Below are 115,343 nucleotides of genomic sequence, written 5' to 3' on the forward strand. Positions count from 1 at the left end.
GACGGTCAGCGCTTGGCCGCCGCAACCGTGTGGCCCGCGGATGCGGACAGCGCGCCGATCACCATCACGCGCTGAGACCCGTCAACTGCGCCAGCGCTGCGTGCCGAGATCCCAGGGGTCACGGTCGAGGTATTCGGCGGCGGCGCGGAACACCGCACCCTCCATCGACATCTTGGCCCCCAGATCGTCCATGCGATTAGCGCGGTCGAGTCGCTCGATCGGCAGACGGAAGATCACGATGCGTCGTGCCTCGCGGTCCACGAACCAGCGCGGCATTCCCTCGGCGTCGGCCCGTGTCGGCATGATCCCCACCTCGAATGACACGTCGCGCAGGTCCTCCCACGCGTCGCGCAGGAACTGGGCGGTGTCGTGCACGACGAGCTCAAAGCGGTCTTGTCGCGATTCGAGCGGCGGAAGCGGGGGAGGGACCACGGGGCTGCGCCCCGTACGACCGTGGCGTCCGTGACGGGCGGGGCGCGGCCGGGCCGGCGGAGCGGGACGGCGCGGCCAGATCATGCTTCCATCCTACGGCGCGCGACGATCGCGGATCCGCCGGTCGCGGCAGGATGTCGGTGAGGGGGCATAAGGTGGGAGGGCTATGTTCACCAGGCTCTGTTCGAAGGTCGGCTGCTCTCGCGAGGCGGTCTCCACGCTCACGTACGACTACGCGGATCAGATGGCTGCCGTCGGACCGCTGGGTGCCGCCGGTGATCCGCACGCGCACGATCTCTGCGCTCTGCACACGGAACGGCTCTCCGTTCCGAAGGGATGGGTCGTCATCCGCCACGAGACGCTCCAGTCCTGAGGAGATCCGGCTCGGTCAGCGTACCGATCCGAGCAGCGCGTCGACCCGCTCGTTCTGGATGTCCAGCGCCCGAGCCTCGCGGTCGCGGCGCAGCACGGCCACCCCGCACAGGAACGTTTCGGGATCCACTGGCGGAACCGGAGACACCCACTGGGCGGCCTCGGTGGCCAGCTCCTGGGCGATACGGGCACGCGCCCCCGGCATCAGGTTGGCCGACTGCGTGAGGAACTGGGTGATCCGACGCGACAGTCGGACGGGCAGTCGTCCCGCGTCTGCGATCTGGGCCCAGCCGGTCAGCGCCGGGGGAAGGATCAGGGTGTGTTCGGGCACACGGGGGGTGCGGGTGCGCTCGCAGTATGCGCCGGCGACCAGATCCCCGAGCCGCTGTGACCGAGGCGTGAAGGCGCCCACCAGGAAGGCCAGCCCGCCGAAGGTGAGGTAGATCTCGAGCACCCCGATGAGAGAACGGATGAAGGCGTGCCGGAAACCCGTCGTTCCGCCGTCGGCGCGGACGATCCGACCGCCGACGGCCAGCTTGCCGATGCTCCGCCCGCGTGTGAAGGTCTCCACCGCGGTCGGGAGTATGACGAACACGAGGGCGATCACGCTGATCTGGAGGATCGCGAAGACCGAGGCGTCCACGCCGGATGCGGCGAGAGCGATGAAGGCGACGATGATGATCGCGTATCCGATGACCATGTCGATCACCGCACCGAGCGCGCGCATCATCAAGCCCAACGGCTGCACATCGAGTGCGACGGCCTCACCGGTGAGGATCTCGTCCTGATGGATCGAACCGACGGCAGCAGACATGGGTACAGTAAACACCAATGGATCTGGACGCATTGCGAAGCAGACGCCGGGGGGAGTGGGATCGCCTCGACGAACTGTCGCGCTCGCGCGATCTCTCCGGTGCGGATGTGGACGAGCTGGTGGTGCGCTACCGCGCGGCCTCGGCGGACCTCTCCGACATCAAGACCTCCGCGGGGCGGACCCAGCTCGGTGATTCCCTCTCGGTGACCATCGCGCGAGCCCGGCATCGCCTGACCGGTGCGGGGGAGAACGTCGCTCGTCAGGTTCCTCGGTTCTTCGCGCTGCAGCTGCCCGCGGCGCTGTACCGACTGCGCTGGACGACCCTCGCCCTCGCCATCGCCACCATCGGCATCGCCGCGCTGGCCGCGCTGTGGATCTCATCCGACCCGGCGCTCATCGCGACACTCGGCTCGAAGGCGCAGTTGCAGCAGTATGCCGAGAACGACTTCACCGACTACTACGAGCCGGGGGCGGCCTTCGCCGGCCAGGTGTGGACGAACAACGCCTGGATCGCGGCGCAGTGCGTGATGTTCGGGGTGACCGGGATCTTCCCGGTGTACGTGATCATGTCCAACGCCATCAACCTCGGTGTCGCCGGTGCGGTGATGCTGGCTTTCGACCGCGGCGACGTGATGATCCTCAGCCTGCTGCCGCACGGCCTCCTCGAGCTCACCAGCATCTTCGTCGCCGCCGCGGCGGGTCTTCATGTGTTCTGGGCGTGGGTCGCGCCCGGGCGTCGCACCCGCGGGGAGTCTCTCGCGTCCGCCGGGCGGGCTCTGGCGACCACGGTGATCGGCCTCATCCTCTCCCTGGCGCTCTCGGGGCTCGTGGAGGGCTTCGTCACCGGTCAGCCCTGGCCGCCGGCGGTGAAGATCACGATTGGGGCGCTGGCGCTGGCGATCTTCCTCTTCTACATGCTCGTCGTGGGTCGCTGGGCCACGCGCCGTGGCGAGACGGGGGATCTCACCGAGTACGAGGCAGGAACGCCCACGCTGTACGCCGGATGATCGGCGAGAAACGACGACGGGGCGGGACCGAATCGGTCCCGCCCCGTCGTTCGTGCGCTCAGCGCTTCTGAACGTTGTCGAACAGCGCGCGGTAGGAGAAGCCGGCCAGCAGGGCTCCGACGATCGGGAACACGAGGAACACCCACAGCATCGACAGGGCGTCGCCGCCACCGTAGATGGCCGTCGCCAGCGAACGAGCCGGGTTCAGCGAAGCATTGTCCACGGGAACCGCGACCAGCAGGAAGAGCGTCAGCGAGAGACCGATGACGAGTCCGCCGAACTGCGTGCCGCGCTTCGCGTGCGTGACGCCCAGGATGACGAAGAGGAAGAGCGCCGTGATGATGACCTCGATGATGATCGCCGCGGGCATGTCGAATCCGCCGGGGGAGAGTTTGCCCCAGCCGTTGCTGGCGAAGCCGCCGTCCTGTGCGGTGGTGAGCCAGCCCGCCGGGCCGAACAGGCCGATCAGCACCAGCGCGCTGCTGGCGACGACGCCGCCGATGACCTGGGCGATGATGTACGGCAGCGCGTCCTTCCACGCGAAGCGACCCGCGGCGGCAAGACCGAGGGTGACGGCCGGGTTGAAGTGACCGCCTGAGATCGGACCGAATGCGTACGCGCCCATGATGACGGTGAGGCCCACCGCGACGGCTGCGACGACGGGGACGATGCCGGGCGCGGGGGCGTTCTGGGCATCGGCGAGGTGGGAGCTGAACAGCGCCGCACCGATGAGGCCGAACACCAGGAGGAAGGTACCGAGGGCTTCGGCTGCCAGACGTGAGCCCATGGTGGGCTGGACGCTGGTCGATGCTGCGGACGCCGGGCTCTTGCCCGTGCGCGGATCACGACTCATTTTCATACTCCTTCGAACGAATGCTGGGGGGTGCCGCTGGTTCGAGGCCGATCGTATCGGCCTCGTGCTTTCCCGTGGACGCGACGCACAGGTTCTCGCAAAGCTGATTCACAGATCGCCACGCACGAAAAACGGGGCCGGACCGAATGGTCCGACCCCGTTCGAGGTTCAGCGATCAGGCGCCGACGCGCTCGCGGATGGTCGCGCCGAGGGTGGCGTCCACATTCGTCCAGTACTGGATGAAGCGCTCCTTGATGCGGTCCTGGGTGAGAGCCGCGTACTGACCGAGCAGCACCTCCAGGAAGCGGGCCTTCTGCTCGTCGTCGTACACGTCACGGTAGAGCGTGCCGGCCTGACCGAAGTCGTCATCCTCGGCGTGCAGCGTGTAAGCGGAACGGACGAGCTCGCCGTCGTTCTCCCAGCTGGCCTCGATACCGCGCTCCGCATCGGCTGCGGGGCCGCCGTAGGAGTTCGGTGTGTAGACGCGGGCGTCGGCCGGGTTGAACAGGAACTGCATGTTGCCCTCGTGCATGTAGTTGCTCACGTGGGCGGCGTGCGGCTGGTTCACCGGCAGCTGGTTGTAGTTGGCGCCGATGCGGTAGCGCTGCGCGTCGGGGTAGGCGAACACGCGAGCCATGAGCATCTTGTCCGGCGAGATTCCGGTTCCGGGAACCTGGTTGCCCGGCGAGAACGCCGCCTGCTCGATCTCCGCGAAGAAGTTCTGCGGGTTGCGGTTCAGCGTGAAGTGGCCGACCGGGATGAGCGGGTAGTCCGCGTGCGACCACGTCTTGGTGAGGTCGAACGGGTTGAAGCGATAGGTCTTCGCCTCTTCGTACGGCATGATCTGCACGGAGACGTCCCAGGTGGGGAAGTCGCCGTTCTCGATCGCGGTGAACAGGTCGCGACGGTAGTAGTCCGCATCGGCACCGGCGATGCGCTCGGCTTCTTCGGGAGACATCGCGACGACGCCCTGGCGGGTGTGGAAGTGGTACTTGACCCAGAAGCGCTCGCCGGCGGCGTTGATCCACTGGTACGTGTGCGAGCCGTAGCCGTTGAGGTGACGCCACGACTTCGACAGACCGCGGTCGCCCATGAGGTACGTCACCTGGTGGGCGCTCTCCGGCGACAGGGTCCAGAAGTCCCATTGCATGTCCGCATCGCGCAGGCCCGACTGGCCGAGACGCTTCTGCGAGTGGATGAAGTCCGGGAACTTGATGCCGTCGCGGATGAAGAAGGTCGGGGTGTTGTTGCCCACGATGTCGAGGTTTCCCTCGGTGGTGTAGAAACGCAGCGAGAAGCCGCGGACGTCGCGCCAGGTGTCGGGCGAGCCCTGCTCACCGGCGACGGAGCTGAAACGGATGAGCGTCTCGCTCGTGGTGCCCTTCTGGAACACCGCGGCACGCGTGTACTGCGACACGTCTTCAGTGATGACGAGCTCGCCGAACGCGCCGCCACCCTTGGCGTGGGGGTTCCGCTCCGGCACGCGTTCGCGGTTGAAGGAGGCGAGCTTCTCGACCAGGTAGCGGTCGTGAAGGGCGGTGACGCCGTCAGCGCCGACGGTCAGCGAGAACTGGTCGCTGGCGACGGGCGTGCCGGTCTGGGTGGTGGTGAAGTTGGCTTCAGCCATGTCCATTCCTTTCGCAGTCTGAACAGATGGCACGGAAGGTGACGGTTGCTTCCAACACGCGCATTCCGTGGTCTTGGGAGGGAATCAAGCAGGGGGCGTGCCCGACGGTGCACTCCACGTCCTCCACGCGTCCGCAGACGATGCACTGCAGGTGGTGGTGGTTGTCGACGAACTCGAGCTCGTAGAGCGCGCGATCGGCGTCGGGCAGGCTGACGCGACGGACGATGCCCGCGCCGGTGAGATCTCCCACCACACCGTGCACGGTCTGCAGGGCGATGCCCGGGACCGTGTCGCGGATCGCGCCATGGATGGCATCGACCGAGGCGTGGGGGTGAGCGGCAAGGGCGGTGTAGACGGCGACACGCTGAGCCGTCACGCGAAGCCCCGCGCCGCGCAGCACGTTCGACACGTGCTCCGTCGTCGGCGCCCCGCTCTGATCCATGTCCCCGACTCTACCCCCTTTTCCTGACTCATTCGTAAAAACGACTCGCCCGTGATTCCCCCCGCCCGTCCCCATCATCCGCGAGAATTCCGTCTGTGGGCGAGAATCGCCGCATTGCGCGGATTCTCGCCCACAGACGGAATTCTCGCGGGTTCTGCGGGGGGCGAGTCGCGCTGGCCGCGAGGGGCACCGCGAGGGGAGCAGTGGCCGTGAGGGCTAGAGGCGGCCCTGGGCCTTGAGCTCGAGGTAGCGATCGGCGATGCGCGGGGGGAGATCCTCGGGGGCGTCGGCGATCGCGTCGCCGCCGGAGCGTTCGACGGCGTAGGCGACGAGGGCCGCCTCGTGAGCGGTCTGCTCGGCGGCGGCGGCACGGTAGACGGCGTCGGCATCGCCACGTTCGGCTGCGATCTCATCCAGCGCGGTGTCGGTGGCAGATCCCACCACGAGGCGCGCGCCGCGTGGGACCAGTCCGAGCGAGGTCAGGAAGGCCCGGGAGCTGAGCGGCTCGTCCTGCGCCGTGAGGATCACGAGCAGCGACGGTCGCACGCCGAGCGCGCGAGCCTGCGTCAGCGCGGCATCCCAGTCGGTGTCGATGAGCTGCGCGTCCACACCCGCCATCGCGTCGGTGAGCGCCGGAAGCAGGCCGGGACCGTCCACCCCGGTGACGCGCGCACGGATCACACGGTCGAACATCAGCAGGTGAACGTGATCGCCGGCGCGCTGCGCCAGTGCGGCCAGCAGCAGCGTTGCCTCCATCGCAGCGTCGAGGCGTGTGCCATCGCCCACGCGCGTGGCCGCCGTGCGTCCCGTGTCGATGATGATCACCACGTGCCGGTCACGCTCGGGACGCCAGGTGCGCAGCATCGTCGTGCCTGCGCGGGCGGTGGCGCGCCAGTCGATCGAGCGTACGTCATCGCCGCGGACGTACTCGCGCAGCGAATCGAACTCGGTTCCCTGACCGCGCACCTGGATGGACGTGTTGCCGTCGAGTTCCTTCAACCGAGCGACCCGGGACGCGAGGTGACGTCGAGAGGAGAAAGCCGGGAGCACCCGGATGCGACCCTCGCTGTGCAGGCTCACCTGTCGGCCCGCGAGTCCCAGCGGGCCTGCGGAGCGCACCGTGACGAAGGCGCTGCGAAGTTCGCCGCGCCGACGCGGGAGCAGCGGGATGGTCAGCGAGCGTCGCTCGCCGGGCGGGACGATCACATGCTCACGGCGCTGGGGAGCGCCTGCCGTGGGCTGCCAGGCGTCGCGCACCACCAGAACCGCGCGCCGGGAACCGCGGTTCGTGAGGATCAGCTCCGTGCGAACCGGCTCACCGAGGCGTGAGCGCGCCGGGATGTCGCGGTCCACCACGAGTCGCCGCGCATCCGCCGCAAGGGCCGTATCCGTCGCGATGAGGGCGATCAGGAGCACCAGCCACAACAACAGCATCGTCCACGGCGAGATGCCCATGCTCGCAGAGAGCACGACGGGCACCACGCCGAGAGCGAGGATGAGGGGAGCGCGGCCGGTCAGATACACGTCAGATCGGAACCCGAGTCTGAGCGAGCACGCTGGTGAGCACCGAATCCGCCGAGACGCCCTCGATCTCCGCTTCCGGACGCAGCTGGAGCCGGTGTCGCCAGACCGGAACCACCATCGCCTGCACGTGATCCGGGGTGATCGCGGGGAATCCGCCCAGCCACGCCCAGGCCTTCGCAGCGGCCAGCAGCGCGGTCGATGCGCGAGGACTGACGCCCACCTGCACGGACGGGCTCGTGCGCGTGGCACGCGCCAGGTCGACGATATAGGCGAGGACGTCATCGGTGACCGCCACGCGAGCCACGGCGTCCTGCGCGGCGGCGATCTCGGTCGGGGTGACCACCGTCTGCAGGCCGGCGGACTCCAGCGATCGCGGAGAGAATCCAGCGGCGTGGCGACGCAGCACGTCCACCTCGGCATCGCGCCCGGGCACCTCGACGATGAGCTTGAGCAGGAAGCGGTCGAGCTGCGCCTCGGGCAGCGTGTACGTCCCCTCCTGCTCGATGGGGTTCTGTGTCGCGGCGACCAGGAACGGCTCTGGCAGACGACGACTCACCCCGTCGCTGGAGACCTGTCGCTCTTCCATCGCCTCCAGGAGAGCCGACTGGGTCTTTGGGGGCGTGCGGTTGATCTCATCCGCGAGCAGCACGTTCGTGAAGACCGGCCCCTCGCGGAATTCGAACTCGCCCGAACGGGCGTCGTAGATGAGCGAGCCGGACACGTCACCGGGCATGAGGTCTGGCGTGAACTGGATGCGCTTGGTGTCCAGACCGATCGCCCGCGCGAACGAGCGCACCAGGAGCGTCTTCGCGACGCCGGGCACACCCTCCAGCAGCACGTGTCCGCGGGCGAGCAGCGCGATCAGCAGGCCGGTGACCGTGCCGTCCTGGCCGACGACGGCCTTGCCCACCTCCCAGCGGACGCGGTTGATGGCGTCGCGCGTGGGATCGGGGGTGGAGTATCCGGGTGTGCTCACGAGCGCTTCCCTTCGGTTCGTACGGCGGCACGGATCGCCGCTTCCCATTGTGCGAGTCGGTCGCTGAGCTCGACGAGCTCGGCGTCGGTGGTCGGTGCGGGGCCGGTCAGGAGCACGCGCAGCGCATCTCGTGGGCCGGCGACGGCCGCTGCGGCCGCTTCGATGACCGCATCCGGCGTCGCGCCGCGTCCCATGCCAAGAAGGCGACCGAGCTCGGCGATGCTGCGTCGACGCAGGATGCGCGCCGCATGACCGGTGTCCCGCGCTCGTGCGTAGAGGCGAGCGCGGCCTTCGAGCGTCTCGGACGCTCGCACGGTGACCGGCAGCCGCTCGGCGACCAGTGGCCCGAATCGCCGTCCACGCCAGATCGCCGCCACGGCCGCCGTCGCGGCGAGAAGCACGAGTGCGGGGGTCACCCAGCCGGGAGTGAGGTCGGCGAGCGTGGCATCTGAGGCGCGCCGCGCGTCGCTGTCGTTCCAGCTCGGGACGTACCAGACGAGGGCGTCGTGCTCGCCGAGCAGCGCGAGCGCGAGCGCCGCGTTGCCGTTCTGGGTAATGGTCGCGTTCGTGAACAGCAGGGTGGCATCCAGCGCCCGTACGGTTCGCCCGTCACTTGTCTGGGAGATGAGGCCGGCGCCATCGCCATCCCGGAAGCAGGAGAGGTCGCCACCGGTCATCAGCGCGCCGGGACGAATCGTTCCGGCGTTGTCCGCGGCCGGGAGGTCGCAGTCCGCCGCGACCTCGTGTGCGCCGTAGCCGACGATCTCCGCTCCTGGTATCGCCAGATCCAGCACGGCGGAGCTGGGATTCAGCAGCACCGTCGTGTCCGCCGCATCGATCATGGCGCTGACGGTGTCGTTGCTGAGGGTCGACGGATCCGGCAGCACGAGCGTGCCTGCGCCGTCCGCGAGCAGCCGTGCGACATCGCGGTGGCTGCGAGTGACCTGCACGCTGACCCCGTGATCACGCAGGACCTCGACCAGGGCGCGATATCCGTCGGGCCCGTGGCTCTCGGGATCGGTGCGACCCTTCTCCGACGCTGTGAAGGCACTGCCGGCCCACAACAGGAGCAGCGCGGCGACGGCGACGATGAGAACCACGACGAGCCATCCGCGCCACCGGCTGCGCGGGCGGGCGACCAGCGGGGTGCCGTCCCGCTCCACGGCGAGACTCACGACGTGACCGCCGTCAGCTCGGGCAGCGTGACGGGGCGGGAGCGCTCCAGACGCTCGTCGGTGCGGGTGATGCGATCGTAGGCCTCCGCGGTTCCGGGCTGGCGGAGGTAGCGCACCGCGTCGAACACGTCAGCGGCGCCGTTGAGCTCTGCGACCTCGTCCGGGAACGCGTTGGATGCCTGAGCCGCAAACGCGTGCACGGTGGCACCCGGGCCGAGGCGGACCGCACCGCGTTCGGACAGCCCGCGTGCCAATGCACGGAAGCGCAGGATCACGGCCTCGTCATAGTCACCCGCCGCCGCGGCCTGCTGCGCGGCCCGGCGGAGCTCGGCCGCGGTGCGGGTCTCCTCTTCGCCGAAGAGGAGATCGTCGGCCGAGAGACGTGAGGATGCGCGAGCTCGCGGCACCCCCCACACGATGATCGCGGCGACGATGACAGCGACGACGAGGACGCCGATGATCGCGGCCAAGACCATCCCGCCCCCCGGTCCGATCTGCGGATTGAGGATACCGGAGATGAAATCGCTGATCGCCTTGGCCATCTGGTCGAACCAGGTCGGCTGAGCTTCGGCGTATGCGGGCTTGGCCAGTTCGTCCTCGAGCCAGGAGCGGGCCTCATCCGGGTCCGGAAGCAGGGGGATCTCGGAGACTCCGATCACGTCAGCGCGATTCCGCTTCGTCGGACGTGCCTGTGGGTGTGGGGTTCGACGGACCCGGCTGCGAAGCCTCGGCACCCGGCCAGGGAGCCGCGACCGGCGTCTGACCATACGGAGGAGCCGGCGGAGCAGCGGGTGCCTGTCCGTAGCCGGGGGTCTGCGGATATCCGGGCGTCTGTCCGTATGCGGGTGTCTGTCCGTATGCGGGTGTCTGTCCGTATACGGGTGCCTGCGGATATCCGGGTGTCTGCCCGTATGCGGGCGTCTGTCCGTATGCCGGCGTCTGTCCGTATGCCGGCGTCTGTCCGTATACGGGTGCCTGCGGATATCCGGGTGTCTGCCCGTATGCCGGTGCCTGCCCGAAGCCCGGCACCGGGTACTGCGCACCGTACGCGGGTCCGCCGGCAGCGGGAGAAGGCGTGTAGACCCTCGTCGGGTCGTAGGCGAACGGATCCGACGTGGGTTCGCCCATGTCGCGCCGCTCCACGTAGGTGAGGAGATCCGCGTCGAGACCTTCGCGTCGCATGCGGGCGTCGGTGTAGCAGAGGGCGAGCCCGGTCGCGTTGACCACAAGCCCGACCGCCTGGATCACGACCTGCACGATCAGCGTCGGGAGCGTGGCCGCGAGGACGGTGCCGATGATCGATGTGACGTCGGGGGTGGTGCCGGTCGGGAAGAACACCGTCGCCCCGAGCCCCACGAACATCTGCACGATGGAGCCCACGATGCCCGCGACGGCGCCGAAGGCGAGGCTGATGAGGATGGTCACCCCGAACACCACCCAGAAGCGGCCACGGGTGAGTGTCCACGACCGGCGGATGGCCGACCCGATGCTGGCGCGTTCCAGCACGATCGCTGAGGTGGCCAGCGACAGTTTCGTGTTCAGCCAGAGGAACAGCACGAACACACCGAGAATGAGCAGGATCATGAGGATCACCGTGAGTGCGACCCCACCGCGGCCGAGGCTCATCGACAGCCCCACCGTGACCACCATGATGATGCCGACGGGGACGGCGATCACGATGGCCATCGCCACGCCGATGAGGAACGTGTAGCCGATCAGTCGTCCGAGGACGGGGGTGATCCGCCGCCACAGCTGCCCGAGCGTCTGACGCTCGGCCACAATGCCGCCGGCCACATCAGCCGCCACGACGGCCTGCACCACGATGGTGACGCACTGCATCAGCAGACCGAGCAGCAGCGTGCCGAGGAGGATCAGCAGCGAGTTGCCCGCGGAGATCGTCTCGTAGCCGTCGGAGGACATCGATGCCGTCTCCAACCGCGGCATCGTCAGGAAGACCAGCCCCGCGATGCCGAGCGTGCCGAGCACGCTCACGCCCACTTGGAAGCAGACGGCGAAGCCGAAGAGCACCCGCGGGTTGTGACGCACGGCGGTGAACGAGCGTCCCAGGATCTGTCCGAAGCTCAGCGGATGCAGGGGGATGATTCCCGGTTGCGGCGCAGGCGTCCACGCGGGATAAGTGCCCGGGTTCTGTGTCACGATGAGCCCCCTCGATGCGTGTGACCCCCATCGTGTCACATGCGCGTCGCCCCTCGAAATCTCTCCGCGCTGCGACAAGCCGCCGATCCTGCGCCGGTTCCCACCGTTCTGCTGGCGTGTCGATTACGCTGGACCAGAGCCGACACCCGTCCGGCATGCTCGAACGAAGGACCCACCGTCGCTATGACGTCTCGCATCCTCGTCGTCGATGACGACACCGCGCTCGCGGAGATGATCGGTATCGTGCTACGCACCGAAGGGTTCGAAACGGTGTTTTGCGCGGACGGCTCTGAAGCGGTGCAGGCGTTCCGCGATGAGAAGCCGGATCTGATCCTGCTGGATCTCATGCTGCCGGGTATGGATGGCATCGAGGTCTGTCGACGCATTCGCCTGGAATCGGGCATCCCCGTCATCATGCTGACCGCGCGCGCCGACACGGCGGATGTGGTCACCGGCCTCGAGGCCGGCGCCGACGACTACATGGTCAAGCCCTTCAACCCGAAGGAGCTGGTCGCTCGCATTCGCACTCGCCTGCGCCCGAGCACCACGGGTGATTCCGAGGTGCTCCGCGTGGGCGACCTCACCATCGACGTCGCCGCGCACGAGGTGCGTCGCGCGGATGAGGTCATCGCCCTCACGCCACTGGAGTTCGAGCTCCTCGTGGCGCTGGCGTCCAAGCCGCAGCAGGTGTTCTCGCGCGAGATGCTGCTTGAGCAGGTCTGGGGCTACCACTACAAGGCCGACACCCGACTCGTGAACGTGCACGTGCAGCGACTGCGCGCCAAGGTGGAGCTCGACCCGGACAACCCGCGCATCGTCACCACCGTGCGCGGCGTCGGCTACCGCGCGGGCGCGGTGGAATGAACCCGTGAGCCTCGAGGCACGCCTCGCGGCGGACGGCGGTATCCGCGGCTGGGCCGCGCGCATCGGCCGCTCCTGGAATTCCTCGCTGCGCTTTCGCACCACGGCGACGGCGGTGAGCCTCACGGCGATCGCCGTGCTGGTGTCCTTCGTTGTGATGAGCTTCGTCATCCAGAACTACCTGTTCACGTCGCGGTATGAACAGGTCAGCTCTGACGCGCGCCGGGCTTCCGAGGCGGCGCAGGAGCTTCTCAATCGTGCCGACCTCGCCGGTGGACGGTCAACCCTGTTCTCCACGCTGCAGACAATGAACCAGGATCTGATCGAGCGCTCCGCGAGTGAACAGGGCGCGATGCTGCGTATCGATACCGATGTCCCGGTGGACAACGTGTGGCAGGACCGGCGCTGGGGAGATCTGGACACAGCGATCATCACCGCCGACATGCGCGCGCAAGTCGAGGACAAGCCCGAGGGCATGTGGTGGCAGTCGACACAGATCATGCAGGACGGCCAGCCGGTGGCGGCGATCATCTTCGGTCGCCAGCTTGATCTCCCCGAATACGGGGCCTACGCGCTGTACCTGGTCTACGACCTCAGCGCGGCATCGCAGACCCTCGGGTTCCTGCAGCTCATGCTCTGGATCGCAGGACTCCTCCTCCTCGTCGTCGTGGGCCTGATCTCCTGGTTCGTCGTGCGGCAGGTGGCGGCACCCGTGGCACAGACCGCCCTCACCAGCGCGCGGTTCGCCGGCGGAGATCTCGGCGTGCGTGTCGATGTGCGCGGCGATGACGAGATCGCGGCCCTGGGTCGTTCGTTCAACGCGATGGCCGACAGCCTGGAGTCGCAGATCAAGGAGCTGGCGGATCTGTCGCTGGTGCAGCAGCGATTCGTCTCCGACGTGTCCCACGAGCTGCGCACGCCGTTGACCACCATCAAGCTCGCCGCCGACATGCTGAACATGCAGCGCGACGAGTTCGATCCGGTCACCGCTCGCTCCGCGGAGCTGCTGCAGACCCAGGTGGAGCGCTTCGAGGTGCTTCTCACCGACCTCCTGGAGATCAGCCGCTACGACGCCGGCTCGGTGCAGCTGGAGCTGGAGGCCACGAGCATCGCCCAGCTGGCCGAGGACTGCATCCAGGGAATGGAGCAGCTGGCGCAGCAGCGCGGCTCGGACCTGCGCCTGGTCGCTCCGGGCGGCTATTCGCCGATCGACATCGACCCGCGTCGCATTCGCCGGATCGTTCGAAACCTGCTCGGTAACGCGATCGAGCACGGCGAAGGACGCCCGATCGTGGTCACGGTCGACAGCGATCAGCACGTGGTGGCACTCGGCGTGCGCGACTACGGCATCGGCATGACCCCGGAGGATGCCGAGCGCGTGTTCGACCGGTTCTGGCGTGCCGACCCCTCGCGAAAGCGGACGATCGGCGGAAGCGGGTTGGGATTGTCCATCGCCCTCGGGGACGCGAAGCTGCACCACGGCACGCTCGAGGTGTGGTCACGTCCGGGCGAGGGCACGAATTTCGTGCTCGTGCTGCCGCGGGATGGAGAGACGCTGTCCACCGTGTCCCCGGTTCCGCTGGAGCCGAGCGACGCCGGGGCCGCGCTGGAGCAGCTCGGCATCACGCAGCCGATTCTGGTGGCGGGACTGAACAACAGCGCCGCGAAGAAGCGCACCGCGCAGGAGGAATCCTCATGACCACCCGGTACGCCTTCCGACGCCGCGGCGGCGTGATTGTCGCACTGGTGCTCGCGCTGGCCCTCTCCGGGTGCGGTGCGATGCCGACGTCGTCGTCCGTGCAGGCCGTCTCGCTCGACCAGGCGGTCGGCGGTGACGAGCAGATCGAGGTGCAGGCGTCGGATCCGGTGAAGGGATCTGACCCGGATCGCATCGTGCGCGACTTCATCCAGGCTGCCACCAGCCCCCGCGGCGACTTCGCGACGGCACGGAAGTTCCTCGCACCTGATGTGGCGTGGGAGCCCAACCAGAGCGTCACGATCGACTCCTTTAGCGATCGTGAGGTCTCAGAAGCCGCCGAGGACGGTGCTGTCACGGTGACCGTGAAGCCGGTCGCCGTGGTGGACGAGGAGGGCGTGTACCGGCAGGCGGCACCGCAGCCGATCGTCCTGCCGTTCCAGCTCGAGCTGCAGCCGGCGGGGAGCCCGGACGAGGGGGAGTGGCGCATCACGTCCGCTCCTGACGGCATCGTGATGGAGTCGAACCTGTTCTACGCCTCCTACCAGTCCACCTCGCTCATGTTCTTCGATCCCACGTTCCACTATCTCGTGCCCGATCAGCGCTACTTCCCGAAGCTGGGAGCGCCGGAGCGCACCGTGGCGGCGCTCCTGCGGGGGCCGAGCGCGGATATCGCCCCGTCGGTGCGTACCGCGATTCCCGACGGCACCACGCTGCAGGACGGCTCGGTGGTCCAGTCGGACGGAAGCACGACGGTGTCCTTCAGCGAGCTCTCCACCGACGACTCCCGCACCCTCGGGCTCATGAAGCTCCAGCTGGAACGAAGCCTGGGTGCGTCCTCGGTCACGATGACCGTCGGTGCGACGGCGCTCTCTCCCGCGCCGCAGAGCGTGGAATCCGGGACCGTCGACAGCACCCTCTTCGCGCTCACGCCCAGCGGCGCGGTCACGGTCAGTGGGAACAGCCTGACACCGAGCGATCTGCTAGCAGACGACATCCGTGAGACGTCGCCGAACGCCCTGGTGCTGGTCAGCGGGACGGGAACCTCGACTGCGCCGGCCGTGGCGGTCGGTCGTGGGCAGGACGGGACCGTCTACCGCTACACCGACGGTGCGGATCGGGTGGTGCTGGACAACCGGCCGGGACTGATCGAGCCCACGGTCGATCCGGAAGGGTTCGTCTGGACCACCACCGCCGATCCGTCGGCGCTCAAGGTCAGCTCGCCGCAGGACCAGGCGATCACCCTGGAAACCGGCATCACCGAGCTGACGTCGGTGCAGGCGATGCAGATCTCCCGTGACGGCACCCGAATGGCGGTGCTCGGAACGGAAGGCACCTCGGCGATCCTCGGATGGTTCCCGGTGCTGCGCGGATCCGATGGCAAGCCGACCGGACTCGGCGAGTTCAAGCGACTGCGTGACCTTGGAGGGATCGGTCTGGACGTCGCCTGGCTCGACTCGCTCACCATCGGCGTGCTCAGCCGAGAGGGAGCGGACGCCTGGTTCGGTTCGGATTCCATCGGTGGTATTCGCGATGGATTCCGCGCTCCCGAAGGCGCACTGCACCTCTCCGGGGTGAACCGCACCGCGAACGTGCGCCTGTTGAGTTCGGACGGCACGCTCTACTCCCGCCGCAACTCCGTGTTCCAGAAGGTCGCGGACGGCATCTCGGTGCTCGCCAACGTGCAGACCGTGATCCGCTGACCCATCGCCTCCTCCCCAGCCCGATTCGTCCGCCTCGCGGATGATGAGGCGCCCATTCACCCGCTGTGACAGCGCAGGATCTGGCACGCTGAGCGGATGCGACCGATGATCAGCGGGCTCCTGGACCTCGTGGTGCCTTCGGTCTGTGTCCGGTGCGACGCCGACGGATCGGCCCTGTGTCGCACCTGCGTCGACGAGCTCGACCGCTCGGGGCTCGTGCGCCGCGGCACGGCCGGAGGAACCGCGGTGTTCAGCGCCTGGCGGTGGGAGGATGCGGCATCGGTGATGCAGGCCTACAAGGCGGGCCAGACTCCCTGCGCGCGAGCCCTCGGCGATGCGCTGCACCGCGCGGTCGATGCCGTCGTCGCCGAGGCGCGGGAACGCGGTGACATCGGTGCTGAGCAAATCGCGCTGGTGCCGATTCCATCGTCGGCTCGCTCCTATCGCCGACGCGGTTTCCACCCGGTGGAGCTGATGGCGAAGCGCGGCGGAATGCCGGTGGTCCCGGTGCTTCGGCACACCCGTCGTGTCGCCGATCAGCGCGGGTTGGGTAGGCGCGATCGGGCCGCCAACATGGCGGGGGCCTTCGCGCTGCGCGGCGTGCTGAGACCCGGGTGTCCGGTCATCCTGATCGACGATGTGGTCACCACCGGCGCAACACTGGATGCCGCTGCAACGACTCTCCGGGCGAGCGGCGCACGTGTTCTCGGGGCCGCCACGGCTGTCAGCGCGGACCGAGATGACACACCGGCAAATGACAGGTGACATGTCGGCGTCCGGGGGCTACGGTGGACGACAACTAAGCGGCTGGGTCCGCCCGCCCCGTGGGCGGACCGGACAAGGAGGTCAGAGATGGAAATCAACTTCGCTGGTGTTGGCGTGGGGATCTCGGACCGGTTTCGCGAGGTGGCCGAAGAGAAGGCTGCCCGCGTCGGGACGCTCGCGCCACGGGCGCAGCACCTCGATGTGAAGGTCACCCATCACGCCTACAAGCAGGGCCGGATGGACGACGAGACCGTTGAGCTCACCCTGGTGGGCAAGGGCCCGGTGGTCCGGGCCGAGGCGACGGATGCCGATAAGTTCGTCGCGCTCGATCTCGCGCTGGACAAGCTCGCCGAGCAGATCCGACGCGTGAAGGGCAAGCGCATCGAGGCGCGGGATCATCCGCGTGGTGCGCATTTCCAGAAGGGCGAGGGCCTCACCGGCATCGACCTGCAGCCCGCCTCGGTAGAGGTGCTCCGATCGGTTGCCACGGGAGAGATCCCGATCATCACCGGCAACGAGGACGAGCCCGACTACTCGCCGGTGGTCATCCGCCAGAAGCGGTTCGAGGCCGAGTGGATGAGCGTCGAGGATGCGGTCGACCGGATGGAACTCGTCGGCCACGACTTCTTCCTCTTCGTCGATGCTCGCACCGACCACCCGTCCGTCGTCTACCGCCGGAAGGGCTGGGACTACGGAGTCATCTCTCTGACGACCCTCGCCCAGCCCTCAGTGGCGGCGCAGGCGTCCTGATCTGATCACGCGAAGGGGCTGTGCAGCATCCGATGCACAGCCCCTTCGTCATGACTGTCGAGCGTCAGTCGAAGATGTCCCCGATGATCCCGCCGAGGATCGCGCCGCCGATGAGCCCGCCGAGCATGTCGCCGCCGGACATTCCGCGGCCGCCGCCACGGGGTCCGTCCCAGCGGTCGTCCGGGCGGGAGGAGTCGATATCGCGCTGCGCGAGCTGCAGGGCTTGGGCGGCGAGGCTGCCGGTGCGTCGAGCGAGCACGAGGGCCTGCTCTCGAGTGTCTTCGGGTTCAATCATCTGATCGATGTCCTGGCGAAGCCGCTCGGCCTCCGCGAGGCGTGTACGGGCATCCGCGCCGATCCACCCGCGGTGACCGGAGATCACGTTCTGCGCCACGGCAAGCTGTCGATCGGCGTCATCCACCGCATGACGAACGGTGGCGACGGGAGGAAGCGGGCGAGCCGCGCGCTCCACGGCCTTTGCGATCGCCTCGTCCAGTGCGCTGTTGGCCTCGCGTAGCACGGACAGCTCGGTGAAAGGATCGGTGCGTGTCCCCGGTGCGGGGAGGGCGCGCAGGGCGGCGTCGAGCTCGGTGGCGGCCGCGGTCACAGCAGGGGAGCGCGGTGCCGTACGCGCTCGGATGAGGTCGCCGCGTGAATCGGCGATGACATCGGCGAGCGTGGACTCGGCACGCATGGCCTCGAGCTCGAAGTCGTCGATGCCGTCCAGGATCGTGGTGGCGCGCCGGACAGCCTCCGTGGCGGTCTCCAGCGCGAGGTTGGCCTCTTCGTTGCGGCCAGCCTCACGACGGCGCGCAGACACGTTGGCGCTATGCGAGGCGAAGGCCAGGAGGTTCTCGATCTCGTCGGCGCCGTTGCGGATCTGGCGCATGGCGTCGTCGTTGTAGCGCAGTTCGAGACGCGCGATGACCTCTTTCGCCCCGGGCACTCGCTCGCTGAGGGCGGCGGTGTCGCGGCGCACGCCCTCGAGGATCTGCGGCGCGCGGCGCACCAGTTCGATGCGATCCTGCAGCGCGGAGGTGCGCTCATCCAGCACGGACTCGGCCCACTCGCACAGCTGGATGATGCGCGCGTTACGGGTGCGGGTCTCCTCGACCGTGTCGGGGATCTCGTCGTGGTTCAGCTGGTTGAGCTGGTATGCCTCTCGCAGGTGGGTGCGCACCGCGGTGAGGGCTTCGGACAGCGGGCCGACGGCCTTCTCGCCCAGCTCGGCACGCGCGAACTCCAGCTCGTCGGTCGTGACGCGAATGCGCTCGTCCGCGGACACGAGCGCCGCTCCCGCGCGGCGGGCGAGATCCGCGTCCGCCGCATCCTGAGCTTCTTGTTCCTCGCGCCTGCGCTTGCCCCAGAAACCTGCCATGCAACGATCCTAGGTCGGCGACACCGTGGGTGCGCTGCGGGTTCGCTCAGCGCGCACTCGCGGACCCGCGGATTGAGGCGCTCAGCGCTCGAGTTCGGCGCGAATCAGTTCGGTGATGTCGATCGGCTCGGTCGGCGGCAACATGAGCGCCGCGGGATCGATGGGAGCGGAGAGGGTGAGTGTGGCGGGAATCTTGCTGGGCATCGGTCCGTGCTCCTTCGATACGTCATCGTCCGGTGTCGGATGAGTACTGCTTCATAGGGGTATGTCCGCTCGGGGCTGAAAAGTCTCAATCCCGGGAACTTTTTTCTCGGATCAGGTGACGGCGCTGCGGTGAGTGAGCTCCACCCGCCGAGGTGGCACCAGCCAGGCAGCCGCGGCCATCAGGATCGGGAGACCGATCACCAGCATGCCGATCCACAGCAGGGGGATGTCGCGCAGCAGAAAGGCGGACTCCGACATCACCAGGGCAATGGCCGGAATGATCCCGAGCGCGGCGCCCGAAGCGCAGCCGACGCCGACGACGAACAGCGCCTGTACGGCGTTGATGCGTCGGCGGATCACGGTACGTCCGCCGACCGCGACCAGGGTGGCGTCATCACCTCGCCGCTCGAAGCGAGCAAGTCCCAGGGTCACGGCCGCGGCGCCCAGGACGACCACGCCGGCGATCAGGCTGAAGATCGCCATCCAGGGCGCCCCGGGCTCCGGTCCGCGCACGCGGTACACCCCAATCGCCTGTTCGGCTCCGAGAGACCCCGCGATGTCCTCCGTGAGCCGGTCTGTCATCGCGTCCGTCCACGTTGCCCGAGGAACCACTACGGCGGCCGTCACCTCCACACCAAGCCCCAGTCGTGCGGCCGTGGCAGGCGCGATGATCAGGGACTCCGTCGTCGGCGCATGGGGAAGCACGATGGCCGGCACCCGCGTGGACGCCGCCAGATCTGTCGGGGTGATGCCCGGGTCGCGTTCGTAGATGGCGGCAGCGCTGACGGCGAACACCCGTGTGTGTCCGTCCTGCGTCTGCGCCTCGGAGCGGACGATGGCAGCACCCTGTTCGTAGGCCGTGCGCTGGTCCGCGGTCAACACGACACCGACGGCGGTGGGAAGATCGTCTGTCGAGATCACGGCAGGTGGTGACGTGGTCATCGCCCACCCGTCCGTACAGCCCGCGGCATCGCACTCGGGGTCGTACCACCCTGTGCCACCCACCAACTGCGTCGGGTCGATGGGGCCGCCGCTCCCCTCCCAGTCGTACTGCACGGTGGCGGTGTGGGCGATCATCGCGATGGCGGTATGCGGAACGTCGGCTGCGAGCTCCTGGAGGATGCGAGCGCTGTCGGCGCGAGATTCGGGGGTACCCCGGTCCGTCACGGTCTGGATGTACAGCGAACCGGCCGGCGCCGTCCACCCGTAGGCGCGATCAGCGGCGGCCGCGCCGAGCGCGGTGACAGAGAGCGCAACGGTGCCGACGAGGATCGCCGCGGCGATGGCGAGGAAGGCGGGAACGGTGCGCGAGGGGGAGGCAGATGCATCGCGCATGGCCAGTCGGGTGGCGACGCCCGTTCGAGACGTCAACCGGGCCAGCGTCAGAAAAAGCCAGTGGCCGCACAGGGCCAGACCGATGAGACCGGTGAGCACGGCGAGCATGACGAGCCCGAAGGCCAGCAGCAGATTCGACGGTATGAGATCGCGGCCGCGGCGCATCGCCAGCAGCGTCACCGCCGATGCCGCCGCACCGATGCCGAGTACTGCAACGAGAAGCCCCCAGATCGGCAGGCGTGCGCTCAGATGGGGCGGTCGGCGTGCACCGCGCAGCGCAGCGATGGTGTCACCCCTCGTGGCGGCACGAGCAGGCACCAGTGCGGCCGCGACCGCAACGATGACCGCCAGCGCCGCGATGATCGCAATCGGCGTCGGGGGGAGGGCGAACCCCCAGTATCGCCACGTCAGGTCGTTTCCCTCGCCTGCGGTCAGCGGGAGGACGATCGCTGCGAGCCCCGCACCCGTTCCGATTCCGACCGCCGCCGCCACGACTCCGAGAACGACGGCCTGACCGACGACGATGCCGAAGACATCTGCGCGAGAGGCCCCGACCCCCGCGATCATCGCGAGCGTGCGCTGTTGACGCCGCGTGCTCACTGCGATCGCGGCGCCGGCCATCAACCCCACCAGGACGCACACCAGCGCTCCTCCGCCTGCACCCATCAGATACGTCTGTGTCCGGGTGGCATCGCGCTGATCGAAGTCGGGGAGTTTCGGGGCATGGTCAAGCAGGCTTCGAGCGAGAAGCGTGTAGCCGGAGGCATTCAGCGCGGCCAGGTCGCTCGGTGTCGGTGTCCAGTCGTCCACGTACCAGCGGATGGGGACCGGGTCGCTGTAGGCCGACGCGACGGGCGTCGCCTCGGTGGTGTCGCCGGCCTCGATCAGCGGGGACGCGGTCGGCACGAAGATCACCTGGTCTTCTGGGCGCAACTGCAGCGACGCGATGACACCGGTGATGACGACAGGAGACAGGGCCTCGTCGATGGGGCGGATCTGGTCTCCGATCCCGGCATCGAGCCGCGTGAGCGTCGCTGCCGTCACCGCCACCTCTTGTGCGGTGCGCGGCGCGCGTCCCTCGACCACGTCGAACGCGCCGGCGAACCGTGAGTCCCACGCCTCGCCCGTGATGAGGCGCAGTGACGAGCTGCCTCCGGCGGTCTTCACAGGTACGGACATCGCCGGGCCGATCTCGACCACATCGAGGCCGGCCGGAAGCTCCGGGCGAGCAGCCGCATCGGCAGTCGGACTGTATTCATCCAACGTGGCGTACTGGGAGTCATCCGTGCTGCTCTGCTCGATGGCCGTGCCCGGGGGAGCCACTGCGGTGATCCGGGCATCGAAGTGTCCGAGCGAGTAATCCGCGATCTGGTCCGGGCTGGCCTGGTGACTCTCGAACAGAGCGAGCCCGAACGTCAGCGCCATGATCGGCAGCGCGATCAACAGCACCACCAGCGCGGAGCCGCCGGGGTCGCGACGCACTTGCCGGACGGCGATCCGCGCGCCGGCTCGCGCGGCCTGCGCGCGTCGGGGGCGCCGACGAGTCCGAGCGGTCGGGGACGCGTGCGTCCTCCGGCCGCGGCCGTGCCCGGAACGACGGGAACGTGCACCCGACGGAGAATCGTCGCCGACGCGCGGGATGGTCATCGCACACCGCCGATCGCGACGACGTCCTCGACGCGCTCGCGGTGGGTCTCGTCGACGATTCGTCCATCGCGGAGGAAGACGATGCGATCCGCCCATGCGGCATGACGCGCCTCGTGGGTGACCAGAATCGCGCCCGCTCCCGCGTCCACGCGGGTGCGCAGCAGACGCATCACCTGCTCGCCGGTGACGGTGTCGAGTGCGCCGGTCGGTTCGTCGGCGAGGATCAGGCGACGACCGCCCACCACGGCACGAGCGATCGCGACGCGCTGCTGCTGGCCTCCGGAGAGGTCATCGGGGTACGCATCGCCGCGATCTTCCAGACCAACGCCGGCAAGTGCATCCTTCGCGGCGCGCCGGGCCGCGCGCGAACCGATGCCATCGAGTTCGAGTGGGAGGGTGATGTTCTCCGACGCGGTGAGGGTGGGGATGAGGTTGTAATCCTGGAACACGAACCCCAGCGACCGACGTCGAAGCGCGGCCAGCTGGCCGGCCGTCAGATCGGCGAGATGCTCGCCCTCGACGATCACCTCTCCCGCGGTGGGGATCTGGAGCCCGCCCGCGACCGCCAACAGGGTGGACTTTCCCGATCCGGACGCGCCCATCACGGCGACGAGCTCGCCGCGATGCACATCCAGGTCGATCCCGGCGAGAGCGGACACGGCCGTGTGCCCGGTGCCGTACTGCTGGCTGACGCCGACCATGCGGAGGATCGGCCGATCCGTGGTGTTCATGCTCATTCCTTCATCAACGCTGACGGGAAGATGATCGATCAGGCCCGCGACTTGGCGGGGCGGCCGCGCTTGGGGCGCTCGGTGGACAGCTCCAGTTCCAGAGCGTGCTGCGGGTGAAGTCGGAGGCGCTGCTCGGTGTGATCCAGCCAGCGCGCTTCGGCCTCGGTCTGGAAGATCATCGAGTCGATGACGAGGGACCAGGCCAGCTCCTCGGGGGAGTCCGGCTCGCTTCCGGCGTACTTGGCGCGGTTGAGCTCCTGCAACTGAGCCAGGGTGGCCCGCCGCTGCGTCTGGATCACAGCCGTGACATCGACACCGGGGAGTGTCGCCGCAACCGCGAGCTTGATGGCGAGTTCGTCGCGGGTGCCTCCGCTGCGCTCCACCGGTGAGGACAGCCAGGTGGCGACCTCCGCGCGGCCGGCATCGGTGATCTCCCAGAACACGTGGCCCTGATCGTCCGCGTCCCCGCGCTCGACCAGCCCGTCCCGTTCGAGGCGCTCGAGCGTGTTGTAGATCTGTCCGACGTTCAGGGGCCAGGTGGAGCCCGTGCGCCGATCGAACTCGGCACGCAGTTGATATCCGTAGCAGGGACCCTGATCGAGGATGGCAAGAAGGCTCTGACGGACCGACATCGTGACTCCAAATTGTTTCCGAGTATCTGATTTCTGAGTATATGTATATCGAGAAATGAGATACCGCGCAATGATTTCCTCGGCCCATAGCCTGGATGTATGCGCGTCACCCGAACCACCTCATGGACAGCGGCGGGAATCCTGCTTCTCGGCATCGGGCTGGTCGCAGCTCTCTCCGCGCTTCTGGTTCCCGGCGGAAGGGACAGCCTGTCCGCCCTCGTGATCACTGTCGCGGCGGCGCTCGCGGTGGTGGCTCTCACCGTGGGACCCGGATCCCTGCTGCGCGGGACGCCCGGTGTGCTGGGTGCGTTCGTCATCGCCGTGCTGCCGGTGACCGCCGTGATTCTGCAGATCGTCGGGGTGCGCTCGGCGCCGCTCGTGCTGATCATCCAGCTCGTGATTGTCATCGGTGGTGTGCTGCTCGTGATCGATCTGACCAGCGCCCGCCCCGCGCGGGCCTTCACTATCACCGTCGGGATCGCGTGGGTTCTCGGCCTCGCGCTTGTTGCCGCCGCGGCGGGATGGACGAGTCGGGCCGGATCCTTCTTCATCCCCGGACCGGTCGGGGTTCTCATCGGATCGTGGGTGCTCGCCATCGCCTCCGTCCTGCTCGGAGTGGCGCTATTGGGCGCCGTCCGCCTGATCGCCGTGAGCGAGCAGAGCGCGTATCCAGGCGCCTCGGAGGTCACGGACCGATAACATGGGCGAATGTGCCGTCGAAAGGCGACACCGGCGCGAGCATGCGCACGATCCGATGGATGGAGACGACTCCCGTGGTGAACCCGATCGAGAAGCTGCTTCGTGCGGGTGAAGGACGCATCCTTCGCCAGCTGAAGCGAGTGGTCAACGCCGTCAACGCGCTCGAGGATGAGTACAGCAAGCTCACCGACGAGGACCTGCGTGGCGAGACCGCACAGCTGCGCGCTCGCTACCAGAAGGGCGAGACGCTCGACAACCTGATGCCGGAGGCCTTCGCCGCCGTTCGCGAAGCATCCAAGCGCACCCTCGGCCAGCGTCACTACGACGTGCAGATCATGGGTGGCGCGGCGCTTCACCTCGGCAACATCGCCGAGATGAAGACCGGTGAAGGAAAGACCCTTGTCGCCACACTTCCCGCGTACCTCAACGCCATCGCGGGGGAGGGTGTGCATGTCATCACGGTCAACGACTTCCTCGCCACCTACCAGTCCGAGCTCATGGGGCGCGTGTTCCGCGCCCTGGGCATGACCACCGGTGTCATCGTCTCGGGCCAGACTCCTGCGGTGCGCCGCGAGCAGTACAACGCCGACATCACCTACGGCACCAACAACGAGTTCGGCTTCGACTACCTGCGCGACAACATGGCGTGGCAGAAGGAGGACCTCGTCCAGCGCGGTCACTTCTACGCGATCGTCGACGAGGTGGACTCCATCCTCATCGACGAGGCGCGTACCCCGCTCATCATCTCCGGCCCGTCTTCGGGTGAGGCGAACCGCTGGTTCACCGAGTTCGCGCGCATCGCACGCACCCTGGAGCCGGAGGTCGACTACGAGGTCGACGAGAAGAAGCGCACCGTCGGTGTCCTGGAGCCCGGTATCGAGAAGGTCGAGGACTACCTCGGCATCGACAACCTGTACGAGTCGGCCAACACGCCGCTCATCTCGTTCCTCAACAACTCGATCAAGGCGCTCGCGCTGTTCAAGCGCGACACCGACTATGTCGTGATGAACGACGAGGTCATGATCGTCGACGAGCACACCGGTCGTATCCTCGTGGGACGCCGCTACAACGAGGGCATCCACCAGGCCATCGAGGCCAAGGAGGGTGTGCCGGTCAAGGCGGAGAACCAGACTCTCGCTACCGTCACGCTGCAGAACTACTTCCGCCTGTACGACAAGCTGGCCGGCATGACCGGTACCGCCGACACCGAGGCGGCGGAGTTCATGTCCACCTACCAGCTGGGCGTCGTGCCGATCCCGACCAACCGCCCGATGGTCCGCAAGGACCAGCCGGACGTGGTCTACAAGAACGAGCAGGCGAAGTTCGCGCAGATCGTGGAGGACATCGCTGCCCGCCACGAAAAGCAGCAGCCCGTGCTGGTCGGTACCGTCTCCGTCGACAAGAGCGAGTACCTCTCGCGCCTGCTGGCGAAGAAGGGCATCAAGCACGAGGTCCTCAACGCGAAGAACCACGCGCGTGAGGCCGAGATCGTCGCCCGCGCCGGTTGCCTGGGCGCGGTCACCGTCGCCACCAACATGGCAGGTCGTGGAACGGACATCATGCTCGGTGGAAACGCCGAGTTCCTCGCGGTTCAGGAGCTGAAGTCGCGCGGTCTGGATCCCGTCGAGACGCCGGACGAGTACGAAGCGGCCTGGGACGACGCGTACGCGGCGATGAAGAAGCAGGTCGAGGAGGACGCCGCAGCGGTTCGCGACGCGGGTGGCCTGTACGTCCTCGGCACCGAGCGCCACGAGTCGCGCCGCATCGACAACCAGCTGCGTGGTCGTGCTGGACGTCAGGGTGACCCGGGTGAGTCGCGGTTCTACCTCAGCCTCACCGACGACCTCATGCGCCTGTTCCAGAGCGGGTTCGCCGAGTCGATGCTGCAGCGCTCGAACCTGCCCGATGACACCGCGATCGAGATGGGCGTGGTCACTCGCGCCATCAAGTCCGCTCAGTCGCAGATCGAGGCTCGCAACGCCGAGATCCGCAAGAACGTGCTGAAGTATGACGACGTCTTGAACCGTCAGCGCGAGGCGATCTATGCCGACCGTCGTCACATGCTCGAGGGCGATGACATCAAGGATCGCGTCGCTCACTTCGTCGAGGACGCGATCGGCAGCATCGTGGACGAGCACACCCAGGCCGGGCACACCGAGAGCTGGGACTTCGACGCCCTGTGGACCGAGCTGAAGACGCTCTACCCGGTCAACGTCACGATCGACGAGGTCGTCGCCGAGGCCGGCGGTTCCAAGGGACGGATCAGCCAGGACGGCCTGAAGCGCGAGCTGCTGAGCGACGCGCAGATCGCCTACCAGCAGCGCGAGGAGAAGCTCGGCGAAGCCGCGATGCGTGAGCTGGAGCGTCGCGTCGTGCTGCAGGTGCTGGACCGCCGCTGGCGCGACCACCTCTACGAGATGGACTACCTGAAGGACGGCATCGGCCTGCGCGCCATGGCGCAGCGCGACCCGCTGATCGAGTATCAGCGCGAGGGATACGCGATGTTCCAGTCGATGATGAGCTCCATCAAGGAGGAGGCCGTCGGCTTCCTGTTCAACCTCGAGGTGGAAGTTCGTCCCGCCGAGGACGGTGAGGTCACGCAGGTGCAGGCGAAGGGTCTGCAGAGCCCCGATGACAACAGCGCGAAGCTGGAGTACTCGGCACCCGGTGAAGCAGGTGACGTCGAGGTCCGCAACGACAAGGGTCAGGTGCAGCAGGCAGCGACCGACCGCGTTCGTCGCGCGGCCGCAGCGGCCGCTGCGACGGAGGCTCCCGAGGCGGAGCAGCCGACCGAGCGCGGCGCGTTCGGTCAGAAGGTTCAGCCTGGTCAGGGCCAGCCTGGCGCATCCAACCACGCCGAGCGCCGTGCGCAGGGCAAGAAGCGCTGACGCTGCAGCCGCATGACGTCGGGGGCTCGGGAGTGATCCCGGGCCCCCGACGTTTTCACTCTGCCGGGGCGTTCACGAACGCCATGTCCGGGTCCGGGTTCCACGCCACCTCCCAGCGGAAGTCGTCGGGGTCGGAGAAGTAGCCGGAGTAACCGCCCCATACGCGGTGCTCGCCTGCCGTGACGCGGGCACCGGCGCGCTCCGCGTCCGCGAGCACCGCGTCGACGGCGTCAGGGGAGGAGACGTTGTGTGCGAGAGTGAGGGGAGCTGCGCCCTCGCCGCGACGGAGAGGACCGACCTCGGATTCGAAGCCGGCCTCGGTCCACAGCGAGAGCATCAGGGCGGGTCCGACGCGGAACATCAGAACGTCGTCACCGCGGAACGCGGGAGTCCACCCGAGCCCGTTGACGTAGAAGCGGGCGGCGCGATCGAGATCGGCAGTGGCGAGGGTGATGAAGCTCACGTGCTGGTGCATGGCGTCATCCTGCCACCGGCCACGGACACCCGACAGTCCACGAGCGGGCGAGTGGACGGTCAGGACCACCCCGCGCGGGGGACTACCCTTGGGACATGAACCCACTCCGTCCGCTGGATCAGTCCGCCAAGCTCAAGAACGTCCTCTACGAAATCCGAGGAAACGCACTGACAGAGGCGGCGCGGCTGGAGGCAGCGGGGCATCCCGTTCTGAAGCTCAACACGGGCAACCCGGCGGTGTTCGGTTTCGAGGCTCCGTACCAGATCGTCCGAGACATGATCGCGGCCATCCCGACCGCCCACGGCTACACCGAGAGCCGGGGCATCCTCTCGGCACGGCGTGCGATCGTCAGCCGCTACGAGCAGGTGCCCGGATTCCCGCACGTCGACCCGGACGACGTGTTCCTGGGCAACGGCGTGTCCGAGCTCATCACGATGGTCATGCAGGCCCTGTTGAACGAGGGCGACGAGGTGCTCATCCCGGCACCCGACTACCCGCTCTGGACGGCGATGACCTCGCTCTCCGGAGGCACACCCGTTCATTACATCTGTGACGAGCAGAACGAGTGGAATCCCGATCTCGAGGACATCCGCTCCAAGATCACGCCGAAGACCAAGGCGATCGTCATCATCAACCCCAACAACCCGACCGGCGCCGTCTACAGCCGCGAGACGCTGGAGGGGATCATCCAGATCGCGCGGGAGAATTCGCTGCTGCTGCTGAGCGATGAGATCTACGACCGCATCCTCTTCGATGACGCCGAGCACATCTCGACGGCCACCCTGGCGCCCGATCTGCTCTGCCTCACCTTCAACGGGCTGTCCAAGACCTATCGCGTGGCGGGCTACCGCTCGGGCTGGATGGTGATCACCGGTCCGAAGAAGCACGCGGCGGGCTTCCTGGAGGGTGTCAACCTGCTCGCCTCGACGCGTCTGTGCCCGAACGCTCCCGCTCAGCATGCCGTCCAGGCCGCGCTCGACGGAGTGCAGACCATCGATGCCCTCATCGCCCCCTCGGGTCGGCTGCACGAACAGCGCGACGTCACCTGGGAGGGGCTCAATTCGATCCCCGGTGTCTCGTGCGTGAAGCCGCGGGGGGCGCTGTACGCCTTCCCGCGCCTGGACCCGGAGGTCCACGAGATCCACGACGATGCTCGGCTCGTCTATGACCTCCTGGTCGCCGAGCACATCCTGCTGGTGCAGGGGACCGGGTTCAACTGGGCGACGCCGGATCACTTCCGCGTCGTCACGCTGCCGGAGGCGCGCGTGCTGGGAGACGCGATCGAACGCATCGGCAACTTCCTGTCCAGCTACCGTCAGTGATTCCTGACGCGTCCTGACATTCGAGGGCCGGTCTCCAGAACGGAGACCGGCCCTCTGGACTCAGATCGAGCCCACGATGCACCGAAGCGGATTGGGAGCGCTCCGGTGCGGGTGCGGGTTCGCGGCCCGCGTTCTTCTCAGGGGGAGAAGCATCAGAGGAGGGCGATCGATACGGCACGCCAGCGCCGGTCGAACCCTTCGAGACGGATGGCGATCGCGCGGGTCCGGGTGGGTGTGGCGACGACGACCACGCCCTCCACCACGCCATCGGCGGGACTGGAATGGCGCACGCACAGAATCTGTTGGTGCGGACGCGCCGCGGCGACACCGCGTGCGCTGCGTGCCCGCGTGGCGAGGCCCACGCGTGTCACGACGGACAGGAACGCCTCCTGCGACAGCCACCGGGCGAGCTGGTCGACATCACGGACGCCGGCAAGCGATTCGAGGACACCCACGGTGAGGTTTCGCAGCAGTACGGCAGGATCGGGAAGGTCGACGGTGCTGGTCCGCTGCGGAGCGAAGAACTCCGTGATCTCCACCGTGCTCGCGCGTTGCAGTGCGCGGACAGCGCCGGTCCCCCTGGCCATGATTGTCCCCTTACAGCGTGGGGACTCTGTGGCGTTCTTCAGCGTTACACGAGCACGCGAGGTGTTACGACGATGACCACAGAGATGGGGTCAGAAACTCGCTGATTGTGAGCAAGATCTCATTTAGATATGCATCGTGAACAGGGAAAAACACGGTGTGAGCCGACCGTGTGGGCGCCTTCTGGGGACAGTGCGCTGGAACGGAGACGGGCTCACGCTAGAGTCGCGCGGTGCGATGGGATGACTTCTTCGAGGACCTGGAATCGCAGCTCGACGCCGAATGGGAGTCGGAGCGTGCGGCGCTGAACACCGAGACCGAGAGACTGCGCGTGGCGCGTCTGGCCCTGCGGACGCGACTGGCATCCCTCATCGCGGAGGGGGCCGTCATCACCGTGCGGGCGGCCGGTGTGAGCGGCTCCGGTCGCGCGGTCGGCGTCGGAGCCGACTGGCTTGCTGTCGCCGCCGACGACAGCGGAGAGCGACACCGCGCGGAAGGGGCGGTCCACCTCCGCGGCAGCGCCGACATCTGGGCGGCGGCCTCTGGTGACGGGCTGGCGCTCTATCCGCTCGGCGCCATCCGCACCGTGCAGGCCGAGCACGCCGCGGTACTCCGCTCTGCTCTTCCCGCTCCCGAGGATGAACTGAGCGGACGGGTGGTGTTCGGCTTCCTCATGCGTGATCTCGCGCGCCGTCGTCGAGCCGTCACGGTGCGCCTGGTGGACGGGGAGATCCTGCACGGGACGATCGACCGGGCGGGTTCGGACCACCTCGACCTCGCCGTGCACGAACCCGGTCGTCCACGGCGTGCGAGCGAAGTGCGCGCCCACGTGATGGTTCCGTTTGCGGCCATCGGCCAGGTGCGCACCGTCGGCTCGAGTGTGTGACGACAGTGCGGTGGCGTCAGTCGTGCCGCACCACGCCCCACATCTCCGGGAAGCTGGCCGTATCGGACTGGCGCCACAGGGCGATGCGCCGGGCCTCCTCGCGCTGCTCGTCGAGATAATCGACGATGGATGCCTCTTCGATGCGCCACTGGTGGCTAGCACCCACGCGCGCTCCGCGCAGACGACCCTGGTGCACGAGCGCGAGAACATCGTCCACCGTGAGGTCCAGGAGTTCCGCGACCTGCGCCGGCGAGACGTGGCGTCCGGGGGCGCTGATGTCGGGCATGAGTCGATTATGACGCGTGGGGAACATATTCTGAAGGCGATCTTGCGGGTGTGGATAATCGCCGATCCGTGCCGCGCTCTCGAATTCGGTGCTGTGGATAGTGAGCACCCTCGTTCGGCACCCGTCTGAGAACATCGCCGACATGTCCAGCCGCCGCGCCAGATTCTTCTCCGATGCCCGCTTCTTCATCGGCGTCGCTCTCGTCGTCGCCTCCGTTGCCGCCGTCTGGGGTGTGGTCTCGGCGTCGCGAACCACGGTCGGTGTTGCGGCGGCAAGCGGCACTCTGCTGCCGGGACAGGTGATCGGGGCGGGAGACCTGCAGAGCACCGAGGTGATGCTCGGAGCCGCATCCGAACGCTATCTCGCGGTCTCCGATGTGCCGTCCGGCAGCGTCGTGACGCGGGTTGTCGAGCAGGGGGAACTCGTGCCGCGCGACGCGCTGGCGCCGGAGGGATCCGCACAGCTCACCACGGTGGTCATTCGCAGCGCTGTGGAGGTGGCTTCGGGTGTGCGCAAGGGGACTGCCGTGGACGTCTGGGTGGACAGTGTGGATGAGGATGATCCCGAGCCGCCTCGTGTGCTCGTCTCCGATGCCGTCGTCGTCTCGGTGCGCGCGGACGACTCGATGGTGCGCACGGCCGCCGCTGTCATCGAGATCGTCGTGCCGCGCGACGCCGTACCGGATGTGCTCGCGGCCGTATCAGCGGGCAGTGCGCTGTCTGTGATCGCGGCAGGCGGCGGGTCGTGAGCACCATCGCCGTCTGCCTGCCACCGTCTGTCGCACGTCCGCTGTGCGAAGAACTGGAGGCCGTGGGCGAGCGCGTCGTCGTGTTGGGTCCGCTGCAGATCGGACTTGCCGATGCCCTCGCCGGTGTAGATGCGCTGGTGCTGCTGGCGGACCCGCGCCAACTGGATGCCGCCCTGCTCGTGCGCTGTGATGCGGCGCGTGTCCGCGTGGTTCCCGTGGCGATGGACGACGCCGGAGCGCATCTCGCAGCTCGACTGGGCGTTGTTCCCGTGCGGGAGATCACGGCGCGCGCCGTTCTCGCCTCCATCACCACCCTGCCCGGTCCGCTGACCTCCCCACACAGCGACGTGATCGCCGTGTGGGGTCCGCACGGAGCTCCGGGACGTTCCACGCTCGCCATCGCGCTGGCCGCCGAACGTGCGCGCAGCGGCAGGGAGGTCGCGCTCATCGACGCGGACAGCCACGCTCCCGCCGTCGCTGCGATGCTCGGGCTGGCCGAAGAGGCACCGGGCCTGGCCGCGGCGTGCCGGCAGGCGGCGCGCCGGTCGTTCGACGAAGCGGAGTATGCGCGTATCCGCGAGCTCCTGCCGACCGGCACGGGGACACTCGCGGTGCTGCCCGGAATCAATCGTCCCGCCCGCTGGCCCGAGCTTCCTGCCGATCGGATGCGATCGGTGATCGATGCCGTGGCGCGGTGGAGCGAACAGGTCTTCATCGACACCTCGGCGCTGATCGAGCAGGACGAGCAGATCGTCAGCGACCTGGACGACGGCCCGCGCCGGAATGCCGCCACGATCGCCGCGCTGCAGCGAGCGGATCGGATCATCGCGGTGTGTGCGGCCGACCCGATCGGCGTCGCCCGCTTCGTGCGGGCGGTCACCGAACTACGCGAGCTGGCCCCGGCGACACCGGTCATGGTGGTGGTGAATCGCGTGCGTTCGCGCGCCATCGGCCTCGACGCCCGCGGCCAGCTGCGCCGCACCCTGGAGCGCTACACCGAGGCCACCGAGATCCACTTCATCCCCGACGACGGCTCCGCGGCGGATCGGGCGATCCTGCACGGCCAGCCCGTGAGCATCGCAGCTCCGCGTTCCGCGCTCACCGCCGCCGTACGTCGCATCGCGGGCCTGCTGGACCTTCCGGGCGCGGCTGCGTCCGCCGCGCGTCCCCGCGAAGCGCGACGACGTGCGACGCGGACTCGGGGAAGTATCCGCCGGAGCCAATAGGCTTGCGGAGTGTCGACACTCAGTGATCTCGTCTACCTGCAGGGCCGCGCCGACGAAGCGGACGTGGAGTGGCTCCATCGTCTCGCCGGCGACGGGCAGCTTCTCGCCGACCTCGCGTCGGCGGACATCGTGATGTGGGTGCCCACGCCCGAGGACTCGTTCATCGCCGTCGCGCACACCCGGCCCGGGGGAGCGGCGACGCTGTTCTATCGCGACATCGTCGGCGACAGCGTGCGCCCGCAGTGGTACGCGCAGATCAAGGAGTGCTTCCAGACCGCCACCATCGTCGACTCGTCGTCGCCGGAGTGGTTCGAGGAGGTGCCCACTCGCGTGCGCGCGGTGCCGATCGTGCGGACCCGCCCCGTCGTGGGAGAACGCCCCAACGTCATCGGCATCCTCACCCGGCACACGAACCTCGGGGAGGCGCGGACACCGTCGCGCCAGCAGATCACCTTCAACGAGTGTGCGGACGACCTGTTCTCGATGATCTCCACGGGTGACTTCCCGGATCTGGACGCTCCGACCGCCCCGCGCCGTGGTGCCCCGCGCGCCTCTGACGGACTGGTCCGCCTGGACGTGGACGGGACCGTGACGTTCGCGAGCCCCAACGCCCTGTCCGCCTTCAACCGCATGGGATTCGACGACGAGCTCGAGGGGGAGAGCCTGGTCGAGGTGGTTGCCGAGATCCTCCCGACCGGTCGTGAGGTGGACGAGTCGCTGCCGGTGGTCATGACCGGACGCGCCCCCTGGCGCTCGGACATCGAGGCGCGCGGCGTCACCGTGTCGATGCGCGCTGTGCCGCTGAAGAACAACGGCACGCGCATCGGGGCGATCATCCTCTGCCGTGACGTGTCGGAGCTTCGTCACCAGGAGCAGGAGCTCATCACCAAGGACGCGACGATCCGCGAGATCCACCACCGGGTGAAGAACAACCTGCAGACGGTGTCTTCACTGCTGCGCATCCAGGCCCGCCGGACGCACTCCGAGGAGGCGCGCGATGCGCTCACCCAGGCGATGCGCCGGGTGGCCTCGATCGCCATCGTGCATGACACCCTGGCCAGCGGTCTGACGCAGAACGTGAACTTCGACGAGGTCTTCACTCGCGTGCTGAAGCTGGTCGCCGAAGTCGCCGCGGGTGCCGGAACGCGGGCTCGCACTCACGTGACGGGCAAGTTCGGCAGCCTCCCCAGCGAGTACGCGACGCCGCTGGCGCTGGCACTCACCGAACTCGTCACCAACGCCGTGGAACACGGCCTCGCGGAGCAGGACGAGGGGGTCGTCGAGATCATCGCTGAGCGCGACGAGGAGCACCTCGAGGTCCGCGTGCGCGATGACGGCAGCGGACTGCCCGAGGGCCAGGTCGGTCAGGGGCTTGGTACACAGATTGTGCGCACTCTCATCCAGGGTGAGCTGTCCGGATCCATCGACTGGCACACCCTCACCGGCTCCGGCACCGAGGTGACCATCGACATCCCGCTGAAGTGGATTCGCGCCGACAGCTGATCCCTGCAACGCGGAACGCCCCCGGTCACAACCGGGGGCGTTCGACGTTCAGGGAAGTCGTCGCCTCAGGAGGCGCGGCGTGCGCGGGCGGCGCGACGCTTCAGGGCGCGGCGCTCGTCCTCGGACAGCCCGCCCCAGACGCCCGAGTCCTGACCGGTCTCGAGGGCGTACTGCAGGCAGATCTCGGTGACGGTGCAACGGGCGCACACCGCCTTGGCCTTCTCGATCTGATCCACGGCGGGACCGGTGTTCCCGACGGGGAAGAAAAGCTCAGGGTCGACCGTCAGGCAGGCGGACTTATCGCGCCAATCCATTCTTCGTGCTCCTTGTAGATGGGTGTGGGGGTTGGGGTGACGCACGAGTGCGGTGTTTACCCCGGGTGGGTTGGATACCCTGTGTATATACGAGCAGAGCGCTCGTCCCACGCCGCTGTGGGAGCACACGGCACTGATAATGCTTCCATGGATCCTCGGGTGAATCAAGGGTTAATTGATTGTCACAGTCAGGTTTCAAGAATGAGTCGGCGCCGTGGAAGAACCCGAATCACGGCGGCGTACGCGCCCCGGCGATCGTAACGACGAGAAGGACAGCGCAACAGCCATGACGATCCCCGAGCGAGTCTCGCCGCGTTCGCAGTCCGCCACCGTCGCCGCGGCGATCATCGTCGCCCTCGAGGGCCTGGTGACACTGGTGCTGGCCGCTGTGGAGATCGGCGCCATCCTCGCCGGCGACACGGCGGATCTCGTGAGTGCGCTGGCACTGCTGGTGCTCACCATCGTGCTGGGCGCGGGCATCCTGGCGTTCGCGTTCGGCATCCTCCGTGACCGTACCTGGGGGCGGTCAGGCGGGATCGTGACGCAGGTGCTGGTGTTCGCGGTGGGACTCGGCGCGAGCACGGGACCGGCACCGCATCCGCTGATCGGCGCGTGGCTGATCATCCCCGCGATCATCGGATTCTTGCTGATCATCGTGGCCGCTCGCCGCAGCCCGGACCGAAGCCATGAGCCGGTCGCCGATGACGCACCGGAGGAGCCGGCCCGCTGAGCGCAGCCGGCGTCAGTCGGCGAGGCCGAGGATGCGCATGATGCGGGCGACGTGCCCGGTGGCGCGGACGTTGTAGAGCGCCTCGCGGATGATTCCGTCTGCGTCGATGATGAACGTGGACCGGATCACACCCTCGTAGGTGCGGCCGTAGTTCTTCTTCTCGCCCCACGTGCCATACAGATCCATCACGGCGTGGTCGGGGTCGGCCAGCAGGTCGAACGGCAGGTGGTCGCGCTCGTGGAATCGCTCCAGCTTGGCCACATCGTCGGGAGAAACGCCGAGCACGGTGTAGCCCGCGGCCTGCAGGGGAGCGAAGGAATCGCGGAAATCGCAAGCCTGGGCGGTGCACGCGGGGGTCATCGCGGCGGGGTAGAAGTACAGCACCACGGGGCCGCCGCGCAGCGCGCTGAGGGTGATCGGGGTGCCGTTCTGCGTGGTGAGGGTGAAGTCGGGGGCGGGGGTACCGGGTTCCAGGCGCAGCGTCATGCCCTCAGCCTAATGGGGGTGTATCACGCGGCTCCGTTGGGGCAGTGTGGTGTGCAAGTCTGCCAGTGAGTGAGCACTCGTTCAGCCTGACCGTCATGAGGTCTACGCCTAGATCGTGCCCTCATTGGTTGGTGGGGAAGCGGTGATGGCTGCTGGGATGACGTGCTTCGAGCACTGAACCATTAGGGCGCTGCGAGCTTTCTCCGGGACTTGTGTTGATCAGGTTCGTGAAGGGAGTCGGGACGATGCTGTTCCTCGGTGATGACTGGGCTGAAGCCCATCACGACATCGAACTGCAAGACGAGCAGGGTGCGGTGCTGGTCCGCCGTCGCCTGCCAGAGGGCGTGACGGGGCTGGCGCGACTGCACGCGCTGATCGCAGATCATCTCGACGACGGCGACGATCCGAGCATGGTGTTCGTGGGGATCGAGACTGATCGGGGCGGGTGGGTGCAGGCGCTGATCGCGGCTGGTTACACGGTCTATCCGATCAATCCGCAACAGTCGGCCCGGTATCGGCAGCGGCACTCGACCTCGGGTGCGAAAAGCGACCCCGGAGACGCGCACGTGCTCGCCGAGATCGTCCGCACCGACCGTGACCATCACCGACCCGCGACCGGCGACAGCGACCTCGCCGAGGCGGTGAAAGCGCTGGCAAGGACGCATCAGACGATGATCTGGTCGAAACAGCGGCAGGCCAACCAGCTGCGATCGATGCTGCGGGAGTTCTACCCTGCCGCGTTGACCGCGTTCAGCGACAACCTCGCCGGGCGAGACGCCCTCGCCGTCCTCGCCGTCGCCCCGACACCGGCCGCCGGGCGGGCCCTGACTCGCACCCGGCTCGTCACGGTGCTGCGCCGAGCGGGACGACAACGCAACCTCGAACACCGCGCCCTCGAGATCCTCACCGTCCTCCGATCCGAGCAGCTCGAGCTACCCGAACCGGTCGCGGCCGCCTACGGCACCTCGATCACCGCGATCGCGACAGTGCTGCACGCGATGACCGATCAGATCACCGCCCTGGAAGCAGAGGTCGAGTCGTGTTTTGGCCAGCACCCGGACGCTGAGATCATCACCAGCCAGCCCGGCCTGGGAACGATCCTCGGCGCGAGGGTGCTCGCCGAGTTCGGAGACGACCCCGACCGCTTCACCGACGCGAAAGCCCGCCGAAACTACGCCGGCACCAGCCCCATCACCCGCGCATCCGGCACCCGCCGCATCGTCCTGGCCCGCTACGACCGCAACCGGCGCCTCGCCGACGCACTGCACCAGCAAGCGTTCTGCGCGCTCAGCACATCACCCGGCGCCCGCGCGTTCTACGACGCCCACCGAGCCGCCGGAGCCACCCACCACGCCGCGCTCCGCGCACTCTCGAACCGGCTCGTCGGGATCCTCGACGGCTGCCTCCGCCACCACACCCCCTACGACGAAACCATCGCCTGGGCACACCGCCACGCCCTCGCCGCTTGACAAACTACACCCCTGGGATATCTAGGCGCGCCCACCGACGAGACACGAAACGTGGAGGATCGCCGGTGCGGGCACTCCCGCGAAGTATCAGGACTCGAAGGTGGCGAGGAGTCGCTGCAGCGAGTCGAGACGCGCGCTGCCGGCGGGGCCGAGCTCACCGGCGGCTTCGGCCTCGTTCAGCGCGCAGTCCGGCGCATCGGGGAGGTGCGTGCAGCCGCGCGGGCAGTCCTCCGCGATCTCCGCAAGGTCGGTGAAGGCGGCAAGGATGTTCGCCGTGTCGACATGGCCGAGGCCGAAGGATCGGACACCCGGCGTGTCGATGACCCAGCCGGTGCCCCCGGGCCCGCGGAAGCGCAGCTCCACCGTTGAGGAGGAGGTGTGACGGCCGCGGCCGGTGACGTCGTTGACGTGGCCCGTCGCACGACCCGCGCTCGGCACGAGGGCGTTGATGAGCGTGGACTTGCCCACCCCCGAGTGGCCGACGAACACGGTGGCGTGGCCCACGAGTGCGGCACCGATCTCGTCGAGAGGAACCTCGCCGCGGGAGCTGCGGAACACGCGCAGGTCCGCCAGCGTCTCGAAGTGCCGGAGGAAGTCGGTCGGATCGGCGAGGTCGGTCTTGGTGACCACGAGCAGCGGGCGCACACCGGCGTCCAGGGCCGCGACGAGGTATCGATCCACCAGTCGTTCCCGAGGCTCCGGGTCGGCGGCGGCCACCACGATGAGCATCTGATCGGCGTTGGCGACGATGACGCGCTCCACCTGATCTGTGTCGTCAGCGCTGCGGCGCAGCAGGGACGTGCGGTCGACGATGCCCACGATGCGAGCGAGGGTTCCGGTATCGCCCGTGCGATCGCCGACCACGCGCGCGCGATCGTTGGTCACGATCGGCGTCTTGCGCAGCTCACGAGCACGAGTCGCCGTGACGGTGCGCTCGTCGTCGGTGTCCTCGTCCAGCAGCACGCTGTAGCGGCCACGGTCCACACCCAGCACGCGACCGATCGTCGCATCCTCGTGCGCGGGCCGTCGCTTGGTCCGCGGCCGGTTGGCCTTCGGGTTCGGACGGACGCGGATGTCGCTCTCGTCGAACTCGTCCTCGTCGTCGTCGAAGTCTCCCAGCCAGCTCACGCGGCGGCATCCTCCGGGGAATCCTCGCCCGGCGCGAGCATGAGCTCCCACAGCGCGGTGAACTGCGGCAGGGTCTTGGCGGTGGTGCCGATGTCGTCGATCACGATGCCGGGAACTGCGAGTCCGAGCAGCGCGCCGGTGGTCGCCATGCGGTGATCGTGATACGCCTTCCAGGTGGCACCGTGCAGCGGAGCGGGGGTGACGACGATGCCGTCGGGGGTCTCCTCGGCCCCGCAGCCGATCGCCCGCAGCTCGGCGACCAGGGCCGCGATGCGGTCGGTTTCGTGGTCGCGGATGTGTCCGATGCCGCGGAAGGTGCTAACGCCGTCCGCCAGGGCCGCGAGGCCCACCAGCGTGGGGGCGAGCTCGCCTGCCGCGGTGAGGTCGAGGTCCACGGCGCGGATCGGACCGGTGCTCGTGACGGTGAGGGCGCCGCCACGTCGGGTCGCGCGCGCGCCGAACTGCGGAAGGATGTCGGTGAGCAGGGCGCCCGGCTGCGTCGAGCGTGCGGGCCAGCCGGTCACGGTCACCGAGCCGCCGGTGACGAGCGCCGCCGCCAGGAACGGCGCCGCGTTGGAGAGATCGGGCTCGATCGCCACGTCCTTGCCGCGGATCGAACCCGCCGGCACCACCCAGTCGGTGGGCGAGGTGCGCTCGACATGCACGCCTCGGTGCGCCAGCACATCGATCGTCATCTCGATGTGCGGGATGGACGGCAGACGCTGACCGGAGTGGCGCAGCTGAAGGCCGACGTCGAAGCGGGCGGCGGCGAGCAGGAGCCCTGAGACGAACTGACTGGAGCGCGATGCGTCGATCACGATCTCCCCGCCGCGGATGTGGCCGTGCCCCACGACGGTGAACGGCAGGGACCAGCGGCCGCCGTCATCGATGTCGACGCCGACATCACGCAGGGCGCTGATCATCTCGCCCATCGGGCGGTGCAGCGCGGACTCGTGCGCGGTCACGGTGACCTCGCCGGTCGCGAGTCCGGCCAGCGGCGTGAGGAAGCGCATCACGGTCCCGGCCTGGCCGCAGTCGACCGTGGTTCCGGCGGACAGCGTGCGGGGCGGAGTGATCTGCAAATCCGGTCCGAAGGGTCCGCTGGCTTCGGTCTCCTCGATCTCGACGCCGAGGGCACGCAGGCCCTCAATCATGCGCGCGGAGTCGTCGGAGTGCAGGGGAGAGCGCAGGCGGCTGGGGCTCTCCGCCAGCGCCGACAGAATCAGCTCCCGATTGGTGAGGGACTTCGATCCGGGCACGCTGAGAGTCGCATGCACCGGCGCGGCTGCGACCGGTGCCGCGTATGCGCCCTGGGGTGCGGTTGCGGTAGCGAGGTCGATCTGTGCACTCATCGGCTCCACCCTACTTTGCCCTGCGGAATCGGACGAATATGTCAGCTACATATTGGGCAGGCGGACCGGTGGGAATAGGTGCCGCGCCGTGCCGGTTGCACCCGATGTGAGAAGCACACGGCACGAACGAGGAGGCGCATGAACGCGACGCTGGAGCGTTCACCCGAGCTCGAACAGGTCGACGATCTAGACTGGCTCGCGATGGATCAGTCAGATCAGACCGAAACGAGCACGGGCGATGCCCGTACGCAGTTCGAGGAGCAGGCCCTCCCGTTCATGGATCAGTTGTACGGGGCGGCGATGCGCATGACGCGCAACCCCGCCGATGCGGCCGATCTGGTGCAGGAGACCTTCGTCAAGGCGTACTCGTCGTGGGCGTCGTTCACGCAGGGCACCAACCTCAAGGCGTGGCTGTACCGCATTCTCACGAACACGTACATCAACACGTACCGCAAGAAGCAGCGCGAGCCGTTCCAGGGCACCATTGATGACCTGGAGGACTGGCAGCTGGGCGGTGCCGAGTCGACCACGGCGATGAGCTCGCGGTCGGCAGAGGCGGAGGCGATCGACCGGATGCCGGCATCGGTCGTGAAGGATGCGCTGCAGGCCATTCCGGAGGACTTCCGTCTTGCGGTGTATCTGGCCGATGTCGAAGGCTTCGCCTATCAGGAGATCGCCGACATCATGAAGACCCCCATCGGAACGGTCATGAGCAGGTTGCACCGCGGTCGGCGGATGCTGCGAGACCTGCTGGCCGACTACGCGGCGGAGCGAGGAATCCGTCCCACCGCATCGAGGAGCAAGAAATGACCGACTGCGGTTGCGAGAAAGCACGGCAGGACCTGGAGGAGTATCTCCGCAACGAGGTGTGCCGGACGAAGGAATCCGACATCCGCGCCCACCTCGACACCTGCGAGAGCTGCCGCGAAGAAGCGGTGGTCTCCCAGACGCTGACCGAGGTGGTCGCGCGCGCCTGCAAGGAAGACGCCCCGGAAGAGCTGCGGCTCCTGGTGCTGGAGCGAATCCGCGCCGCCCAGGCCGCTCACGCCTGATCGGTGGCAGCGCTCAGCCGCGTGATGCGCGCACGCTGAGCGAGTCGCCGGTGCTGTCTATGCGCAGGCTGTGACGTTGTCGTGAGTCGCCCGTGACGTGAGCGCTCGCGTCGTGGCGCGCGGGGTTCTGGGTGCACGATCATGAACGTGCCTCAGGTTCCCGTCCCCGCTGAGACCCCACCCGCACCCATCGACCGTCGCGCTCGGCGCGCACGTGAGGCCGCAGCAGCACTGCGGCGGGTGATCTCGGCTTCCCCCATAGCGACGATCTTCGGCGTCTGGATGCTGCTCGCCACGGTGTTCCACGGCCCGTGGCGATCGCTGATGGCTGCGGGCGCGGATGCGACACTGAGCCAGTTGCGGTGGTGGACTCCGCTGACCGCGGTGGTCGTTCCCGACAGCGTGGTCACCGGAACGGTCGCGATCATCCTCGGCGTGCCGCTGCTCATCTTCGCCGAGCGCCATCTGCGTCCGTCGCGTTTGCTGCTTGCGCTGGCCGGCGGCGGGACCGCCGTCGTACTGCTCGGCATCTTCATCCAGGCTGGCATCGCGCGGATCCCCGACTTCTCGCACGTGGCGACACTCAGCGTTGCGGATCCGCTCATCGGCGTCATCTGCGCGGTGAGTGCGGCCGCCGGGGTCGCACCCACCCTGTGGCGGCGTCGCAGCCGGCTCATCATCGGCCTCGGTGCAGTGGCCGCGGCCCTCTACGCGGGCGACCTGTCATCCTGGCTCAGCCTGCTGGCCTTCCTGGTGGGAACGATCATCGGGGAGCTGTGGGCGGCGCGGACCCCGCAGACGACCTGGTGGCGAGGAAGCCAGCACGAGCGTCGCACACTGATCGCGGGCGCCGTCGCTGTCCTGGGCATCGGGCCGATCGCCGCGCTGGTCAACGGCGGTGGACGCGGACCCCTTTCCGTGGTGCTGGGTGCATACTCGGACTTCGATCAACGGATCTCGGCCCGCTGCGCGTCGCACTATCTGCCGATCTGCGACCACCAGAACATGCTGTTCGTGACCCGCGGGCTGGGACCCGCGCTGCTTGCCGTCGTCCCGCTCATCCTGCTGGTTGTCGCGGCGATCGGTCTGCTGGCAGGCCGCCGCTCGGCATGGGTGCTGGCGATCGCGACCAACGGCGTGCTGTTCGTCGCGGCGTTCGGCTCTGCTCTCGCCGGCAGCGTCGTCGTGGCGGGGGAGGGAACCCAGCAGGTCCTCGAGTCCGTCCTCTGGGGGATCGGGGCGCTCGCTCTTCCGGCCGCCACCATCCTGGTGCTCGTCCTGACGCGTTCCGTGTTCTCCGTGCGCAGCACGCGAGCGGCCGTGCATCGGTTCGCGCTGGCGATCACCATCTGCTTCGCGGCGTTCGCCGTCATCTTCTTCGTCGGCGAGTGGATGCTGCGCGGGTCGTGGAATCAGGCGCCCACGTCGGGGGAGCTGCTCGGCGACGCCCTGCGGCGTTTCCTTCCGCCGGGACTGGTCCCGCTTCCCGGTGGCACGCGATTCCCGCACCACGGGCCGGGTCTGTTCCTCTGGCAGTGGGTGGGGGTCGCCTTTTGGGCGGTGTTCACCTCCGCGGTGCTGCGCCTGTTCGCCCGTACCCGAACGGAGCAGATCGCGAGCTCGGATCCCTACCGGACGCTGGTGGCGACCACCGATGCGGGAACGCTTGGCTGGCTGGGGACCTGGGAGGGCACGCGTCACTGGTTCTCGGAGGATGGCGCAGCGGGCGTCGCCTACCGACTCCAGGGCGGGGTCGCCATCGCGATCTCCGACCCGGCGGCGGATGAGGCGCATCGGGAGGGAGCCATCCGCGGCTTCATCGAGTTCGCCTCTGCAAGCGGCTGGATTCCGGTCTTCTACAGCGTTCATGATGCCACCCGGAAGATCCTGGAATCGCTGGGCTGGACCAGCATGCCGGTGGCGGAGGAGACCGTGCTGCATCCTGGTACGTTCACGCTGGCGGGCAAGGCCGGCGAGAAGGTCCGCCATCCGGTCACGCGCATGCGTCGTGAGGGGGTCGCACCGCTGTGGACGACCTGGGCTGCGCTGTCACGCTCCCACACGCGGCAGATCCGGGAGATCAGCGAGCACTGGGCTTCGGAGAAGGCACTGCCGGAGATGGGCTTCACACTGGGATCCGTTCCGGAGATGCAGGATCCCGCCGTGCGGCTCATGCTCGCGGTCGCGGCGGACGACACGGTGCTGGGCGTCACCAGCTGGGTGCCGGTGCACCGAGGGGGCGCCCTCGTCGGATGGACCCTCGATGTGATGCGCCGGGCACCCGAATCCCCGAATGGCGTGATGGAGTTTCTCATCGCGTCGGCGGCACTGCAGATGCAGCAGGACGGTGCCGAGATCCTCAGCCTGTCCGGGGCGCCGCTCGTGCAGCAGGATGAGACCGCGCCGCGGAGGGGGAGCATCGACGGGCTGCTCGCGAGCCTGTCGGCAGCGCTGGAGCCGCTGTACGGATTCGCGTCGCTGTTCCGGTTCAAGAAGAAGTTCCGCCCGGAGTACGCCACGCTGAGCATGGTGTACCCGGATCCGGTGGAGCTGCCGGCGATCGGGTATGCGCTGGTGCGCACATATCTGCCCACGGCAAGCGGACGTCATCTCGTGGAGTTCGCCCGCGGACTGTTCGAGAGGCGATCCTGATGCGCACCTGGCTGCTCACCGTGGAGCTCATCGACTCACCCGTGCGCACGACCGTGGGACTTCTCGTGCTCGGGCTGATGATGGCCGTGCTGATTCGCGGCCGACGACCGGTGCGTCATCTCATCGGGGCGCTGGTCGGTGCGGCGGCGCTCGCGGTCGGAGTGCTGTCGGCGCAGTCCGCGAACGCGTTCTCCGGGGAGCTCCCGGCGGGTACCGCGCCCTGGGTCCTGGTGACGGGCGCGCTGCTGGGGGTGGGAGTGATTGCGGTCGTCACAGGAGGCTGGTGGCGACGTGTGGCGGCGGCCGGGCTGGTCGTCACGAGCGCGCTCTCCCTGGGTCTCGCGGTGAATGCGCTCTACGGCGTCACTCATACGCCGGCCGCGATCTTCGGGATCGATGTCGGGCCCGCCGCCGAGCTGCCGCCCGTCGGTGCAGCGGACCAGCGGCCGACGATCGCCGAATGGACCCCGCCCGCTGACCTCCCCGCGCAGGGACGCACCGGTGTGCTCCGCGGTGATGAGCGGATCGTCCCGTCGCACGCGTATGCGCCACGAGACGCGTCCGTGTATCTCCCGCCGGCGGCGCTGGTGAAGGACGCACCGGCTCTTCCCGTGATCGTGATGATGATGGGCCAGCCAGGCTCTCCCGACGTCACCCCCATCGCAGCCGCAGCGGATGCCTACGCCGCGACCCATCAGGGGCTCGCACCGATCATCGTGGTGGTGGACCAGCTGGCCGGCAGTGCCGACAACGACCCCGTGTGCACGGACTCCGCCACCTACGGCGCCGTCGCCACGTACATCAACGTGGACGTGCCTGCGTACATTCGCGCCCATTTCACGGTGTTGCCGGATGCCTCCGCGTGGACCATCGCCGGCTACTCCAACGGCGGCGCCTGCGCGTTCGCCTTCGGTGCTCAGCATCCGGACATCTGGGGGACGATCGGAGACGTGTCCGGCAATGAGTATCCCGGATCGGAGAACCCCCAGAGCGCTGTCGCTCGCGCCTGGGCGGGGGACGAGGCGGCATACCGGGCATCGCTGCCCTCCTCGGTGCTGGCGGCGGCGAAGCCGGGGACCTACACCGACAGACACGCGATCTTCACGCACGGGGATCAGGACACCGTGTTCGGGCCCGGACAGGTGAAGAACGCGGCACTGGCGCAGCAGGCCGGATTCCGCGTGAGCACGCTGACGATCCCCGGCGAAGGCCACGTGCGCGGAGCGCTCACGAAGGGGTTGGACTACCTCATAGCGACGGTGGGCACCGACGCGGGCTTCGACGCCCACGCGACGACACCGGGGTCCTGAACAAGGAGCGTGCACGAAGGCGCCGGGCCGAATGAACGACGACGGCCCCGCACGTGTGCGGGGCCGTCGTCGTGAGGAGTGTCAGTTCAGCGCGCGGCGCAGCAGGTCGGCCTGCTCCAGGGCGTGGATCTTCGACGAACCCGTGGACGGGGACGCGGCCGAGGCACGGGTGACGTGACCCAGCGGGCGACCCTTCAGCAGCGGAGCGACCTCCAGCGCCATGAACGGCCAGGCGCCCTGGTTCTCCGGCTCGTCCTGCACCCACACCAGCTCGGCGTCGGGGTAGCGGGCGATGATCTCGTTCAGCTCGTCGACCGGGGCCGGGTAGAGCTGCTCGACGCGAACCAGCGCGATGGACTCGTTCGGCGCCTTCTCCAGCTCCGAGACCAGGTCCCAGTGGATCTTGCCGGAGTGCAGGAGCACGCGCGTGACCTTCGATGCGTCGATGCCGCGCTCGTCGTCCAGCACCGTCTGGAACGTGCCGGTCAGGAAGTCCTCCACGGGGCTCGACGCGCTACGCAGACGCAGCATGCCCTTCGGGGTGAACTCGATGAGCGGACGACGCGGCTTCGCGTAAGCCTGGCGGCGCAGCAGGTGGAAGTGCTGAGCAGGCGTGGACGGACGAGCCACGGTCATGTTGTCCTGCGCGCACAGCTGCAGGTAGCGCTCGATGCGAGCCGACGAGTGGTCGGGCCCCTGACCCTCGTAGCCGTGCGGCAGCATCAGCACGACGCTGGACTGCTGGCCCCACTTCTGGTCGGCCGAGGAGATGTACTCATCGATGACGGACTGCGCTCCGTTGGCGAAGTCCCCGAACTGGGCCTCCCAGAGCACCAGGGCCTCGGGAGCAGCCACCGAGTAGCCGTACTCGAACGCCATGGCCGCGTACTCGCTGAGCAGCGAGTCGTAGACCCAGAATCGCGCCTGCGTGTCGGACAGGTTGCCCAGCGGCAGCCACTCCTGACCGTTCGCGCGGTCGTGCAGGACAGCGTGACGCGAGGCGAAGGTGCCGCGACGGGCGTCCTGGCCGGTGAGGCGCACCGGGGTGCCCTCCAGCAGCAGGGAGCCGAACGCCAGGAGCTCGCCGAAGCCCCAGTCGATTCCGCCGTTGCGCGCCATGTCAGCGCGCTTGTTCAGCAGCTGCTCCAGTTTCGGGTGCACCGTGAAGCCGGCGGGCTTGTTGGTGAACGCGTCGCCGATGATCTGCATCGTCTCGGACGAGATTCCCGTGTTGTCGGGAGCGCCGGCGACCGCGGGGGCGCCCTGCTCGCTGACCACAGGGATCGCGCCGGTCTGCGCGGCGTGCGTCTCGGCGAACGCGACCTCCAGGCGGTCCTGGAAGTCCGCCTTGGTCTGCTCGTACTCGGCCTCGGTGATGTCGCCGCGACCGACGAGCGCCTCCGTGTAGAGCTTGCGGACCGAGCGCTTGGCCTCGATGAGGTTGGTCATCAGCGGCTGGGTCATCGACGGGTCATCGCCCTCGTTGTGACCGCGGCGACGGTAGGAGACGAGGTCGATGACGACGTCGCGGTGGAACTTCTCGCGGTACTCGAACGCGAGCTGCGCCACGTGGACGACGGCCTCGGGGTCATCGCCGTTGACGTGGAAGATGGGTGCCTGCGTGGTCTTGGCGACGTCGGTGGCGTACACCGAGCTGCGCGAGTCACCGGGGACCGTGGTGAAGCCCACCTGGTTGTTGACGACGACGTGGATCGTGCCGCCGGTGCGGAACGCGCGCAGCTGCGACATCTGCAGCGTCTCGACGACCACACCCTGCCCTGCGAACGCTGCGTCACCGTGCACGAGGATGGGCAGCCACGTGAACGAGCCGATCGGGTGGCGGTCCTGCTTCGCGCGGACGATGCCCTCCAGCACGCCATCGACCGTCTCCAGGTGCGAGGGGTTGGCGGCCAGCTGGATCGGCAGTTCGCTGCCGTCCTCGGCGACGAACGTTCCCTCGGTGCCGAGGTGGTACTTCACGTCACCCGAACCGAGCTTGTTGCCCGGGAGGGTGGAGCCCTCGAACTCGCGGAAGACCTGGCCGTAGGTCTTGCCGGCGATGTTGGTGAGCATGTTCAAGCGTCCGCGGTGCGCCATGCCGATCGCGGCACCGTCGAGGCCCGAGCGGGCCGCTCCCTGCAGGATCTCGTCCATCAGGGGGACGAGCGACTCCGAACCCTCGAGCGAGAAGCGCTTCTGTCCGACGTACTTGGTCTGCAGGAAGGTCTCGAACGCCTCGGCCTCGTTCAGCTTGCTGAGAATCCGCAGCTGCTCGTCGTGGCCGGGCTTCTGGTACTTGACCTCGATCTTCTCCTGGAACCACGCGCGCTGGGCGGGGTCCTGGATGTGCATGTACTCGACGCCGATGGTGCGGCAGTACGAGTCGCGCAGCACGCCGAGCACCTCGCGCAGCTTCATCGTGCGACGGCCGCCGAAGCCGCCGACCACGAACTCGCGGTCCAGGTCCCAGAACGTGAGTCCGTGAGTCTCGATCTCCAGGTCGGGGTGCGAGCGCTGCACGTACTCCAGCGGGTCGATGTCGGCCATGAGGTGGCCGCGCACGCGGTAGGAGTTGATGAGCTCCTGCACGCGAGCCTGCTTGTCCACCCGCTCGGCGATGTCGACCTTGATGTCGCTGGCCCAGTGGATGGGCGCGTACGGGATGCGCAGCGCGGCGAAGATGCCCTCGTAGAAGTCCCGCTGACCGATGAGCAGCTCGTGCACCTTCTTGAGGTACTCACCGGAGCCGGCACCCTGGATCACGCGGTGGTCGTAGGTGCTGGTGAGCGTGATGACCTTGCCGATGGCCAGCTCGTTGAGCACCCGCTCGCTGGCACCGGCGAACTCCGCCGGGTACTCCAGCGCACCGGCGCCGATGATGGATCCCTGTCCCTTGCTGAGGCGGGGCACCGAGTGCACGGTACCGATACCGCCGGGGTTGGTGAGCGAGATGGTGGTGCCGGCGTAGTCCGCGGCGGTCAGCTTGTTGACGCGGGCACGCTGGACGAGGTCCTCGTACGCGGCCAGGAACTCAGTGAAGCTCAGCGTCTCAGCACGCTTGATGGACGGGACGACCAGCGCGCGAGTGCCGTCGGGGCGGGGGAGGTCGATCGCGATGCCGAGGCCGATGTGTGCCGGCGCGATGACCGAGGGCTTGCCGTCGATCTCGTCGTAGTAGACGTTCTGGCTGGGGAACTCCTTCAGCGCCTGGATCATGGCCCAGCCGATGAGGTGCGTGAAGCTGATCTTGCCGCCGCGGGTACGCGCCATGTGGTTGTTGATGACGATGCGGTTGTCGATCATCAGCTTCGCGGGGATGGTGCGAACACTGGTGGCGGTGGGGATCGTCAGTGAGACGTCCATGTTGGCTGCGATGGTCTTGAAGATGCCCTTGAGGGGGGTGACGACATCTTCCTGCGCCTCGCCGGCGTCGGCGGCGGGGGCCGTGGCCTTCGGCGCCTGCGCGGGGATCGGCTGCGGAGCTGCGGGCTTCGCGGTGGTGCGAGCGACCGGTTGGCCCGTGCTCTGCGCCGGTGCCTCAGCCGCGGGTGCGGCCGGAGTCGCGGCGGCGATGGGTGCGGATTCCGGCGTCGCTGCCGGGGCGCCGGCGATGGCCGGAGCGGAACCGGTGGCCTTCTGGTGGTAGGACTCGAGAACCGGCCACCACTCCTTGTCCACGGAATTCTTGTCGACCTTGTACTGCTCGTAGAGCTCTTCGACGAGCCACTCGTTGGCCCCGAATTCTCCCTCGCTCGAAGCCCCGCCAACGCTCGAGTTGCTCGACACGTTTGATCGCCCACTTTCGTCGTGTGATCTCGTCACGCACGCGGAGATCTCCCGCGTGCTTTCGACAGACAAGCCTAGTCCAGAACTGCTGGCCCCCGGGAGTTTCCCCACGCCCGCGACACGCCGAATTCGGCGGACCGTCGGTGACGGTGTCGGACCTGCTCCCCGGGGCGTCCGTTAGACTGGGGCGCACCATGGACGACCCTCCGAGTTGCAGACCTTCGCCCGTCACTGATCCGCCTGCGGATCCCCGCATCCGCCGAGGCGCACCTCCGTCCGGCCTCAGCTTCGGTGGTGAGATCCGCTGATGCAGCCGATGGACTACGTCCTGTTGGCCGTCGGAATCCTTCTCACCGTCGGAACCGGCCTGTTCGTCGCCAGTGAGTTCGCGCTCGTCAACCTCGACCGCGCGGACCTCGAAGCCCGCCGCGAGCGTGGCGAGTCGCGTCTGGCGATGACGATCGCGGCCCTCAAGATCACATCGACCCACCTCTCCAGCGCCCAGCTCGGCATCACGCTGACCACGCTGCTGACGGGTGTGACGTTGGAGCCGGCCCTCGCGAAACTGCTCGAGCCCGCGCTCGAACTGCTGTCGCTTCCCGCATCGATCGCCGCCCCCGTGGGCACGGTGATCGGCATGACCATCGCGACCGTGCTGTCGATGATCATCGGTGAACTGGTGCCGAAGAACTTCGCGCTGGCGCTGCCGCGGCAAACGGCACAGCTGGTGATCCCGTTCCAGACGGTCTTCACGACCGTGTTCCGCCCGGCGGTCGCGCTGCTCAACGGCTCCGCCAACGCGATCCTGCGCGCCATGGGCATCGAGCCCAAGGAGGAGTTGAGCGGTGCTCGCTCCGCCGAGGAGCTCTCCAGCCTGGTGCGTCGATCGGCGATGGCCGGTGTGTTGGAGGCGGACACCGCGTCGCTGCTCGATCGCTCGCTCACCTTCGCCCGCCTCACCGCGGGTGACGTGATGACGCCGCGTCCGAGCGTGGAGGCACTGGCCGGCGACGCGACGGCGGACGACGTCATCGACGCCGCCCGGCGCACGGGGCTCAGCCGCTTCCCGGTGTATGACGACGACCTGGACGACGTCACCGGCATCGTCCATCTGAAGGCCGCGGTGTCCGTGCCCCGCAACAAGCGGATCCACGTGCCGGTGGGCGCCCTCGCGGAGGATGCGCTGCGTGTCCCGGAGACGCTGCACCTGGACGCGCTGATCGGCGAGTTGCGCTCCCGCGGGTACCAGATGGCCGTTGTGGTGGACGAATACGGCGGCACCGCCGGTGTCGTAACGCTCGAGGACCTCGTCGAGGAGATCGTGGGAGACGTGCTCGATGAGCACGATCGCCGTCGCGTCGGCATCACCCGTCGCGGTCAGAGCATCGTGTTCCCGGCCGAGCTGCGGCCGGACGAGCTGCGTGACCGCACCGGAGTGAACGTTCCGGAGGGCGAGGTCTACGACACCATCGGTGGCTTCCTCATGAGCCGTCTGGAGCGGATTCCCGCGGTGGACGACGAGGTGGAGATTGACGAAGGGACACTGCGCGTGGTGCGCATGGACGGACGGCGCGTGGACCGCGTGGAGTTCATCGCCCACCCGGTGACGATCGATGAGGGGGCGGACCGATGAGCGATTGGGCAGGCCTGGCATGGCTGGTCGTGCTGCTGCTCGGCAACGCCTTCTTCGTCGGTGCGGAGTTCGCCGTCGTCTCCGCACGCCGATCCCAGATCGAACCGCTCGCTGAGCGCGGCTCCCGTTCCGCACGCACCGCGCTGTTCGCGATGGAGCACGCCACCCTCATGCTGGCGACCTCCCAGCTCGGAATCACGATCTGCTCGCTGTTGATCCTGAACGTCTCAGAGCCCGCGCTGCACCACCTGTTGGCGGGGCCGCTGGGCCTCACCGGCCTGAGCGAGGACGCGGTCAAGACGGTCGCGTTCATCATCGCCCTGCTGGTGGTCTCCTACTTGCACGTGGTGTTCGGTGAGATGGTGCCGAAGAACCTGGCGTTCTCGGTGCCGGATCGCGCCGTGCTGCTGCTCGCGCCGCCACTGGTGTGGGTGTCGAAGGTGTTCCACCCGGTCATCTGGACGCTCAACTGGCTGGCCAACGGCGTCGTACGCCTGTTCCGTGTGGAGCCGAAGAACGAAGCCGGGTCCACCTTCACCCTCGAAGAGGTGGCCACCATCGTCGCCACCTCCCGAGCGGAGGGCGTGCTGGACGACGCCGCAGGTACCGCGCTCGCGGTGGTGGAGTTCACCGACAAGAAGGTGCGCGACATCGCCGTGCCCCGCGAGAAGCTCGTGACTCTGCCGCGCACCGCGACGCCCGAGGATCTCGAGGCCGCGGTGAAGCAGTACGGCTTCTCCCGCTACGTGGTCGTCGACGAGGACGGCGAGCCGACCGGCTACGTCCACATCAAGGACGCGCTGCGGGTCTCCTCGGATGCACCGGAGGCGAGCACTCACCCGATCCCGGCGAAGCGGATCCATGCGCTGGCGCCCGTGCAGGACACCACCGACCTGGAGGATGCACTGGCCACCATGCGCGACGCGCACCAGCATGTCGCGCGGGTCCGAAACAGCGCCGGGGCCACGATCGGGGCCCTGTTCCTGGAGGACATTATTGAGGAACTCGTGGGAGAGGTGCAGGACGCGACCCGGCGTCTGCGCTGAGCCGCGGTAGCGTTTCCTCATGACGAAGCTCTGGCAGGCGGACGACGCCGCACGCATCGTCCGCCCGCCGAGCATCGATGACGACAAGTATCGCCGTGGGGTGGTTGGGATCCACACGGGATCGCCCGCGTATCCGGGTGCCGCGATGCTCGGCGTGGAGGGAGCCTGGCGCGCGGGGGCGGGAATGGTCCGCTACAGCGGTCCGGTGACCGCCGATCTCATCCTGCAGCGTCGTCCCGAGACGGTCATCGGGGCGGGACGCGTCGGAGCCTGGGTCATCGGCTCAGGCACGGACCCGGCCGCACGATCTGCTGCGGACACGGCCGAGTTGCGCCGTATTCTCTCCGAGTCCGCTCCCGTCGTGGTAGACGCCGGCGCCCTCGATCTGGTGGTCGGCGCGCAAGCACCGCTCGTCCTCACCCCGCACGCGGGGGAGTTCTCCCGACTCATCGAATCGCTGGCCCTGGACGCAAGCGGGGATCGTGAGGCCGATGCCGCGGCGCTGGCCGCACGGCTGAACGCGGTGGTGCTGCTCAAAGGCCACGACACCGTCGTCGTGGACCCGTCCGGAGACCTCGCCCATGTGCGGGCCGCGACAGCATGGCTGGCCACGGCCGGTGCCGGTGATGTGCTCGCAGGGGTGATCGGTACCGTCATCGCGCAGAACCCCGATGCGCCGCTGCGCGATGTTGCCGCCACGGCCGCGTGGCTGCACGGTCGTGCCGCGACGATCGCGGCGGCAGCCGACTCGGGCCCCGGTCGTCCGATCGTGGCACTGGACGTGGCGGAGGCGCTGCCGTCCGCCGTAGCGGAGGTACTCGCGTGAGGCGTCTCCTCGGAACCATGCTGACCCCGGATCGCCTGCGCGTGCTGGGACTTCCCGTGCCGTGGATCTCGTTCCTCCTCGTGCAGCTGTTCGTGCTGTGGGAGGGGTGGGTGCTGCCGAACCAGCCGATGGGTGACGTCTACAACGTCTACGGGCCATGGTCGGCTCGAGCGCTGCAGGGCGACGTCGTCGGCGTCACCGAGCCGTGGGTGTATCCGCCCGTCGCGCTCATCCCGATGCTTCTGCCCCGTCTGCTGGTGCTGATCACCGACTACACGATGGCCTGGGCCGTGATGGTCGTGATCCTCAACCTCATCGGCTTCGGCATGCTGCTCGGTCGCGGCACGAGCCGCGCGCGCGTGCTGGCGGCATCCTTCTGGGTGCTGTTCGCGCTCGCGCTCGGCCCCATCGGGCTGTACCGGATCGACGCGGTCACGGTGCCGCTCGCGGTGATCGCCGTGCTGATCCTCGCTCGGCACCCGCGCGTCGCCGGCGTGCTGTTCGCCATCGGCGCCTGGATCAAGATCTGGCCGGGGGCGATGCTCGTGGCGGTCGTGGTGGCGTTGCGCTCACGGTGGCAGGTGCTCCTGCCCGCCATCCTCTTCAGCGGTGCGGTCGTGCTCGTCGTCGTGCTCGGCGGTGGTGCCGGGCACCTGTTCGGCTTCCTCACCACGCAGTCGGATCGTGGACTGCAGGTGGAGGCTCCCGTCAGCACCCCCTACTTCTGGGCCGCCGTGCTGCGCCTGCCCGGAGCCGCGGTGGTCTACAACCAGGAGATCGTGACGTTCCAGGTCACGGGCGCCGGCGACGCCGTCGTGTCCGCGCTGACGACTCCGCTCCTCGTGCTCGTAGCCGCGGCGATCGCGATCATCGGAGTGATCAAGGTGCGCGCCGGCGCGTCTCAGCGCCGACTGCTCCCGCCGCTGGCTCTGGCGCTGGTGCTCAGCTTCATCGTGTGCAACAAGGTGGGCTCGCCGCAGTTCCAGATCTGGCTCCTCGCCCCGGTCGTGCTCTGGATCCTCTGGAGCCGTCGCGGGGTGCTGCCCTATGCGCTGCTGTCGATCGCCGCAGCCCTGCTCACGCAGTTCATCTACCCGATCATGTACGACAAGGTGCTCACCGCCGACGTGTCCGCGATGCTGTTGCTGACCGCGCGAAACGCGATCCTGGTCGGGATGCTGGTGGCCCTCATCGTGCACCTGGTGCGGCTGCCCGTCGCCCGCTTCGTGATGCAAGCTGGACACGCGGCATCCGACATCGATGCACCCGTGTTCGCCGCGGGCGAGGAAGAGAGACAGCCATGATCGTCGCATTCTCCGTGGCACCGAGTGGGACCGGGCGGGAAGACGGCTCCGTCCACGACGCGGTCGCCGCAGCCGTGCGTGTGGTTCGCGAATCGGGCCTGCCGCACTCCACCTCCAGCATGTTCACCGAGCTTGAGGGGGAGTGGGACGAGGTGATGGACGTGGTCAAGCGCGCGACCGAGGCCGTGCTGCCCTTCGGATCTCGGGTGTCGCTCGTGCTGAAGGCCGACATCCGACCGGGCTACACCGGTGAGCTCACGGGCAAGCTGGAGCGCCTGGAGCGAGCACTGGACGAGACCGCGGACTGATGGGGCGGCGGACCTCGGGTCGCGCGCTGCTGGTCGCGCTGGCGTTGAGTGCGACAGTGCTCGCGGGGTGCTCTTCTCCTGCGCCGATGCCGTCGCCGGCGGTCACGGCGAGTGTCGACGATCCGCAGCCGTTGACCGCGCCGCAGGCGGATGAGCTCGCGGCCATGCCCTTCAAGAACTATCAAGCCGGCATCACGGCGTTCAGCGGGCAGGTGCTCGGCGGTGAGAACGGCGATCTCATGCTGGCCGGGTGGATCGATTTCACCGCGGGCACGGGGTATGCGCAAGCGACACCACCGAACGCGGCCCCGATTCTCATCGTGTGGGATGGGACCCTTATCGCCTTCCTGGATGTCACTGGCAGCAGGCTGACCGACACGACACCGCCCCTGCCGCCGACCGCGGGAGCCTGGCAGGTGAGCACCTTCGATGCCGGCGTGAGCGAGTTGACCCGGATGCTCGCGGCGCTCCTGCTGCTGTCCGCGGATCGACCCGACAATGCGTCCCTGCTGCGTCAGGGCGGAGCGCGCTATCTCGGCGAGGACCGCGTGGCCGGTGGGATCGCGCAGCGCTTCTCCGGTGGGGGCGCTGACGACCAGCCGGGGGCAGCACCGGACCTCGGCACGCAGTACTGGCTCGATGCGGAGGGCGAGCTGGTGCGTTTCGGACTTCGCCTCGCCGAGGGGACGCTGAGCACGGTCGAATTCGACCGCTCGGGAGACGTGCCTGACGCTCTGCCGGTCGTTGCCGACGTCGGCTGACAAGCCCCCGCGATCCGGCTCCACTACACAGGACGTTTGACCCCAACGTTGGGGTCAAACGTCCTGTGGTTGTCGGTATCCCGCCTGGGGTTCCCGGAAGATCGAGGCGGGGAATACAACTGGCCGTTGCGCTGAGGGGGCGCAAACGGTCAGGATGTTCACAGGTGTGCACCATCCATATGTCGATCAATCCGATCGCGTGTGCTGATGCACTCATCTCGCCAGTAGCACCCGATATGCGATGGAGAACGACGATGAAACGACGGACGCAGGGGACGAATCCCGTCAGAGCGATCGGTGCCCTTTCGGCGGTTGCAGCACTGACGATGACCGGGATGGTCGCGCTTCCCGCGGTGGCGGCGCCGGGGGACGGCACGCTCACCGTGGAGGTGAATCGCGACTTCTCCGGAGACGGTCTGTATGAGTCGGCGTTCGACCCCGGGCAGGAGGGGATCGACGTCACCCTGACCGACGGGACCACGACCGTCGGCCCGCTGACGACGAACGCTGACGGGCAGGTCGCATTCGACCTCTCCACGCTCGCGGGCTCGCGGTTCCGCGTGGACGTCAGCATTCCGGCGACCGCGCCCGACTATCTGGAGTTCGCGCCGGCCTCGGCGACGATCTCGCCGGACTCGTTCCGCAGCGCGACGACGTTCGTGGACGGCACGACGCAGACGATCCACGTCGGCGTGTGGAATCCCAACACCTACGTCACGCGGAACCCGCAGGTCGCGATCGCGCAGCAGAAGGAACGCGGCACGAGTGCCGCGACACGCTCCCTGATGGTGACGGACTGGAACAATCGCGGGCCCTTCGGTCCCGCCGATGTCGTGAACGACCCCATCCTGGACAACGCCACGGGGCTGCGTCAGGTTGCGAGTCAGGGTGAGACCGGGACCGTCTTCGGCACGGCGTGGGACTATCGCAGCAATAGCCTGTTCAGCGCTGCTTACGCCAAGGCATACACGCGATACGGCCCGGGCGGGAACGGCGCGATCTATCGCACGGACACGTCGACCGCGAACACCACTGGCAACACCGTGGTGTGGGCCACCATTCCGAACGCGGGGACGTCGGTGCACGAGACCACGAACGGTCATGACGCCCCCTTCTTCCTGGCCGCGGGCAGTGAAGGCCTCGGCGGACTGGCGTTGTCTGACGACGGCGCAACCCTCTACGCGGTCAATCTCAATGACAAGACGCTGTACTCGCTCGACACGACGGCCGCTGCTCCGGCAGCGGCCACGGCCGTGGCCGTGATCGGTGACCCGGGTTGCGTCGGTGGCGACTGGCGTCCGTTCGCCGTGACGCAGCGCGACGGCGAGGTGTACGTCGGCGGCATCTGCGATGCATCGACGAGTCTGTCGCGCGCAGATCTTCAGGTCTCCATTCTGAAGCTCGAGGGGTCGGCATTCACCGAGGTCTACTCGCACGCGCTGGACTTCATTCGTGGAAGCCAGGCCTATCCGGACCCGGTGCCGAACTACACGGACTCTCAGGTAGCGCTGCACTGGAACCCGTGGCGCGACGCCTGGGCCGACGACCTGACCGCGGCGATGGGTCAGGCCCAACCGTCGGGATCTGTCACTCCGATCTATCCCATGCCGCTGCTGACCTCCTTCGCGTTCGAGAACGATGGCTCGCTCATCCTTGACTTCCGGGACCGCAAGACGGATGCGCTCGTGGCGGACGGTTACGCGCCTGACGGAGTGACTCTTCTGCGCGGACATGTGGCGGCCGGCGATCTGAACAAGGTCTGCCTGACCGCCGGTGTGTACGAGTGGGAGGGCACGGGTGCGTGCCCGAACAACGCCACTCCTGCGAACTCTGCGCAGCCGGCGGGTCGCGTCGAGTTCTTCCCCGGTGAGTTCATGACGAGTCAGCCTCGTTACGGTACCAACATCGAACACACGGAGAACGCCCTCGGCGCGGTGCTCCTCAGCCCGCGCGAGAAGGACATCATCAGCACGACGATGAACCCGACTCAGCTGTACAACTCGGGTGGCCTCGGCTGGTACGACCGCGTGGATGGCACTGGTCCCGGAAACGATTGGCAGGCGAACGCCCTCTTGATCGCCGGTAACGACAGCCCGGGCAACTTCAGCAAGGGAAGCGGCCTCGGTGGCGTGAGCCTCCTCGCGTCGCCCGCGCCGATCCAGGTCGGCAACTACGTCTGGTTCGATGCGGACCACGACGGCGAGCAGGACGCGGATGAGGTGCCGATCGCGGGTGTCACGGTGAACATCTACTCGGCCGACGGCTCCCAGCTGCTCGGCACCGTGACGACGAACGAGAACGGCGAGTACTACTTCGGCGGTGAGGGCGGACTCGCACTTGAGCCGGGCACGGAGTACATCATCGAGTTCGATCTGTCCACCGCTCAGACCTCGACGCTCCCGGGCTCGCCGACGCCGGGTGACCTGTCGTACACGAAGGTGCAGGAGCCGGGAGCGGGTTCGACGCACGACTCGAACCCGACGCCGCAGGCCAACCCGTCGATCGGACGTGCGACGATCACCACCCCGGATCACGCCGGCGGTGTCGACCACACGATCGATGCGGGTGTGTACTACACGCTGCCGGGCATCGACATCGTGAAGTTCGACGGCCGTCAGCCGGCTCCGGCGAACCCGGTCGACGGTCCGGACGCGCCGGATGGCACGTACGCGGGGCCGACAACGGGGTCGTGGGACCCTGCGGTCGACGCTGACACCGAGGCCGACGCGGTCGAGTACCCGCTGACGGATGGTTCCACGGGTCCGCAGCAGGTGAGCATGATCGTGACCAACACCGGCAACGTCGCCATCAGCGATGTCAACGTGGAGGACACCACCGTGCAGGGCCCCGCTGTGACCGGGCTCTCGTGTGACTTCTCACCGTTGGGCGGTCCGGCGACGGGCACGACCTGGGCCGGTCCGCTGGAGCCGGATGCCTCGTTCCTCTGCACGGGCACCCTGACGATGGGGCCGGAGCAGGTTCACGAGAACGTCGCGTCGGTCGAGGGCCAGCCCCTCGATGTGGATGGTGAGCCGTTCGGGCCCACCATCGGCGACGAGGATCAGTACTGGGCGACCACGCCGGCCGACACCCGGGTCCCGGGCATCGACATCGTCAAGTTCGATGGTCGTCAGACACCTCCGGCGAACCCGGTGGACGGTCCGGACGCCGTGGACGGTGCCTACAGTGGCCCGACCACCGGCGACTGGGGAGCGGCGGTCGACGCCGACACCCAGGATGACGCCGTGCAGTACCCGTTGACCGACGGTTCCACCGGCCCGCAGCCGGTTCACATGATCGTGACGAACACCGGAGAGATGCCCTTGGGTGATGTCTCCGTGGCGGACCTCACACTCGACGGTCCCGCTGTGACGGGCTTGACCTGTGACTTCTCGCCGCTTGGTGGACCAAGCACGGGAACGACGTGGGACGGACCTTTCGCGGTGGGTGCCTCGTTCACCTGTGTCGGAACGCTGACCATGGGCGCGTCTGAGGTGCACAACGACATCGCCTCGGTGAGCGGCCAGCCGCTCGACTTCGAGGGCGAGCCCACGGGCGAGCCGGTGGGTGACGAGGACTCGTACTGGGCGGAGACGCCCGCGGATGACCGTGCGCCGGCGATCGACATCGTGAAGTTCGATGGTCGTCAGGCGGCTCCGGAGAACCCGGTGGACGGTCCGGATGCCGTGGATGGTGCCTACAGCGGTGCGACTCCGGGTGACTGGGACCCCGCGGTGGACGCGGACACGCAGGCTGATGCGGTGCAGTATCCGCTGACCGACGGTGTGACTGGGCCGCAGCCGGTGGGCATGATCGTGACGAACACCGGAAACGTGTCGCTCGCGGATGTCAGCGTGGCTGATCTCACGCTGGAGGGCCCGGCATTGACCGGGGTCACGTGTGACTTCTCGCCGCTGGGTGGGCCCGCGACGGGAACCACCTGGGCTGGTCCGTTCCTTGCTGGGGACTCGTTCTCCTGCACCGGCACGCTGGCTATGGGTGCCTCCGAGGTGCACAACGACATCGCCTCGGTCACGGGTCAGCCGATCGACAGCACGGGCGAGCCGTTCGGTCCGACCGTGGGAGACGAGGATGGGTACTGGGCGGAGACGCCTGCGGATGACCGTGCTCCGGCGATCGACATCGTGAAGTTCGACGGCCGCCAGAGCGCTCCGGAGAACCCGGTGGACGGTCCGGACGCGGTCGACGGCGAGTACAGCGGAACCACGACGGGTGACTGGGATGTCGCGGTCGATGCGGACACCCAGGCCGATGCGGTGCAGTATCCACTGACCGATGGCTCTTCGGGTCCGCAGCCGGTGGGCATGATCATCACGAACACGGGCAATGTGTCGCTGGCGGGCATCTCGGTGTCCGATCTGACCTTGCAGGGCTCGGCCCTCACCGGGGTCACGTGTGACTTCTCGCCGCTGGGTGGACCGGCGACGGGAACCACCTGGGCTGGTCCGTTCCTTGCCGGGGATTCGTTCTCCTGCACGGGAACGCTGGCTATGGGTGCCTCCGAGGTGCACAACGACATCGCCTCGGTCACGGGTCAGCCGATCGACAGCACGGGTGAGCCGTTCGGTCCGATCGTGGGTGACGAGGATGGGTACTGGGCGGAGACGCCTGCGGATGACCGTGCTCCGGCGATCGACATCGTGAAGTTCGACGGCCGCCAGAGCGCTCCGGAGAACCCGGTGGACGGCCCGGACGCTGTCGACGGCACGTATGGCGGTCCGACCACCGGCGACTGGACCGCGGGTGTGGATGCTGACACCGAGGCGGACGCCGTGGAGTACCCGCTGACGGCGGGGACCTCGGGCCCGCAGCCGGTGGGCATGATCATCACCAACACCGGCAATGTGTCTCTGGCTGACGTGTCGGTTGCTGACCTCACGCTGCAGGGATCGGCCCTGACGGGAGTGACCTGTGACTTCTCGCGGCTGGGCGGCCCGGCAACGGGTACCACGTGGAGCGGTCCGTTCCTCGCCGGAGACTCGTTCTCCTGCACGGGAACGCTGACGATGGGCGCCTCCGAGGTGCACAACGACATCGCCTCGGTCACGGGTCAGCCGATCGACAGCACCGGTGAGCCGTTCGGCTCGACCGTGGGCGACGAAGACGGCTACTGGGCGACCACCCCGGCCGACACCCGTGCTCCCGGTATCGACATCGTCAAGTTCGACGGCCGCCAGAGCGCTCCGGAGAACCCGGTGGACGGTCCGGACGCGGTCGACGGCGAGTATGGCGGGCCGACGACGGGCGACTGGGATGCCGCGGTTGACGCGGACACCCAGGACGACGCCGTGCAGTACCCGATCACGGACGGCACGACCGGTCCGCAGCCCGTCGGTGTGATCGTCACGAACACGGGCGAGCTCGCTCTCGCCGACGTGTCCGTGAGCGATCTGACCAAGCTCGGTTCGGACATCACGGGTCTCACCTGTGACTTCTCGCCGCTGGGTGGACCGGCCTCCGGAACGAGCTGGGACGGTCCGTTCCAGCCCGGGGACTCGTTCTCCTGCACCGCCACGCTGACGATGGGTGCCTCCGAGGTGCACAACGACATCGCCTCGGTGACGGGCCAGCCGGTCGACAGCACCGGTGAGCCGGTCGGCGAGCCGGTGGGTGACGAGGACGGTTACTGGGCCGAGACGCCGCAGAACCCGACGCCGTCGCTGGAGATCACCAAGCGCCAGGCGGAGACCGGAGACGAGGCCGACACGGCCGCTGACGCGATCGAGGCCACCGCGGGCGAGGCCGTTCAGGTGGAGATGCCGGTGACCAACACGGGCAACACGCCGCTGACGCAGGTCGTGGTCAGCGACCACACGGACGACGGTCCCGCGATGACCGAGTTCGCCTGCGAGTTCCCCGATGGCACCGTGGTGCCTGCGGTGGACGGCGCGGTCCGGTGGGCGGCGACGTTCACGGATCCGGCGACGGCCAGCTGGCAGCCGGGCGTCACCTTCACCTGCACGGGTGTTGTGACGCTCGGAGCGGACGAGACCCACGCGGACACGGTGACGGTGACGGCGGTCGCCCCCGACGGGACCACGCTGACGGACGACAACCCGTTCCACGTGAAGACCCCACCGGTGGAGCCGACGCCGACGCCGACGCCCACGGCGACGCCGACGCCGACCGCCACGCCGACGGAAACGCCGACGCCGACGGGCACACCGACCGCGACGCCGACCACGCCTGCGCCGACGACGTCTGCGCCGTCGACTCCGGTGCCGACGATCTCGGTGGGCACTCCCGGCGCTCCGCACCTGCCCTCGACCGGTGCAGCAATCAGCACCGGAGTGCTCGTGGCCGGAACCCTGCTGTTGGGACTGGGGTTGGTGATCGTGCTGGCACGACGCCGCAGCACTCAGCGATAAGGGGCTGACATACGGCGATGGCCGGCGGGAGTGATCCTGCCGGCCATCGCCGCGTTCGTCATCGCGTGCGAGAGAATCAAGCATGACTTCGACGTCTGACCATGATCTTCCCTGGGCCGCTACGGTGCTGCTGGTGCGCACGACAGCGGACACCGGCATCGAAGTGCTGATGCTGCAGCGTCCCGATCATGGCTCGTTCGCCTCGGCCTGGGTGTTCCCCGGCGGGCGCGTCGAGCCCGCCGACGTCGTCGCGGACGACGCCGACGCGACGCTGCGCAGAGCCGCCGTGCGGGAGGTCGCCGAGGAGACGGGGCTGGAGGTATCCGCCGAGGATCTCGTGCTGGTGTCGGAATGGGTCCCGCCCGTCACGGAGCCGAAGCGGATCCGCACATGGTTCTTCGCGGCCGCCGACCCTGGCGGCCAGATCCAGGTACAGGCATCAGAGGTCGTCCGCGCCGAGTGGTTCCGTCCTGCGGACATGCTCGCACTCCACGCCGCCGGCGACGCACGACTCTATCCGCCGACCTTCGTGAGCCTGCTGAATCTGCGCGATGCGGTGGACGCCGAGACCGCTCTCGCGCGACTCGACCCGACTCCGCGCCGGTACGCGACGCTGGCCAGCGTGATCGATGGCGTGCGGATGTTCAGCTGGGACGAGGACGACGGCACCGATGCGACGCCGGATGCGGACCGTCACCGACTTGACGCATCAACGCTGCCCTGGCGCTACACGCCGCCGCGCTCCCGGTAGATCGTAACGATTCGACGCCCGTGTTCGCGCGGGTCGGCAGCGGCACTAGAGTAGTCCGGTGACCTCATCGACATCCTCGAGGGGGATGGCGACGATGGCACTCCTCTCCCTCGCCGTGGGCAGTTTCGGCATCGGCATGACCGAGTTCGTGATCATGGGCCTGCTCCCCGAGATCGCGCAGTCGACGCTTCCCGCGCTGTGGACCGCGAACTCCGAAGACGCCATCGCCCAGGCCGGCTGGCTCATCAGCCTCTACGCGCTCGGCGTGGTGGTGGGGGCACCCACGATCTCCGGCTTCCTCGCGCGCTACCCGCGTCATCGCGTGATGATCGGCCTCGCTGCAGCACTCGCCGTGTTCAACGCGGCGATCCTCATCGCGCCCACCTTCGAGTGGGTGGCGCTCACCCGTCTCCTCGCCGGCCTCCCGCACGGCGCGTACTTCGGCATGGGCGCGCTCGTCGCGGCCGATCTGCTCGGCCCCGGCAAGCGTGCGCAGGGCGTGGCCTTCGTGCTGACCGGACTCACGGTAGCCAATGTGGTGGGGGTTCCGGCGGGAACCTTCATCGGACAGAACCTCGGCTGGCATGCCGCCTTCGCGATCGTGGCGGCGATCTTCGCACTGGCCACGGCGATGATCGCGATCTTCGTCCCCACCCACGAGGGAGATCCGTCCCGCACGATGCGTGCCGAACTCGGTGTGTTTCGCATCGGCCAGGTGTGGGCGACCCTCGCAGTCGGTGCGATCGGCTTCGGCGGATTCTTCGCGGTCTACAGCTATGTGTCGCCGCTGGTCACGGAGGTCTCCGGCTCTCCGGCGTGGGCGGTTCCTATCGTGCTCGTGGTGATGGGCCTGGGCATGACCATCGGTAACCTTCTCGGTGGCCGCCTCGCCGACTGGGATCTGCCGCGCTCGCTGCTGGGCTCGTTCGTCGCGCTGATCGTCTCGCTGGTGCTGCTCGCGCTCACGAGCGGATGGATCGTCACCCTCGTGATCTTCATCTTCGCCGTGGGCGTCTCGTCGTCCATCGCGTCGCCGACGATTCAAACCCGCCTGATGGACGTCGCGCGTGACAACCAGTCGATCGCCGCGGCGATGAACCACTCCGCGCTGAACATCGGCAACAGTCTCGGTGCCGCCCTCGGCGGTGCGGTGATCGCCGCCGGCTGGGGATTCCAGGCCCCGTCCTGGGTGGGCGCAGCCCTCGCCGCGCTGGGGCTCGTCCTGGCAGCGCTCTCCCTCCGCGCCGACAAGGACATCAGTCTCCGCGCCACTCTCCGCCGCTGAGGCGAGCGAACGTCGCACCGGTCTCAGCTGGTGCACACGAGAGGCCGCGCGAGTGCGGAAACTGAGACCACCGTCGCGCATGGTCTCAGCAGGTGCACCTTGCGTGGCGGTGGTCAGCAGGAATTGAGACCGCTACGCGGGAGCATCGAGCAGTCGCCGCAGGTTCGCTCCGACGGCACTGGTCTCGATGAGGAAGCCGTCGTGGCCGAAGTCGCTGGTCAGAACCACAGCGCGGTCGCCGTCGAGCGTGTTGCGGATGCCGCGGGCGATGCGATGCTGTCCGTCGATGGGGAACAGGCGGTCGCTGTCGATGCCCAGCACCAGTGTGGTGGCGGTCACGCGGGCCAGCGCGTCCTCGACACCGCCGCGATCGCGTCCGACGTCGTGCGAGTCCATGGCGCCGACCAGGATGCGGTAGCTGTTCGCATCGAAGCGACGGGTGAACTTGTTGCCGTGGAAGTCGAGATAGCTCTCCACGGCGAAGCGCCCGTCGTCGCCGATGGGGCTCACTGATGACTGCCACGACCGACCGAAGCGCTGATTGAGCTCGGACGGGCTGCGATAGTTCAGCAGCGCCATCCGCCGCGCAAGAGCGAGGCCGCGGTGCGGGCCCTCGCCCGCTCCGGAGTCGTAGTAGTCGCCGCCCTGAAACGCCGGGTCGATGGCAATGGCCTCCAGCTGCACCGAGTTCAACGCGATCTGGTCGGCGGTGTTGACCGGAGGAGAAGAGAGGACGGCGAGGCGGGCGACCCGCTCCGGGGTCTCCACGGCCCACTCCAGCGCGTGCATGCCGCCCATGGATCCGCCCACGACGGCCGCGAACCGGTCGATACCCAGCTGGTCCGCCAGACGTCGCTGCGCCCGCACCTGGTCACGGATCGTGAGGTACGGGAAGCGTGAGCCCCATTCGCGGCCATCGGGGCCGATGCTCGACGGCCCGGTCGAGCCCTGGCACCCGCCCAGGATGTTCGGCGCGATGACGAACCACTGGTCGGTGTCGATGGCGGCGCCCGGCCCGACGATCTCTTCCCACCAACCGGACGTCGGATGCCCCGGTCCCGCGTCGCCGCGGACGTGGCTGTCGCCGGTGAGCGCGTGCAGGATCAGCACGGCGTTGTCGCGAGCCTCGTTCAGCTCGCCCCAGCTCTCATACGCAAGGCGGAAGGCGGGAAGGCGGCCGCCGGCGTCGGTGCGGAACTCGTCGAAAGCGGCGAAGCTGCGATTGCCGACGGGGTCGCCGTCACGCCAGGCGCCGGTGACGGGAGGACGGCCCAGGAGGGAACGCGCGTCAGCCTCCGTCACGGGCGATGACGGAACGGTGTCCTCGGAGATCTGCCAATCCACGCACCCATTCTTCCGTGTCCGCCGTCGTGGCGACCAACTGTGACGTTGCGTGCGTCGCCAGCCGATCGACGCGTCACGTCACAACACGACGGAGGCGCCCCGCGAGCGGGACGCCTCCGTCGTGTTGCCGGGTGATCAGACGCGTGCGGCCTCCGCCTGAGCGCGAGCGGCGGCAAGACCGACCTCGAGGTCGGCCTTGAGGTCGTCGATGTTCTCCAGACCCACCGACAGGCGGATGAGGCCCGGGGTGACGCCGCTGGTGAGCTGCTGCTCCGGCGTCAGCTGCGAGTGCGTGGTGGACGCCGGGTGGATCACCAGCGAGCGCACGTCACCGATGTTGGCGAGGTGGCTGAACAGGCTCAGGTTGTTGACGAATGCCCGACCGGCGTCGACGCCACCCTTGAGCTCGAACGAGAACACGGCGCCGGCACCCTTCGGTGCGTACGTGTTCGCGGCGGCGTACCAGGGGGAGGACGGCAGCCCCGCGTAGTTGACCGATGCAATGTCGGGGTGGTTCTCCAGCCACTCGGCGAGGTCCTGGGCGTTCTGGACGTGCCGCTCGATGCGCAGCGACAGGGTCTCGATGCCCTGGATCAGCTGCCAGGCCGAGGCCGGAGCGATCGCGGAGCCGAGGTCGCGCAGCAGCTGCACACGCGCCTTGATGATGTACGCGAGCGCGTCGCCGACAGCGGTGGTGTAGCTGGCACCGTGGTACGAGGGGTCCGGCTCCGTGAGACCGGGGAACTTCTCGACGTTCTCCGACCACGCGAACTTGCCGCCGTCGACGATCGCGCCGCCGAGCACCGTGCCGTGGCCGCCGAGGAACTTGGTGGCGGAGTGGATGACGATGTCCGCACCGTGCTCGAACGGACGGATGAGGTACGGCGTCGCGATCGTGTTGTCGACGATCAGTGGGATGCCCGACTCGTGCGCGACGTCGGAGACGCGGCGGATGTCGAGCACGTTGACCTTCGGGTTGCCGATGGTCTCGGCGAAGAAGAGCTTGGTGTTCGGACGAACCGCGCGGCGCCACTCGTCGGCGTCGTCCTGGTTCTCGACGAACGTGACGTCGATGCCGAGCTTGCCCAGCGTGTACTTGAAGAGGTTGTAGGTTCCGCCGTAGATCGCGGCGGAGGAGACGATGTGATCTCCCGCCTGCGCGATGTTGAGAACGGCGAAGGTGGACGCGGCCTGACCCGATGCCAGCAGCAGTGCACCCGTACCGCCCTCGAGCGCCGCGATGCGCTGCTCGGCGACGTCCTGCGTGGGGTTCTGGATGCGCGTGTAGATGTTGCCGAACTCGGCCAGCGCGAACAGGTTCGCGGCGTGGTCGGTGTCCTTGAACACGTACGCGGTGGTCTGGTAGATCGGCGTCGCACGCGCCCCGGTGACGGGGTCCGGCTGTGCGCCGGAGTGGATCTGCTTGGTCTCGAAACGCCAGTTGTCGGACATGAGTGCTCCTTCGGGTCGGCGGCCCGATTCGACCGCGTCCCCCGAGAGTAGGAAGCCCTCACGCCTTACACCAACGTGACGGAAATGTTACGTAACCTCCTCTCGTCACCGTGCGTCATCTCCTCCGCTGCAGTCGTGGTGGCGACGTTGGCGCACGAGGAACGGGAGGTAGCGTGGAATCCATGACGACACGCACCGCAGTGGTGACAGGGGCAAGCTCCGGCATCGGCCGGGCGACGGCGATCGCGCTCACGAATTCCGGATGGGACGTGGTGGGTGTTGCCCGCCGCGCGGAACGCCTGCAGGAGCTCGCCGACGCGCACGGCATCGCGGTGTTCGCCGCGGACCTCACCGACCCCACCGACGTCGCGGCTCTCGCCGACTGGCTGCAGCAGCGCGGTGCCGTGCACTCCGTCGTTCAGGTGGCCGGAGGCGCTGCCGGCACCGAACGCGTGGAGGATGGTCGCCCGGAGGACTGGGAGTGGATGTTCCAGGCCAACGTGCTGGGCACGCAGCGACTCGTGGCCGCGCTGCTTCCGCAGCTGCGAGCGACGAGTGCGGCGGGAACCCACGCCGACCTGGTGTTCGTCACCTCCACGGCCGCGCAGACCGCGTACCCGGGCGGCGGCGGATACAACGCCGCCAAGGCGGGGGAGTCCATGCTCGTGCAGGCCCTGCGTCTGGAACTCAACGGCGAGCCGATCCGCGTGATCGAGATCGCCCCGGGGCTCGTGCACACAGAGGAGTTCACCCTCAACCGCCTGCGCGGCGATGACGCCGCGGCACAGAAGGTCTACCAGGACGTCGAGGCGCCGCTGGTCGCCGAGGACGTGGCGGACGTGATCGCCTACGCGCTCAACGCCCCGGCGCACGTGAACCTGGACCTGGTGACGATGCGACCGGTGGCCCAGGCCGCCGCGCACGTCTTGGCGCGCGGTCCCCTTCGCCCCCGCGGATACGAGGCCTGATGGCGAAGTCGCTGACGGAGCTCGCCGAGGCAGGACTTCTGGATGCCGGATGGGCCGAGGCGCTGCAGCCCGTGGCCGGTGATATCGCAGCTCTCGGCGACCGACTCCGCGGTGTTGTGGCCGAGGGCGGTCACTACCTGCCCGCGGGCGACGCCGTGCTGCGAGCGTTCCGTGCACCGCTCGACGACGTGCGCGTGCTGATCGTGGGGCAGGACCCGTACCCCACCCCCGGACACCCGATCGGCCTCTCGTTCGCCGTCGATCGGCACGTCCGGCCGCTGCCGCGGAGTCTCACCAACATCTACCGCGAGCTGAACGACGACCTCGGCATCGCCCCGGCACCCCACGGCGACCTGACCGCGTGGACCGAGCAGGGTGTGATGCTGCTCAACCGCGTGCTCACCGTGGCACCGGGGGCGCCCGCGTCTCATCGCGGCTGGGGATGGGAGAAGGTCACCGACCACGCCATCCGCACCCTCGTCGCTCGCGAACAGCCGCTCGTCGCGATCCTGTGGGGGCGTGACGCCCAGTCGCTCGCCCCGATGCTGGGAGACACTCCGATCGTCCAGTCGGTCCATCCATCGCCGCTGTCCGCGAGCCGAGGCTTCTTCGGCTCGCGGCCCTTCTCGAAGGTCAATGAGTTGCTGCGCGCGCAGGGTGCGAGCGAGGTGGACTGGAGCATCCCGCATGAATGACGAAACTCCCATCCGCCTCGGCGACGAGGGGCACCTGGAGACCGTGTACGGCATCCGTCCGGCAGAACCCGGGGATCTGCCGGAGATCGCCGAGATCTACGCGCACTTCGTCCGCCGGTCGGTGGCCACCTTCGATGAGACCGCGCGGTCGCTGGACGAGTGGCACGAGAAGTTCGATGCGCTCGCGGCCGTCGACCTGCCGTTCCTGGTGGCGCATTCGCCGCGCGACGGTGTGCTCGGCTATGCGCTGCTGCAGCCCTGGTCGGCGAAGTCCGCCTATCGGTTCACCACCGAGAATTCGATCTACCTGGCACCGGGCACGGAGGGGCAGGGGATCGGTCGCGCGCTGCTGACCGCGCTGCTGACGGCGGGCTCGCAGTCCGGTGTACGACAGGTGGTCGCGGTGATCGTCGAGGGTGGCGACGCGTCCATCGCGCTGCATCGTAAGCTCGGTTTCACCGAAGTTGGACACCTGTCGAAGGTGGGTCGCAAGTTCGACCGCTGGCTGGGCATCGTCCAACTGCAGCTCGAACTGCCGCGACCGGAGCAGCCGCTGCCGCCGGATCACTACCGGTACTGAGTCCGTCTCAGTCGCGCCCCGGCGAGATCGTCGGGATCGCAGCGAGCAGCTTGCGCGTGTAGTCCTGCACGGGGTGGTGCAGCACGTCGACGGTCGCGCCGCGCTCGACGATGCGTCCCTCGCTCATCACGGCGACCGAGTCGCACAGCGACTGCACCACGCCGATGTCGTGGGACACCAGCACCAGCGTGAGCCCGTCGCGCTCGCGGAGCTCGGCGAGCTTCTGCAGGATCTGCGCGCGCACCGTGACGTCGAGGGCGGACAGCGGCTCGTCGCCGATGAGGATCGACGGGCGATGCACGAGCGCGCGTGCCAGCGCGATGCGCTGCCGCTGTCCCCCGGAGAACTCGTGCGGATAGCGATCCGCCATCGCGGCATCGAGACCGACATCCTCCAGCACCTCGCGGACGCGTGCGCGGCGGTCGCCCGGAATGTCGAGGGCCCACAGCGGTTCGCCGATGATGCGTCCGACGCTCATCCGCGGATCCAGCGACGCGTACGGATCCTGGAACACCAGTCCCGTGCGACGGCGCAGCCAGTGCAGTGAGGTGGCAGAGCCGGTGAAGTCGACGGTTGTGCCGTCCACCGCGACCGTGCCGGTGGTCGGGGTGTCGAGGGCCAGTAGCAGCCGGATGAGCGTTGACTTGCCAGAGCCGGATTCGCCGATGATTCCGATCGATTCGCCGTCGGCGATATCGAGATCGGTCGGATGCAGGGCGACGGTCTGACTCGGGGGACCGAACAGCGAGGCCCGAGGCCCGCGGTGCACGCGGGAGAGCTGGCGAGCGGTGATACTCATGACTTCTCCTCGCCACGCCACAGGGTCGCGGTCGCGTCCCGCAGCAGTCCCTGGGTGACCGCTGACTGCGGGGCCGTCAGCAGGTTGCTGATGGTGCTGGCTTCGACCACACGGCCATGCTCCAGCACCACCGCGGAGGTGGCGATCTCACTCAGCACCGCGAGGTCATGGGTGATGAACACCAGGGACATGCCGTCCTCGGCCACCAGCCGGCGCAGCAGCGCCAGGATGTCTGCCTGGATGGTGACGTCGAGTGCCGTCGTGGGCTCGTCGGCGATGAGGAGCCTCGGGCGACACGCCAGCGCCATCGCGATGGCGACGCGCTGGCGCTGTCCGCCGGAGAGCTGGTGCGGGTAGCGCCGGATGATCGACTCCGGGTCGGGGAGGCGAACGCGTGCGGCTTCGGCGATCACGCGCTCGCGGAGCGCCGCCCCGCGCAGCCCTTCGTGAATCTGGATGGAGCGACCGATCTGCGCGCCGACCGTGCGGATGGGATTGAGAGCGGTGCGGGGCTCCTGGAACACGATGCCGATGTCGTCGCCGCGCAGCTGCGCGAGCTCGCCGTCGGGCAGGCCCACCAGTTCGCGCCCGTTCCAGCGGATCGATCCGGAGAGCTCGGCACCGGCGGGAAGCAGACCGAGCAGCGCGAGCGCCGTCATCGACTTCCCAGAGCCTGATTCCCCGATCAGACCGACGCGGGAACCGTCGGGGACGGCGAAGTCGATCCCGTCCACCACCCGCGTGCCGTCGATGTCGACGGCCAGCCCGGTCACTTCGAGGCTCATGCGATCACCGTGCTTCCGGGCTGTGCGGGGGTGTCGCGCACTGCACGCGGCACGCGGCGCTTGCGGGAGAGGGTGGGGTCGGTCGCCTCGCGCAGCGCGTCTCCGAGGAGGTTCAGCGCCAGCACGGAGATGCTGATCATGAGCCCCGGCCACACCACGGCGAGCGGGTGCACCAGGATGTACTGTTGCGTTTCACTCAGCAGCAGGCCCCACGACGGCTCGCCGACGGACGCGCCGAGCCCGAGGTAGCTGAGGCCGGCTTCGGCGAGGAGCGCCACGCCCATCGACCACGACAGCTGCACGATGAAGACGGGCGCGACGTTGGGCAGCAGGTGCCGGATGACGACCTGTCCCGGCGTCAGGCCGGATGCGCGCGCGGCGAGGACGAAGTCGCTGGCCAGCACGCGGCGCAGCTCGGGACGGGTGACGCGAGCGATGTTCACGCCGAACCCGATGCCCACCGCGATCACCACTACCCACAGCGATCCGCCCCATACGGAGGAGATCATCATGGCGATGATCAGCACCGGGAAGGCGATCAGGATGTCGATGAACGTCGCCACACCCTCGCGCACGAGGCGCGGGGTGAGGGATCCGAGGCACGCCAGCACCACCCCGATCACCGTGGCGATGATGGCGGAGCCGATCGCCACGAACACGGCCGTGCGCGCGCCGGTCATCAGCTGGGTGAGCATGTCGCGGCCGGTGCCGTCAGTGCCGAGCAGGTGCGGCCAGCTGGGACCTGCCCAGCGCGCCGCCACGTCGACGTCCTTCGGGTCGAACGGCGTCCACACGAGCGATACCGCGGCCAGCAGCCCGACGACGCCCACGACGATCAGACCGAACCGGCCGGTGCCGATGCTCCAGAGCCGGGTGAAGGTGTTTCCGCGCATCAGGACGCCTCCCGCAGTCGCGGATCGATGAGGCGATGCACGATGTCCATGACCACTCCGATCACCAGCACCACCACCGTGAGGGTGAGCATCTCGCCCTGCACCATTGGCAGGTCGCGATTGCCCACGTCAGTCACCAGCATTCGTCCGATCCCGGGCAGGTTGAACAGCTTCTCCACCACGACGGCACCCACGACGATGCCCGCGAACTGCAGACCGAGAACCGAGATGATGGAGATCGCGACGTTCGGCAGTCCGTCGCGTACGAGCGCTCGGGTGCGGGTCAGGCCCTGAGCGGCGGCCGTTCGCACGTAGTCCTCCGTCATCGCCTGCAGTGTGGCGCTGCGGACGAAGCGCAGCAGCACGGCACCCTCCACGACGCCGATCGTCAGCGCGGGAAGGATGAGGGAGGCGAAGGCCTGGGGTGCGTGGCTCCATCCGCCACGGGGGAAGCCCTGAGCGGGAAGCCATTGCAACCACAGGGCGAACACGATCACCAGCAGCATGCCCGCCCAGATCACCGGAACGGACGCGAGCGCCTGCGCGATGAAACTGATGGCGCTTCCGGAGCGCTTGCTGCGCCCGAGGGCGGAAAGCACACCGAACGGCACGCCCACCAGCAGGGCGACGAGCATGGACATCAGTGCGAGCGGCACGGTGACCTGCGCCTTTTCGGCCAGCTGGTCGGTGACGGCGGAGCCGGTGAGGAGGGAGGTGCCGAGGTCGCCGCGGAAGATGCCGCCGATCCAGTCGACGTACTGCTCCCACAGCGGCGCGTTGAGGCCCAGTTGCTCTCGGAGCTGTGCGACCTGCTCCGGTGTTCCCTTCGAGCCGGCGATCAGCTGGGCGACGTCACCGGGGAAGACGCGCAGCGCCAGAAAGATGAGGATGCTCGCCACGAGTGGCCCTGCGATCAGCAGGGCCACTCGGGTGAGCAGGAATCGTGTCATCGATATGTCAGTCGGGCCGACTCACTCCGAGACGGTGATCTGCGACAGATCGATGCGCGAGTTGATCGAATCGGTGGGGAAGCCGTGCACGAGCGGGGAGACCGCGGTCAGCGTCTCGCCGACGTACAGCCAGTCCGCCGCGTTGTCCTCCGACACGATCTTCGCCGCTTCCGCGAGCAGCTTCGCGGACTCATCAGCGTCCACGGTGCGTAGCGACTGCTCGTATAGCTCGCTGACCTTCGCGTTCTTGTAGCCGAAGTAGTAGTCCGGGTTCGCCCACGTGCTGCCGAAGTCGCGCGGCTCCACGTGCAGCACGTAGCTGAGCTCGTAATCGTGGTTCTGGTAGACGTCGGTCAGCCAGGTGGGGAACTCGACCGAATTGACGGTGAGCTTGACGCCGATCTTGTTGAACGCGGAGACCAGGTAGGTGGGAACCGTGGTGCCGTAGAAGCTCGGGATGGTGAGCGTCAGGCTGAGATTGCTCTTGCCCGCTTCGGCGAGCAGGGACTTCGCCTTCTCCGGGTCGTAGGACACCACGCTCGAGAGGTCTTCGTATCCTGGGTCGAGTTCGGGGATCGGACCGTACAGCGGCTGGCCGGCACCGACGGCCTCAATCAGGGCCTCGTGATCGATGGCCAGACGCAGCGCCTCGCGCACCTTCGGGTCATCGAGCGGGGCCGCGGCGTTGTTGAACGCCAGCACGGCCTTGTCCGTGGTCTTTCCGCGGGTGATCGTGAAGTCGGTGCCCTCGAAGCGTGACGCCAGGTTCGGGTCGACGGCGGTGAGCACGTCCACGCTGTCATCGAGTGCCGCGTTCACACCGGAGCTGAAGTCGGGGATGTAGCTGAACACCACTTCCTTCACCCCGGCCTTCTCGCCCCAGTAGGAGTCGTTGCGCGCGAAGGTGATGCTGTCGCCCTGCTTCCAGTCCTCCAGCGTGAACGGGCCCGTGCCGTTGGTGGCGGTCTTGAGGTCGGTGGTGTCGTCCTTCGCGAAGACCAGACCGGCGGGGGTGGTGAGGGCGAACAGGAAGTTCTGGTTGGGCTGGGTCAGGGTGATGACGACGGTGCTGTCATCGGGAGCGGCGATCGAGGCGACATCCGCGAAGTCGCTGTGCCCGACGATGGTCTCGTCATCCTTCACCTGCGTGTAGGCGGCGACGACATCGGCGGAGGTCAGCGGCTGGCCCCCGCTGAAGGTGACGCCGTCCTGCAGTGTGAAGGTGTAGGTGAGGCCGTCCGCGGAGATCTCGTGCTTGCTGGCCAGGGCGTCGACGATCTCGTTGTCCTGGGTGCGGGTCACCAGGCCCTGGTAGACGTTGTCAACCAGGATCTGCTCGAGAGCTGCGCCCGAGGTGTGGCGGATGTCGAGGTTGGTGGGCTCGAGCACAAGGCCCACGCGCAGCGTGGCGTCCGGGTCGGCGGCCGCCGACGCGGACGAACTGGAAGCGGGAGTGGTGCTGCCGCCCGAGCACGCCCCGAGTGTGAGGGTGAGTGCGGTGATCGTCGCGATGACGGCGGTTCGGCGGAACATGTCGGTCCTTTCGGAACGGTGTCGGTTCAGACTTGCAGAATCTGGAGAGGTACGGGGAGATTCGGTGGAATCGGTGCGGGATGGAGCGAGCTTAGGAACGCGGGGAGCGCGCGGCGGAATCCGGTCGGAATGCGGCGTCACAGGCCGTCACGCGGCGACCTCGCGGATGATGTCGGCCAGTTCGGTGGGGTGCGTCTCCTGCGGGTTGTGGCCGGAGTCGATCACGACGACCGCCGCGTCTCGGACGCGCTCACGGAAGGCGGCCAGTGCCGCATCGGTGATGTATCCTGTCATGCCGCGGACCAGGGTGATCGGCGCGCTGACCGCGGCGAGGTCCGACCATCCCGTGTCGAGGCGGAGGGCGGGGGTGTTCACGTCTGTGGCGGTGTCGTCCGCATCGGCACCGGGAAGGATGAGACGAGCAAGCTCCGCGAAGTGGTGCTTCCAGATCACACGGCCATCGTCCCGGACGCGGGTGTTGAAGAAGACGCCGCGCTCGGTGTCCGCCCGGGAGCCGCCCATGCCGAAGGATTGCGCCCAGTCGACGACGGCGTCGCGCGACGGGAAGTCAGCCTTCTCGTAGAACGCGCGCAGCTGAGCGGGGCCGGGGCCACCCTCGATACCCGGCGTGATATCGACGAGGACGAGCTTGCTCACGAGTTCCGGTCGATGGGCCGCGATCCAGGCGGCCGTCATGCCACCGAGGGAGTGGCCCACGAGTACGATCGGCGCCGTTACGAAGGATGCGATCGCATCTGCGACGGCGGGTCCCATGCGGGCGGGGGAGTAGTCCGCGTCGCTGCGCCACGCGGAATCGCCGTGACCGGGCAGGTCGATGGCGAGAGCGGGGAGGCCGAGAGCCAGGAGGGTGGTGTCCCAGGTGTGCGCGTTCAGGCCCGCGCCGTGGAGGAGCACGACGGCGGGTGCGTCCGTCCCGAAGCGCAGGGCGCTGATCGATCCCGCCGAGGTGTCCACCGCGACACGCGCGACGATGGGTACCGTGATCGGCGAGCGCTCGGACCGGGAGTTGAGAGTGTCAACCTGCCCGGGGAGGTAGGCGAACTCGTCGGTGCCGTTCGGTGTGGCTTGGTTCGCGTCGATGATCACGGGGATCCTTCGGTCGAGGGAGGCGCGGGTTCGCGCAGGCCCATTCTGAACCGTCTTTGCCGCATCAGCGAAACCGGCTGACATTTTGCTGAACTGATCTGCGTGTTGGCTTGGCTATATGTCATGCACTCGACGTGCAGCATTGTCACTTTGCATTTCGGCCGTTCTGGGGCGGCAACGACCTAGCATGGATGCATGGCTGAGAATCGCGTGCACCTGTCCCGGACCGAACCCGAGGCGTACAAGGCTCTCGCGGCATTCTCCGACACTGTCGCGCGCATCTGCACGGCCAACGGGGTCGATGAGCGGCTCAAGGAGATCGTGATGCTGCGGTCCTCGCAGCTCAACGGATGTGCGTATTGCCTGCGCGTGCACACCGACCGCGCGATCGCGGCCGGTCTCACGACCGACGAGATGATGCAGATCGGCGCATGGCGGGAGTCCGGCGTGTTCACGGACCGCGAGCGAGCGGGTCTCGAACTCGCGGAAGCGTACGTGAACATCGGTGAGGGCGGAGTGTCCGACGAGGTGTATGACAGCGTCGGCTCGGTGCTCACGGAGAAGGAGTACGCCGCGCTGAGCTGGGCGTGCGTCTCGATCAACGCGTTCAACAGGGTCGCGGTGGCGGGCCGGTATCCCGTGCCGCCGCGCGCACAGTGAGCCTTCCGACCGCTCCGGCGGCTGACGATATGCCTGGCGCAGATGTGCCCGGTGACTCGCTGGTTCGCGGGGTGCTCAACTTCCGCGACGTCGGCGGCCTTCGCGCGGGGACGGGCGTGACGCGCTCGGGGGTGCTGTTCCGCTCGGGCAATCTGGCACAGCTCGCAGATCGCTCCGCGTTCGAGGCGCTGGGCCTGCGCGCCATCGTAGACCTCCGCGACGACGAGGAGGTGCAGCGCGATCCGTCACGTGCCGGTGAGGTTCCCATCCGGCGCATGCCCGTGTTCCTCGGGTCGGTCGCCTCCTTCTTCGCCGAGGATCAGAGTCTCGACGACATGTACCGTGCGATGACCGAAGACGCCGCCGCGCGTGTGGTGGATGCGGTGCGCACGGTGCTGGAGGTGCAGCCGGTGCTGGTGCACTGCACGGTGGGCAAGGATCGCACCGGAGTGACGGTGGCGTTGGCGTTGTCGGCAGCGGGCGTCGATCGGGACGCTGTCGTCGCGGATTACGCGCGCACCGAGGTGCTGCTCCCCGAGGAGCGCAACCGCCAGGTGCTGTCGTTCCTCGGCCGGATGTATCCCGACATGGTGCACCTGGAGGAGCTCACCACGCGCTCACCCGCTCGCGTGATGCACGGACTCCTCGACAGTCTCGACGCGCAGTACGGATCGCCCGCGGACTACCTGCGGGCACACGGCATGAGTGATGACGAGATCGCCGGACTCGCGGACGTGCTCATCGCCCGCTGAGGAAATCCTGCCGGTGAGGTAAGGCATGCCTATCCTCGCGTTATGATGGACGCATCATGACCGCACGTCCATCCCGCCCCGTCTCCGCGCGCCGCGCCGCACGCAACCCGAAGGCCCCGCACCTCATCGCGGCCGACGAGACGTGCTTCGCCGAGCTGGAGGCGCTGATCGCCACCCTGCCGCTGTGCGCGACGGGTCGCGTGTTCGTCGAGATCCCTGACGCATCGTGGGTTTCGCAGCTGCAGGTGCCGTCGCGGATGACGGTCACCTGGCTCGATCGGTCTCGTCGCACCGGCCCCGCCGGAAGCGCGTGCGGCCGGGGACACGCTCTGACCCGTGCGGTGACGGCCTGGGCAGACGAGATGCTGTGCGAGGACGAGGACGACACCACGCGCGTGTTTCTGCTGGGGGACCCGCTGGCGGCCTCCGACATCGCGACGCACCTGACGGCGTCGCTCGAGGTTCCCGCGTCGCGCGTCTTCGCTCTCGCGCGCTGACCCGGAGGCCTTCCGCAGGTCACATTCCGCGTGGGACGTAGTTCCCGTCGACGAGGCCGGCCTGGATCTCGAAGCGATTGCGCAGGGGGTTGCGCCCCGACAACGCATACAGGAACGGCATCAGGAAGCCGTAGCGTCGCCACTGGAGCGCGTGAACGGCTTCATGACGCAGCACAGCATCGGTCGGCTTCGTCTCCCCGGTCAGGAAGCAGTTGCCGACGCATACGCCGCCGCGGGCGTGGGTCCAGTTCGGCATGCCGCGGAAGACCCACAGACCGTTTCGGCGCTCCACCCGACCCCGACTCCACAGCCCACCCCAGACCCATCCCACGGCGCAGCCCCACCAGAATCCGATGAGGCTCACGGGTGAGTCCAGCAGCGCCTTCGGGATGAGCCGATCCCATCGTTCGCCGCGGCGCACGATCCGCTCGGCACGCGCCTCCCAGTCCGCCGGTATGTGGCGGGTCATGCGAGAGCGCCGACGATGCGCAGAATCGCGCCGAGATCTTCGACCGCCGCGAGCGGGGACGCGGGGGAGAAGCCCGCGATCGTGGCGCCTGCGAGCGGAACGCGTTCGCGAATGGCGCGGATCGCGTCAACGAGCTGCACGCGCGTCAGGCCGAAGGGAACGGCGTCCCCGACCCCGGTGATCTCGGCGGGATCGAGCACATCGAGGTCGATGTGGAGGTACACCCGCGTCGCGCCGGTCGCAACGATCGCGTCGGCGAGATCTGCGGCGTCATCGCCCGCGTGGGTCCCGATGCCGGAAGCGGCGATGAAATCTGCTTCGGCGTCATCGAGTGAACGCGCGCCGACGAGCGTGGCGTGCTCGGGGGAGACCGCGCCCCGCGTGAGTGGTTCTGCGCCCTCGCCGAGCACCGTGCGCAACGCCATGCCAGCGAAAGATCCGGACGGGCTGGAGCCCGGCGTGTTCAGGTCGCCGTGGGCATCGAACCAGACGACGGCGAGAGTTTCCCCCGACGTTCGCGCGTGATGCTCCGCATGGTGAGCGATAGCCGGTACGGAGATGCTGCAGTCGCCGCCGACCAGGACGGCGTGCTCATCCGGGGCGACCTTGCCGAGTGCCTCGACGATCGCCTGCTGGACTCGCAGCAGCGAACTCGCCCGCAGCACCTCGGTCTCGATGGGCTCGCCCGCTTCCAACGGCACCGGCACGGACAGGACCGCGCTATGCGGCAGGTCACCGGCGATGGCCTCCGCACCATCGGCGAGGGACATGGCGCGAGCCGATGGTGAGCCCTGCCACTGCGGCACGATCAGGAAGCGAGTCATGCGGACAATCTTCCCACCGCTCCGCTTCGCTGTCTCTGCGCTTCGCCCTCAGCGCACCTGCCCTGGTGAGACACCAGCGGGTGCCGGCCCGAAGACCGACACCCGCTGCGTGAGGCGATGAATTACTGCTCGATGGCCTGCGGCGGCTGGCCGGCCTTGAGCGCGGCCAGGCGTGCCTCGACCTCGGTCAGCTCACCCATGTCGTCGAGGCTGTTGAACTGCGCGTCCAGCGACGACGCGGCGATCTCCGCCTTGCCCTGCGCGAGGGCCTCCTGGCGGCGGACCTTGTCCTCGAAGCGGCTGAGGTCGCTGGTCGGGTCCATGACGTCGATGGACTTCACGGCGTCGTGGACGCGGTTCTGTGCCTCGGCGGTCTTGGCACGAGCAACCAGTTCGCTGCGCTTGTTCTTCAGCTCCTCGAGCTTGGTCTTCATGCCATTGAGACCGCTCTTGAGCTTGTCGACGACCTCGGTCTGCGACGCGATGGTGGGCTCGGCCTGGCGGGCCTCGCCCTCGGCGGAGATCTGACGCTGCAGCGCGACCTTGGCGAGGTTGTCGAACTTGTCCGCGTCGGCGGTGTTGCCCGCCGTGCGGAACTCGTCTGCCTTGCGGCTGGCGGCCAGGGCCTTCTGGCCCCACTCGTTGGCGGCCTGGACGTCCTCGGCGTGGTCGCGCTCGAGCATGCGCAGGTTGCCGATCGTCTCCGCGATCGCCGACTCTGCATCCGCGATGTTGTTGCTGTAGTCGCGAACGAGCTGGTCGATCATCTTCTGCGGGTCCTCGGCCGCGTCGATCATCGCGTTGACGTTCGCCCGGATGAGGGTGGAGATGCGACCAAAGATGGACTGCTTTGCCATCGGGTTTCCTTTCCTTGGAAGGTTCGTGCTGTTGCGGGCCGGCGGCCCGGGGATGAAGTTCAGGGTGTCGTGTTCACGGGGTCAGAAGCGGCCTCCACTGTGTCCTGACGAGCCGCCGCCTCCACCGAAGCCGCCTCCTCCGCCACCGAAGCCACCGACGGAGAACCCGCCGCCGCCTCCGCCGCCACCGAAGAAGCCACCGCTGTGGCCGCTGCTGCCGCTTCCGCCGCCGCCGAAGATCCCGCCGCCTCCGCCGCCCCATCCGCCTCCGCGACGGTTGTTGTTCATGGAGTTGCCGATGAGGATGCCGCCGAGCAGGGCGCCCAGACTGTCGTCGTTTCCTCCGCCGCCTCCGCCGCCCCACATACCCATGTCGTTCTGGGCGAGTCGCAGTGCCTCCGAGGCGAGCCGGTCTGCGGACTGCGCGAGGCTGAGCGCCTGGACGGGATCGGTGCTCGCGAGCGCGCGGGCCTGGTTGGCGTTCTGCTGTGCCTGCGACAGACGCGTGCGGGCCGTGCTGCTGATGGCCCCGCGCCGGTTCAGGATGAAGCTCTCCGCCGATGCGATCTGCGTGTCGGCCCGCTGCAGTGCGCTGCCCAGCATCGACTGCGCGCGCTGGATCTTCGCCTGCTCATCGCGTCCTCGCGCGATCACGGCATCGATCGCCGTGTTGGCGGACTCCAGCATGCGAAGAGCCTCGAGTGGGTCACGGCTCGCATTGCCGAGCAGGGATTGAGCCTGGCGCAGCTGTTGTGCGGCGGTCGCCGCGGTCTGTGCGACCGCTCCCGACGAATCAGGCAGACTCTGCGCGCCCTGGATGTCGTTCTGGATCTCCCGGACCAGTTCGCCACCGCGCTGCTCCGCCGCCGTGAGGTTCGTCGCAAGTGCTTCGACCGCATCTTCGAGCTGCGTCGCCTGTTGAATCGCGCCCTCGGCGGCGCGGATCGAGATCGCTGCATCTCCGGTCTGACCGGCGGCGATGGCGGACTCAGCCGCCGTGATCTGCTGGTCCGTGAACGTGATGCGTGAGCGCGCCTGCGTGGTGTTGTCGGTCACCGCGGAGATCGCGCTGGCCGCATATGTCTGCGCGAGCTGAGCGAGGATCTGGTCGGCTCGTTCGATTTCTGCGGACGCGGCGGCACGCAGCCGCCGGACGTTCTCGAGAGCTGCCGGCGCGTTCTGCTCCAGCTTGCGCAGCTGATCGAAGTCGGCCTTCTTGCTCTCCAGATCTGTGGTCGTCTCGGAGCACAGCTGAACGATCCGCTGGTTCCACTCGATCTTCTGCTGGTCGGTGTCGGGAATCTCGTCGTCAAGCTTCTGCTTGAGACTGAACGCCTCATCAAGGTTCTTCGATGCGGCCTGGAGCGCGGCGGTGAACTCGCCAATGGCCTCATCCCCGAACTGGGCCCGTGCGTAGTCCATCTCCTGCTCGCTGGCCTTCACGACGTCGTCGGTGCGCACGAGAGCGATTCCGGCGTCCTGGGACAGCTGCTCGATCTGCGCCTGCCGTTTCGCTCGCTCGGCGGCGGCCTTGCGAGCGCGTCGAACCAAGAGGATCACGACCGTCGCCAGCACCGCGAGGACGACGACGACCCCGAACAGCATCCATCCGGTCGCTGCGCGCTTCGGACCATCCACCAGGATGTCCTGGACCTTTGCCGCACTGTCGGAAACGGCACCCGCCCAGTCGCTGTCCCGCAGGGCGGGCAGCATCGCGTCGGTGACCTCGATCTGCTGGGATGCGCTGAGCGGGCCTCCGGTTTCCGGGCCCGCCATTGCGAAGGCGCGGTCTACGGTAGCGATCGAAATCAGATACTGACGATCGCTGAAGTTGTTTCCATTGCGGGTCCGCTCTGTCCACTCGATATCGCCGGACGGATTCGTGTACGAGTCGATGAAGACGACGAAGAGCTCCGCACCGCTGTCAGTGGCGAGCTTTTCCAGCTCTTCGTTCAGCGTCTCTTCCTGGCTGGGCGAGAGGACATCGCTGGAATCTGTGATGTGACCGCTCCCGGTGAGTGGGCCCGGATCGGTCGCGTACGCTGCGCCCACGCCGACCCCGGCTAGAAGCACTCCAACCATCGCGCCGAGCGTCAGTACTCGTCTCAGACCCCGCATGCCACCCCCTGTTGAGCTCGAGGTTCCGGTTCTGCGACAACTCTATTCATCCGGGCGAGCGAGGTCATCACCGACTTCCCAGGTGAGGCAACGCCCACAGCGAAATCACACGTGGGGAGGGATGAATGTGCGCGCGCGTCGGGCCGGATCGTCGGTCGTGGTCCGTCCTAGGCTGGGAGCTTCGGGAGGTCAGGATGGACGATCGGTACGGCGCGGATGTGCTCGCGCCCGGGTGGCGCGACGTGGGGCGCAAGCTCGTCAGGAAGGTTCCCGCGGAGCTGGACCTGGTGGTCGAAGTGGCCGCCGATGGGTTCTGTGGTGCTGTCACGAAGTCGACCCATGCCGAGGTCGAATTGGAGGACTGGAAGGGCCGCAAGCGCCTGTTCCCGCTGGGGCATGGTTTCCTCATCGACGGCGAGGTCGTTGAACTCGTTCCCGCTGCGCCGAAGACGCCGACGACGGGCAAGACACGCACCGCATCGGGATCTTTCGCCGTAGCGGACGCTCGTGCTCGCACGGCGCGCCCCAGCCGGATCCTCGTGGAGGGACGCCACGATGCGGAGCTCGTCGAGAAGGTCTGGGGCGCGGACCTGCGTATTGAGGGCGTCGTCGTGGAGTACCTGCAGGGCGTGGACAATCTCGCGGAGCTGCTGGAAGTCGAGCCGCCCACAGCCGAGCGCCGATACGGGGTACTCGTCGATCATCTGGTGCCGGGATCCAAAGAGACGCGGATCGTGGAGAAGCTCTTGCGCGGCCCGCACGGCAAGCACATGAAGATCGTCGGCCACCCGTACATCGACGTCTGGCAGGCCGTGACTCCCCAGGCGATGGGGATCAAGGCGTGGCCGGTGATTCCTCGAGGCGTGGAGTGGAAGGCGGGCATCTGCCAGGCATTCCGCTGGCCGCACGAGGATCAGGCGGACATCGCGCGGGCGTGGCAGCGGATCCTGTCGCGCGTGACGACGTTCCGTGATCTGGAGCCGGCGCTGATCGGCCGTGTCGAGGAATTGATCGACTTCGTCACGGAGTGATCATGCGCGCGGTCCGCGCACCGATGCGGCGTCGTGCAGCCAGGAGGTCACGCGCTGTGTGTGTCGGTCGACGCAGCGTGGTGTCCTACCCTTGACAGGTGAGTGATTCCGGCGCGCCCGAGAGCCCAGAGGTCCCGTTCCGCAAGAAGACCGTGTCCTTCGTGCGCCGATCGGGTCGCATGTCCGACGCGCAGGAGCGTGCCTATGCGGACCTCGCGAGCACCTACCTCTTGGACATCCCCCGCGACATCGCCTCGATGTCCGTGCATCCCTCCGCACAGTTCATTCCTGCAGCGGCATATGGACGTGAGGCGCCGCTGACGGTCGAGATCGGATCCGGTCAGGGGCACGCGATCGTGCACGCCGCGCAACAGAATCCGGACGCCGACTTCCTGGCCGTCGAAGTGTTCCGCGCGGGCCTCGCGCGCACCATGCTGGATGCCGACAAGGCGGGGGTGACCAATCTCCGGCTGGCGGAAGCGAATGCCCCCGAGGTTCTCGCGAAGCTCCTCCCGCCGGCCAGCGTCAGCGAGGTGTGGGTGTTCTTCCCCGACCCGTGGCACAAGGTTCGCCACAACAAGCGGCGCCTGATCCAGCCCGAGTTCACCCCGGTCATCGCTGAGTCGCTTCGCGATGGCGGTCTGCTGCGCATGGCGACGGACTGGGAGGAGTACGCGCTGCAGATGCGTGAGGTCCTGGACGCGTCGGATCAGTTCGAGCGCGCGTTTGAGGGGGAGTGGGCCGAGCGCTTCGAGGGACGCGTGCTGACCGCCTTCGAACGCAAGGGGCAGCGCGCCGGCCGCGACATCCGTGACCTCACTTACCGCCGCCGACCCCGCGTCTGAACCGCGCCGCGCCCGGGCTTCGCGTGCGTCAGGAGGGGTGGCGGCTCGGTGATAGGCTCGTTCGGTACGCCTCTGTAGCTCAGTGGATAGAGCGCCGGTTTCCGGTACCGTAGGTCGCAGGTTCGACTCCTGTCAGGGGCACAACTAGACCCCCGAAGTTCCTGGTTCTGTCAGGGATTTCGGGGGTCGTCGTTTGCTTGTTTGCCTCGCAACCAGAGGCCGTGACATGCGCGCGAGATCCGGCCTGCCCACGCGCTCTGAGCCGCCACGCTACAGCCGCGCGCCGCGGTCGGCGCGGCCCGGGGGAGAATGGTCGCGATGGAACTGAATGCGACCCGCCTTGCCCTTGTCCGCCATGGGCAGACCGATTGGAATCTGCACGATCTGCTGCAAGGGTCGAGCGATATCCCGCTCAATGACACCGGTCGAGCGCAGGCACGGGAAGCGGCGCAGTTGCTGTCCGATGTCCGCTGGGACCGCATTGTGACGTCGCCTCTGGTGCGTGCCGTCGAGACCGCCAGGATCATCGCGGGGGAGTGCGCTGTCTCGGACATCGAGATCGACGACGCCCTCGTTGAGCGAGATTATGGCGGGGCGGAAGGTATCACCCGCGAGGAGGCGACCGCGCGGTGGGGTCAGGATTGGCCCGGCGAGGAGTCGTACGAGCACCTCATGGTTCGTGCCGTTCGGGCGGTCGACGCGGTCGCGCAGCGATATCCGGGCGAGAACCTCGTGCTGGCCACACACGGCACATTCATCCGGGCCTTCACAGATGCCGTCGTGGGGGCGGCCACCATCAAGCCCGACAACGCGCACTCGGTGCGCTTCCTCGGAGCGCCAGGCGCGTGGCGCGTGACGGCGGGGTTGAATCTGGTCTGACAACGCTCCGGACGTGTCGGCCTCGGGCCGGGTTTCGTCCTGTGTCGGGCGGTCGGGGGCTTTCGCACGGATGTCGTGGGGCGGCTGGACGCAGTTGGACGCCAGGTGAGACGCCGCAGGATGCCGGATGCTGTCGAGTGGGTCGCTTCTGTCGCCGCAACACGCGAGGCGGATGCCGCTAGACGCCTGATGCCGTCGCCGAGAGCCATGAGCCGTGCGATAGCGCAGGTTGGCTATCGCGCTCGGACGAGTGGCGATTGCGTGCGGACAGGTGCGATATCGCCGAAGGCGCCACGGCGTGAGCCTCCGGCGGCTGGTATCCGGCTGGTCGTTGCTTCGTCGGTTGGGATGTTATCCACAGATCATCACTTCTTCGTATTTATGTTCTAGGTTTCTGCCACTCTTGGTCTATGACATTAGAACGCACGGTGGTGGAAGAGGGTTCGGTGCCCCGGAGCGGACCCGACGCTGCTTCTCAGGCGGGTGTCGGCTCGCCGCGCAGGGGTTCGCGGCGTGGTCGGGTGACCGGCACTGCCCCCGACCCTGCCGTGGTGCGGGGGTATGTGGATGCGATTGTCGCGTTGACGCGTTCACGGGCGGCGGCGGACGCGCTGGAAACGGTGTTGTTCGCGGATCTCGTGGAGCTCTCCGGTGCGTCCGGCCGCTCGTCGGATGCCGACCTGGAGCTGCGGTCTCTGGCAGCGGAGGTGGGTGCTGCGATCCGGGTCAGCGACCGCACGATCCAGCAGCGCATCTCTGACGCGTATCAGCTTCTGCATGACTTCCCGACCGTGCATGCCGCCCTATCAGCCGGCGAGATCACGTCATCGCATGTTGGGGCGATTCTGCAGCACGGGCTACCGGTCGAGGAAGGCCCGGCCCGGGACGCGTTCGTCGAGCGTGCTCTGGAGTTGGCGCGGGTGGAGTCTCCGAATCGTCTGCGTCACCTGCTGGGCCCTGTCGCGGAACAGGTCCGTGACGTCTCGATCACGCAACGCCATCGTGAGGCCCGCCGCACCCGGACCGTCTGGGTCACTGATGATCTGGACGGCATGGCTACCCTGCACGCCCTGCTGCCCTCCGTGCTCGCGCACGGAGTGAAGGACCGGTTGGATCAGATGGCCCACGCCCTGCGCGCCAGCAACAAAGCAGCCAGAAACGCCGGTGCTGGTGCTGGTGCTGGTGCTGGCGCTGGCGCTGGTGCTGGCGCTGGGAACAGCTTCGGCCCGGGTGCTCGTGTGAGCTCCGGCGGGGATGTCTGGATCTCCACAGACCCGGGCGCGGACGTCGAACCCGGCGCGGCCAACCCTCGCCGCGATGTGAACGATCGTGCAGAGGCGAACGTCCGAACCGATGTCGATGCCGGCGCGGACCCGAGCGCTGACGCCGTCGCTGGTGGGTTTCATGATGTGCGGACGGTGGATCAGATCCGCGCCGACATCCTCGCCGACCTGCTCCTCACCACCACCCCCACCAGTGTTGACACCGCGATCGGATCGATCCACGCCACCGTCGCCGTCACTATCCCGGTCCTCACCCTCCTCGAACAAGACGACACCGGCGCCGAGTTGGATGGCATCACCCCCATCGACGCGGACACCGCCCGCGCCCTCGCCGGAAACCAACCCGGCTTGGACCGCATCCTCACCCACCCCATCACCGGCACCATCCTCGCCACAGACCGATACCGACCCACCGCCGACATGAAACGCTTCCTCACCCACCGCGACCAACACTGCCGACACCCCGGATGCCGCGTCCCGATCCGCTACACCGACATCGACCACAACCACGACTGGGCCAACGGCGGCACCACCAACATCACCAACCTCGCCCCGCTCTGCCGCCGACACCACACGTTGAAGACCAACGCCGACTGGAAAATCACACCCCACCCCGACAACGACGGCACCGTCATCTTCCACACACCCGCCGGATACCACCACACCCAAAACCCACCACCCCGCACCGTCACCTTCACACCCACCCCCGAACACGGCGGCAGTATGAATCCGGCCAGGGATCGCAGCGAGCGCACTGACGGCGCACCACCGTCGTGACCGGAACGCGGAGCCGGCGTTTCCCGGAGGGTTCAGAAGGCGGCTTGCGCTATCCGGGACACGGCTCGGTCGTCGGGAACGCGGCTCGGTCGTCGGGAACGCGGCTCGGACGTCGGGAACGCGGCTCGGACGTCGGGAACTCGGCTCGATTGTCGGGAACTCGGCTCGACCGCAGACGGCGCTCACCCGCCGGCCATAAATCCGCCCGTCAAGCTGGCGGGATGGGATCGGGCAGGTATGCCACGATCGTGAGGTCGGGCGCGTCCTGCGGGGTGATCTTGACCTGCTCGAACACTCGCTCACCGTCGACCGGGTGAACGAAGGCCCGACGCCGGGAGGCGAAGCGGTCGATCTCGTGCTCATCCCAGGCTGCCGCGAAATCCGGGCTGGCCTCGCGCAGGAAGCCCACGAGCCGGACATGGTCCGGTCCGCCGATGCGACCACCCGCCTCGGCGCGGTACTCCGCCAGGAACTGCCGCGAGGTGGTGTCCCAGTCGGGCAGCATCGCTCGAACGTAGGGATCGGTGAAAACGAACACCAGCAGATTACGTTCCTCGGCAGGTGCCGTGGTCACCCCGGGGAAGAGATGCTCATAAGCCGGATTCCACGCGGCGATATCCCAGTGCGGGGTCACGGCGAACGCTGGCGCGGGATCGAGGGCGTCGAGCAGGTGCTGAACGTGCGATGGCACGGGCGCAGGCGCAAGGGGTTCCGGACGCGGCGACGGAGTGAACCCCGCGAGGCCGAGCAGATAGTCATGCTCGGCGTGAGTCAGCCGCAGATTGACGGCGATCGCGTCGATCACCTGCCGCGACGGGTTGATGTCCCGACCCTGCTCGAGCCAGGTGTACCACGTGACCGAGACCCCCGACAGAAACGCGATCTCCTCCCGGCGCAGCCCGGTCGTTCGCGCGCGCCCGACCGGAGGGAGGTCATACTCCGTGCGATTCACGCCCGTACGCCGACGACGCAGGAACTCGCCGAGTTCATGCCGTGAATCATCCATCGCGGTCATGCGGGCATCCTCTCCGTCCTGGCCGATCGATCATCCGGAACCTAGCAGTCCCACTACTAGTATCAGCGCCGTCCGGCTGCGGTGCCGACAATGACCGAGCACGCGTTCATACTTGATCCATGCCGATGCTTCGCTCTCGAACCGTGACCCATGGCCGCAATATGGCCGGTGCCCGCGCACTGATGCGCGCTTCCGGTGTTGCCGATTCGGATATCGGCAAGCCGATCATCGCAGTCGCAAACTCGTTCACCGAGTTCGTCCCCGGCCACACCCACCTCCAGCCCGTCGGACGCATCGTCTCGCAGGCGATCCATGACGCCGGTGCCGTTGCCCGTGAGTTCAACACGATCGCGGTCGACGACGGTATCGCCATGGGCCACGGCGGCATGCTGTACTCGCTCCCGTCGCGCGACCTGATCGCCGACTCGGTGGAGTACATGGTCAACGCGCACTGCGCCGACGCCCTGGTGTGCATCTCGAACTGCGACAAAATCACACCCGGAATGCTGATGGCCGCGCTGCGCCTCAACATCCCCACCGTGTTCGTCTCCGGCGGCCCGATGGAGGCCGGACGCGTCACCCTCACCGACGGCTCCGTTCGCTCCCTCGATCTCGTCAACGCGATCTCCGATGCGGTGGACGAGTCCATCTCCGACGCCGACATCAGCCTCATCGAGGAGAACGCCTGCCCCACGTGCGGCTCGTGCTCCGGCATGTTCACGGCCAACTCGATGAACTGCCTCACCGAGGCGATCGGTCTGTCGCTGCCCGGCAACGGTTCGGTGCTGGCGACCCACACCGCTCGTCGCGCCCTGTATGAGAAGGCCGGCGCGACGGTGGTCGACCTCGCCAAGCGCTACTACGAGAACGACGACGAGTCGGTTCTGCCCCGGTCCATCGCGACCCACGAGGCGTTCGACAACGCCATGGCGCTTGACGTCGCCATGGGCGGTTCCACGAACACCATCCTCCACTTGCTGGCCGCTGCCCGCGAGGCCGGCGTCGACTACGACCTGCACGACATCGACGCACGCTCGCGCCAGGTGCCCTGCCTCGCCAAGGTGGCGCCGAACCCGGCCTACGGGAAGATGTACTACATGGAGGACGTCCACCGCGCCGGTGGCATCCCCGCTCTGTTGGGGGAGCTGCACCGCGGCGGCCTGCTGCACACCGACGTCAAGACCGTGCACTCCGACTCGCTGCAGCAGTGGATGGACGACTGGGACATCCGCGGCGGAAAGGCCACCGACGAGGCCGAGGCTCTGTGGCACGCCGCACCCGGCGGACAGCGCTCCTCGACGGCCTTCTCGCAGTCCAACGTGTGGACCTCGCTCGACACCGATGCCGCCGAGGGCTGCATCCGCTCCGTTGAGCACGCCTACTCGAAGGACGGCGGACTCGCCGTGCTTCACGGCAACATCGCCCGACACGGCTCCGTCGTGAAGACGGCCGGCGTGGACGAGTCGATCTGGGTGTTCGAGGGCCCCGCGGTGGTCTGCGAGTCCCAGGAGGAAGCGGTCCAGAAGATCCTCGACAAGACCGTCAAGGAGGGCGACGTGGTCGTCATCCGCTACGAGGGACCCAAGGGCGGCCCGGGCATGCAGGAGATGCTGTACCCGACCTCGTTCCTGAAGGGCCGCGGCCTCGGCAAGAAGTGCGCGCTCATCACCGACGGCCGCTTCTCCGGCGGTACCTCGGGTCTCTCCATCGGCCACATTTCTCCCGAGGCTGCCTCGGGTGGCGAGATCGCTCTGATCCAGGACGGCGACCTGATCCACATCGACATCCCCAACCGCTCGATCCGCGTGCTCGTGGACGATGCGGAGCTCGATGCACGTCGCGAGAAGCTCGAGGAGAACGGCGGCTACCACCCGAAGAGCCGCGAGCGACACGTCTCCGCCGCACTGCGCGCCTATGCCGCCATGGCCACGTCGGCAGACAAGGGTGCCGTCCGCGACGTCGACGCTCTCTACCAGATGACCAGCCCGCAGCCGGCCTGATCACCAGCCGACGAACACGCCCGCGAACTCCGCGGGCGTGTTCGTGTGCCCTCCCACGCCGTCCCTCCGCGCATCCTCACCGCCGCTTCTCGCCCTCGCACGCCTGCCCTCCGCGCATCCTCACCGCCGCTCTCGCCCTCACTGCAGCTCTCGCCCTCACTCAGCTCTCGCCCTCACTGCAGCTCTCGCCACCGCAGCTCTCGCCACCGCAGCTCTCGCCACCGCGGCTCTCGCCACCGCACCGACCCGTCGACGTTGAGCTGAGCCCATGACAGCGATGACCCCGGGCAGGTGTCCGCGCTCGACAGGCGCGCACGGGCGCGCTCTCCGCTGGCACCCTCCCACTCGGCACTCGCGCCAGTGACCTCGACGCGAACGAGACGTGATGGGCATCCTGCGTGCGCAGAACGCCGATCGCTGCCCGGTCGGGACGTTCATGCCGCCCATCACGGCCTAGTTCGGAGCGGCGCGACACACTTCGGTGACCGAGCCACCAACCGAGCGATCAACCGAGCGATCACTCGCGGACCCTGCCCGGGCCACCGCCGACCCCAACGCTGCGGATCACACCGCGCTGCGTGCAGCCGGCGAGACAGGCTGGTGCGCACAGACGCCAGCGTGAATAGAGGGCGTGCGACGAGCACCGGCTGGCCCAGGGACGAACCCCGGGGCCACATAGAATAGGGGGATCATGAATCCCGAGTCACTCGCCTCCGCCCTGTTCGACGTCGTCGCCCCCATCCTCGCGGAGCGACGACCCGGCGAGGACCTCGGGGTGAGCGTGGCCGACATCACGCTGGAGCGCCCGAAGAACCGCGATCACGGCGACTGGGCCACCAACATCGCGATGAAGCTGGCGAAGAAGGTCGGCACCAACCCGCGAGAGCTGGCGCAGCTGATCGCCGATGCGGCATCGTCGATCGAGGGTGTCGCCTCCGTCGAGGTGGCGGGACCCGGGTTCATCAATATCCGACTCGAGGCGGGTGCCGCGGGTGAACTCGCGCGCACCATCGTGACGGCCGGCGATCAGTACGGTCACTCAGACACTCGCTCCCACGAGAACATCAACCTGGAGTTCGTCTCTGCGAACCCGACCGGGCCGATCCATCTCGGCGGGACGCGGTGGGCCGCTGTCGGCGACTCGCTCGCACGCATCCTGCAGTCCCAGGGCGCCTCGGTCACGCGCGAGTACTACTTCAACGACCACGGCGGGCAGATCGACCGGTTCGCCCGGAGCCTTCTCGCTGCCCACCTCGGAGAGCCCACCCCGGAGGACGGCTACGGCGGTGCGTACATCGGCGAGATTGCTACACGCGTCGTGCCGCTCTACGACGGCGATCTCTCCGCGCTGTCGCGCGAAGAGCAGCAGGAGGTCTTCCGCAGCGTCGGCGTGGAGCTGATGTTCGCCGAAATCAAGCAGAGCCTGCACGATTTCGGTGTCGACTTCGACGTCTACTTCCACGAGAACTCACTGCACGAGTCTGGTGCCGTCCAGCGCGCGGTGGCGCGGCTGCAGGAGCTCGGCCACATGTACGAGAAGGACGGCGCCCTGTGGCTGCGCACCACGGACTTCGGCGATGACAAGGATCGCGTCGTCATCAAGTCTGACGGCGACGCGGCCTATATCTCAGGGGACATCGCCTACTACCTCGACAAGCGTGAGCGCGGCTTCAATCGCGAGGTCATGATGCTCGGCGCTGACCACCACGGATACGTCAAGCGTCTGATGGCGGTCGTCGCGGCGTTCGGTGATGAGCCCTACGTGAACCTGCAGGTGCTCATCGGACAGATGGTGAACCTCGTGCAGGACGGCAAGCCAGTTCGCATGTCCAAGCGCGCGGGAACAGTGGTCACGATGGAGGACCTCGTCGGCATCGTCGGTGTCGACGCCGCACGGTACGCCTTGACACGCAGCTCCACCGACTCGAACCTCGACATCGACCTGGACGTGCTGCGCAAGCGCACCAACGACAACCCGGTGTTCTACGTGCAGTACGCCCACGCTCGCACGTTCAACGCGGCCAAGAACGCCGAGGACTCCGGCGTGGATCGCTCGGTGTTCGCGCCCGAGACTCTGACGCACGAGACGGAGTCGGCGTTGCTCGGTGCCCTGCAGGAGTTCCCGCGCCTGGTCGCCTTCGCCGCCGAGGTCCGCGAGCCGCACCGCATTGCGCGCTACCTCGAGGAGATCGCCGGTCTCTACCACCGCTGGTACGACAACTGCCGCATCGTGCCGCTGGGCGACGCACCCGTCGAGCCGGTGCACCACAGCCGTCGCTGGCTGAATGATGCGACCGGTCAGGTGCTGCGCAATGGTCTGGACCTGTTGGGCGTCAGCGCTCCCGAGCGGATGTGACATGACGGCTGATCGCGAAGCAGTGCAGCACGGCGACCTCCGGTTCACCGTCGGGTACTTGCTGCGCGACCGCGGGGAACGGGTCTGACGTGACTGTCGAGGCACCCACGGCCGGGACGCGCACGAGGCGCCGTCGCTGGCCGTGGGTGCTCGCGGTGATCGGTGTCGCCATCGTCGCCATCGTCGTGGCGGCCGAGCTGATCGCCCGTTCGCTCGTCCCCGGCATCGTCGCGGAAAAGCTGCGCGCCGCGCTGTCGCTTCCGGCCGATCATCCCGTTCAGGTGGAGGTCGACGGATGGGCTCTGCCCCAGGTGATCGCGCAGCGCCTCGACCATGTCACCGCGTCATCGGACGCTGTGACTCTCGGGACGCTGACCGCCGACATCTCGGGTGCCGCTGACGGCGTGACGTTCGACGGGGGAATGGAATCCGCGAGGATCAGTGCGGACATCTCGGCGGAGCAGATCCTCGCCCTCGTATCCGAGGCGGGGGTTCCGCTGGAGGATGTGACCTTCGGCGATGACGTCGTGACTGGAAGCACAACCCTGACTGTTTTCGGTCAGCGCATACCGATCTCGCTCACGCTCGTGCCAGCCGTCACAGATGGCGATCTGCAGCTGACCGCCGAGAGCGCAGATATCGGTGGGATCACGCTCACCGCGGACGGGGTGCGTGAGAGATTCGGCAACCTCGCGAACGGGGTGATCGGTCCGTGGCCCGTGTGCCTGCGTGGTCAACTGCCCATGGGCGTGCATCTCACCACGGTCACCGTGAGCCCGGATGGGCTCGTGGGCACCGCCGATCTGGACGGTCGCATTGCACTGGATCCCGCGTTGCAGGCGATGGGCACCTGCGACTGACGGAGCCCGCGCGGACAGACCGATGGCGAAGCCCCGCGACGGAGCGACCGTTCGGTACGCCGGCGTGGCGTTGCGGAGGAGAAGCGCATGTCGACCATGCGCGCGACATGCGTTAGCGAACGAACGTCCATCGCAGCGGGTCGTGCCCATCGGCGACGCGGGAAGTCACCTGGAACGGGCCGGCATGCCGGTTGCCCTAGACTTTTGGGACGATCCGACCGCGCCCGCGCCGCGGCGACCGCACCCGTCCAGATAGGTCCGCCATGTCTTCCGCCCTGCCCGACAGCCTCGCTCCCGGGTGGCTCCACGAGCCCGCTGATGCCAATGCGCTGGCCGAGGGCGTCTGGCCCGCGCGCGCCCATCGCGATGACGACGGACGTCTCATCCTGAACGGCATCTCTGCCGTGCGCCTGGCGGAGACCTACGGCACTCCCGTCCTCGTGCTGGACGAGGACGAGGTGCGAGAGCGCGCACGCGGCGCAGCTCGCGCATTCGCCGCGGCGGCGCAACGCCACGGCACCACCGCGCGCGTCTACTACGCGGGCAAGGCATTTCTTTCGACCCAGGTCGCTCGGTGGGTGACGGAGGAGGGGCTCAAGGTGGACGTCTGCAGCCCCGGCGAACTCGCCGTTGCGCTGCGCGCCGGTGTGGCTCCCACCGAGATCGGCTACCACGGCAACAACAAGAGTGCCGCCGCTCTCGCCGAGGCACTGGAAGCGGGCCTCAGCACGATCGTCGTGGACAACATCGACGAGCTGCGCCGCCTCGACGGCGTCGCCCGTGCGGCGAGCACCACGGTTCGTGTGGTGCTTCGCGTGCAGAGCGGTGTCCACGCCGAGACGCACGACTTCCTGGCGACCGCGCACGAGGACCAGAAGTTCGGGCTCGCAGCGCCCGATGCCGAGCGTGCCGCCGACTACATCCGCGAGACAGACGCTCTGGAGCTTGTCGGCGTGCACTGCCACATCGGCTCCCAGATCTTCGGCGTGGCCGGATTCCGCGAGTCGGCCGCGCGCGTCATCGATCTCTCGATCCATCTGGGTGGTGGTGAGCCGTTGCCCGTTCTCAATCTCGGTGGCGGATTCGGCATCGCCTATACGTCTGCCGACGATCCCACGCCGCTGCCCGTGCTCGCCGACGCGATCATCGAGGCTGTCGCGGAGGTGGCAGCCGAGCGCGGCGTTGCCCTGCCCGAGCTCGCTTTCGAGCCCGGACGCGCGATCGTCGGCACCGCTGGGGTGACCCTCTACCGGGTCGGATCCGTGAAGGACGTCACGGTGGAGACCACGCACGGCACAGGGCAGCGTACCTATGTGGCCGTCGACGGCGGGATGAGCGACAACGCTCGCCCGGCGCTGTACGGCGCGCAGTACTCCGCTCGGCTCGCCGATCGTGTCAGCTCAGCGAGCCCCGCTCTCAGCCGCGTGGTTGGGATGCACTGTGAGTCCGGCGACATCGTTGTGGACCACGAGTACCTTCCCGGCGACGTCGCCGATGGCGATCTGCTGGCCGTTCCGGTCACAGGTGCCTACTGCGCATCGCTGGCCAGCAATTACAACCACGTTCCGCGCCCGCCGGTGGTCGCCGTCTCCGGCGGCACTGCGCGGGTCATCGTTCGTGGTGAGACCATCGCCGACCTGCTCGCGCGTGACGCGGGTGTGGACGGCGCGAATGAGCCGATCATCGGCTCGGAGGAGAACGCATGATCGACTACCGACGCCTCCGCATCGCCCTGCTCGGAGCCGGCTCCGTCGGCTCGCAGGTGGCCCGGTTGCTGCTGGAGCAGCGCGCCGAACTGGCCGACCGTGCCGGTGCTGATCTGGAACTCGTCGGCATTGCCGTGCGCGACGTGAACGCTCCTCGCGACACTGACATCCCACGCGAGCTGTTCACCACCGACGCCGCGGCCCTCATCCACGGCGCCGACATCGTCATCGAGCTCATGGGCGGACTCGAGCCCGCGCGTGAGCTCATCCTGGAAGCCATCAACTCGGGCGCCGACGTGGTCACAGGTAACAAGGCGCTGCTGGCCACCAGCGGTCCCGAGATCTTCGAGTCCGCCGAGCAGGTCGGAGCCTCGGTGTACTACGAGGCGGCCGTGGCCGGAGCCATCCCGATCATCCGCCCGCTGCGGGACTCGCTCGCCGGTGACCGCGTCAAGCGGATCACGGGAATCGTGAACGGCACCACAAACTACATCCTCGACCGCATGGACACCGAGGGCGCCGACTTCGAGGCGGTGCTCGCGGACGCCCAGCGCCTGGGCTACGCCGAGGCGGACCCCACCGGGGACGTCGAGGGTTTCGATGCGGCGCAGAAGGCCGCGATCCTGGCCAGCCTCGCCTTCCACACCACGGTTCCGCTGGACTCCGTTTACCGTGAGGGCATCACCACCGTCACCGCATCGATGATCGAGGCCGCGCGTCACGCCGGATTCGTCATCAAGCTGCTGGCGGTGGCCGAGCGCATGGACACCGACGGCCAGGAGAGCATCTCCGTGCGCGTCTACCCGGCGCTGGTTCCCCGCGAACACCCGCTCGCGAGCGTGCATGGTGCGAACAACGCCGTCTTCGTCGAGGCTGAGGCGGCCGGCCCCCTCATGTTCTACGGCGCAGGCGCTGGCGGCGTGCAGACGGCGTCGGCCGTGCTCGGAGACGTCGTCTCCGCCGCCCGTCGCCACATCGCCGGCGGCGTCGGCGTGGGGGAGTCCACGCGCGCCAACCTGCCGATCCTTCCGATCGGCGCTGTGACCACCCGCTACCAGATCACCCTGGAAGTGACGGATCAACCCGGTGTGCTCGCGACCGTCGCAAGCATCCTCAGCGACGGCGGCGTGTCCGTTGCGACGGTCGAACAGACCGTCGTCGACGGCGCTGGCACGGCCCGCATCGTGATCGGCACGCACACCGCACGCGAAGAAGATCTGAGCGGCACCGTTCAGCGCCTGACGGCCAGCGATGTCGTCCGCGCCGTGAGCAGTGTGCTGCGCGTTGAAGGAGAGTGACGTGGCACGTTCCACGAGCGGACTTGTCCGCGATGTCGTCGACCGCCGTCCGGGAAAGCTCTGCCGCGCATGAGCGCCCGTACGGTGGCGGTGCGCGTCCCGGCGACGAGCGCCAACCTGGGCCCGGGCTTCGACACCCTCGGACTGGCGCTGAGCGTCTACGACGACCTGACGGTGACGGAGCTGCCTGCGGGTGAGCTCGAGATCGACATCACCGGCTCCGGTGCCGATGACATCCCGCGCGATGAATCGCACCTGGTGGTGCGAACGATCCGCCACGTATTCGATGAGTACGGCGTCCCGCATCCGGGTCTCCGGCTCGTGGCCCACAACGTCATTCCGCACGGCCGGGGGATGGGATCCTCCGGCGCAGCCGTGGTCGCCGGAATCCTCGCCGCCAAGGGTCTGCTCGAGGGCCGCGTAGAGCTGAGTGAGGCCGATCTGCTGCGCATCGCGACGCAGATCGAAGGGCACCCCGACAACGTCGCGCCGGCTCTGTTCGGTGGCCTCACGATCGCCTGGATGACCCCCGAAGGGCCCGCGCACAAGAAGCTGCTGGTGCATCGCGGTGTGTCCCCGGTGGTCTTCGTGCCCGACTTCACGATGTCCACGTCACTCGCTCGCAGCCTGCAGCCCACGCAGGTGCCGCGCGAGGACGCGGTGTTCAACGTGTCGCGTTCCGCGCTGCTGATCGCAGCGCTCATCCAGAGCCCCGAGCTGCTGCTGTCCGCGACCGAAGACAAGCTGCACCAGGACTATCGTGCGCAGGCGATGCCGGCCACCATCGAGCTCGTCAGGGCCCTGCGTGCGGAGGGATTCCCTGCCGTCGTCTCGGGCGCCGGTCCGTCAGTGCTCGTGTTGGCCGATGGTCCGGGCGCTCGTGCCGCCGCGGTCGACCTCGCCGCCGACATTCCCGGTGCGACATGGGATGCGCGCATGCTCGCCGTCGATTTCAAAGGTGCTACAGTGAGGAACATATCGGGGGATTCCACGCCCGGAGCGTGATCTGACCTCCGATCGCAATTCTGCGAAAACCTCTGCATCATCCCATCGGGAGAACGCAACTCCCCTCCTGATGGTCGTGCTCGTCCGAGTGACGAATGCAGAGCTGTCTGACACTTTCCACATTCAGAGGAGCACTCGTGGAGTCGATCTCCGACATCGAGAACACCCCTGCCGTCGACGCGGCACCCGCCGCCGAGGCAGCACCCGCCCGCAAGCGCGCACCGCGACGTGCGACGACGGCGTCGGCGGCCAAGGCAGCAGCCGACGCGTCCGCCGAAGCCGCACCGGCGGCCGAGGCGGCATCGGTCGCCGAGGAGGCACCTGCCAAGGCCCCGCGCAAGCGCGCGCCGCGCCGGACCGCCGCCGCCGATGCAGCGGAGGCGCCCGCCGTCGAGGCTTCGGACACGCCTGCTGCCGAGGCGCCCGCCGCCGAGGAGGCGCCGAAGAAGCGTCCGTCGCGTGCTCGCAAGCCGAAGGCGGAGGCTGACGCTCCCGCCGAGACGCCCGCCGAGGCCGCGCCCGCTGCCGACGCCGCCCCCGCCGGGGAGGCTGCGGGAGAGACCGAAGCCCCGACCAAGCCCAAGCGCACGCGCACCACCAAGGCCGCGGCCGCGAAGGCCGCCGCTGAGGCAGCTGCCGCCCCCGCGGATGACGCCTCACCCGCCGAGCCCGCGGAGAAGGCCGAGGCTGCTCCGGCCGCTGACGCGTCGCCGGCGGAGAACAGTGAGCAGGCCGACGGCGGCGAGCAGGCCGAGGGCGGCCGTCGCACGCGTAACCGCAACCGCAACCGCAACCGCAACGGCGGCGAGGGTTCGCAGAGCAACGGCGGCCAGCAGAGCAACGGCCAGAACAACAATGGCCAGAACAACAATGGCCAGAACAACAATGGCCAGGGCAACAACAACGGCCAGAACAACAACGGTCGCAACAACCAGAACCAGAACCACGGCGACGACGAGGGCAACTCGCGCAGCCGCAAGCGCACGAACCGCCGCGGTGCCAACCAGCAGCAGGACGAGTTCGAGCCCGAGATCGGCGAGGACGATGTCCTGATCCCGATCGCCGGAATCCTGGACGTTCTGGACAACTACGCGTTCGTGCGCACTACCGGCTATCTGGCCGGCCCGAGCGACGTCTACGTCTCCCTCGGCCAGGTCAAGAAGTACAACCTGCGCAAGGGCGACGCGGTCGTCGGCGCGATCAAGCAGCCCCGTGAGGGTGAGCAGAGCGGCCGTCAGAAGTACAACGCTCTCGTGAAGGTCGACTCGATCAACGGCCTGTCCGTAGACGATGCGGCCGCCCGCGTCGAGTTCGGCAAGCTCACTCCGCTGTACCCGCAGGACCGCCTGCGTCTGGAGACTGCTCCGGAGAAGCTGACGCAGCGCATCATCGACCTCGTCGCCCCGATCGGCAAGGGCCAGCGCGGCCTCATTGTCGCGCCCCCGAAGGCCGGCAAGACCATCGTGCTGCAGCAGATCGCCGACGCCATCGCGCAGAACAACCCCGAGGTCCACCTCATGGTCGTGCTCGTCGACGAGCGTCCGGAGGAGGTCACCGATATGCAGCGCCGGGTGAAGGGTGAGGTCATCGCCTCCACCTTCGACCGTCCCGCCGAGGACCACACCACGGTGGCGGAGCTGGCCATCGAGCGCGCCAAGCGCCTCGTGGAGCTGGGGCGCGACGTGGTCGTCCTGCTCGACTCCATCACCCGCCTCGGCCGCGCCTACAACATCTCGGCTCCCACCTCGGGTCGCGTGCTCACCGGTGGCGTGGACGCCTCCGCGCTCTACCCGCCGAAGCGCTTCTTCGGAGCTGCGCGCAACATCGAGAACGGCGGATCCCTCACGATCCTCGCCACGGCGCTCGTGGAAACCGGCTCCAAGATGGACGAGGTCATCTTCGAGGAGTTCAAGGGCACCGGCAACTCGGAGCTGCGCCTCAGCCGCCAGCTCGCTGACAAGCGCATCTTCCCGGCGGTCGACGTGAACGCGTCGTCCACGCGTCGCGAGGAGATGCTGCTGAGCCCCGACGAGGTCAAGATCACCTGGAAGCTGCGTCGCGCCCTCGCGGGCCTGGACCCGCAGCAGGCGGTGGAGGTCATCCTGGGCAAGCTCAAGGAGACCTCCTCCAACGTGGAGTTCCTCGTGCAGATGCAGAAGTCCATTCCGGCTCCCGCCGGCGGCTCTTCGCACGCGCACGAGAACAACATCCGCTGACCCGCGATCCCGACGCTGATGTTCGAGTCCGTCCAGGCTCTGATCGAGGAGCACCGCGCCGTAGAGCGCGAACTCTCCGACCCGGAGGTGCACGCCGATGCCGCTCGCGCCAAGCGAGTGAATCGGCGCTACGCCGAACTCAGCAGGATCGTCAAGGCTCATGAGGACTGGGTGGCGGCGGGGGATGACCTCGCCGCCGCTCGGGACCTCGCGAAAGAAGACGAGGCGTTCGCGGCGGAGGTGCCGGCGCTCGAGGAGCAGCTGGCGGTCTCTCAGGAGAAGCTGCGTCGCCTCCTGATCCCGCGCGATCCCGATGACGCGCGCGATGTGATCATGGAGATCAAGGCGGGCGAGGGCGGCGCGGAGAGCGCTCTGTTCGCCGCCGACCTGCTCCGCATGTACTCGCAGTATGCGGCGCACCAGGGGTGGAAGGTTGAGCTGCTCGATCGCAACGAGAGCGATCTGGGCGGCTACAAGGACGTGCAGGTGGCCATCAAGGGCTCCTCGTCCGATCCGTCGCAGGGCGTCTGGGCGCACCTCAAGTACGAGGGCGGCGTGCACCGCGTGCAGCGCGTTCCGGCCACGGAGTCGCAGGGCCGCATCCACACCTCCACCACCGGTGTGCTCGTGTTTCCCGAGGTCGATGAGCCGGAGGAACTGCAGATCGACCCGAACGATCTGAAGATCGACGTCTACCGCTCGTCCGGTCCCGGCGGACAGTCGGTGAACACGACGGACTCGGCGGTTCGCATCACCCACCTGCCCTCCGGCATCGTCGTGTCGATGCAGAACGAGAAGAGTCAGCTGCAGAACCGTGAGGCCGGAATGCGCGTGCTGCGTGCTCGCCTGCTGGCCAAGCAGCAAGAGGAGCTCGCGGCTGCAGCCTCGGACGCGCGGAAGTCGCAGATCCGCGGTATGGATCGCTCCGAGCGCATCCGCACCTACAACTTCCCGGAGAACCGCATCGCGGATCACCGCACCGGTTACAAGGCCTACAACCTCGACGCCGTGCTCGATGGCGCGCTGGAGCCGGTCATCGCCTCGTGTATCGAGACCGATGAGCAGGAGCGCCTCTCGGCCCTCGGCGACCAGTCCTGAGCGGGCGAGTCTCACAACCTCGACGCCGTGCTCGATAGTGCGCTGGAGCCGGTCGTCGCGTCACATACCGGCGACCACTCCTGAGTCGAGGTTTTCGCGTCAGGTGACCGCCATGAACTTCGCGGGGTCTTCGAGGGGCTCGAAACCGTAGGACGCGTAGAGTCCGTGCGCATCCGCGGTGATGAGCATCACTCTGCGGAGGTTCAAGGGCTCGAGCTCGGCGGTGATCCCCGCCATCAACATCTTGCCGATGCCAGCGCCTCGGCGCTCGGTGTCCACGAACACGTCGCACAGCCAGGCGAACGTGATGCCGTCGGTGATGATGCGGGCGAAGCCGACCTGCTGGCCGGTTTCGGTGTCATAGACCCCGTATGCGCGCGAGTTCGCGATGGCCGCGGCGTGACGCTCGCGCGGGCGACCCTGACCCCAGTACGACTCCTCGGCGATCCACCGGTGCGTGCGGTCGATGTCGATGCGGGTGGGGTCGGCGGAGAACTCGTAGCTGGTCATGGGGCAACGCTACGACGCGCGTCCGCTGCACGGGGCAGGCCACCGCGGCGGTCGTGGTCGGAGGCTGGCCCAGTCAGTCGAAGGCGTTCGTGATCGACTGGGCCGTGCTGCGTGCGCCCTGCCGCGTCGCCCAGCGAGTGAACGGGCGAAGGAGCCGCCCCAGCCACGGTCGTCCGGGAACCGTGCGGTGCCACTGCACGGTGACGCCCACCCGAGTGCCGCCTGCGGAGGGAGCCAGGTCCAGTATCAGCTGCTGCCGATTGGCGCGAGGGAGATCCGGGTAGGTTACGTGCCACTGGACGGTCGTCGGCTCTGTCGCCTCGGCGAGGGTCCACTGCTGGTGACTGACGCCGTCGCGAACTCGGAGTGGGCGCCCGTCAGGAGCCGCCGTCGGCGCTGCCGTGCGCCAAGTGTCGTTGCCGTGTGCCACGGCGGGCCCGCCCACAGACGGCGCCCATGCGTGCAGGCGCTGCGGGTCGGCGAGGAGCGCCCAGACGGCATCGATCGGTGCGGACACGTGAACCCCGGCGGTGCCGCGGAGGATGCCGGCGTCCGCCTCGCGCGGCATGGTCGTATCGCCCGCCGCGTCGAGCACCCGCTCGAGCTCCGCCCGATCCAGGTCCGTGTGTGCCAGAACGTCGGATACGTGACCGCTGGGTTCGTCTAGTACGGCGCGAAGGATCGTCGCCGAGAAGTCGCGCGTGGCGGGCACAGACTGGAACAGCTGCAGAACGCGGGCGCTCCACTCGCACCGGGTCATTCGCCGCGCTGATGAATCGTCGGGTTCCGGTGAATCCACGGCGATGCCGAGGCCGGAGAGGCGCTCAGCGCGCGTGGCCGTGATCGCCATGCGCATGGCGTCTCGCTCGACACCGCCGGCCCGGAGCGCCTGCCCGCCGAGCCCATCGTCGACGGTCAAGGCCACCAGGAGATCGTCCAGGTCGGCAACCGTGCGGTGATGTCGCGCGGCCTCCGCGAAGCCCGCCATTGAGAGCGTCTGCGAGGCGCCGAGCGTGGCGGCGAAGCGACTCACGACGACCTCCGCGGCAGTGCGATGGTCGGGTCGACACGGCGGCTGTACTTCTTGTGGACCGCCTGACGGGTGACGCCGAGGGCCGCCGCGATGTCGGTCCAGCTCATACCGGCACGGAGCGCTGCCTCGACCTGTCGCAGCTCGAGAGACTCGGTGAGTTCGCGCAACGAGACGACGGCCCGCAGTCCCGCGCGTGGATCGGAGGTATCGGTGGCGACGTCCACCATCGTGGTCTGGGTCATGATGTCAACCTAGGTTGCTTACGATGGATTGTCAACCGAGGTTGCTCAATGCGCTGTGTCGTTCCCTGAGGCTGCGTACCGTGGGTTCTCAGTGGTGGTGGTGCGCGGCGCGCGGTCGCGGACTTGTTCCCGTGTCAGGCGAAGCCCGGCGGGCGGGGGAGAGGGCCGCGTTCCGCCTCGAGGCGTGCTGCGAGCGCAAGGATGGCGCGCTCGCCTCCCGGTCGGCCCACCAGTTGCACGCTCCACGGGCGCCCGGAGGGGGCGGCGAGAACCGGCACGGTGATGGCGGGGAGTCCGGACACGTTCACCCAGCTGGTGTGGGGCGCGTACTCGACCTGCTGATCGAACGTGCGTTCGGCGTCGGCGGTGTCGTACCAGCCGAGCGGGCGCGGGCTGAGGGCGAGAGCCGGGGTGAGGATCGCGTCGTAGTCGGCGAAGGCCTCGATGGTCCTGCGCTCGAACAGTCGTGCTGCAGCGTATGCGGAGACGAGTCGCTGAGCATCGAGGGCGCGTCCCTGTCGGGCGAGCCAGGCTGTGATGGGCTCGACCTGGTCAAGCGCGGCATCATCGAGCGGCAGCGTCGCAGCACTGGCACGCCACAGTGTGCCGAACAGCTCCGGGTAGCCGGTGGGCCGCCAATCCGCGCTCTCCACTCGGGCACCGGCGGAGCCGAGCACGCGGGCCGCGTGGTCGTAGGCCGCGCGGGCGTGGGGGTCGAGCGTGAGATCCATGGCCTCGTCCCACGGCGTGATGAGAGTCATTCCGATACGCGTGCCGGCGACGTCGGCCCAGGGCGCATCGCTGAACGGCCCTGAATCCGGCGCCGTGACGGAGCGGTGTGACGGGGCCATCGCCGTCATCACGTCCAGGAGGAGAGCGGCGTCGGCGACCGTGCGAGTGATCGGGCCGTTCACTGCCAGGCCGTCGTACGAGTCCAACCCCGCACCGATGGGGAGCCGGCCGCGAGAGGGCTTGAGGCCGACGACGGCGCAGGTGGCCGACGGGATGCGGATCGATCCACCGCCATCGGACGCGGGAGCCCAGGGGAGGAGCCCTGCGGCAACGGCGGCCGCGGCGCCTCCGCTCGAGCCGCCGGCGCCGGTCGCGGTGTCCCAGGGGCTGCGAGCCGCGGGGCCAACCTGCGGCTCCGTGAAACCGGTGAGACCGAATTCCGGAGTGCTGGTCTTGCCCAGACTGATCGCGCCGGTGGCATCCAGCGCATCCGCCAGCGGATCGGAGAGGACGGGCACGTTGTCGGCGAACGCGACCGAGCCGTAACGCGTCGGCACTCCCGCACGCGCGACGAGGTCCTTGTCGCCGAACGGGATACCGCGTAACCGACCCTGTGGCAGGTCGCCCGACGCACGTCGCAGTGCAGCATCCGCGGTGACCTCGACGAACGCGCCGACCTCGCCGTTGAACTGATCGATGCGCTCCAGATAGTGCGTGACGACCTCCGGCGGGGTGAGCGCGCCCGAGGCGAGCTCGTCGATCAGGTCGACGACGGAGAGCTCATGGATCGCGGTCATCCCTTGAGCCTATGCGCCGCTGAGGTTTCGACGAGACTCAGCGGCGCAGAGCTATCAGAGCCGATGGCACGGGAGGAGCTGCGCACGCGACTGATGCTGAAGTGACGTTCCTCCCGGACCCAGACGGTCGCGCGTCAGATCCCTGTGCCTGAGGGCTCAGATCATGTACTCGGGTGCGGTGAGGACCGCACGTGTGTCCTCGCCGGGAACGCGGGGTCGAGCCTTCGCGGGGATCCCGACCAGCACCGAATCGGCGGGAGCGTCGCGGGTGACGACGGCATTGGCGCCGATCGCCGAACGAGCGCCGATCGTGATGTCGCCCAGCACCTTCGCGCCCGCGCCGATCGCGACGCCATCCTCGATGGTCGGGTGGCGTTTACCCGCAGCGTGCGTGCGTCCGCCCAGGGTGACGCCGTGGTACATCATGACGTCGTCGCCCACGATGGCCGTCTCGCCGATGACCACCCCCGCACCGTGATCGATGAAGAACCGTCGTCCGATGGTGGCGCCCGGATGAATCTCGATTCCGGTGAGGAAGCGCGTGAACTGCGATCCCGCACGGGCGATGAAGCGCAGATTCCGCTGCCACAGCCAGTGGTTGAGCCGATGCGCCCACAGCGCGTGCAGGCCCGGGTACAGCAGAGCGATCTCCAGCGAAGTACGCGCCGCCGGATCCCGCAGGCGTGCGGCAGCGAGATCCTCACGCAGGCGGGAGAAGGCGGTCATGCATCCATCCTGCCGTGTCGCGAACGGCGCCGGTCGAGTATGACGGCACCTGCCCATCCGACGAAGGGTCGCGGACGCAAACAGAACGGGCCGGATCGCGATGATCCGGCCCGTTGACACGTGTGGGACTCAGCCCTCCCGCAGGTCCTCGAACAGCGCGGTGGTGATGTAACGCTCACCGGTGTCAGGAATGACGACCACGATGCGCTTGCCCGCAGCTTCCGGACGCTTGGCCACCTCCAGCGCGGCCCACACGGCGGCGCCTGCCGAGATGCCGGCGAGGATGCCCTCGTTCGAGGCCAGCGCGCGGGCGGAGGTGATGGCGTCATCGAAGGCGACATCGATCACCTCGTCGATGACGACCCGGTTCAGGATCGCCGGGACGAAGTTCGGGCCGATGCCCTGGATCTTGTGCGGGCCGGGCGTGCCTTCGGTCAGCAGCGGCGAGTCCTTCGGCTCCACGGCCACGATCGTGATGCCGGGCACCTTCTCCTTGAGAACTTCGCCGACACCCGTGATCGTGCCGCCGGTGCCGATTCCCGCGACGAAGTAGTCGACGGCACCGTCGGTGTCACGCAGGATCTCCTGTGCGGTGGTGCGGCGGTGGATGGCTGGGTTGGCCTCGTTCTCGAACTGGCTCGCCAGAATCGCGCCAGGCGTCTCCGCCACGATGCGCGCCGCCTCCGCGACGGCACCCTTCATTCCGCCGGACGGGTCGGTGAGCACCAGCTCGGCACCGAACGCCTTCAGCAGCACGCGGCGCTCGATGGACATGGACGCGGGCATCGTGAGGATCACCTTGTAGCCGCGAGCGGCGCCCACCAGGGCGAGGCCGATTCCGGTGTTGCCACTGGTCGCCTCGACGATCGTGCCACCGGCGGGCAGAGCACCCGACTCCTCGGCCGCGTCCACGAGGGCCACGGCAAGACGGTCCTTCACGGAAGAACCGGGGTTGAAGTACTCGAGCTTGGCGAGGACTTCGGCGCCAGAGCCCTCGGCGAGACGGTTGAGGCGCACCAGCGGGGTGTCGCCGAACGTGGAGGTGATGTCTGCGTGAATACCAGCCATGTGCGGGGCCTTTCGGGTTGGACGAGCAGCGTTGCCGTCCTGGCACGATACGACGCGCGGGTGACCGCCACGTGTAATGTGACGCCACTTGACAGGCCGCAGCCTGGAGAGTTGTGAATCGGTGACGGTCGGGTCGCCGCCACGCGGGCGGTGGCGTCGGCGTCGGTATCTGTCGTGTGACATGACTCGTCGAGGTGACGCGAGGGGGCGATGGTTCGGTTGCCGTCACGCGGGCGGTGGTGTCGGCGTCGGTGTCTGTCGTGTGACATGACTCGTCGAGGTGACGCGAGGGGGCGATGGTTCGGTTGCCGTCACGCGGGCGGTGGTGTCGGCGTCGGTATCTGCCGTGTGACATGACTCGTCGAGGTGACGCGAGGGGGCGATGGTTCGGTTGCCGTCACGCGGGCGGTGACGTCGGCGTCGGTATCTGTCATGTGACGCCGCTGGACGGGCAGGTGAGCGCAATAGGCTGGGGGAGCGTCGCCCGGACGCTCCCGAGGAAGAAGACCGATGACGACGGATTCGCCGATCACCCTGCGTGCCGCCCTGGAGGCGGGTGCCGCCGAGCTCACAGAAGCCGGCATCCTGGACGCGGTGGTGGACGCGGAGCTGCTGGCCGCCCATGTGCTCGATCTGTCTCGCGGCGCAGTCCAGGCTGCGGTCGTGACGGGCAGGGAACTCAGCCCGCCGGAGCGCTCCGCGTTCGACGAAGTGATCGCTCGCCGTGCCGAGCGGGTGCCACTGCAGCACATCACGGGCCTTGCGCCGTTCCGTCATCTGGAACTCGCCGTGGGACCGGGCGTCTTCGTCCCGCGCCCGGAGACGGAGATCCTCGCCCAATTCGCGATCGACGCGCTCGCGGCAACGCCCTCGCCGCATCCGCTCGCGGTCGATCTCGGTACGGGCTCCGGTGCGATCGCGCTCGCGATGGCCACCGAAGTCCCGCACGCGCGTGTCGTGGCTGTGGAGCGAAGCGCGGATGCGCACCGATGGGCCGCGCGAAATGTGGCGCGACTCACCGACGGCAACCTGGAACTTCGACACGGCAGTTTTGCCGATGCGCTCGACGACCTTGCCGGCACGGTCTCCGTGGTCGCGTCGAACCCGCCGTATGTCCCTGCTGGTGCGATCCCGCGGGACCCGGAAGTACGCCTGCACGACCCGCGTGAGGCGCTGTACAGCGGCGAGGACGGCCTCGATGACATTCGCACGATCTCGCAGGTGGGTCTGCGGCTCGCGCACGCCGGGGGAATGATCGTGTTGGAGCACGGTGAATGGCAGGGCGTGGGAGTGCGGGAGATCCTCACCGCCGACGGCTGGCTGGCTGCCGCCACGCACCCCGACCTCACCCATCGCGATCGCGTCACCACCGCCCTGCACCCCTGAACCTGCAAGCGTGCACTGAGTCCGCGCGCCGCCCCCCCGCGTTCGCGCAGCGTTCCCGAGTTTGCGCTCGGTCCCCCCCCCGAGCTCCCGCTGTGCGCCGAGCCGTCGGGCCGAAGTCGGAACCCATAGCCCGCGAGACTTCCGTGTGTGGGCGAGAATCCGTGCAACGCGGCGTGTGAAGTCTCAGGACATAGTGGACGTTGAGTCTCAGGACATAGTGGACACAGTTATTGGGGCGGTGGGGTGTCGATCTGGCGCGCGAGGCTGGTCATTGGTTTCGTGGTGGGCCAGGTGATTGTGACGATTTGAGTGCCTCGGGAATCGAAGACGGCGACCTCGTCGGTGGTGTGGATCAGCGTGACCCGTTGACCTCTCCATGCTTTGCCCAGAAGGAACTCGCGGCCGAGGTAGCTGATCTGACCCCCGCGACGCGCAACACGATGTTGGACGCTTTCTGAGGGCGCGTCCGCTGTTCGGGCTGCGGGCGTGGGGCGCTGCGTGACGATCGGGTCGCCGGGCGGCGCGATCTTTGGCAATGCATCGTAGAGTTCCGCAGGCGCGGTGCGTGGCGGGAGTGCCTGATGCGAGCGGTGATGGTTGTACCAGTCCCGATACTCGTCGAGCGCCCGCTGGAGCTCATCGATCGTCGCCGGATTGCGGGCGGCGATGAAGTTCAGCAGCGTCTGATGCGCTCGCTCGACCTTGCCCTGCGACTTCGGGTGCGAGGGCTTGCCGGTGATCATCTTCACGCCCAGATCACCGAGGAATATCTGCAACGACGTGACCTTGCCCGAGCGTGACATGTTGAATGCCGTCCCGTTGTCCGTGTGTACCAGCACCGGCCGCCCGTACCGGGCGATCGCCCACCGAAATGCGTCGACCACGACAGCCGCTGTTTCCGCCGGCCCGGGGTGCAGAGCGATGTTCATCCGGGTGCAGTCGTCGATGATCTCGATCACCACAACGACGTCACCCGTGGACAGCGTCACCTCCAGCCCGTCGGACTGCCACCGCTGATTCGGGAACTCCGATCGGATCCGCTGGTGTGATCCTTTTGGACGCTTCCTCTTGTTCCGCTCCACCAGGTGCTCACGATCCAGGATCCGCGCGATCGTCGACCGTGAGGGCACCGGGGCGAACCCTGCCCGATCCAGCACGTCCCGGATCGACAACGGCCCGTGATCTTTTCCCTGCTCCTTCAGCTCTCGACGCTTCACGATCACCGCTGCGATCACCGCGTCCGACACCGCGGTCGGACTCGAACGGGGACGCGTGCTGCCCTTGAACAATGCCGCCTCACCCTCGGCCGAGGCCCGCTTACGCACCGCATGGAACCAGGACCGGGAGACCCCGTGCCGCCGACAGAACGCATCAATCGCGCCCCGCCCAGCATCCTCGGGCCACTCCACAACAAGCTGACGAACACGATCAGGGATACGACTCACCCAGCAGATCGTCCACTAAGTCCTGAGACACCAGCATGTCCACAATGTCCTGAGACAGGATCGTCCACTATGTCCTGAGACAGCACACCGTGCAACGCGGCGATTCTCGCCCACAGACGCAAGTCTCACGGGAACCGCAGGGCCGTGCGCCGTAGACTGGAGCCGCCATGTCTCCTGTCTTCGACTGCTCTGATGAAACGCAGCTGCTCAGCGGCATGCGTCACGCCCGCCAGGCCATCGCCCGAGGCGAGCTGATCGTCCTTCCCACCGATACCGTCTACGGCGTCGGCGCCGACGCGTTCAGCCCCGCCGCCGTGCAGCGACTGCTGGACGGAAAGGGGCGGGGCCGCAACCAGCCGCCGCCCGTGCTGGTGGGCAGTGTGGCCGCGATGACGGCACTCGTCAGCGAGGTTCCCGCGGCGGTGAACGACCTGATCGATGCGTTCTGGCCGGGCGGGCTCACGATCGTCCTGCCGGCGCAGGAGAGCCTGGTGTGGGATCTCGGCGAGACGCGCGGCACGGTCGCCGTGCGCATGCCCGATCACCGCATCGCCCGCGAACTGCTGATGGAGACAGGCCCGCTGGCGGTCTCCAGCGCAAACCTCACCGGTCAGCCCGCCGCGCGCAACGCCGCCGAGGCACAGGACATGCTGGGCGACGCCGTCTCCGTCTACCTCGACGGGGGAGAGGTCGCCGACGGCATCGCCTCGACGATCATCGACGCCACCACCCTCGTTCGCGCCGCCGACTTGCCCGAGGGACAGGAGCCCGTCGTGCGGGTTCTTCGCGAGGGAGCGATCTCCCGCGACCGACTTCGCGACGTGCTCGGCGATCTTCTCGAAGCCGACCCCGTGGCGGTCACGATTGCGCTGACGTCCGACGCTGACGCTACGGAGACTTCCGCGGAGACCACCACGGAGACTTCCGGTACGGATGCCACCACGGAAACCACCGGCACAGCCGACACCGGTGCGCCAGCCACGGAGACTTCCGGTACGAAATCCACCGACACACCCGACACCGATGCTCCCGCTGCCGACAGCGCAGCGAGCGTGGAAGGCCCTCCCGGCGGCGAGCACGCGTGAAGCAGTATCTCTTCGCCATCATCCTCACGGGAGCCATGTCGCTCATGCTCTCGTGGGGTGTGTGGCAGTTGAGCATGCGCTTCAAGCTGTACCCCGGCATCCGCGAACGGGACGTGCACACCACGCCCACGCCGCGCCTCGGCGGAATCGCCATCTTCCTGGCGATCGCGCTGATGGTCCTGATTTCACGGGCGAATCCCTACTTCGCCCCGTTCTGGGCGGATCCGGCCCCGATCATCTCGGTCCTGATCGCCTCGGCGTTGATCGTGGGCGTCGGTGCCGCGGATGACATCTGGGACCTGGACTGGATGATCAAGCTGGGCGCGCAGTTCATCGCCGCCGGCATCATCACGATCGGCGGCGGGCTGCAGATCATCGCGCTGCCTATCGGCGGCATCATGGTGGGCTCCAGCTGGATCAGCATCGTCGCCACGATGATGGTGATCGTCGTCGTCATGAACGCCGTGAACTTCATCGACGGCCTCGATGGGCTCCTCACCGGGACCGTGCTGATCGCGGCGGGCGTGCTGTTCGCATACTCGTACCTGTTGGTGCGCGATACCGGTGGCGACAACAACTTCAACCTCGCCACGTTCCTCGCCGCCGTGATCGTGGGTGCCTGCGCCGGATTCCTTCCGCTGAACTGGCGACCGGCGAAGCTCTTCATGGGCGACTCCGGCGCACTGCTTCTCGGACTGCTGCTCGGCACCTGCACCATCGCGATCCTCAGCCGGATCACACCCGAGATGCTCGACCCCGACACGTTCGGCCAGTCCATGCTGCTCGGTGCTTTCATCCCGATCCTGCTGCTGCCGATCATCATCGTGATCTTCCCGCTCACCGACTTCGTGCTCGCCGTGCTGCGCCGCATGGGCGCGGGCAAGAGCCCGTTCGCGCCCGATCGCAAGCACCTGCACCACCGTATGCTCGACCTCGGCCACTCCGATCGTGACTCCACGCTCATCTTCTATGCGTGGACCGCCGTGCTGTCGCTGTCCGTGCTGCTGATGTACGTGGCGGTGCGTGAGCGCTGGCCCGGCGGCTACTGGCTCGGTATCGCGTTCGCTGCTGTGGGCCTCGCCGCCTGCGCCGTCGTCACCTTCATCCCACCCGAAAACGCGCGCCGCGCACGACGCCGCGCCCTCCAGGAGGCCTCGAAATGACCCCCGCAGCTCCCGTCGCCAGCAACCCCGTCCTGCGACGAGTCCTCACCGTCGGCGCGATCGTCACCGCCGTGCTCGCCATCGCGGGAGCGGTGATCGGCTTCTCCGTATCCGGCACGTCCGGACTGTTCAGCGCCCTGGTGGGCGTCGTACTCGCTGCCCTCTTCCTGTCGATCACCGGCGCCAGCATCCTCATCGCCAACCGTTGGAACGGTGATCCGCTCTACCCCACGCTGTTCTTCTCGATCGTGCTCGGCGGCTGGGTGATCAAGTTCGTCATCTTCATCGCCGCACTCTTCCTGCTCCGTGGCGCGCCATGGCTGGACTCGATGGTGTTCTTCATCGCGCTGGTCGTGAGCATTCTCGCGACTCTCGTAGTGGACGTGATCGTCATGATGAAGATGCGGATCCCCTACGTCTCCGACATCGACCTGCCCGAGACGTTCGACGATGAAGAAGAAGCCCAGAACCCGGCAGCGGGGGAGGATACGCCTGCTGCTCCCGATGCGTCATCCAGCAACGCGGAGAAGCCGTCGGATCGCCCGTGATTCGATTCGTGACATCCCGGAAATCTTGATAGGCTGAAGAAGTTCCCCTGGCCCGTGGTGCGCCTCTTGTGCGCGAAGGTCGGGATGACGCCGTCTCACCCATCGTCGTATCGGCTCGCCCGGTGCCCCGAAGTTGGAGCCGCAACCTGTGATCCACGCCGCGAGCATTATCGCCGCTGCCGCCTCGTCTGATGACGAGAACGGCTTCCACGCCCCCTCCATCTGGGAGTTCTTCCCGGACATCGTTCTGTTCGAGGGCACGCCGTTCGCGATCAACCGGATCCACCTGATCCAGATCCTGGTCACCGTCGTGCTCGTGCTGATCCTCTGGCTCGGCACCCGCAAGATGAAGCTGATCCCCGGCCGCGGCCAGTCGATCGTCGAGATGGGCTTCGACTTCGTGCGCGTCAACATCGCGCACGACCTGCTCGGACGCAAGGACGGCAACCGCTTCCTGCCCATCCTCACCACCCTCTTCTTCATGATCCTGTTCATGAACCTCACGGGTGTGATCCCGGGCCTGAACATCGCGGGAACCTCGATCATCGCGATGCCGCTGTTGCTTGCCGTCGTCGCCTACGTCACCTTCATCTACGCGGGTCTGAAGAAGAGCCCCAAGGGCTTCATCAAGAACTCGCTCTTCCCGTCGGGCGTTCCGTGGCCGATTTACTTCCTGGTCACGCCGCTGGAGTTCATCTCGACCTTCATCATCCGCCCCGTCACGCTGACGCTGCGACTGCTGATGAACATGATGGTCGGCCACCTCATGCTGGTGCTGTTCTTCTCGGCGACGTGGTTCTTCTTCTTCCACGCGGGCGGGTTCTTCCCGATCCTCGGTGTCGGCACGCTCGCCGCGGGCTTCGCCTACACCATCTTCGAGCTCCTGGTGGCGTTCCTCCAGGCGTATGTCTTCACCATCCTGACTGCGGTCTACATCCAGCTCGCAGTCGCAGACGAGCACTGAGCGGGTCGGCACAAGCCGTACCCACCCAACGAAAGGAAAAACCGTGGACGCTACCACGATTCTCGCCGCAGTCTCCGGCAACGTCGGAACGATCGGCTACGGCCTCGCGGCCATCGGTCCCGCCATCGGTGTGGGCATCGTCGTCGGCAAGACGATCGAGGGTGTCGCCCGCCAGCCCGAGCTGCAGGGTCGCCTCCAGGTCATGATGTGGATCGGTATCGCCTTCACCGAGGCGCTCGCCTTCATCGGCATCGCGACCTACTTCATCTTCCAGGGCTGATTCACCCCACTGACACGTAAGGAGACAGGATGCTGAACGCTCTTGTCACTGCCGCAGCTGGCGAGGGGGAGACTCCGAACCCGCTGATCCCGGCGATCTATGACATCGTCTGGTCTGCGGTCTGCTTCGTGGTCATCCTGCTGGTCGTCTGGAAGGTCGCTCTGCCGAAGGTCACGAAGATGCTCGACGAGCGCTCCGCGGCCATCGAGGGCAACATCGCCAAGGCTGACGAGGCCCAGAAGCAGGCTGAGGCCGCTCTCGCGGAGTACACCGCGCAGCTGGCCGAGGCTCGCAAGGAGGCCGGCACGATCCGTGACGCCGCCCGCGAGGACGGCAAGAAGATCGTCGCCGAGGCCAAGGAAGCTGCGACCACGGAGGCCGCACGCATCCAGGCCGCTGCCTCCACCCAGATCGAGGCCGAGCGTCAGGCTGCCTTCGTCTCCCTGCGCGGAGAGGTCGGCACGCTGGCACTGAACCTTGCTGGAAACGTGATCGGTGAGACGCTGAACGACGACCAGAAGGCCACGGCCGTCGTCGACCGCTTCCTCGCCGACCTCGAGGCTTCCGAGAAGGCGAACCACTGATGGGCAGCGCGACCACTCAGGCACTCGCGGCGTCGGTGAAGGCGCTCGACGCGCACACGCTCGACCTCGCCACCGCACGCGACCTGTTCGCAGCCGCGCGTGCGGTGAGCGAGTCGACGCAGCTCGCCGGTGCCCTGTCCGACTCCGCAGCCCCCGTGGCCGCGCGCGAACAGGTCGTGAAGGCCGTCTTCGGCTCGGCGCTCGGCGCCGCAGCCGTGGACGTCCTCACCACGGTCGCCGCTCAGCGCTGGTCCGATGCCGCCGGTCTTGCCGACGGCATCGAGGAGCTCGCGATCCGCACGGCTTCGGCCGCGGATGCGAACGCCGACATCGAGGGGGAGCTGTTCGGCTTCTCTCGCACCATCGCGCAGAACCCCGAGCTGGAGCTCGCCCTGGGCAGCCGCCTGGGTCAGTCTGCGGCGAAGGGTGCCCTTGTCGAGAAGCTGATCGGCAGCGCCGCAGCACCCGCAACGACGCTCATCGTCTCCTCGCTCGTGCAGCTCCCGCGGGAGCGGCGCGTTCGTCAGCTGCTGAACCGGGCGATGGACATCGTCTCGGCGCAGCGCGGCCGCACGGTCGCAACGGTGGTCTCGGCCGCCCCGCTGAACGACGAGCAGAGCAAGCGCCTCACCGCGGCGCTGGCAGCCAAGTACGGCTCCGGCGTCACGCTCAACACGGTCATCGACCCCACGGTCGTCGGAGGACTGCGCGTGCAGATCGCCGATGACGTGATCGACGGATCGATCTCGTCGCGTCTGGCCGACGTGCGCCACAAGCTGATCGGCTGACACCAGACTTTCCCGCACCAGCGGAGAACTTCGGGGCAGGGCCCCACTGAACGAAGGAACACAATGGCAGATCTCTCTATCAGCCCCGATGTCATCCGTGACGCGCTGAAGGACTTCGTCGCCGCTTACGAGACCCCTGGCGCTTCCGCGACCGAGGTCGGCACCGTCATCGACGCTGCTGACGGCATCGCGCACGTCGAGGGACTCCCGGGCGTGATGGCCAACGAGCTCGTGCGTTTCGCCGACGGCACCCTGGGTCTGGCCCAGAACCTCGACGAGCACGAGATCGGCGTCGTCGTCCTGGGCGAGTTCTCGGGCGTCGAGGCCGGTCAGGAAGTCACCCGCACGGGCGAGGTCCTCTCGGTCCCGGTCGGCGACGGCTACCTCGGCCGCGTCGTGGACGCGCTCGGCAACCCGATCGACGGTCTCGGTGAGATTGGCTCGATCGAGGGTCGTCGTGCTCTCGAGCTCCAGGCCCCGGGCGTCATGCAGCGCAAGTCGGTGCACGAGCCGATGCAGACCGGCATGAAGGCCATCGACGCGATGATCCCGGTCGGCCGTGGTCAGCGTCAGCTGATCATCGGTGACCGCCAGACCGGTAAGACGGCCATCGCGATCGACACGATCATCAACCAGAAGGCCAACTGGGAGTCGGGCGACGTCAACAAGCAGGTCCGCTGCATCTACGTCGCCATCGGTCAGAAGGGCTCGACCATCGCTTCGGTGAAGGGCGCGCTCGAAGAGGCCGGCGCGCTGGAGTACACGACGATCGTCGCCGCTCCCGCCTCGGACCCCGCGGGCTTCAAGTACCTCGCCCCCTACACCGGCTCGGCCATCGGTCAGCACTGGATGTACGGCGGCAAGCACGTCCTCATCGTGTTCGACGACCTGTCGAAGCAGGCTGAGGCCTACCGTGCGGTTTCCCTGCTGCTTCGTCGTCCGCCGGGACGTGAGGCCTACCCGGGTGACGTCTTCTACCTGCACTCGCGTCTGCTGGAGCGGTGCGCGAAGCTCTCCGACGAGCTGGGTGCCGGCTCGATGACGGGTCTGCCCATCATCGAGACGAAGGCCAACGACGTCTCCGCGTACATCCCGACCAACGTGATCTCCATCACCGACGGCCAGATCTTCCTGCAGTCCGACCTGTTCAACGCCAACCAGCGTCCGGCCGTCGACGTGGGTATCTCGGTCTCCCGAGTCGGTGGTGACGCTCAGGTCAAGTCCATCAAGAAGGTCTCCGGTACCTTGAAGCTGGAGCTGGCGCAGTATCGCTCGCTCGAGGCATTCGCGATGTTCGCGTCCGACCTCGACCAGGCGTCGCGTCGTCAGCTCGAGCGTGGCGCCCGCCTCACCGAGCTGCTCAAGCAGCCGCAGTACTCGCCGTACCCGGTGGAGGAGCAGGTCGTCTCGATCTGGGCCGGCACCAACGGCAAGCTCGACACGATCGCCGTCGAGGATGTGCTGCCGTTCGAGCGTGAGCTGCTGGACTACGTCGGTCGCAACACCGAGATCCTGACGCGCCTGCGCGAGACCAACGTGCTGGATGACGACACCATCGCTGAGCTGAACGACGTCACCGACAAGTTCATCCTCGAGTTCAACGGCGGCAAGGGCCGTGCGATCGATGCCCTCGGCAACGAGAGCGTGGACGCAGCCGCTGCCGATGACGTCACGCAGGAGAAGATCGTCAAGGGTCGTCGGGCGTAATCGCCTGACAGAGAGACACTCATGGGCGCACAACTCCGGGTCTACAAGCAGAAGATTCAGTCTGCTCAGACCACCAAGAAGATCACGAAGGCGATGGAACTCATCGCGGCTTCGCGAATCCAGAAGGCGATGGCGCGTGTGCACGCGGCATCCCCCTTCTCGCGTGCCGTGACGCGTGCCGTGTCCGCCGTCGCGACGTACTCCAATGTCGATCACCCGCTCACCACCGAGCCCGAGCAGATCCGTCGTTCCGCGGTCGTGATCTTCGCCGCGGACCGCGGACTTGCGGGTGCCTTCAACTCTCAGATCCTCCGCGAGGGTCTGGAGGTTGCTGAGCTGCTGCGCAGCGAAGGCAAGGAGGTCGTCTTCTACCTCGTCGGACGCAAGGCGGTCGGCTACTTCCAGTTCCGGAAGCTGGCCGCCGCCGGTGAGTGGATCGGTGACACCGATTCGCCCTCCTTCTCGACGGCGGAAGACATCGCCAACACCCTGCTGGAAGCGTTCCGTACGGACTACGCGGACGGCGGCGTGGAGGAGATCCACCTCGTCTACAACCGGTTCGTCAGCATGATGACCCAGGAGCCCGAGAGCGTTCGCCTGCTCCCGCTGGAGATCACCGAGGCGGATGCCGCCGACGTGTCGTCCTCGCAGGTGTACCCGCTCTACGAGTTCGAGCCGGACGCCGAGACGGTGCTGGACGCGATCCTGCCGGTGTACATCCAGTCCCGCATCTTCAACGCCCTGCTGCAGTCGGCTGCCTCCAAGCACGCCGCAACGCAGAAGGCGATGAAGTCGGCCTCGGACAACGCCGACAAGCTCATCACCGACTACACGCGCCTGCGCAACAACGCGCGCCAGGCCGAGATCACGCAGCAGATCGCCGAGATCGTCGGCGGCGCGGACGCTCTGGCGTCCTAAGACCTCATCACGAAAGAGAAGACCATGACTGACACCGCCACGGCAGCTCAGACTGCGGTCGTCGGGCGCGTCGCACGCGTCACGGGGCCCGTCGTCGACATCGAGTTCCCGCACGACGCGATTCCGGACATCTACAACGCACTGAAGACGACCATCGTCATCGGTGACGAGGCCACCGAGATCACCCTCGAGGTCGCACAGCACCTCGGCGACGACCTCGTTCGCGCCATCTCGCTCAAGCCCACCGACGGCATGGTCCGCGGCCAGGAGGTGCGCGACACCGGTGAGCCGATCATGGTTCCCGTCGGTGACGTCACCAAGGGCAAGGTCTTCAACGCCACCGGTGACGTGCTCAACCTCGAGCCCGGCGAGACCATCGAGGTCACCGAGCGCTGGCCGATCCACCGCAAGGCTCCGAACTTCGACCAGCTCGAGTCGAAGACCACCATGTTCGAGACGGGCATCAAGGTCATCGACCTGCTGACCCCGTACGTGCAGGGTGGAAAGATCGGTCTGTTCGGTGGTGCCGGTGTCGGCAAGACCGTTCTGATCCAGGAGATGATCCAGCGCGTCGCGCAGGACCACGGTGGTGTGTCGGTGTTCGCCGGTGTCGGCGAGCGCACCCGTGAGGGTAACGACCTGATCCACGAGATGGAGGAGGCGGGCGTCTTCGACAAGACCGCCCTGGTCTTCGGCCAGATGGACGAGCCGCCGGGGACGCGTCTTCGCGTCGCGCTGTCCGCGCTGACCATGGCGGAGTACTTCCGCGATGTTCAGAACCAGGATGTGCTGCTCTTCATCGACAACATCTTCCGGTTCACGCAGGCCGGTTCCGAGGTGTCGACCCTTCTCGGTCGTATGCCTTCGGCCGTGGGTTACCAGCCGAACCTCGCCGACGAGATGGGTGTGCTCCAGGAGCGCATCACCTCCACGCGTGGTCACTCGATCACCTCGCTGCAGGCGATCTACGTGCCGGCCGATGACTACACCGACCCGGCTCCGGCGACCACCTTCGCCCACCTCGACGCCACCACCGAGCTTTCGCGTGAGATCGCGTCGAAGGGTCTGTACCCGGCCGTGGACCCGCTGACCTCGACGTCGCGTATCCTCGACCCGCGTTACATCGGTGCCGACCACTACCGTGTGGCCAACGCCGTGAAGCAGATCCTGCAGAAGAACAAGGAGCTCCAGGAGATCATCGCCATCCTCGGTGTCGATGAGCTCTCCGAAGAGGACAAGATCGTCGTGGCCCGCGCCCGTCGTATCCAGCAGTTCCTGTCGCAGAACACCTACATGGCGAAGAAGTTCACCGGTGTCGAGGGTTCGACGGTTCCGATCAAGGAGACCATCGAGTCGTTCGACGCCATCGTCAAGGGCGACTTCGACCACGTGGCCGAGCAGGCCTTCTTCAACGTCGGTGGCATCTCCGACGTC

The 115,343-nt window shown here is 67.8% G+C and carries 101 protein-coding genes, 1 tRNA gene and 1 pseudogene (2 of these 103 running past the window's edge); 60 read left to right on the forward strand and 43 right to left on the reverse strand.

All coding sequences use genetic code 11. The features are described 5' to 3' along the window. Positions 1-75, forward strand: the 3' end of a protein-coding gene (locus ABTV68_RS05750) for a DUF5719 family protein (protein WP_433676662.1). Its footprint begins 1,290 nt before the window's first position; only the last 75 of its 1,365 coding nucleotides appear in the window; its start codon lies beyond the left edge, outside the window; its stop codon occupies positions 73-75. A 6-nt stretch (positions 76-81) separates the two neighbouring features. Here the strand turns inward: ABTV68_RS05750 and ABTV68_RS05755 are convergent, their stop codons facing one another. Further along, the gene (locus ABTV68_RS05755) at positions 82-516 is read right to left on the reverse strand and encodes a hypothetical protein (protein WP_433676663.1); all 435 of its coding nucleotides are present in this window, start codon (positions 514-516) and stop codon (positions 82-84) included. A gap of 82 nt (positions 517-598) precedes the next feature. Between ABTV68_RS05755 and ABTV68_RS05760 the strand changes: the two genes are divergently transcribed. Further along, entirely contained in the window at positions 599-805 is a 207-nt protein-coding gene (locus ABTV68_RS05760; RefSeq protein WP_433676664.1) for a DUF3499 family protein, read from the forward strand. A gap of 15 nt (positions 806-820) precedes the next feature. On the opposite strand, the gene ABTV68_RS05765 is transcribed toward ABTV68_RS05760, so the two are convergent. Continuing rightward, on the reverse strand, positions 821-1,618 hold the full coding sequence (locus ABTV68_RS05765) for an RDD family protein (protein WP_433676665.1): 798 nt from the start codon (positions 1,616-1,618) through the stop codon (positions 821-823). Between the two features lie 17 nt (positions 1,619-1,635). Here ABTV68_RS05765 and ABTV68_RS05770 point away from each other — a divergent pair, with 17 nt between their 5' ends. Next, complete coding sequence (locus tag ABTV68_RS05770) at positions 1,636-2,625, forward strand: stage II sporulation protein M (protein ID WP_433676666.1); 990 nt, start codon at positions 1,636-1,638, stop codon at positions 2,623-2,625. 58 nt (positions 2,626-2,683) lie between these two features. On the opposite strand, the gene ABTV68_RS05775 is transcribed toward ABTV68_RS05770, so the two are convergent. The 8 genes from ABTV68_RS05775 to ABTV68_RS05810 form a co-directional block, all read right to left on the reverse strand. Further along, a complete protein-coding gene (locus ABTV68_RS05775) occupies positions 2,684-3,478 on the reverse strand; it encodes an aquaporin (RefSeq protein ID WP_433676667.1) in 795 nt (264 codons plus the stop codon). A gap of 175 nt (positions 3,479-3,653) precedes the next feature. After that, positions 3,654-5,105, reverse strand: a complete 1,452-nt coding sequence (locus ABTV68_RS05780) for a catalase (RefSeq protein ID WP_433676668.1) — start codon at positions 5,103-5,105, stop codon at positions 3,654-3,656. Beyond that, complete coding sequence (locus tag ABTV68_RS05785; RefSeq protein WP_433676669.1) at positions 5,098-5,547, reverse strand: Fur family transcriptional regulator; 450 nt, start codon at positions 5,545-5,547, stop codon at positions 5,098-5,100. Before ABTV68_RS05785 ends, ABTV68_RS05780 begins: the two co-directional genes overlap by 8 nt. Before the next feature lie 216 nt (positions 5,548-5,763). Next, positions 5,764-7,071, reverse strand: a complete 1,308-nt coding sequence (locus ABTV68_RS05790; protein ID WP_433676670.1) for a DUF58 domain-containing protein — start codon at positions 7,069-7,071, stop codon at positions 5,764-5,766. A 1-nt stretch (position 7,072) separates the two neighbouring features. Continuing rightward, the gene (locus ABTV68_RS05795) at positions 7,073-8,047 is read right to left on the reverse strand and encodes an AAA family ATPase (protein WP_433676671.1); all 975 of its coding nucleotides are present in this window, start codon (positions 8,045-8,047) and stop codon (positions 7,073-7,075) included. After that, positions 8,044-9,222, reverse strand: coding sequence for a DUF4350 domain-containing protein (locus tag ABTV68_RS05800; protein WP_433676672.1), 1,179 nt, complete (start codon positions 9,220-9,222; stop codon positions 8,044-8,046). Before ABTV68_RS05800 ends, ABTV68_RS05795 begins: the two co-directional genes overlap by 4 nt. Further along, positions 9,219-9,881, reverse strand: coding sequence for a DUF4129 domain-containing protein (locus tag ABTV68_RS05805; RefSeq protein ID WP_433676673.1), 663 nt, complete (start codon positions 9,879-9,881; stop codon positions 9,219-9,221). The genes ABTV68_RS05800 and ABTV68_RS05805 overlap by 4 nt, the downstream gene beginning before the upstream one ends. A 1-nt stretch (position 9,882) precedes the next feature. Next, a complete protein-coding gene (locus ABTV68_RS05810; RefSeq protein WP_433676674.1) occupies positions 9,883-11,379 on the reverse strand; it encodes a glycerophosphoryl diester phosphodiesterase membrane domain-containing protein in 1,497 nt (498 codons plus the stop codon). Positions 11,380-11,562: 183 nt separating this feature from the next. Here ABTV68_RS05810 and mtrA point away from each other — a divergent pair, with 183 nt between their 5' ends. The 5 genes from mtrA (at position 11,563) to hpf (ending at position 17,154) form a co-directional block, all read left to right on the forward strand. Then, complete coding sequence (gene mtrA, locus ABTV68_RS05815; RefSeq protein ID WP_433676675.1) at positions 11,563-12,243, forward strand: MtrAB system response regulator MtrA; 681 nt, start codon at positions 11,563-11,565, stop codon at positions 12,241-12,243. A 4-nt stretch (positions 12,244-12,247) separates the two neighbouring features. Then, positions 12,248-13,939 carry an MtrAB system histidine kinase MtrB gene (mtrB, locus tag ABTV68_RS05820; RefSeq protein ID WP_433676676.1) on the forward strand — a complete coding sequence of 564 codons (1,692 nt, stop codon included), beginning with the start codon at positions 12,248-12,250 and terminating at the stop codon, positions 13,937-13,939. Continuing rightward, the gene (locus tag ABTV68_RS05825) at positions 13,936-15,639 is read left to right on the forward strand and encodes an LpqB family beta-propeller domain-containing protein (protein ID WP_433676677.1); all 1,704 of its coding nucleotides are present in this window, start codon (positions 13,936-13,938) and stop codon (positions 15,637-15,639) included. The genes mtrB and ABTV68_RS05825 overlap by 4 nt, the downstream gene beginning before the upstream one ends. A 96-nt stretch (positions 15,640-15,735) precedes the next feature. Then, positions 15,736-16,404 (forward strand): ComF family protein, encoded by a 669-nt coding sequence (locus ABTV68_RS05830; protein ID WP_433676678.1) that lies wholly within the window; start codon positions 15,736-15,738, stop codon positions 16,402-16,404. An 87-nt stretch (positions 16,405-16,491) separates the two neighbouring features. After that, on the forward strand, positions 16,492-17,154 hold the full coding sequence (gene hpf / locus ABTV68_RS05835; protein WP_433676679.1) for a ribosome hibernation-promoting factor, HPF/YfiA family: 663 nt from the start codon (positions 16,492-16,494) through the stop codon (positions 17,152-17,154). 64 nt (positions 17,155-17,218) lie between these two features. Here the strand turns inward: hpf and ABTV68_RS05840 are convergent, their stop codons facing one another. The 5 genes from ABTV68_RS05840 to ABTV68_RS05860 form a co-directional block, all read right to left on the reverse strand. Continuing rightward, positions 17,219-18,532: a hypothetical protein gene (locus tag ABTV68_RS05840; RefSeq protein WP_433676680.1), complete on the reverse strand. Its 1,314-nt coding sequence runs from the start codon at positions 18,530-18,532 to the stop codon at positions 17,219-17,221. Between the two features lie 81 nt (positions 18,533-18,613). Further along, positions 18,614-18,736, reverse strand: coding sequence for a hypothetical protein (locus tag ABTV68_RS05845; protein ID WP_433676681.1), 123 nt, complete (start codon positions 18,734-18,736; stop codon positions 18,614-18,616). A 111-nt stretch (positions 18,737-18,847) separates the two neighbouring features. Beyond that, positions 18,848-21,553: an FtsX-like permease family protein gene (locus ABTV68_RS05850; RefSeq protein ID WP_433676682.1), complete on the reverse strand. Its 2,706-nt coding sequence runs from the start codon at positions 21,551-21,553 to the stop codon at positions 18,848-18,850. A 161-nt stretch (positions 21,554-21,714) separates the two neighbouring features. After that, positions 21,715-22,449, reverse strand: a complete 735-nt coding sequence (locus ABTV68_RS05855) for an ABC transporter ATP-binding protein (protein ID WP_433676683.1) — start codon at positions 22,447-22,449, stop codon at positions 21,715-21,717. Positions 22,450-22,487: 38 nt separating this feature from the next. Next, a complete protein-coding gene (locus ABTV68_RS05860; protein ID WP_433676684.1) occupies positions 22,488-23,081 on the reverse strand; it encodes a PadR family transcriptional regulator in 594 nt (197 codons plus the stop codon). Positions 23,082-23,180: 99 nt separating this feature from the next. Between ABTV68_RS05860 and ABTV68_RS05865 the strand changes: the two genes are divergently transcribed. Beyond that, positions 23,181-23,780, forward strand: a complete 600-nt coding sequence (locus ABTV68_RS05865) for a hypothetical protein (protein ID WP_433676685.1) — start codon at positions 23,181-23,183, stop codon at positions 23,778-23,780. A 59-nt stretch (positions 23,781-23,839) separates the two neighbouring features. Next, the gene (gene secA / locus ABTV68_RS05870; protein ID WP_433676686.1) at positions 23,840-26,668 is read left to right on the forward strand and encodes a preprotein translocase subunit SecA; all 2,829 of its coding nucleotides are present in this window, start codon (positions 23,840-23,842) and stop codon (positions 26,666-26,668) included. A 55-nt stretch (positions 26,669-26,723) separates the two neighbouring features. On the opposite strand, the gene ABTV68_RS05875 is transcribed toward secA, so the two are convergent. Further along, on the reverse strand, positions 26,724-27,143 hold the full coding sequence (locus ABTV68_RS05875; protein WP_433676687.1) for a VOC family protein: 420 nt from the start codon (positions 27,141-27,143) through the stop codon (positions 26,724-26,726). 95 nt (positions 27,144-27,238) lie between these two features. Between ABTV68_RS05875 and ABTV68_RS05880 the strand changes: the two genes are divergently transcribed. Further along, positions 27,239-28,465 carry a pyridoxal phosphate-dependent aminotransferase gene (locus ABTV68_RS05880; RefSeq protein ID WP_433676688.1) on the forward strand — a complete coding sequence of 409 codons (1,227 nt, stop codon included), beginning with the start codon at positions 27,239-27,241 and terminating at the stop codon, positions 28,463-28,465. 152 nt (positions 28,466-28,617) lie between these two features. On the opposite strand, the gene ABTV68_RS05885 is transcribed toward ABTV68_RS05880, so the two are convergent. Continuing rightward, complete coding sequence (locus ABTV68_RS05885) at positions 28,618-29,052, reverse strand: Rv3235 family protein (RefSeq protein WP_433676689.1); 435 nt, start codon at positions 29,050-29,052, stop codon at positions 28,618-28,620. Between the two features lie 230 nt (positions 29,053-29,282). Here ABTV68_RS05885 and ABTV68_RS05890 point away from each other — a divergent pair, with 230 nt between their 5' ends. Further along, complete coding sequence (locus ABTV68_RS05890; RefSeq protein WP_433676690.1) at positions 29,283-29,936, forward strand: hypothetical protein; 654 nt, start codon at positions 29,283-29,285, stop codon at positions 29,934-29,936. Positions 29,937-29,952: 16 nt separating this feature from the next. Here ABTV68_RS05890 and ABTV68_RS05895 read toward each other — a convergent pair whose 3' ends face one another. Further along, positions 29,953-30,222, reverse strand: a complete 270-nt coding sequence (locus tag ABTV68_RS05895; protein WP_433676691.1) for a helix-turn-helix domain-containing protein — start codon at positions 30,220-30,222, stop codon at positions 29,953-29,955. Between the two features lie 142 nt (positions 30,223-30,364). On the opposite strand from ABTV68_RS05895, the gene ABTV68_RS05900 reads away from it, so the two are divergent. The 3 genes from ABTV68_RS05900 to ABTV68_RS05910 are packed head-to-tail and all read left to right on the forward strand — an operon-like array spanning position 30,365 to position 33,699. Further along, entirely contained in the window at positions 30,365-30,970 is a 606-nt protein-coding gene (locus tag ABTV68_RS05900; RefSeq protein WP_433676692.1) for a hypothetical protein, read from the forward strand. Continuing rightward, positions 30,967-32,196, forward strand: a complete 1,230-nt coding sequence (locus ABTV68_RS05905; protein ID WP_433676693.1) for an AAA family ATPase — start codon at positions 30,967-30,969, stop codon at positions 32,194-32,196. The genes ABTV68_RS05900 and ABTV68_RS05905 overlap by 4 nt, the downstream gene beginning before the upstream one ends. 9 nt (positions 32,197-32,205) lie before the next feature. After that, positions 32,206-33,699 (forward strand): sensor histidine kinase, encoded by a 1,494-nt coding sequence (locus tag ABTV68_RS05910; RefSeq protein WP_433676694.1) that lies wholly within the window; start codon positions 32,206-32,208, stop codon positions 33,697-33,699. Between the two features lie 65 nt (positions 33,700-33,764). Here ABTV68_RS05910 and ABTV68_RS05915 read toward each other — a convergent pair whose 3' ends face one another. After that, positions 33,765-34,013 (reverse strand): WhiB family transcriptional regulator, encoded by a 249-nt coding sequence (locus tag ABTV68_RS05915; RefSeq protein ID WP_023955350.1) that lies wholly within the window; start codon positions 34,011-34,013, stop codon positions 33,765-33,767. A 286-nt stretch (positions 34,014-34,299) separates the two neighbouring features. On the opposite strand from ABTV68_RS05915, the gene ABTV68_RS05920 reads away from it, so the two are divergent. Continuing rightward, positions 34,300-34,743 (forward strand): histidine kinase, encoded by a 444-nt coding sequence (locus ABTV68_RS05920; protein WP_433676695.1) that lies wholly within the window; start codon positions 34,300-34,302, stop codon positions 34,741-34,743. Positions 34,744-34,755: 12 nt separating this feature from the next. Here the strand turns inward: ABTV68_RS05920 and bcp are convergent, their stop codons facing one another. After that, complete coding sequence (bcp, locus tag ABTV68_RS05925; protein WP_433676696.1) at positions 34,756-35,229, reverse strand: thioredoxin-dependent thiol peroxidase; 474 nt, start codon at positions 35,227-35,229, stop codon at positions 34,756-34,758. 245 nt (positions 35,230-35,474) lie between these two features. Between bcp and ABTV68_RS05930 the strand changes: the two genes are divergently transcribed. Beyond that, positions 35,475-36,698, forward strand: coding sequence for an IS110 family transposase (locus ABTV68_RS05930; protein WP_433676697.1), 1,224 nt, complete (start codon positions 35,475-35,477; stop codon positions 36,696-36,698). Between the two features lie 87 nt (positions 36,699-36,785). On the opposite strand, the gene rsgA is transcribed toward ABTV68_RS05930, so the two are convergent. After that, on the reverse strand, positions 36,786-37,826 hold the full coding sequence (gene rsgA, locus ABTV68_RS05935; protein WP_433676698.1) for a ribosome small subunit-dependent GTPase A: 1,041 nt from the start codon (positions 37,824-37,826) through the stop codon (positions 36,786-36,788). Beyond that, positions 37,823-39,178 (reverse strand): 3-phosphoshikimate 1-carboxyvinyltransferase, encoded by a 1,356-nt coding sequence (gene aroA / locus ABTV68_RS05940; RefSeq protein WP_433676699.1) that lies wholly within the window; start codon positions 39,176-39,178, stop codon positions 37,823-37,825. Before aroA ends, rsgA begins: the two co-directional genes overlap by 4 nt. Positions 39,179-39,316: 138 nt before the next feature. Here aroA and ABTV68_RS05945 point away from each other — a divergent pair, with 138 nt between their 5' ends. The 4 genes from ABTV68_RS05945 to ABTV68_RS05960 all read left to right on the forward strand — a co-directional run bounded on the left by ABTV68_RS05945 (position 39,317) and on the right by ABTV68_RS05960 (position 44,192). Continuing rightward, positions 39,317-39,988 carry a sigma-70 family RNA polymerase sigma factor gene (locus tag ABTV68_RS05945; protein WP_308071095.1) on the forward strand — a complete coding sequence of 224 codons (672 nt, stop codon included), beginning with the start codon at positions 39,317-39,319 and terminating at the stop codon, positions 39,986-39,988. After that, a complete protein-coding gene (locus ABTV68_RS05950; protein ID WP_433676700.1) occupies positions 39,985-40,230 on the forward strand; it encodes a zf-HC2 domain-containing protein in 246 nt (81 codons plus the stop codon). The genes ABTV68_RS05945 and ABTV68_RS05950 overlap by 4 nt, the downstream gene beginning before the upstream one ends. Before the next feature lie 141 nt (positions 40,231-40,371). Next, complete coding sequence (locus tag ABTV68_RS05955) at positions 40,372-42,882, forward strand: bifunctional lysylphosphatidylglycerol flippase/synthetase MprF (protein WP_433676701.1); 2,511 nt, start codon at positions 40,372-40,374, stop codon at positions 42,880-42,882. After that, a complete protein-coding gene (locus ABTV68_RS05960) occupies positions 42,882-44,192 on the forward strand; it encodes an alpha/beta hydrolase-fold protein (RefSeq protein ID WP_433676702.1) in 1,311 nt (436 codons plus the stop codon). The genes ABTV68_RS05955 and ABTV68_RS05960 overlap by 1 nt, the downstream gene beginning before the upstream one ends. A gap of 81 nt (positions 44,193-44,273) precedes the next feature. On the opposite strand, the gene ABTV68_RS05965 is transcribed toward ABTV68_RS05960, so the two are convergent. Further along, on the reverse strand, positions 44,274-47,978 hold the full coding sequence (locus ABTV68_RS05965; protein WP_433676703.1) for a multifunctional oxoglutarate decarboxylase/oxoglutarate dehydrogenase thiamine pyrophosphate-binding subunit/dihydrolipoyllysine-residue succinyltransferase subunit: 3,705 nt from the start codon (positions 47,976-47,978) through the stop codon (positions 44,274-44,276). A 316-nt stretch (positions 47,979-48,294) separates the two neighbouring features. Here ABTV68_RS05965 and ABTV68_RS05970 point away from each other — a divergent pair, with 316 nt between their 5' ends. From ABTV68_RS05970 to ABTV68_RS06010, 9 genes are all read left to right on the forward strand, one after another. Beyond that, positions 48,295-49,611, forward strand: a complete 1,317-nt coding sequence (locus ABTV68_RS05970; RefSeq protein ID WP_433677555.1) for a hemolysin family protein — start codon at positions 48,295-48,297, stop codon at positions 49,609-49,611. Continuing rightward, the gene (locus ABTV68_RS05975) at positions 49,608-50,657 is read left to right on the forward strand and encodes a hemolysin family protein (protein ID WP_433676704.1); all 1,050 of its coding nucleotides are present in this window, start codon (positions 49,608-49,610) and stop codon (positions 50,655-50,657) included. The genes ABTV68_RS05970 and ABTV68_RS05975 overlap by 4 nt, the downstream gene beginning before the upstream one ends. A gap of 19 nt (positions 50,658-50,676) precedes the next feature. Beyond that, positions 50,677-51,483 (forward strand): ADP-dependent NAD(P)H-hydrate dehydratase, encoded by an 807-nt coding sequence (locus ABTV68_RS05980; protein WP_433676705.1) that lies wholly within the window; start codon positions 50,677-50,679, stop codon positions 51,481-51,483. After that, the gene (locus tag ABTV68_RS05985) at positions 51,480-52,787 is read left to right on the forward strand and encodes a glycosyltransferase family 87 protein (RefSeq protein WP_433676706.1); all 1,308 of its coding nucleotides are present in this window, start codon (positions 51,480-51,482) and stop codon (positions 52,785-52,787) included. Before ABTV68_RS05980 ends, ABTV68_RS05985 begins: the two co-directional genes overlap by 4 nt. Continuing rightward, positions 52,784-53,095 (forward strand): thiamine-binding protein, encoded by a 312-nt coding sequence (locus tag ABTV68_RS05990; protein WP_433676707.1) that lies wholly within the window; start codon positions 52,784-52,786, stop codon positions 53,093-53,095. Before ABTV68_RS05985 ends, ABTV68_RS05990 begins: the two co-directional genes overlap by 4 nt. Continuing rightward, positions 53,095-53,856, forward strand: a complete 762-nt coding sequence (locus tag ABTV68_RS05995; RefSeq protein ID WP_433676708.1) for a hypothetical protein — start codon at positions 53,095-53,097, stop codon at positions 53,854-53,856. Before ABTV68_RS05990 ends, ABTV68_RS05995 begins: the two co-directional genes overlap by 1 nt. 335 nt (positions 53,857-54,191) lie before the next feature. Continuing rightward, the gene (locus ABTV68_RS06000; RefSeq protein ID WP_433676709.1) at positions 54,192-60,245 is read left to right on the forward strand and encodes an SdrD B-like domain-containing protein; all 6,054 of its coding nucleotides are present in this window, start codon (positions 54,192-54,194) and stop codon (positions 60,243-60,245) included. An 82-nt stretch (positions 60,246-60,327) separates the two neighbouring features. Continuing rightward, positions 60,328-60,996: an NUDIX hydrolase gene (locus tag ABTV68_RS06005; protein ID WP_433676710.1), complete on the forward strand. Its 669-nt coding sequence runs from the start codon at positions 60,328-60,330 to the stop codon at positions 60,994-60,996. Between the two features lie 94 nt (positions 60,997-61,090). Next, positions 61,091-62,281, forward strand: a complete 1,191-nt coding sequence (locus ABTV68_RS06010; RefSeq protein ID WP_433676711.1) for an MFS transporter — start codon at positions 61,091-61,093, stop codon at positions 62,279-62,281. A gap of 132 nt (positions 62,282-62,413) precedes the next feature. Here ABTV68_RS06010 and metX read toward each other — a convergent pair whose 3' ends face one another. Both metX and ABTV68_RS06020 read right to left on the reverse strand, forming a co-directional pair. Next, the gene (gene metX, locus ABTV68_RS06015) at positions 62,414-63,625 is read right to left on the reverse strand and encodes a homoserine O-acetyltransferase MetX (RefSeq protein ID WP_433676712.1); all 1,212 of its coding nucleotides are present in this window, start codon (positions 63,623-63,625) and stop codon (positions 62,414-62,416) included. 135 nt (positions 63,626-63,760) lie between these two features. Further along, complete coding sequence (locus tag ABTV68_RS06020; RefSeq protein WP_433676713.1) at positions 63,761-65,077, reverse strand: bifunctional o-acetylhomoserine/o-acetylserine sulfhydrylase; 1,317 nt, start codon at positions 65,075-65,077, stop codon at positions 63,761-63,763. 182 nt (positions 65,078-65,259) lie between these two features. Here ABTV68_RS06020 and ABTV68_RS06025 point away from each other — a divergent pair, with 182 nt between their 5' ends. From ABTV68_RS06025 to ABTV68_RS06035, 3 genes are read left to right on the forward strand one after another with little or no spacing between them, the layout of a single operon-like run. Next, positions 65,260-66,045, forward strand: a complete 786-nt coding sequence (locus ABTV68_RS06025) for an SDR family oxidoreductase (protein ID WP_433676714.1) — start codon at positions 65,260-65,262, stop codon at positions 66,043-66,045. Continuing rightward, positions 66,045-66,740: a uracil-DNA glycosylase gene (locus ABTV68_RS06030; RefSeq protein WP_433676715.1), complete on the forward strand. Its 696-nt coding sequence runs from the start codon at positions 66,045-66,047 to the stop codon at positions 66,738-66,740. Before ABTV68_RS06025 ends, ABTV68_RS06030 begins: the two co-directional genes overlap by 1 nt. Beyond that, positions 66,733-67,320, forward strand: a complete 588-nt coding sequence (locus tag ABTV68_RS06035) for an N-acetyltransferase family protein (protein ID WP_433676716.1) — start codon at positions 66,733-66,735, stop codon at positions 67,318-67,320. The genes ABTV68_RS06030 and ABTV68_RS06035 overlap by 8 nt, the downstream gene beginning before the upstream one ends. A 7-nt stretch (positions 67,321-67,327) precedes the next feature. On the opposite strand, the gene ABTV68_RS06040 is transcribed toward ABTV68_RS06035, so the two are convergent. From ABTV68_RS06040 to ABTV68_RS06065, 6 genes are all read right to left on the reverse strand, one after another. Next, positions 67,328-68,119: an ABC transporter ATP-binding protein gene (locus tag ABTV68_RS06040; RefSeq protein WP_433676717.1), complete on the reverse strand. Its 792-nt coding sequence runs from the start codon at positions 68,117-68,119 to the stop codon at positions 67,328-67,330. Then, positions 68,116-68,904 carry an ATP-binding cassette domain-containing protein gene (locus tag ABTV68_RS06045; RefSeq protein WP_433676718.1) on the reverse strand — a complete coding sequence of 263 codons (789 nt, stop codon included), beginning with the start codon at positions 68,902-68,904 and terminating at the stop codon, positions 68,116-68,118. The genes ABTV68_RS06040 and ABTV68_RS06045 overlap by 4 nt, the downstream gene beginning before the upstream one ends. Next, on the reverse strand, positions 68,901-69,797 hold the full coding sequence (locus ABTV68_RS06050) for an ABC transporter permease (protein WP_433676719.1): 897 nt from the start codon (positions 69,795-69,797) through the stop codon (positions 68,901-68,903). Before ABTV68_RS06050 ends, ABTV68_RS06045 begins: the two co-directional genes overlap by 4 nt. After that, entirely contained in the window at positions 69,797-70,747 is a 951-nt protein-coding gene (locus ABTV68_RS06055) for an ABC transporter permease (RefSeq protein WP_433676720.1), read from the reverse strand. Before ABTV68_RS06055 ends, ABTV68_RS06050 begins: the two co-directional genes overlap by 1 nt. 21 nt (positions 70,748-70,768) lie before the next feature. Next, positions 70,769-72,280 (reverse strand): ABC transporter substrate-binding protein, encoded by a 1,512-nt coding sequence (locus ABTV68_RS06060; RefSeq protein ID WP_433676721.1) that lies wholly within the window; start codon positions 72,278-72,280, stop codon positions 70,769-70,771. Positions 72,281-72,427: 147 nt separating this feature from the next. After that, positions 72,428-73,387 carry an alpha/beta fold hydrolase gene (locus ABTV68_RS06065; RefSeq protein ID WP_433676722.1) on the reverse strand — a complete coding sequence of 320 codons (960 nt, stop codon included), beginning with the start codon at positions 73,385-73,387 and terminating at the stop codon, positions 72,428-72,430. A 195-nt stretch (positions 73,388-73,582) separates the two neighbouring features. Here ABTV68_RS06065 and ABTV68_RS06070 point away from each other — a divergent pair, with 195 nt between their 5' ends. The 3 genes from ABTV68_RS06070 to ABTV68_RS06080 are packed head-to-tail and all read left to right on the forward strand — an operon-like array spanning position 73,583 to position 75,296. After that, positions 73,583-74,047, forward strand: coding sequence for a carboxymuconolactone decarboxylase family protein (locus tag ABTV68_RS06070; protein ID WP_433676723.1), 465 nt, complete (start codon positions 73,583-73,585; stop codon positions 74,045-74,047). Between the two features lie 29 nt (positions 74,048-74,076). Then, positions 74,077-74,799 (forward strand): tyrosine-protein phosphatase, encoded by a 723-nt coding sequence (locus tag ABTV68_RS06075; RefSeq protein ID WP_433676724.1) that lies wholly within the window; start codon positions 74,077-74,079, stop codon positions 74,797-74,799. Positions 74,800-74,855: 56 nt separating this feature from the next. Continuing rightward, a complete protein-coding gene (locus ABTV68_RS06080; RefSeq protein ID WP_433676725.1) occupies positions 74,856-75,296 on the forward strand; it encodes an SIP domain-containing protein in 441 nt (146 codons plus the stop codon). A gap of 19 nt (positions 75,297-75,315) precedes the next feature. Here the strand turns inward: ABTV68_RS06080 and ABTV68_RS06085 are convergent, their stop codons facing one another. From ABTV68_RS06085 to ABTV68_RS06100, 4 genes are all read right to left on the reverse strand, one after another. Beyond that, positions 75,316-75,765, reverse strand: coding sequence for a Fe-S oxidoreductase (locus ABTV68_RS06085; protein WP_433676726.1), 450 nt, complete (start codon positions 75,763-75,765; stop codon positions 75,316-75,318). Beyond that, positions 75,762-76,589, reverse strand: a complete 828-nt coding sequence (locus tag ABTV68_RS06090; protein ID WP_433676727.1) for an arginase family protein — start codon at positions 76,587-76,589, stop codon at positions 75,762-75,764. Before ABTV68_RS06090 ends, ABTV68_RS06085 begins: the two co-directional genes overlap by 4 nt. A gap of 122 nt (positions 76,590-76,711) precedes the next feature. After that, on the reverse strand, positions 76,712-77,446 hold the full coding sequence (locus tag ABTV68_RS06095; RefSeq protein WP_433676728.1) for a PspA/IM30 family protein: 735 nt from the start codon (positions 77,444-77,446) through the stop codon (positions 76,712-76,714). Positions 77,447-77,527: 81 nt separating this feature from the next. After that, positions 77,528-79,528, reverse strand: coding sequence for a TPM domain-containing protein (locus ABTV68_RS06100; RefSeq protein ID WP_433676729.1), 2,001 nt, complete (start codon positions 79,526-79,528; stop codon positions 77,528-77,530). Positions 79,529-79,758: 230 nt separating this feature from the next. Between ABTV68_RS06100 and ABTV68_RS06105 the strand changes: the two genes are divergently transcribed. The 5 genes from ABTV68_RS06105 (at position 79,759) to ABTV68_RS06125 (ending at position 84,379) form a co-directional block, all read left to right on the forward strand. Then, complete coding sequence (locus tag ABTV68_RS06105) at positions 79,759-80,595, forward strand: DUF3097 domain-containing protein (RefSeq protein WP_433676730.1); 837 nt, start codon at positions 79,759-79,761, stop codon at positions 80,593-80,595. Positions 80,596-80,693: 98 nt separating this feature from the next. Next, positions 80,694-81,440, forward strand: a complete 747-nt coding sequence (trmB, locus tag ABTV68_RS06110; protein ID WP_433676731.1) for a tRNA (guanosine(46)-N7)-methyltransferase TrmB — start codon at positions 80,694-80,696, stop codon at positions 81,438-81,440. Between the two features lie 68 nt (positions 81,441-81,508). After that, positions 81,509-81,581 (forward strand) — tRNA-Arg (locus ABTV68_RS06115). Between the two features lie 177 nt (positions 81,582-81,758). Beyond that, entirely contained in the window at positions 81,759-82,319 is a 561-nt protein-coding gene (locus tag ABTV68_RS06120; RefSeq protein WP_433676732.1) for a histidine phosphatase family protein, read from the forward strand. Between the two features lie 521 nt (positions 82,320-82,840). Continuing rightward, positions 82,841-84,379 (forward strand): DUF222 domain-containing protein, encoded by a 1,539-nt coding sequence (locus ABTV68_RS06125; protein ID WP_433676733.1) that lies wholly within the window; start codon positions 82,841-82,843, stop codon positions 84,377-84,379. A 208-nt stretch (positions 84,380-84,587) separates the two neighbouring features. Here ABTV68_RS06125 and ABTV68_RS06130 read toward each other — a convergent pair whose 3' ends face one another. Beyond that, entirely contained in the window at positions 84,588-85,394 is an 807-nt protein-coding gene (locus ABTV68_RS06130; RefSeq protein WP_433676734.1) for a helix-turn-helix transcriptional regulator, read from the reverse strand. Positions 85,395-85,513: 119 nt separating this feature from the next. Here ABTV68_RS06130 and ilvD point away from each other — a divergent pair, with 119 nt between their 5' ends. The 8 genes from ilvD to prfA all read left to right on the forward strand — a co-directional run bounded on the left by ilvD (position 85,514) and on the right by prfA (position 97,933). Continuing rightward, complete coding sequence (ilvD, locus tag ABTV68_RS06135) at positions 85,514-87,394, forward strand: dihydroxy-acid dehydratase (protein ID WP_433676735.1); 1,881 nt, start codon at positions 85,514-85,516, stop codon at positions 87,392-87,394. Between the two features lie 691 nt (positions 87,395-88,085). Next, positions 88,086-89,750: an arginine--tRNA ligase gene (gene argS, locus ABTV68_RS06140; RefSeq protein WP_433676736.1), complete on the forward strand. Its 1,665-nt coding sequence runs from the start codon at positions 88,086-88,088 to the stop codon at positions 89,748-89,750. 89 nt (positions 89,751-89,839) lie between these two features. Next, the gene (locus tag ABTV68_RS06145; RefSeq protein WP_433676737.1) at positions 89,840-90,610 is read left to right on the forward strand and encodes an LmeA family phospholipid-binding protein; all 771 of its coding nucleotides are present in this window, start codon (positions 89,840-89,842) and stop codon (positions 90,608-90,610) included. A 263-nt stretch (positions 90,611-90,873) separates the two neighbouring features. Then, a complete protein-coding gene (gene lysA / locus ABTV68_RS06150; RefSeq protein ID WP_433676738.1) occupies positions 90,874-92,316 on the forward strand; it encodes a diaminopimelate decarboxylase in 1,443 nt (480 codons plus the stop codon). Beyond that, entirely contained in the window at positions 92,313-93,614 is a 1,302-nt protein-coding gene (locus tag ABTV68_RS06155; protein WP_433676739.1) for a homoserine dehydrogenase, read from the forward strand. Before lysA ends, ABTV68_RS06155 begins: the two co-directional genes overlap by 4 nt. A gap of 69 nt (positions 93,615-93,683) precedes the next feature. Further along, positions 93,684-94,619, forward strand: a complete 936-nt coding sequence (thrB, locus tag ABTV68_RS06160; protein ID WP_433676740.1) for a homoserine kinase — start codon at positions 93,684-93,686, stop codon at positions 94,617-94,619. Positions 94,620-94,756: 137 nt separating this feature from the next. After that, the gene (gene rho / locus ABTV68_RS06165; RefSeq protein ID WP_433676741.1) at positions 94,757-96,835 is read left to right on the forward strand and encodes a transcription termination factor Rho; all 2,079 of its coding nucleotides are present in this window, start codon (positions 94,757-94,759) and stop codon (positions 96,833-96,835) included. 18 nt (positions 96,836-96,853) lie between these two features. After that, positions 96,854-97,933, forward strand: coding sequence for a peptide chain release factor 1 (gene prfA / locus ABTV68_RS06170; protein ID WP_433676743.1), 1,080 nt, complete (start codon positions 96,854-96,856; stop codon positions 97,931-97,933). A 99-nt stretch (positions 97,934-98,032) separates the two neighbouring features. Here prfA and ABTV68_RS06175 read toward each other — a convergent pair whose 3' ends face one another. From ABTV68_RS06175 to cysK, 6 genes are all read right to left on the reverse strand, one after another. Next, entirely contained in the window at positions 98,033-98,443 is a 411-nt protein-coding gene (locus tag ABTV68_RS06175; protein WP_433676744.1) for a GNAT family N-acetyltransferase, read from the reverse strand. Between the two features lie 73 nt (positions 98,444-98,516). Beyond that, positions 98,517-99,476: an SRPBCC family protein gene (locus ABTV68_RS06180; protein ID WP_433676745.1), complete on the reverse strand. Its 960-nt coding sequence runs from the start codon at positions 99,474-99,476 to the stop codon at positions 98,517-98,519. Continuing rightward, positions 99,473-99,718: a hypothetical protein gene (locus ABTV68_RS06185; protein WP_404922629.1), complete on the reverse strand. Its 246-nt coding sequence runs from the start codon at positions 99,716-99,718 to the stop codon at positions 99,473-99,475. Before ABTV68_RS06185 ends, ABTV68_RS06180 begins: the two co-directional genes overlap by 4 nt. A 134-nt stretch (positions 99,719-99,852) precedes the next feature. Further along, complete coding sequence (locus tag ABTV68_RS06190; protein WP_433676746.1) at positions 99,853-101,247, reverse strand: amidase; 1,395 nt, start codon at positions 101,245-101,247, stop codon at positions 99,853-99,855. A 156-nt stretch (positions 101,248-101,403) separates the two neighbouring features. Next, the gene (gene epsC, locus ABTV68_RS06195) at positions 101,404-101,973 is read right to left on the reverse strand and encodes a serine O-acetyltransferase EpsC (protein ID WP_433676747.1); all 570 of its coding nucleotides are present in this window, start codon (positions 101,971-101,973) and stop codon (positions 101,404-101,406) included. A gap of 129 nt (positions 101,974-102,102) precedes the next feature. Beyond that, complete coding sequence (gene cysK, locus ABTV68_RS06200; RefSeq protein WP_433676748.1) at positions 102,103-103,041, reverse strand: cysteine synthase A; 939 nt, start codon at positions 103,039-103,041, stop codon at positions 102,103-102,105. Between the two features lie 510 nt (positions 103,042-103,551). On the opposite strand from cysK, the gene prmC reads away from it, so the two are divergent. Beyond that, positions 103,552-104,427 carry a peptide chain release factor N(5)-glutamine methyltransferase gene (gene prmC / locus ABTV68_RS06205; RefSeq protein ID WP_433676749.1) on the forward strand — a complete coding sequence of 292 codons (876 nt, stop codon included), beginning with the start codon at positions 103,552-103,554 and terminating at the stop codon, positions 104,425-104,427. A 227-nt stretch (positions 104,428-104,654) separates the two neighbouring features. Here the strand turns inward: prmC and ABTV68_RS06210 are convergent, their stop codons facing one another. Continuing rightward, complete coding sequence (locus tag ABTV68_RS06210; RefSeq protein WP_433675374.1) at positions 104,655-105,872, reverse strand: DDE-type integrase/transposase/recombinase; 1,218 nt, start codon at positions 105,870-105,872, stop codon at positions 104,655-104,657. Positions 105,873-106,039: 167 nt separating this feature from the next. Here ABTV68_RS06210 and ABTV68_RS06215 point away from each other — a divergent pair. From ABTV68_RS06215 to atpD, 10 genes and pseudogenes are all read left to right on the forward strand, one after another. Beyond that, positions 106,040-106,726 (forward strand): annotated as a pseudogene (locus tag ABTV68_RS06215) (L-threonylcarbamoyladenylate synthase); the annotation flags it as partial. 227 nt (positions 106,727-106,953) lie between these two features. After that, entirely contained in the window at positions 106,954-108,120 is a 1,167-nt protein-coding gene (locus ABTV68_RS06220; RefSeq protein ID WP_433676750.1) for an MraY family glycosyltransferase, read from the forward strand. Further along, positions 108,117-108,668: a hypothetical protein gene (locus tag ABTV68_RS06225; RefSeq protein WP_433676751.1), complete on the forward strand. Its 552-nt coding sequence runs from the start codon at positions 108,117-108,119 to the stop codon at positions 108,666-108,668. The genes ABTV68_RS06220 and ABTV68_RS06225 overlap by 4 nt, the downstream gene beginning before the upstream one ends. A 148-nt stretch (positions 108,669-108,816) precedes the next feature. Then, a complete protein-coding gene (gene atpB / locus ABTV68_RS06230; RefSeq protein WP_433676752.1) occupies positions 108,817-109,632 on the forward strand; it encodes a F0F1 ATP synthase subunit A in 816 nt (271 codons plus the stop codon). Between the two features lie 43 nt (positions 109,633-109,675). Next, on the forward strand, positions 109,676-109,912 hold the full coding sequence (gene atpE / locus ABTV68_RS06235; protein WP_404922620.1) for an ATP synthase F0 subunit C: 237 nt from the start codon (positions 109,676-109,678) through the stop codon (positions 109,910-109,912). A 29-nt stretch (positions 109,913-109,941) separates the two neighbouring features. Beyond that, on the forward strand, positions 109,942-110,496 hold the full coding sequence (locus tag ABTV68_RS06240) for a F0F1 ATP synthase subunit B (protein ID WP_433676753.1): 555 nt from the start codon (positions 109,942-109,944) through the stop codon (positions 110,494-110,496). Beyond that, a complete protein-coding gene (locus ABTV68_RS06245; RefSeq protein ID WP_433676754.1) occupies positions 110,496-111,284 on the forward strand; it encodes a F0F1 ATP synthase subunit delta in 789 nt (262 codons plus the stop codon). Before ABTV68_RS06240 ends, ABTV68_RS06245 begins: the two co-directional genes overlap by 1 nt. A gap of 63 nt (positions 111,285-111,347) precedes the next feature. After that, the gene (gene atpA, locus ABTV68_RS06250; RefSeq protein WP_433676755.1) at positions 111,348-112,991 is read left to right on the forward strand and encodes a F0F1 ATP synthase subunit alpha; all 1,644 of its coding nucleotides are present in this window, start codon (positions 111,348-111,350) and stop codon (positions 112,989-112,991) included. A 21-nt stretch (positions 112,992-113,012) separates the two neighbouring features. Continuing rightward, entirely contained in the window at positions 113,013-113,909 is an 897-nt protein-coding gene (locus tag ABTV68_RS06255) for a F0F1 ATP synthase subunit gamma (RefSeq protein ID WP_433676756.1), read from the forward strand. 24 nt (positions 113,910-113,933) lie between these two features. After that, positions 113,934-115,343: the 5' portion of a F0F1 ATP synthase subunit beta gene (gene atpD / locus ABTV68_RS06260; protein ID WP_433676757.1), read on the forward strand. 39 nt of this gene lie beyond the right edge of the window; only the first 1,410 of its 1,449 coding nucleotides appear in the window; the start codon lies at positions 113,934-113,936; the stop codon falls past the right edge of the window.

Source organism: Microbacterium gorillae, from assembly GCF_050990725.1.
GTDB classification, from domain to species: Bacteria; Actinomycetota; Actinomycetes; order Actinomycetales; family Microbacteriaceae; genus Microbacterium; species Microbacterium gorillae_A.

Coding starts and splice junctions, on each gene's coding strand:
- ABTV68_RS05755 (WP_433676663.1), bottom strand. CDS start 516: ATGATCTGGCCGCGCCGTCCCGCTCCGCCGGCCCGGCCGCGCCCCGCC.
- ABTV68_RS05760 (WP_433676664.1), top strand. CDS start 599: ATGTTCACCAGGCTCTGTTCGAAGGTCGGCTGCTCTCGCGAGGCGGTC.
- ABTV68_RS05765 (WP_433676665.1), bottom strand. CDS start 1,618: ATGTCTGCTGCCGTCGGTTCGATCCATCAGGACGAGATCCTCACCGGT.
- ABTV68_RS05770 (WP_433676666.1), top strand. CDS start 1,636: ATGGATCTGGACGCATTGCGAAGCAGACGCCGGGGGGAGTGGGATCGC.
- ABTV68_RS05775 (WP_433676667.1), bottom strand. CDS start 3,478: ATGAGTCGTGATCCGCGCACGGGCAAGAGCCCGGCGTCCGCAGCATCG.
- ABTV68_RS05780 (WP_433676668.1), bottom strand. CDS start 5,105: ATGGCTGAAGCCAACTTCACCACCACCCAGACCGGCACGCCCGTCGCC.
- ABTV68_RS05785 (WP_433676669.1), bottom strand. CDS start 5,547: ATGGATCAGAGCGGGGCGCCGACGACGGAGCACGTGTCGAACGTGCTG.
- mtrA (WP_433676675.1), top strand. CDS start 11,563: ATGACGTCTCGCATCCTCGTCGTCGATGACGACACCGCGCTCGCGGAG.
- ABTV68_RS05825 (WP_433676677.1), top strand. CDS start 13,936: ATGACCACCCGGTACGCCTTCCGACGCCGCGGCGGCGTGATTGTCGCA.
- ABTV68_RS05830 (WP_433676678.1), top strand. CDS start 15,736: ATGCGACCGATGATCAGCGGGCTCCTGGACCTCGTGGTGCCTTCGGTC.
- hpf (WP_433676679.1), top strand. CDS start 16,492: ATGGAAATCAACTTCGCTGGTGTTGGCGTGGGGATCTCGGACCGGTTT.
- ABTV68_RS05840 (WP_433676680.1), bottom strand. CDS start 18,532: ATGGCAGGTTTCTGGGGCAAGCGCAGGCGCGAGGAACAAGAAGCTCAG.
- ABTV68_RS05845 (WP_433676681.1), bottom strand. CDS start 18,736: ATGCCCAGCAAGATTCCCGCCACACTCACCCTCTCCGCTCCCATCGAT.
- ABTV68_RS05855 (WP_433676683.1), bottom strand. CDS start 22,449: ATGAACACCACGGATCGGCCGATCCTCCGCATGGTCGGCGTCAGCCAG.
- ABTV68_RS05860 (WP_433676684.1), bottom strand. CDS start 23,081: ATGTCGGTCCGTCAGAGCCTTCTTGCCATCCTCGATCAGGGTCCCTGC.
- ABTV68_RS05865 (WP_433676685.1), top strand. CDS start 23,181: ATGCGCGTCACCCGAACCACCTCATGGACAGCGGCGGGAATCCTGCTT.
- secA (WP_433676686.1), top strand. CDS start 23,840: ATGGAGACGACTCCCGTGGTGAACCCGATCGAGAAGCTGCTTCGTGCG.
- ABTV68_RS05875 (WP_433676687.1), bottom strand. CDS start 27,143: ATGCACCAGCACGTGAGCTTCATCACCCTCGCCACTGCCGATCTCGAT.
- ABTV68_RS05880 (WP_433676688.1), top strand. CDS start 27,239: ATGAACCCACTCCGTCCGCTGGATCAGTCCGCCAAGCTCAAGAACGTC.
- ABTV68_RS05885 (WP_433676689.1), bottom strand. CDS start 29,052: ATGGCCAGGGGGACCGGCGCTGTCCGCGCACTGCAACGCGCGAGCACG.
- ABTV68_RS05895 (WP_433676691.1), bottom strand. CDS start 30,222: ATGCCCGACATCAGCGCCCCCGGACGCCACGTCTCGCCGGCGCAGGTC.
- ABTV68_RS05900 (WP_433676692.1), top strand. CDS start 30,365: ATGTCCAGCCGCCGCGCCAGATTCTTCTCCGATGCCCGCTTCTTCATC.
- ABTV68_RS05915 (WP_023955350.1), bottom strand. CDS start 34,013: ATGGATTGGCGCGATAAGTCCGCCTGCCTGACGGTCGACCCTGAGCTT.
- ABTV68_RS05920 (WP_433676695.1), top strand. CDS start 34,300: ATGACGATCCCCGAGCGAGTCTCGCCGCGTTCGCAGTCCGCCACCGTC.
- bcp (WP_433676696.1), bottom strand. CDS start 35,229: ATGACGCTGCGCCTGGAACCCGGTACCCCCGCCCCCGACTTCACCCTC.
- ABTV68_RS05930 (WP_433676697.1), top strand. CDS start 35,475: ATGCTGTTCCTCGGTGATGACTGGGCTGAAGCCCATCACGACATCGAA.
- aroA (WP_433676699.1), bottom strand. CDS start 39,178: ATGAGTGCACAGATCGACCTCGCTACCGCAACCGCACCCCAGGGCGCA.
- ABTV68_RS05945 (WP_308071095.1), top strand. CDS start 39,317: ATGAACGCGACGCTGGAGCGTTCACCCGAGCTCGAACAGGTCGACGAT.
- ABTV68_RS05950 (WP_433676700.1), top strand. CDS start 39,985: ATGACCGACTGCGGTTGCGAGAAAGCACGGCAGGACCTGGAGGAGTAT.
- ABTV68_RS05955 (WP_433676701.1), top strand. CDS start 40,372: ATGAACGTGCCTCAGGTTCCCGTCCCCGCTGAGACCCCACCCGCACCC.
- ABTV68_RS05960 (WP_433676702.1), top strand. CDS start 42,882: ATGCGCACCTGGCTGCTCACCGTGGAGCTCATCGACTCACCCGTGCGC.
- ABTV68_RS05970 (WP_433677555.1), top strand. CDS start 48,295: ATGGACTACGTCCTGTTGGCCGTCGGAATCCTTCTCACCGTCGGAACC.
- ABTV68_RS05975 (WP_433676704.1), top strand. CDS start 49,608: ATGAGCGATTGGGCAGGCCTGGCATGGCTGGTCGTGCTGCTGCTCGGC.
- ABTV68_RS05980 (WP_433676705.1), top strand. CDS start 50,677: ATGACGAAGCTCTGGCAGGCGGACGACGCCGCACGCATCGTCCGCCCG.
- ABTV68_RS05990 (WP_433676707.1), top strand. CDS start 52,784: ATGATCGTCGCATTCTCCGTGGCACCGAGTGGGACCGGGCGGGAAGAC.
- ABTV68_RS05995 (WP_433676708.1), top strand. CDS start 53,095: ATGGGGCGGCGGACCTCGGGTCGCGCGCTGCTGGTCGCGCTGGCGTTG.
- ABTV68_RS06000 (WP_433676709.1), top strand. CDS start 54,192: ATGGTCGCGCTTCCCGCGGTGGCGGCGCCGGGGGACGGCACGCTCACC.
- ABTV68_RS06005 (WP_433676710.1), top strand. CDS start 60,328: ATGACTTCGACGTCTGACCATGATCTTCCCTGGGCCGCTACGGTGCTG.
- ABTV68_RS06010 (WP_433676711.1), top strand. CDS start 61,091: ATGGCACTCCTCTCCCTCGCCGTGGGCAGTTTCGGCATCGGCATGACC.
- ABTV68_RS06020 (WP_433676713.1), bottom strand. CDS start 65,077: ATGTCCGACAACTGGCGTTTCGAGACCAAGCAGATCCACTCCGGCGCA.
- ABTV68_RS06025 (WP_433676714.1), top strand. CDS start 65,260: ATGACGACACGCACCGCAGTGGTGACAGGGGCAAGCTCCGGCATCGGC.
- ABTV68_RS06030 (WP_433676715.1), top strand. CDS start 66,045: ATGGCGAAGTCGCTGACGGAGCTCGCCGAGGCAGGACTTCTGGATGCC.
- ABTV68_RS06035 (WP_433676716.1), top strand. CDS start 66,733: ATGAATGACGAAACTCCCATCCGCCTCGGCGACGAGGGGCACCTGGAG.
- ABTV68_RS06040 (WP_433676717.1), bottom strand. CDS start 68,119: ATGAGTATCACCGCTCGCCAGCTCTCCCGCGTGCACCGCGGGCCTCGG.
- ABTV68_RS06045 (WP_433676718.1), bottom strand. CDS start 68,904: ATGAGCCTCGAAGTGACCGGGCTGGCCGTCGACATCGACGGCACGCGG.
- ABTV68_RS06050 (WP_433676719.1), bottom strand. CDS start 69,797: ATGCGCGGAAACACCTTCACCCGGCTCTGGAGCATCGGCACCGGCCGG.
- ABTV68_RS06055 (WP_433676720.1), bottom strand. CDS start 70,747: ATGACACGATTCCTGCTCACCCGAGTGGCCCTGCTGATCGCAGGGCCA.
- ABTV68_RS06060 (WP_433676721.1), bottom strand. CDS start 72,280: ATGTTCCGCCGAACCGCCGTCATCGCGACGATCACCGCACTCACCCTC.
- ABTV68_RS06070 (WP_433676723.1), top strand. CDS start 73,583: ATGGCTGAGAATCGCGTGCACCTGTCCCGGACCGAACCCGAGGCGTAC.
- ABTV68_RS06075 (WP_433676724.1), top strand. CDS start 74,077: ATGCCTGGCGCAGATGTGCCCGGTGACTCGCTGGTTCGCGGGGTGCTC.
- ABTV68_RS06080 (WP_433676725.1), top strand. CDS start 74,856: ATGACCGCACGTCCATCCCGCCCCGTCTCCGCGCGCCGCGCCGCACGC.
- ABTV68_RS06085 (WP_433676726.1), bottom strand. CDS start 75,765: ATGACCCGCCACATACCGGCGGACTGGGAGGCGCGTGCCGAGCGGATC.
- ABTV68_RS06090 (WP_433676727.1), bottom strand. CDS start 76,589: ATGACTCGCTTCCTGATCGTGCCGCAGTGGCAGGGCTCACCATCGGCT.
- ABTV68_RS06095 (WP_433676728.1), bottom strand. CDS start 77,446: ATGGCAAAGCAGTCCATCTTTGGTCGCATCTCCACCCTCATCCGGGCG.
- ABTV68_RS06100 (WP_433676729.1), bottom strand. CDS start 79,528: ATGGTTGGAGTGCTTCTAGCCGGGGTCGGCGTGGGCGCAGCGTACGCG.
- ABTV68_RS06105 (WP_433676730.1), top strand. CDS start 79,759: ATGGACGATCGGTACGGCGCGGATGTGCTCGCGCCCGGGTGGCGCGAC.
- ABTV68_RS06120 (WP_433676732.1), top strand. CDS start 81,759: ATGGAACTGAATGCGACCCGCCTTGCCCTTGTCCGCCATGGGCAGACC.
- ABTV68_RS06130 (WP_433676734.1), bottom strand. CDS start 85,394: ATGACCGCGATGGATGATTCACGGCATGAACTCGGCGAGTTCCTGCGT.
- ilvD (WP_433676735.1), top strand. CDS start 85,514: ATGCCGATGCTTCGCTCTCGAACCGTGACCCATGGCCGCAATATGGCC.
- argS (WP_433676736.1), top strand. CDS start 88,086: ATGAATCCCGAGTCACTCGCCTCCGCCCTGTTCGACGTCGTCGCCCCC.
- lysA (WP_433676738.1), top strand. CDS start 90,874: ATGTCTTCCGCCCTGCCCGACAGCCTCGCTCCCGGGTGGCTCCACGAG.
- ABTV68_RS06155 (WP_433676739.1), top strand. CDS start 92,313: ATGATCGACTACCGACGCCTCCGCATCGCCCTGCTCGGAGCCGGCTCC.
- thrB (WP_433676740.1), top strand. CDS start 93,684: ATGAGCGCCCGTACGGTGGCGGTGCGCGTCCCGGCGACGAGCGCCAAC.
- prfA (WP_433676743.1), top strand. CDS start 96,854: ATGTTCGAGTCCGTCCAGGCTCTGATCGAGGAGCACCGCGCCGTAGAG.
- ABTV68_RS06175 (WP_433676744.1), bottom strand. CDS start 98,443: ATGACCAGCTACGAGTTCTCCGCCGACCCCACCCGCATCGACATCGAC.
- ABTV68_RS06185 (WP_404922629.1), bottom strand. CDS start 99,718: ATGACCCAGACCACGATGGTGGACGTCGCCACCGATACCTCCGATCCA.
- ABTV68_RS06190 (WP_433676746.1), bottom strand. CDS start 101,247: ATGACCGCGATCCATGAGCTCTCCGTCGTCGACCTGATCGACGAGCTC.
- epsC (WP_433676747.1), bottom strand. CDS start 101,973: ATGACCGCCTTCTCCCGCCTGCGTGAGGATCTCGCTGCCGCACGCCTG.
- cysK (WP_433676748.1), bottom strand. CDS start 103,041: ATGGCTGGTATTCACGCAGACATCACCTCCACGTTCGGCGACACCCCG.
- prmC (WP_433676749.1), top strand. CDS start 103,552: ATGACGACGGATTCGCCGATCACCCTGCGTGCCGCCCTGGAGGCGGGT.
- ABTV68_RS06225 (WP_433676751.1), top strand. CDS start 108,117: ATGACCCCCGCAGCTCCCGTCGCCAGCAACCCCGTCCTGCGACGAGTC.
- ABTV68_RS06240 (WP_433676753.1), top strand. CDS start 109,942: ATGCTGAACGCTCTTGTCACTGCCGCAGCTGGCGAGGGGGAGACTCCG.
- ABTV68_RS06245 (WP_433676754.1), top strand. CDS start 110,496: ATGGGCAGCGCGACCACTCAGGCACTCGCGGCGTCGGTGAAGGCGCTC.
- atpA (WP_433676755.1), top strand. CDS start 111,348: ATGGCAGATCTCTCTATCAGCCCCGATGTCATCCGTGACGCGCTGAAG.
- ABTV68_RS06255 (WP_433676756.1), top strand. CDS start 113,013: ATGGGCGCACAACTCCGGGTCTACAAGCAGAAGATTCAGTCTGCTCAG.